Source organism: Polaribacter butkevichii (genome assembly GCF_038024105.1).
In the GTDB taxonomy this organism is placed as follows: Bacteria; Bacteroidota; Bacteroidia; order Flavobacteriales; family Flavobacteriaceae; genus Polaribacter; species Polaribacter butkevichii.
In genome coordinates this window covers 2173087-2288429 of the sequence record NZ_CP150661.1, presented here as the reverse complement: position 1 = coordinate 2288429, position 115343 = coordinate 2173087, and the positions used below count along the sequence as shown (strand labels likewise).

Below are 115343 nucleotides of genomic sequence, written 5' to 3'. Positions count from 1 at the left end.
CAGTTTCCTGTAGAAAGAAAAACAACATCAGCATTGGTTTTAATTCCTACACAGGTAATTATAGAAAAAGGACAGTTATCTGGGGTTTATACCGTAAGTGAAAGTAACACAGCGCTATTACGTTGGTTGCGTTTAGGAAGAAAATTTGGTGATAAAGTAGAGGTTTTATCTGGCTTAAATGCCGATGAATCTTACATTGTTTCTGCGGATGGAAAATTATTTAACGGAGCTAAAATAAGTGTTCAGTAAAACAGTTTTCAGTCATCAGTTGGCAGTTGCAGTTATCAGTAAGATAAAATTTTAAACAAGAATTATAGCGTTAAGGATAGTAGTGGAAATCCTTTTTTTGCTGCCATATATGGCAAAAAAAGATTGAAACGGATAGCCTGTTAAAACGCCCAAAAAATAAAAAGAAATGAAAGAAGGTTTAGCTGGAAAAATTGCAAAAGTCTTTATTGGATCGAAATTAACCGTGTTGCTAATGATCGTTTTTATGGTTGTTGGTGTGTACGCTTCTTTTTTGATTCCGAGAGAAGAAGAGCCGCAAATAGATGTGCCAATGGCAGATATTTTTGTAGGATATCCTGGTGCGAGTCCTACTGAGGTAGAAACGCGCGTGGTAAAACCTTTAGAAAAATTAATTTCGAATATTAAAGGTGTAGAGTATGTGTATTCTACGTCTATGAATGAGAAAGCAATGGTAATTGTGCAGTTTTATGTGGGCGAAGACATTGAGCGTTCTTTTGTGAAATTATACAACGAAATTAACAAGCACATGGATCAAATGCCGGCAGGTGTTACGTTTCCGTTGGTTAAAACGCGTGCTATTGATGATGTGCCTATGTTGGGGTTAACGTTGTGGAGTGAAAACTACAGCGATTATCAATTAGGTCAAATGGCGCAAGAATTAGAAAGTGAAATTAAAAAGGTAAATGATGTTTCTATTACCGATAAAATAGGAGGAAGAAACCGTCAGTTACGTGTGGTTTTAGATAAAGATAAGTTGGCCGCAAGCGGATTGGATTTTTTATCGGTTTCTGAAATGATAAAAGCAAATAATACCCAATTAAGTGCGGGTAGTTTTGATAAAAGTGATTCAGAATTTTTAGTAAAAACAGGTAGCTTTTTAGCCTCTGTAAAAGATGTAGAAAATTTGGTGGTTGGTGTACAACAAAATAGACCTATTTATTTAAAACAAATTGCCAATATTGTTGATGGACCAGAAATTCCACAGAATTATGTGTCTTTAGGTTTTGGAAAAGCGAGTGAAAAAGCGAGTACTTATAAGTCTGAATATCCGGCAGTAACTATTTCCGTAGCTAAAAGAAAAGGAGCCGATGCTATGAAAATTGCAGAGGTAATTTTAACAAAAGTAGCGCATTTACGTACTACTTTAATTCCGGATGATGTACATGTAGAAATTACTAGAAATTACGGAGAAACGGCTTCTCATAAAGTCTCTGAATTGTTGTGGCACCTTATCGGTTCTATTTTTGCAGTTACATTGGTGGTAATGTTGGCAATGGGCTGGCGTGGTGGTTTGGTAGTGTTTTTATCTGTGCCAATTACGTTTGCCTTAACGTTGTTAAGTTATTACATGATGGATTATACGCTAAACAGAATTACCTTGTTTGCGTTGGTGTTTGTAACTGGTATTGTGGTAGATGACTCTATTATTATTGCAGAAAATATGCACAGGCATTTTAAAATGAAACGTTTACCGTTTAAACAAGCTGCTTTGTATGCGATAAATGAAGTTGGTAACCCAACAATTTTGGCAACTTTTACCGTAATTGCTTCTGTTTTACCTATGGCTTTTGTGTCTGGTTTAATGGGGCCTTATATGGCACCAATGCCTATTGGAGCCTCTATAGCAATGATTTTATCTTTATTTGTTGCCTTAACAATTACACCTTATTTAGGATATATTTTCTTAAGAGAAAAAGATAAAAAAGGAGGAGAAGAGAAAGTAGAAAAACCTTTAGAAGAAACCTTTATTTATAAAATTTATAACAAATTTGAAAGACCTTTGTTAGAAAACGGAAAGAAACGTTGGTTGTTTTTAGGCGGAACATTTGTGTTGTTATTGGCAACAATGGTGTTGTTTTTCACAAAATCGGTTGCTGTAAAAATGTTGCCTTTTGATAACAAAAACGAGTTTCAGGTGGTAATTGATATGCCAGAAGGCACCACTTTAGAACGTACAGGTGTTGTAACTAAAGAAATTGCACAGTATTTAGCAACCAGACCAGAAGTGGTTAATTATCAGAATTATGTTGGTACTTCTGCACCGATTACTTTTAACGGTTTGGTGCGTCATTACGATTTACGTGGTGGATCTAATATGGCAGATATTCAAGTGAATTTGGTTGATAAAGGCGAACGTGAAATTCAAAGTCATGGAATTGCAAAATTGTTAAGACCCGAAATACAACGAATTGCTGCAAAATACAATGCAAATGTAAAGCTGGTAGAGGTACCACCAGGACCACCGGTTTTGTCTACTATTGTAGCTGAAGTTTATGGACCTGATTATAATGAGCAGATTAAGATTGCAAATAGTGTTCAGAATATTTTAAAGAACACAGAAGATGTTGTTGATATCGATTGGATGGTAGAAGATGATCAAACCGAATATCAATTTGAAATTAATAAAGAAAAAGCAATGTTGTATGGCGTGGCGCCACAACAAATTGCTTATACCATGAATATGGCGTTGTCTAACCGTGCCATTACTACTTTGTATGATGAAGATGCGGTGAATCAGGTTGGGTTGGTGTTGGCTTTAGATGAAAAAGAGAAGTCTACCATTTCTGATATTTCTCAATTAAAAGTAAAATCTAAACAAGGAAACTTAGTGCCCATTGCAGATTTGGTAGAAATTAAAGAAAGTATTGCTGCAAAAAGCATTTACAGAAAAAATCAAAAACGTGTAGTGTATGTATTGGCGGATATGGCTGGGGAATTAGAGAGTCCGGCATACGCAATTTTGGGAATGGAAGAAAAATTGAATAAAATAGTGCTTCCTGAAGGATATAAATTAGATGAAATGTATTTGGGACAGCCAGAATTTGAAGATAATTATACCGTAAAATGGGATGGAGAATGGCAAATTACTTTAGAGGTTTTTAGAGATTTAGGAATTGCCTTTTTAGGAGCCATTATCTTAATTTATATTTTAATTGTTGGATGGTTTCAGAACTTTAAAGCACCTGTTGTAATGATGGTTGCTATTCCATTATCATTAATAGGAATTATTTTAGGACACTGGATTATGGGCGCCTTTTTTACAGCAACGTCATTTATTGGTATGATTGCTCTGGCAGGAATTATGGTTAGGAATTCTGTTTTATTGATAGATTTTATCAACTTAAGATTAGAAGAAGGAGTGCCTTTAAAACAAGCAGCAATTGAGGCAGGAGCGGTGAGAACAACACCAATTTTATTAACTGCCGGAACCGTAGTTATTGGAGCATTTGTTATTTTGTTTGACCCTATTTTTCAAGGACTAGCGATATCATTAATGGGAGGAACTATTGTTTCTACAGTACTAACGTTATTGGTTGTGCCGTTAGTGTATTATATGATAGAGAAGAAAAATTATAAATAAAGAACTTTTTTCCGCAGATTACGTGGATTTACGCAGATAGGAATAGGATAAATCTGCACTTATCTGCGTAATCAGCGGGAGACAAAAAAAACAAACTCATGAAATTAGTGATCGTTACAGCAGTAGAAGAGTTTCAAAAAGAGGTTTTAAATATCTTTAAAAAAGCAAATATTGAAAACTTTAGTAGTTCAGATATTGATGGTTATAAGAATGCGCCTTCTTTGTTAAAAGCTTCTAATTGGTTTTCGGCAGAGAAGAATGGGAATGAATCTATTATGTTTTTTTCTTTTACTAACAAGGAAAAAATTGATGGACTCTTTGCTATTATAGAGGAGTTTAATACTAATTTAGAAACAAATAATCCAATAAGAGCGGTTGTACTCCCAGTAGAAAGGTTTATTTAACTTTTGCTTTTTTGAAAATAGTAAAAGAATAATTTTCCCGCGGATTTCACAGATTTACGCGGAAAGGGAGAACGATAGATTTGCGATTATCAGCGTAAAATCGGTTGGAGTTAAAACAAATTATAAGTAATTATGAATAGTCCTATAGAAATCTGTAGGAGGTTAAAAAATATAAAAAATGTTAAATAAGTATTTTAGAGTAATTGTAGGTGTAATGGTTTTGTTAAGTGTTGTTTTAACATTTTATGTGAGTCAGAATTGGATGTGGTTTACCGTTTTTATCGGAGTGAATTTAATTCAGTCTGCATTTACAAAATGGTGTTTGTTAGAAACCATTTTAATGAAATTAGGTATTAAAAAAGAAGGCGACTCATGTTCTTCTTGTAACTAGAAAAAGAGTTTTATCTTTTAATTTAAAACATAAAAAAAGGCTATAAACTTAACTTATAGCCTTTCTATTTTTAAATTTTATCCTCTGTATCTATGTCTTTGACTTGGTTCAAATTTTTTACCCGAACTTCCTAGACTATTAAATTTCCAAGTAAAAGTTAACATTGCATATTGTTTTAGTACTGTACTAGAAGAATCTTGTATATAATCTTCTGTTGCAACTCTTCTTGCATTTGTGTTTTGATTTAAAATATCATAGACTTTTATACCCAATGCTCCTTTATCTTTTAAGATTGAATATCGTAAAGTAGTATTCCAGAACCAAGCACTTTTTTGAAAACCATCTGCAATATTAGGGTTGTAGTTAAACTTCACATCATTTCTCCACTCTAATTTTTTAGGTAAAAATGTTGCTGTGCTTATTAACACATCGTGACTTGTAAAGTTTTTATCACTAAACTGTTCTATATCATAAGTGTTTTTGTTCACAGAAATAGAATATGAAGGTCTAATTTGTAAGATATCATCCCACATAAAATCAAAACCAAGTCTTGGAGAAATCGAGGTTGCTTTACTAGAGTATTGTACCCCATTGTTAAAGTTTACATTTTTACTATGGTTACCAAAAACTCTAAATTCGGTTTTTAAACTACCAAAATCTTCCCATTTTTTGGTAACACTATAACTTCCGCCTGCTTGCATGTTATAAAAGCCATCTACATTTGCATAAGAAGTTTCTCTAATAAGTGTATTTGTATCTATTATGGTATTTGCAACCACTCTATCATTTGTTAAAGAAAGATTACCAAAAGCCCAAAAACCAGTTCTTTCTTTCCAATTAAAATTGGATATTCCAAAACGCAAACTGTGTGTTTTTGTTGGTGCTAATTCTGGATTACCTGTTACAATATTTAATGGGTTAGATTCATCTCTAAAAGGTTGTAATTGAGATAATGAAGGTATACCATTTCTAAAGTTATATCTTAATCTATAACTGCTTGTTCTATCTTTTCTATATCTAAGGTTTACTCCGTATTCTAAATTATTAAAATCTCTCGTTAAATTGGTTTCTGGTCTTAAAAAATCTTTGTTTTCTAAGGTTCTATTTACATAAGATACTTTTGCAGATGTAGACCATTTATCATTTCTGAATTCTAGTTTTGCACTCGGTTTTTTTACGTTGTTTAAATACTCGAAATCGGTACTTAGTAAATTGCTGAAGTTTGTGTAATCACTTGTATTTTGATCAAAATTAAAAGTACTTCTTTTTCGTTTTGTTTTTGTGTTTGAATATTCGTAAGCAACATCAAAAAATAAAAGTTTAGATACTAAAGGAAACCGATACACCACCTCGCTTCCGGTTTTTACAATGTCTGTAATTCCGTCAGAAAATTGATCTCTAATTATTTGATCTGGATTGGTGCCATAAACATTCGTTTCTGATTTTACCAAGTCTTCTGTTTCCGTTTTTTTAACATTTACTGTTAGTTCTACTTTTAAAAAGGCGCCGTTATCACCAAATAATTTGGTTAGATTTATCTCGTTATCAATTTTTTTAATATTAGAATCTGCAACAGAATTAGAGTTAGAATCGTTGGTAAGAGTATTAGTATCATTAAAACTTTCTGAATTACTCATGAAAGTATTTTTATTGATGTCTGCATTAAAGTCAGTTTCTATATCAATTCTAAAAGTACTGTCAATTTCAATTTCAAAATCTACACTTGCATCATGGCTATCACTTTCGTTAAAAGAAGTGTTATTCGATTTTCTGATAAAGCTTGTACCATCAGATAAAAAAGTTTCTCTGTCGCTTGTTGTTTTGTTATCTGAATCACTGTTTTTATAGAAGTAATCACTAGAAAGTTCAAATATATTTCCAAAAGCATTTATGTAATTTACTCCATAATTGTTAGAAGTAACAATACCTTGTCCACCACCAAAACTTCTGTTATTACCACCAAATTGCAATCTTTGGTTTCCAAAACTAAAACCAGGGGAGTTTACATTATTACCACCTGCTAAAAGACCAATTCTTTCGCTTTGTTTAAAACGAGTTGCCATACCTGCGTATTCATATCTACCATCGGTACCTTTTCCTGCAGCAACTTTACCAAAATACCCTTTATTGTTTTCTTTTTTAATAGTTAAGTTAATGGTTTTGTTTTCTCCATCAGAATCTTCGCCAGCAAATGCTTGTGCTTTTGTCTTTGTATCCGAAATTTGAATTTTCTCAATAATATCTTTGGTTAAATTTCTTGTTGTAATTGTTGGGTCGTTACCAAAAAAGGGTTTTCCGTTTACCAATATTTTATTAACAGATTTTCCGTTTATAGTAATATTTCCTTCATCATCGACCTCTACACCAGGAAGTTTTTTTAGTAGATCTTCTACATTTGCATCTTTCTTGGTTTTAAAAGATTTTACATTAAATTCTACAGTATCTTTTTTTATTGTGATAGGAGCACTAGATCTAATTACAACGGCATCTAACACGTTTGCAGGTTCTAGTATTATGGTACCAATATTTTGGTTTTTAACACTTACTATTTTACTGTAAGGTTTGTAACCAAGGTAAGAAACTACTATTTTTATTTTTGCATCGGCAGTTTTACCACCTACATTAAAATAGCCTTTAGAGTTTGTAATGGTATATGCAACAATACTACTGTCTTTTAACCTTTCTGTATGTACAGTTGCAGATTCTAAGAACTCATTATCTTCTCCTGATTTTATGTTTCCTTGTAATTCAAATGTTTTTGATTGTGAATAAGTTAGGCTACTTAAAATAAGGCAAGTTAATAAAAGAAGTTTCTTCATTTTTTTGGTTGATTGTTTGGCTAGGTAAGATTTAAATATTTGTGACTAAATTTTGAAGCAAAGGTTTAATCAAATTATTAGATAATCTATTTTTTAACAAAACTTTAGTAAACTAAAGGTGTGTGAAACCTGTTTTTTTTAAGGTATACACCTGATATAAAACAAGTTTTAAAAAGTATTAATTTTAAAGGTTTATTTGATAATTTTTTTTGGCTGATGTAAATAATATTTTTTAGAATAAGCTCTTGTAAAATGAGCTCCATAAAATAGAATTAGGCTGGTGTAAGAAACCCATAACATTATTAAAATCATAGAGCCCGCAGCTCCATAAGTAGACGCTGGTTCTAGTTCTCTAAAGTAAATTGCTAACAGGTATTTACCAACAACAAAAAGACATGAGGTAAGAAAAGCACCAACCCTAACGGCTCGCCAAGGAACATTTGCATTGGGCAAAATTTTAAACATGGCTGCAAAAATAAAATAAATGGCTGCTAGCGATATAAATATATCAAACGTAAATATAAAATTTACGTAGCTCTCAGAAAGTATATGTTTTAAGTTTTCTGCAAAAGCACTTAATAAAGAGGTTAATACAAGACTTATTAGTAACAAGAAGATAATAATTAAAATAAAACCAAAACTTTTTAATCTACCAAATACAGTTTCTAAAACACCATTTTTAAATCTAGGTTTGGCCTCCCAAATAGTATCTAATACATTTTGTATTTGAAAGAATACTCCTGTAGCTCCATAAAGTAAAGTTGCAATACCTATAATAGTTGCAAAAATGGATGTTTTTTTATTTCCATCATTAACCATCATTTCTTTTATAGTTTCTGCTGTTTCTTTACCAATAGCTCTAGATACCTCATCAAGAATTTCTCCCTCAACAATTTCACGTCCCCAAATAGAGCCTACAATGTTAAAAATGATAATAATTAAAGCAGGTAAAGATAAAATAGCATAATATGCAATAATAGCTGCTTTATTAAAAGGATTGTTGTTAAACCAAGATTTGGCACTAACAACTAGTAAGTTTGGTAAATCTACTAACTTAAACTTTTTGTTATTTATTTCTTCTTCATTTGATTTTATCATACAAAGCTAAATTACAAAAAACTAGAACCACATAAAAAAAGATTACTGTGATATATTTTTACATCTATTTTTATTTATTCTAAATAAAGACTTATATTTGCAGCATAATTATTTGTAATGATTGTTTTTTATACTGAAAGTAAGCCTATAGTTTCTATGTTAAATACATCCGTTTGTGATAGTGTTTGTTCTTCTACTTGCATAAAACCAAAAAGTAGCTGTTGCAATAAGTATAAAAAAAAGGGCATCAACTGTAAGCGATGCCCTAATATTTTGCTAAAAGCTTCTTAGCTTAATTTACCCTTTTTTATATAACGGGTCTGCACCAATTGTACCGATTAAGCTTTCTAAATATTCGTTAGAACTAACATTTTTATATTCAATTTTTAATTTTTCTAAACGACTATTGATGTCCATTTCAGAAACTATAGATGCATTAAAAGGGTTTGCAATAAAGTCTTCGGAATATTTAATTTGATTACCGTAGAATGCAATATCTTTTTGTTGCTTTAATTTTAAACGCTCTTTGTACCAGTCGCTATTTATAACATACTCTCTGCTAAATAAATTACGTAATTCAGGATCGCTAATCTGTTTTCCTTGATAATTACCATACGCCATAATGTGTAATAGAACTTTTAAAGGAGGAATTGCAGCAGCGATACTACCATCTTCAAAATAATTTAAAGCAACTTTTTGTTGTGCTTCTACAATGTTTTTAATTCCGTCTACATAATCTTCTAAACCTTGTAACTCTGGTTTTAACATTCTTTCACTAAAAACAGCTGTTGGTTCATCAAAAATTCGATGCATACATCTGTAAGAGAATGTTTTTGTAATTCTGTATCCTAATCTACTAGCTAAAATAGTTTCTCCTTCGTATTCAAAATCTTCAATTTTTTCTAAAGAACCATTTTTAATTAATTCTTTAGGATCTCTGTCTTTTGGTTCTAATCTTGCCCAAATTTCAGGAATTAATAAACTTACATCATGGTCTATTTTGTTTTCTGCACCTACATAACCTGCCGCAGTACTAAATCCGTTAGATTCTGTTAAAATATGAGACAACAATGCATTGTTTAAATCTGTTGTTGGTGTAAGCATGTTAAACGGTGCTTTAGTTAAAGCTCCTTCAGATCCAGCACCTGTAGTAGATGGAGATTTACCTGTTAAACTACAAATAAAGTCCATAAATAATTCTGGTGCTTCTTGGTAATGAATAGGATTGTAAACCGCCAAAGGTCTTATTCCTGCAACTTTATCAACAGGGTTGTTTCTTCTACCTGGTAAAACTGCATTTACAACATGGTGTACAGGATCTTTACTTTTAATTTTTCTAACCAAACGTACACCAAGATCTGCTAAATAAGTAGCCTCTGTTTCTACCACATTTTTATTAGGTTCAAGGTAACGAGGGTTTTTTGTAGGTTCTCCGTTTACAATTCTGGTATGAGATGGAACCACAAAAAATTCTTCTTTTTGATCACTCTTTACAATACTTTCTATAAAATCTTTAACAGGTTGTGTGTATTTGTCAAAGTTGATAGTATCTTCATATAAAGCAATGGCATCTTCTTTTTTTAGTAGCTCGTAGTTGGTTAAAAAGCGTCCGTTTGTTACCAAATCTAATTCTGCCGCTTTATCATAACCTCTTACAACAGCTTCATCTGGTCTTTGAAAAAGATGCGCTTCGCAATTGGTTAATAATTTTAAACTTTTATTTGTAAACTCAGGATTTAGGTTGTTTAATAGATTTCTAGGTATGGTAATAGAAGCTGTAATATCATCTTCGGTTTGCACTTTTTCTGACGGAGAAAAATCTGAACGAAGTTTGTTTAACATCCAGTTTCCTTGTTCATTAAAACCAATACGAACATAACTACCCACAACAGGAGTGTTATTGTATAAAAGACTTGTACCTTTTTTTCCGTTGATAATTTCAACAGACATATATTCTTTCCAGTTTAAACTTCCGTGAGCTTGTCTGTGTAGCCTTTTTACAAAAAGGACTAAAGAACGAATATGAACCGGAATGTTGTTTAGCATTTCATTAAACTCGTCTGAATTTTCTTTAGAAGGGATTAATAATTTAACGGCAGAACTTAAGGTTCTTTTTTCACTTAAAAAAGATCTAGATATAGGTCTGTTTGGGTCTTTAACTTTCCAACGATTCGAATAAACATATTGTATAATCTCATCTGCCTTTTTAAAGTCTTCTTCTATGCTATGGATGTTAAAAGTACTATATGTAATAGCATTTTGCATGGGTTTAGAAATCTCAGATTTACCACCTCCAGAAACAGTACAAGGTTTGTGGCAAAAAACACCTTCTGCAAAAGTTTCTATAATTCTCCATAAATCGATTGATTTATGTTTTTCTAATTTTAATTTACTTCCGGTAGGATGCACGTATGTTTTATAAGGAGACAAGGTTAGTTTTTGCTCTTTACTATTATGCATCCAAGTAATACTATTTGTATTGGTGTTTACGTATGCAAATTCTGGAATGTAAACAATATTAGGATATTTTTTGTCTACTGCATAATTTTCTGGTTTTACCTCTATGGTATCTCCTAAAAGTTCTTTTACGCCTTCGAAAGTATGTTTAAAATTATAGAAAGCAGCGTAATCTTTACCATCTACAGTATCGCCCATTACTCTTCTTGCAAATGCAATTGCACCACCCGCATGTTCTTCTTCTACCAAACCAAATAAGTTGGCAGAATAACTAATTTGAGTTTTAATTTCTTTTTTAGAATATCCGTAGTAATTATCAGCAATTAAAGTAATAACAACCCCTCTATCATCTCTACAGGTAATTTTAAAAGCACCACCATCATTATAAAGTTCGTTTTCATTTTTCCAACACATTCCGTCTTTTCTTTGACGTTCTGTAGCGTCATCAAAATGAGGTAGACCAACGTCTTTCTTTTTTAACTCTTTTAATTGCGGAGCTAAAACGATACAACCTGTATGACCGGTCCAGTGTTCTGTATCTAAAGCAGCATCATTTTGCGCCAAATTAGGGTCTCCTGCATTGCCAAAAATAGATTCTACAAAATCTAAATTACTTACCAAGTTTCCAGGAACAAAGAATCTAACTTCTAAAGATTTTTCTGAAATAACACCTTTTACTTCTGGGCAAACAATAGGTCTAAGTAGTGTAGAAACCATTACTTTGGCTTGTTTTTCTTGACTAGATGTAAATGGCAATGTTTTTAAATCATCCGAAGGATTAAAGGCTGCATTTAAAAAATGTGCAAATACTACTTTGGGTACTTCAAATTTATCTAAAGGCACCGGTAAACTTCCCTCTACAATATGAAAAGTACCTTTTGTGGTTCTTTTATCATTTAAAGGATTGTTTAAAATACCTTGTTTTACTCTACTTGTAGTAACTAAATCACTTTTAAAAGAATTTCCATCTGGTGGTAAACTCACCTCTCTTGCTTGTCCTTTTTTTGATAAAACTAACGTGTCGTTTGGTATTGCAATTGATTTATCAATAGAAACATCTTTAAAATAATCGTCTATAAAATCTTGAATTCTTGTGTCTACAGGAGAAAGATGATTGGATAATAATCTTGATTTCTCTTGAATACTTTTGATAAGACTGCTTGTTAATTCTTCGAATTTAGGATTTAAAAATTGGGTGGAATTTTCTGGTTTGTCTTTAAAAGTTGGTTGGCCTAATGAAGCTAATTGTAAATTGATAAACTGAATAATGTCATTTCTAGTTTCTTGCATAGTGAGATGTCCTTATTGTTATGGTATCGTTCTATAGCAAAAATAAAACATGAATTAATTTTAAAACCTGTTAAATATCATGTTTACAGCGTATTTTGAAAGCTTAATTGAGGTTTTTAATAAAAAAGTGAATTTATTATGTTTAAGTTTAGTGTTTCTAATTAGGTTGATAAAAAATATTTCTACAATTTTTTTGATGGTAATTTTTATCAAAGAATATCTAGCCTTACAGTTATTTATTTAAAAGCACTTAAACCCGTTACATCTAAACCTGTAATTAATAAATGAATATCATGTGTGCCTTCGTAGGTAATTACACTTTCTAGGTTCATCATGTGGCGCATAATAGAATATTCGCCAGTAATTCCCATACCGCCTAACATTTGTCTTGCTTCTCTAGCAATTGTAATTGCCATGTCTACATTATTTCGTTTTGCCATAGAAATTTGAGCAGAGGTTGCTTTTTCTTCGTTTCTTAAAGTACCGAGTCTCCAAGCTAATAATTGCGCCTTGGTGATTTCTGTAATCATTTCAGCTAATTTTTTTTGTTGTAATTGAAACTGACCAATAGGTTTGCCAAATTGTTCGCGCTCCTTACAATAGCGTAATGCAGTGTCATAGCAATCCATAGCAGCACCAATTGCGCCCCAAGCAATTCCGAAACGAGCTGAATCTAAACAACCTAATGGTGCTCCCAATCCAGATTTATTTGGTAACAAGTTTTCTTTGGGTACTTTTACATTATCAAAAATAAGTTCTCCGGTTGCAGAAGCACGTAAAGACCATTTGTTATGGGTTGTAGGTGTTGTAAAACCTTCCATTCCGCGTTCCACTATTAAACCATGAATTCTACCCTCTTCATTTTTTGCCCAAACAACTGCTATTTGTGCAAAAGGCGCGTTAGAAATCCACATTTTTGCCCCATTTAAAAGATAATGATCTCCCATGTCTTTAAACTTCGTTTCCATTCCAGAAGGATTAGAGCCATGATTTGGTTCTGTTAATCCAAAGCAACCCATCCATTCGCCAGAAGCTAATTTTGGTAAATATTTTTTACGCTGTGCTTCATTGCCATATTTAAAAATAGGGTACATAACCAATGAAGATTGTACAGAAGCAGTAGAACGAACACCAGAATCTCCACGTTCTATTTCTTGCATAATTAATCCGTAAGAAATTTGATCTAAACCTGCTCCACCATATTCTTCTGGTATGTAAGGACCAAAAGCACCAATTTCTGCTAAACCACTAATAATTTGTGTAGGAAACTCTGCTTTCTGAGCATATTCTTCGATAATAGGAGAAACATCGCGTTTTACCCAATCTCTTGCAGCGTCTCGTATTAACTTGTGTTCTTCCGTTAATAAATCATCTAAATTGTAATAATCTGGAGCCTGAAAAAGATCTTGTTTCATGTTTTTGATATCTAAGAATTATACTATTAGTTTTTTTATGGGTTGTTTAATTGTGTTATTTTAAACAAATATATGTATTGTTGTTAAATTTTAATTGATTTTAAATTAAAAATTACTAAAGTTAAAGATACAAAATCTATTAAAAGTAGATGATTTCTATTAAGTTTGTAAATATGAAGCATACCCTAGGAAAAGAAGAACGTTTAAAAAGCAAAAAGCTAATAGAAAGGTTGTATACGGAGAGAAATTCTGTAAAAGCGTTTCCTCTTAGAATGATTTTTTTACAAACAGAACATACATCAAATTTTCCTGCTCAGGTTGGTGTTTCTGTTCCAAAACGAAACTTTAAGTCTGCTGTAGATAGAAATCGATTGAAACGATTAATGCGAGAATCTTATCGTTTGCAAAAAGAAATTGTGTACAATAATTTAGAAAAACCGTATATTTTTATGATTTCGTATATTGGAAAAGAAGCATGTACCTACGATGAAATGTTCTTAAAAATGGAAAAACTGTTAACTAGGTTTATAGAAGAAACCAAAAACATAAATAATGACAAAATTTAATTTTTCTAAAAAAACGATTTTGGTTCTTTTAGTAGGAACCCTTTTTTTGTCGTTTTCATTTAAATCTAAATTTTTTGAAGTTGCAAAACAAATAGAAATTTACAATACGTTGTTTAAGGAGTTAAATATGTATTATATAGATGAAATTAATCCGGCAGAATTAACGAACAAAGCAATAAAAAATACCCTAAAAGATTTAGACCCTTATACTAATTTTTATAACGAGCAAGATGTAGAAGATGCCAAAATTAGAAGAGAAGGTGAGTATGGAGGTATTGGGGTTACCGTATATTACTTAAAAAATGGAATTCAAATTAATGAAGTTTATAAAGGATACGCTGCAGATAAAGCAGGACTAAAAGCAGGAGATGTTATTGTTTCTGTTGATGGGCAATCTGTAAAAAATATGGAAAGAGAACAGCTTTCTATGTTGATAAAAGGAACGCCAAACAGTAAGTTTTCTGTTACATTAGAAAGGCAAGGTAATACTATTCAGAAAGAAATTACTAGAGATAAAGTGGTTTTAAACCCTGTTCCGTTTTTTAAAATGATAGATGAAGAAACAGGATATATTGTACTAACACGTTTTAATAACAAAGCATCATCCGAAGTAAAAAAAGCATTTAGAGCATTAAAAAAGACCGGAATGAAAAAACTAGTTTTCGATTTAAGAGGAAATCCTGGAGGCTCATTATCGGAATCTTTAAATATTTGCAACTTTTTTTTACCAAAAGGGAAAACGCTTGTTACCACAAAAGCAAAAATTAAAAAATGGAGTAACATCTATAAAAGTAAAAATGAACCTTTAGATTTAGAAATTCCTATTGTGGTTTTGGTAAACGGTCGTTCTGCTTCTGCATCAGAAATAGTAAGTGGTTCTTTGCAAGATTATGATAGAGCTGTAATTATGGGACAACGTTCTTTTGGAAAAGGTTTGGTACAACGTTATAGAAAACTAACGTATGGTACACAGTTAAAATTAACAATTTCTAAATATTATACACCAAGTGGTAGATGCATTCAAGAATTAGATTATGCCAATAGAGATAAAGATGGTAATGTGCCTAAGTTTTCAGCTTCTGGTATTAATGAGTTTAAAACAGCAAATGGTAGAAAAGTGTATGACGGAGGTGGTGTTTTACCAGATGTGGTTATTAAGACTTCTAAAAAAACAGGAGCAACTGAAAGTTTATTAAATTCTATGGCTGTTTTTAATTATGCAACAAGGTATTATTATAATCATTCACAAATAGAAAGTGAAACTAATTTTGATTTTAAAGAAGCAGGTTTCACAGACTTTACCAATTATTTAAAAGTAGATACTACGTTTGTTACCAAGCAAGAAAAACTGTTTAAAGAAGCTTACAAGGCATCAAAAGGAAAAGATATTTCTAAAGAATATAACCAAATTAAAGAGAAGTTATTTAAAGATAAGATTGATGAAATATCTAAAAATAAAGATATTTTAAAAAGCGTTATTAAAGAAGAAATATTAAAAAGATATTATTATGAAGAAGGTATTTATACTCATAATTTAAAGAACGATTTGGTTATAAAAGAGGCCGTTAGCCTTCTAAATAACCAAGACAGATATAAGCAGCTATTATCCGTTAAATAATTTTATCTTTGAAAATTAATAATTTAACATGGCAACAATAAATAAAACAGATAGAACTAGAGCTCAAGAGTCTACAAACGCAATAGAAAAATTATACATTTCTATGCGTCATTTATTTAGTAGAGGTTTTTATAAACCAATGGGAATTTCTGGAGAAACGTTACGTAAATCGTTACTTTCTCTAAGACCCGAAATTTATGGTTCAATTGCAGAAGAAAGAATTGAATTAAATGGTTTGGTGTATGTTATAGAAAGACTTCCAAAAGGAATTGAAGAATGCCAGTTTATAAATTTAACCGCAGATGAAGGATATAGTGATTCTCATTTCGAAAGCATAATTCCACCAAAAAGAAGAAGAAACTGTTACAGAATAGATAAAGATCAAATGAACATAGAGATTACTCGTGGTCGTTCTGAAATTTATGATATTCTTACACATTTAACTTTCTTATTTATTGAGTCTCATAAAATTCAAAAAAGAGTAACCATAAATGAAGGGACAGACTTTATTAGAGAATGGAAATATTTAGAAGATATTGTTATTTACAATAAAGAGATTACTGCCCAAGAAAGAGAGGTAGCTATTGCACACTTAAGTAATATTTTAGGAAGAACTTTTGAAGAGGTTTTAGAAATTCATAAAACGTTTAAAACAGCACAAAATCAAGACAGATTTTTTCATTTAATTTATTGGTTAGGTAAGTTAGCAATTAATGAAGTTTTAGACAACAAGAAAAGAAAAGTTACTTTTAGTACTGTTTTAATTGAAGAAATTGGGCATCATATTTATGGTGATGTTTGGGCAAATAACATAAAGAAAGTTTTAAAAGAAAATAAGCTTTTAAAAAGACCTATACATATTATTAGCGCAAATATGCACAGTGTATTAAACTCTATTTACGCTAAAGGAGCATTACCAAAAGAAGCTGCAGAGCATGAAGGTTTTGAGCTATTTCAATTGTTAAGTAATTCAGACAGTAAACCATTACAAAGGGCTGTTAAAGAATATGCTTCAGAAAACGGTTTAATTTATATTAAAGATACTTCTGGTACAAATATAAATGTACAAGTTATAGATACTGATAAAATTGATTTTGAGCATGCTTCTTTTGATAAAGTAAATTCTATAAATAAAAAACCTGTAATAATTGTAATGGATTATGCGTTTGGAGAGCAGGCTTATGAGACAATGGATGAACTTTTAAAACCGTATAAAAATACCAAAAAGAAAAATCATTTAGACGTAAAATCTGTTTCTATAATGGGTAAAGCAGGAATTTTAGAGGGAGGTAAAGGAGATATTATGATTCCGACGGCACATATTTTTGAAGGTACTGCAGACAATTATCCTTTTAAAAATGAGTTATCTAAAGAAGATTTAGAAGGTTTTGGAGTGCAAGTATTTGATGGCTCTATGATTTCGGTGTTAGGAACCTCATTACAAAATAAAGATTTATTAGAGTTTTTTCATGACTCTACCTGGAATGTTATTGGTTTAGAAATGGAAGGAGCACATTATCAAAAAGCAATTCAATCTGCATCAAAAATTAGAGGGAATATTGCTAAAAATGTAAAAGTAAGATACGCGTATTATGCTTCAGATAACCCTTTAGAAACTGGTGGTACTTTAGCATCCGGAGGTTTAGGGATGACAGGTGTTACACCTACTTATGCGATTACTCAAAAAATATTAGAACAAATTTTTTAATAGATTAAGATAAAATTTTACAACCAAATTAAAACAATGTCAACAAGTCAAAAAAATAGCGAAGAAGAAGTAGATTTAGGTTCTTTATTTGTAATTATAGGAAAAGGATTTTCTAGGTTTTTCAATTTTATTGGAAGTATTTTTAAAAGTATTTTTCATCTATTAATTTTAATTTTACTCTTTTTTAAACAAAATATTTTAAAAATTGGAATAGCAGTTATAATTGGCGGTGGAATTGGAGCTTTTTTAGAAGCTAAAAAAGAAGACTTATTTAGTTCGGACTTATTAGTAAAACCTAATTTTAAAAGTGCTAGACAATTATATAGTAATATAGATTACTATAATGATTTAGTAAAACAAAAAGATACTGCTAGTTTAATAAAGACGTTTCATTTAGATAAAGAAACAGCAGCTTCTTTAAAGAAGTTTACAATAGAACCTATAAAAACAGAGAATGATATTATAGATTCATATAATGATTTTATTACATCTGTAGATACTACAACGGTAAAGAGTTATGATTATGAGGATTTTAAACTATCGTTTTCTGAATATGACTATAAAGTTCATCAAATTCGTGTAGTTGCAGGGAAAAATGACGTGTTTGCAGGTTTAGGGGATGTAATTATTTCTTCTGTTGTTAGTAATAAGTATTTTGATAGGTTAAAATCATTAACCAATGAAAATTTAAATAGAACAGATTCATTATTACGCCAGAATTTAGGGCAAGTAGATTCTTTAAGAAGAGTTTATATGCAGGTGATGATTGAGGAAGCAAAAAAACAAACAAACGGTACTAATATAGATCTAGGTGGAGAAAAAAGAACAACTAAAGAACTCGAACTGTTTGAAACTAACAGAAAAATTAATTCAGAATTAAAAGATGTTGTTAAAGATAGGTCAGAGAAATACGAAATTATAAATATTGTTTCAAATTTTCAGCCAATAGGTTATAAAATAAAAGGTGTAACTAAAAATTATGTCTTTTTATTAGGAGCTTTAGGTGCTGTTTTTATGATTTTATTTTTATTAATAAAACAACTAAATGTTTATTTAAATAATTATAAAAAATAAGGATGCAATCAATTTTAATAACAGGAGGAGCAGGATTTATAGGGGCAAATTTTATACCTTATTTTTTAGAGAATAATAAAGATGTACAAATTGTAAATTTAGATGTATTAACTTATGCTGGTGACGTTTCTAATTTAAGTGAGGTTAATGAAGATTCTAGATATACTTTTGTACAAGGAGATATTTGCGATAGAGCTTTAGTAGAAAAACTATTTAAACAATACAATTTTAATGGTGTAATTCATTTTGCAGCAGAATCACATGTAGATAACTCTATTAAGAACCCAGATGCCTTTGTGAGAACAAATGTTTTTGGAACGTTTAATTTATTAGATGTTGCTAAAAATTACTGGATGGAAGCTCCAAACGTTTATAAAAAAGGATTTGAAACGGCTAGATTTCATCATATTTCTACCGATGAGGTTTACGGTACTTTAGGGGCAACAGGTTTGTTTACAGAACAAACCCCTTATGCGCCCAATAGTCCTTATAGTGCCTCAAAAGCGTCATCAGATTTTATGGTTAGAAGTTATTTTCATACCTATGGAATGAATGTTGTTACTACAAACTGTTCTAATAACTACGGACCAAAGCAACATGATGAAAAGTTAATTCCTACCATAATTAGAAAAGCAATTTCAGGAGAAAATATCCCCATTTATGGAGACGGAAAAAATATTAGAGATTGGTTGTATGTTTTAGATCACTGTAAAGGTATTGATTTGGTTTATAAAACAGGTAAAACTGGCGAGACCTACAATATTGGAGGAAAAAATGAACGCGATAACTTATATATAGTTGATAAAATTTGCGGAATTTTAGATACAATGATTCCTAAAACCACATCTTATAAAGAGCAAATTAGTTTTGTTAAAGATAGACCGGGTCACGATTTTAGGTATGCAATTGATGCATCAAAAATTGAAAGTGAATTAGGTTGGAAAGCAGATGAAAATTTTGAAACAGGTATACAAAAAACCATCGAATGGTATTTAAAAAAATATCAATAATATGAAAGGAATAGTTTTAGCAGGAGGTTCAGGTACAAGATTACATCCATTAACATTGGCAATAAGTAAACAATTAATGCCAGTGTACGATAAACCGATGATTTATTACCCAATTTCGGTTTTAATGTTAGCAGGTATTCATGAAATTTTAATAATATCTACACCTCAAGATTTACCATTGTTTAAGCGTTTATTAGGTGATGGAAAAAAATATGGATGTGATTTTCAATATGCTGTACAAGAAGCGCCAAATGGTTTGGCAGAAGCGTTTATTATTGGAGAAAAGTTTATTGGTAAAGATAAAGTAGCTTTAATTTTAGGCGATAATATTTTTTATGGGTCTGGTTTGCCTAAATTATTAAAAGCAAACAATAACCCTGATGGAGGTATTGTATATGCGTACCATGTAAACGACCCGGAGCGTTATGGCGTTGTAGAATTTGATGATGATTTTAATGCAGTTTCTATAGAAGAAAAACCCGAAAATCCAAAATCTAATTATGCTGTTCCTGGAATTTATTTTTATGACAATTCTGTAATTGAAATTGCAAAAAATATGAAACCAAGTAAAAGGGGGGAGTTAGAAATTACAGATGTTAACAAAATATATTTAGAAAATGGAAATTTATCTGTTAGAGTTTTAGATAGAGGTACTGCTTGGTTAGATACAGGTACTTTTAATTCCTTAATGCAAGCATCGCAATTTGTACAAGTAATAGAGGAAAGACAAGGCTTAAAAATAGGTTCTATAGAAGAAGCTGCTTTTAGATCTGGGTTTATTACTAAAGAAAAAATGCATCAATTAGCAAAGCCATTATTAAAAAGTGGTTATGGAAATAATTTATTAAAAATAAAATGAAAGTTACAGAAACAAGTTTAAAAGGATGTTATGTTATAGAACCTCTTTTTTTTAAAGATAACAGAGGTTGTTTTTTATTGGAATATAATAAAAAAGAATTTCAAGAAAAAACAGGTTTTGATGGAGATTTTGTATTAGGAAACCAATCTACTTCACAATATGGAGTTGTAAGAGGTTTACACTTACAAAGAGGAGAATTTGCACAAGCAAAATTAGTACGAGTTGTAAAAGGTAAAATTTTAGATGTTGCTGTAGATGCAAGAAAAGGTTCTGAAACTTTTGGCAAAGTATTTTCTGTAGAATTATCTGCAGATAATAATAAACAATTATTTGTGCCTAGGGGGTTTTTACATGGCTTTTCTGTTTTAGAAGATGACACTATTGTATCTTATAAATGTGATAACTATTATGAGCCTGCAGCAGAAGATGGTGTTTTATTTGATGATAAAGATTTAAATATCGATTGGCAAATACCTGTTGATAAAGTTACTTTGTCTGAGAAGGATACCAAGTTAAAAGCGTTTAATGGGTTTTAAGTAATAACAAGTATAGAAACTTATCTAAAAAAATAGTTGTTTCTAGTTGTGCTTTTTAATTATATGATGAAGAGGCTATATTCTGAATATTTATTATTAGACAAAGATAAAGGGGGTAAGTTTGTAACTTATTGGAAATAGGCTCAATAAAAAATAAGTTACTTAAAGTAAAAAAAATTGAATAGAATATTAGACTTTATTAAGAATAAAAAGAATTTAAAAATAATTAAGAATTTTTCAGCTCTTACATTAATTCAAGTACTTAATTATTTATTTGTTTTATTGTTAATACCATATGTAGTTAGAATTATTCACGCAAATAATTTTGGGTTAATTACTTATTATAATGAGATATTAGTTTATTTTATAATTTTAGTTAATTTTGGTTTTGAATTTACAGCTACAAGAAAAATATCATTAAATATTGATGATAAATTAGAGATAAGAAAAATTTTTTGGGAGACAGTTTTTGTAAGAACCACCTTAATGTTTTTTAGCTTTCTTATCTTTTTATTGATAATATTCTATGCAGAAAGTATATCCAATATTGGTTTATTGATAATCATTTTTTGTAAGATTATTGGTTTAACCTACCTGCCTACTTGGTTTCTTACAGGAATAGAAAAGAATAATATAGCAGCCTATTTTGTTTTCTTTTCAAAGCTAAGTGCTTTGATTTTAATATTGTTATTTGTCAATAATGAAGATGATTTTATTCTTTATGCATTAATTTTAACAATTGTAGAAATTGTAATAGGGTTATCTTTATTTATGTATGTAATTTATAAATATGATTTATCTGTAGTTATAAAACCAAACTTAAATTCGTTGTTTTCTATAGTAAAAGAAAATTTTTCAATTTTCTTAAATATTATTTTAAACCAATACGTAACTCTCAATTTTTTTCTATTAGGCTTCTTTGTTAGCGATGAATTATTAGGATATTACGGAGGTGCTTTTAAAATAATTATGCCAATTATGATAATCACTTGGTTCCCTTTAAATCAATCAATTTATCCTTTAATGAACAGAGCATTTGATGAGGGTTTAAAAAAAGGAATTACCATTTTTAAAAAGATGTTACGCCCTATTTTAATATTTAATTGCTTATTAACGTTATTTATATATGTTGCTGCGCCTCTTTTAGTGAAAATAGTTTTAGGAAAAGAGTTTGTTAGTTCTGTTAGAATTTTAAGGATATTTTCATTTCTTCCAATTCTAGTAACTCTAACAAATTATTTAACAATACAAGGTTTGTATGCAATGAAATTAGAAAGGTTATCGCCTTACATTGGGTTTTTTGTGGGGCTTACTTGTTTATCTTTAAATCTAATATTCACACCTGATTATGGTGTTTTATCTTCTGCATATATTTGGGTCTTTACTCAATTATTAGCAGTATTAATTACCATGTATGTATTGTATAAAAATGGACTAAATGTTTTAGAAAGAAATAAGAATAGTTAGAAATATTAAATTGTCTTTTATATTATTTTTTATGAAAAGAAAAAAGGTCAAGGTGGTTTTTAAAATAATAAGTTAATTAATTTTTTAGAATGATTAGAAAGATTGTTGAGATTTTTGCGCATTTTGTTAGTCTATTCTTTAATTATAGTTTAATTAAATATTGGAAGTTTTTCATAAATAATATTTACAGTTACAGTGTAAAGAGAAGGTTTAAAAAATGTGGTAATAATACTTTTATAGAAGCGCCAATATATATAGAAGGAGCTAGAAATATTACGATTGGTAATGATTTTTATTGTTTTAAAAGGCTACGAATTGAAGCTTATGAGAAGCATCTTCAAAGCAAGTTTAAACCTGTTATTTTAATAGGTAATAACGTTAGTATAAACTATGATTGTCATATAGGCTGTATTAATAAAATTGTTCTTGGAGATAACGTTCTTATAGGAAGTAGAGTGTTTATTACAGATCATTATCATGGAGATACAGATAATTCTAACATATTAGATGTTGCTCCAAACAAAAGGCAGTTAGTGTCAAAAGGTCCTGTTATCATTGAAAGCAATGTTTGGATTGGTGAAGGAGTGTCAATTATGCCTAATGTTACTATTGGAAAAAATTCAATTATTGGTGCCAATGCTGTTGTAACTAAAAGTTTTCCGGCTAATTCTATTATTGGTGGTGTGCCTGCCAAATTGATAAAAAAAGTGTAAAAAAAATGAAAGTAAGTTTAGAAGGGTTTAGTGTTGCTATTCCAGCATATAGTAGAGTAAAGGAGTTTGAAGAATTATTGGTATCAATTTATGATATGTCTTTTTTGCCAAATGAAATTGTTATTTGTGAAGATGGTTCTAAAGAACGAAAGGAATTGTCAGCAATAGGCTCTCAATGGAAATCTAAATTTCAAGAAAAAAACTGTAACCTTATTTTTATTGAAAACGAAATAAATTTAGGTTACGACGCTAACGTTAGAAAATTAATTGAAGTCTCTTCTTTTAAATGGGTTGTTTTAATTGGTAATGATGATTTGTTTTTAAAAGATGGTTTAAGTATTTTAAAGGAGTTTACTGACAGAAATGAAAATATTTCTATGGTGTCAAGGCCTTTTATAAGGTTTAGTGATGATATTAATAAACCATTAGGATTCTCTACTATAGATAGTAAAGAAAATATATATAGTAATTCTAACAAGAGTTCTTCAAAAATGATTTTTAGATCTTGTGGATTTGTTGGAGGATTAGTAATAAATAGAAACTGGGCTTTACCATTAGCAACAAAGAAATATGATGGTTCTTTGTACTATCAAATCTATTTAGCATGTAATGCTTTTTGTACAAATGGAATTGGTTACTTAAAATCACCAACTGTGGGTGGAAGAACAGGTAATCCACCATTATTTGGTTCTGCAGAGAGTGAATCTGAAATTCATATACCAGGAGCTTACTCAGCAAAAGGAAGAGCAAAAATGTGGAAATCTGTATTAGAAATCTCGCAAGACATAGGTACAAAATATAAAGTAGATATATATAAAGATTTAAAAAAAGAGTTAATGGTTAAACAGTCTTTTCATGTTTTTGAAATGAATGTTGGAGTTGGAGTAAGAGAATTAAAGGAGTTGAAAAGTGAATTAAAGAAAATAGAATTGTTTAATCATATTGTTCCAAAATTTTTATTTACTATAAATTATTTCTTTGGTAGAAATGCTTTAATTTTTTATCGATTAATTAGAAAAATAGCACAATAATAAATTGATAATAAAAACAAAATATTCACTTTTTAGAATTGTTTTAGTATTGGCTATAATATTTAATATAGCCTTACCTAAAGGAGGATTTGATGTTGCAGGTATACCTATTACTTGGGGCTATATTATCCTTTTCTTTATTATTTTTTTTACTCTTTTTAAAAGTTTACTTTTAACTAAAATAGGAACTTATAGGCTGCAGGCTTACTTACTATCATTACCATTTACTATATTTTTTATTTTCTATTTATTTTATGTTAAGAAGTTTTCTTTAGGAGGAGGTTTTTTAATATCCTGTATTATAAGTTTTGTTTTTTTTCCAATGATATTTTTATTGTTTTTTGAAGAATGGATAAAAAAAATCATTAAAGATTTTGACTTTTTTCACAAGATATTATTACGCACAATATTATTTATATCTGTATTTGGTATTATATTGTTTTTTTATAAAATAATTACAGGTGTAGCTTTTGAAATTCCTTATTTGACAGTGAATATTAAAGATTATGGTTTACTCAATTCGAAGCACAATAATAGAGGAGATGGAATATTTAAATTAATATCAACTTATAGTAACGGAAATATTTTTGGAGTTTGTATGTTGTTTCTATTACCTTTCACAAAAAATCATAAATGGCATAATATATTTTTAAAATCAGCTATGATTCTTACATTATCCAGAACAGTATGGGCTGGACTTATTATTTATGAAGTTATTTCTTATAGAAAACATTTTGTTAAAATGGCTCTAATAGGTTCAGGTGTTGCCTTTGCTTTAGTTTTTGTATTGGTATTTGTTTTAGGAAAAGATATGAGTTATCTATTAGACCCCACATTGAATGGCCGGTTAAATGGTGATTTTTTTCAAAAAATACATTTGTTTTTTTATGATTTAGATTTTAAAGGAATTACTGAAATGACTTACAAAAGTATTTTGGAGCAAATGGGTATTGTTGGTTTTATATTATTCGTTATTCATTTTTTTTCTTCATTATTTGTTAACCAGTTTTATAAATTATCTCAATATCAAAATGAATATCAAAAACAATTAAAAGTAGGGATATTGACATATTTAATTGTAGCATTTGTAGATGGAGCTTATGTTTTAATACCAGTTAGTTTGTTTTTATGGTTTTTTAATTCTTTAATTTTAACAAAACAATTAAAAGAAAATGAAGAAGGCTAGTTTATTTTTACTGCCCTTAGCAGTATCTTTTCCTATTGAAAAGCTAAGTAGTTTTTTTTTAGTACTGTTTTTGCTAACTCAATTGATTCTGTTTTTTTTAAAAAAGAAACATCTTACTTTCACTTACAAAATTTTTAAGAATCCATTAGTAATTTTGTTTTTTTTTACTTTTTTCTTATTAAAATTAAGAACCTCTTTAGGTGGATGGGATAGGGATTTATCGTTGCTATTAATACCTATGTTTTTTTCTTTCAGGAAACTTAAACAAGAAGATATTTACTTTATTTTAAAGTGGTTTGTTTATTTATTTGGTTTAGGATTGATAACTTGTCTATTTTATGAAATAATAGCAGAGTTTTATTTTTATAATTATGTCAATGAATGGAAATTAATAGAACATTATAAAAATAATCATATTTTTTATTTAGTGCATTCAATTTCAGAAAGAATAGGCTTTCATCATATTTATTTGTCATTATATATGTTTTGTGGTTTCATTGTTAGTCATTGGTTGTTGAGTGAAAAAGTTATTGATAGTATAAGAGAAAGGTGGTTTATAATCATTTTGATGATTTTCTTTTTTCTTTTTTCTTTTTTATCAATATCAAGAATGACTATTATTTCTTTTATTATTTATTTTTTAGGAGTAGTTTTCTATAGCTTAAAAAAAAGAAATAAGATAAATTATAGTTTAATAATATTCTTTATTTTTATAGGAGTATCCACTGTCTTTTTTTCAAACAAATTTACGGAAAGGTTTAAAAATATAAAAAATGACCCTAGAATTAATCTTTTTAATTTGTCTGTTGATTTATCTCAAGAAGCCTTTTTTTTAGGATATGGTGCTAGAAGAGGTGAAGAATTATTAATTGAAAAACAAAGGAAAGAAGGGGGTAATGTATATTACAATAATTCTCATAACCAATATTTAGATTATTTATTAAAAGGAGGGGGTCTTATGCTTTTATTCTTTTTAACACTTCTTTTTTTATTATCTAAGTATTTTATTGTAAATAATTTATATATAGGATATATATTTGTTTTCTTTTTTGCCTTACAATGCTTAACAGAAGCTTTAATGGAACGTTACAGAGGGATTATTTTGTTTTCTTTTTTAATTAGTATATTTCTTAAATTGGTGTCTTTTAAAAGTGAAAAAAAAATAATAAATTAAATTGATGAAAGTAGCTATTATACATTATTGGTTTATTTCAAGAAGAGGAGGAGAAAAAGTTGTCGAATCTCTTTTAAAATTATATCCAGATGCAGACATTTATACCCTTTTTTATGATGAAGAAAAATATGGAAATCATTTAAAGAAACATAATGTATACACCTCAAAGTATAATACTCCTTTTTATAGAAAATATTATCAAAAGATTTTCCCATTATACCCAAAAGCAGTTAAATCTTTAAAACTTAAACAAGATTATGATTTAATAATTTCTTCAGAATCAGGGCCTGCAAAAGGTATTCAGATAGATAATAATGCAAAACATGTGTGTTATATTCATAGTCCAATGAGATATTGTTGGGGGTTTACACAAGATTATTTAAACTCCATGAATATTCTTTTAAGGCCTTTTGCACGATTTCTTTTTAATAAATTAAAAGATTGGGATACTACCACTATTGATAATGTTGATTTGTATGTTGCAAATTCAATGAATGTAGCAAAAAGAGTGGAACGGTATTATAATAGAAAAGCAATTGTAGTTTATCCTCCAATAGAAGCTAAATTATTCGAGGAGCCTTTAGATTTAAAAAAGCATAAAGAGTTTTATTTAAGTTTTGGTGCTATAACACCTTATAAAAGAATAGATTTATTGGTTGATTGTTTTAATAATAATGGAAAAAAATTAATTATTATAGGTAATGGGTCTGAAAAAGAAAAGTTACAAAGGAAAGCCAAATCAAATATTGAGTTTAAAGGTTTTTTAGAGACTAAAGAGTTAGAAGAGTTTATTAAAGGAGCAAAAGCACTTTTGTTTCCTGGGGAAGAAGATTTTGGAATGATTCCCTTAGAGGTTATGTCATTTGGGATACCTGTAATTGCTTATAATAAAGGAGGAGCGCTTGAAACGGTTATTGAAAATAAGGAGGAAATTTCTAAATCTACGGGTATTTTTTTTAAGGAACAGGAAGTGAGTAGTTTACAGTCTGCAATTGATTTCTTCGATAAAGTTGAAAATAAGTTCAATCCAATTTGGATAAGAAAACATGCTAAAAAATTTGAAGAGAATAAGTTTTTATATAGTTTTAGCGAAACAATTACTAATCTGTTAAAATAATAAATTTGAAAAAAAGATATTCTTATTTAATAAAACCTTTACAAATTATTTTAGATATCATAATAATTAATTTAATTACTTACGTGATTTATGATATAGAATATTTTAATATATATTTTTTATCTTATATTACTGGTTTTTGGTTAGTTACTTCTTATTTATTTGGTTTTTATAAGATTTATAGATACACAAGTGTACTAAGGGTTTTTACACTTTTAGGAAAGCAGTTTTTAATTTTTACTTTAGGATATTTTGCTTATTTCGGTATTTTTAAAGAGGGGAGCGTTGTAAATAATCAATTCTTAATTTTAACTTCAATATTAAGTACTATAACCATCTTTAAGTTTTTGTTTTTTTTCTTATTAAAAAAATACAGATCCCTTGGAAAAAATTTTAGAACTACTGTCGTTCTAGGATTTGATGATTCTGCTAAAAAAGTAATTAAAATTTTTCAAAGCAAAGCTAATTTAGGTTATAAATACCTAGGTTTTTTTTCTGATAAAGAATCTAAATACTCTAATTATTTAGGTAAATTAAATGAATGTTTTAAATATATTTCCGAAAATTCGGTAGATGAAATTTACTGTTCATTATCCGTTTTAACTAAAGAACAAATTAAAGAATTAAATAAATTTGTTATCGAAAAAGGGATAGTTTTAAAACTAATTCCAGAGTCAAACGAACTTTACAGTAAGAATCAAAGTGCAGAGTATTATGATGATACGCTGTTAGTTTTAAATGTAAATAAATTGCCATTTGAATTTGCTGAAAATTTTTATATTAAAAGAATTTTCGATATTTTTTTCTCTTTGTTTGTTTGTTTATTTGTACTTTCTTGGTTGTGGCCAATTCTTTGGGTTTTAGTGAAATTAGAATCAAAAGGCCCCGTACTTTTTAAACAAAAAAGAGAAGGTATTAACGGTGAAGAATTTGTTTGTTACAAATTTAGGTCGATGAAAATAAATAAATTATCGGATAAAATACATGCTACAAAAAATGATGCTAGAGTAACAAAAATGGGAGCGTTTTTACGCAAAACAAGTATGGATGAATTACCTCAGTTTTTTAATGTATTAGTAGGTGACATGAGTGTAGTTGGACCCAGACCACATTTAGAAAGTTTGTCTTTAGAGTATCAAAAAGATGTAGATGATTATTTAAAAAGACATATTGTAAAACCAGGAATTACGGGTTTAGCCCAAGTAAGTGGGTATAGAGGAGAAATAAAAAGAAGGACAGATATTAAAAATAGAGTAAGGTTAGATATTTTTTATATCGAGAATTGGTCATTTTTTTTAGATATCAAAATTATTTTACAGACCATTCTTAATGTTTTTAAAGGGGAAGAAAAGGCGTATTAGATGACCGAAAATGTTACACTTACAGCCACAATTGTTCTTTACAATGAAAATCTATTATTATTAAAAAAAACAATTGACTCTTTTTTAAAAATAAATTTAGATAAGAAACTTTTTTTAATTGATAATTCACCTTCAAATACGTTACAGAAACACTTTATTTCTCCTGAAATTGAATATGTTTTTGTTGGTAAAAATATAGGTTTTGGTAGTGCTCATAATTTAGTTTTAGATAAAGTTAATTCACAATTTCATTTAGTTTTAAATCCAGATATTGAGTTTGACTCTCTAATTATTCCTATTTTAATTAGTAAATTAGAAGAAGAAAAAGAGGTTGCTTTTATAACACCAAAAGTTATTTATCCAAATAAAGAAAAACAATACGTTTGTAGAAAACATCCAACTTTTTTTGATTTGATAAATAGAAAACTAAAGATCTCTAAAAATCAAATTTTAAAAAACGAGTATAGAAATAAAGATTTATCAAAACCATTTTATCCAGAATTTATTCATGGTTGCTTTATGCTTTTTAAAACAGCCGATTTTAAAAATTTAAAAGGGTTCGATGAACGTTATTTCTTATATATGGAGGATGCTGATATTTGTAGGAAAATAGATGATTCAGGAAAAAAGAAACTATATTATCCAAACATAGAAATTATTCATCAACATCAAAAAGGTTCATCAAAAAATATTAAATTATTTTTTTATCACCTAGCATCCGCAATTAAATATTTTTTAAAATGGAGTTTTAGTTAAAATTAAACAATTATTAAAATTCATATTTCTAAAATGTCTTTCCCACGAAAGTGGAAATCCAAAGAATTTAAAATATATTTGCAACAACAACACAACACAACAAACAATGAATGTACTTATTTTAGGTTCTGGAGGTAGAGAACACGCTTTTGCTATTAAATTATTAGAAAGTAAAAAAATTAATAAACTTTTTGTAGCGCCAGGAAATGCTGGTACAGATAAAATAGCAACTAACATTAATATTAGTGTTACCGATTTTGAAGCTGTTAAGAAAATTACCTTAGAAAACCATATAAAAATGGTCGTTGTTGGTCCAGAAGTACCTTTGGTAGCTGGCGTACACGATTTCTTTTTAGCGGATGAAGAATTGAAAAACATTCCGGTAATTGGACCTAAAAAAGACGGAGCTTTATTAGAAGGATCTAAGGATTTCTCTAAGCAATTTATGCAAAAACACGGCGTTCCAACAGCTCGTTACGAGTCTTTCACGAAAGAGAACTTAACCGATGGTTTTGCTTTCTTAGAAACCCTAGAACCACCTTACGTGTTAAAAGCAGATGGTTTAGCAGCAGGAAAAGGAGTGTTAATTTTAAACTCTTTAGAAGAAGCAAAAACCGAATTAGAAGAAATGGTTTCTAATCAGAAATTCGGAGATGCATCTACAACCGTGGTTATCGAAGAATTTTTAAAAGGAATAGAATTATCTGTCTTTGTGTTAACAGACGGAAAAAGTTATAAAATTTTACCTTCAGCCAAAGATTATAAAAGAATCGGCGAAGGAGATGCAGGTTTAAATACTGGTGGAATGGGCGCAATTTCTCCTGTACCATTTGCAGACAAAGCCTTTTTAGATAAAGTAGAAGAATTGGTTGTAAAACCTACCATTACTGGTTTACAAAAAGACGGAATCGATTATAGAGGTTTTATCTTTATTGGATTAATGAACGATAATGGAAACCCTTCTGTGGTTGAGTACAATGTAAGAATGGGAGATCCAGAAACAGAAGTTGTATTACCAAGAATAAATTCTGATTTATTTGACTTATTCGAAGGTGTTGCACATCAAAATTTAAATGAAAAATCTTTTTCTGTAACAAATCAAACAGCAACAACGGTAATGTTGGTTTCTGGAGGCTATCCAGAAGCGTACGAGAAAAACAAAGAAATTACAGGTTTCGATACTGTAGAAGAATCTTTCGTTTTTCATGCCGGAACTACCATTAAAGATAATAAAGTAGTTACAAGCGGAGGTAGGGTAATGGCTATAACTTCTTTCGGAGACACTATAGAAGAGGCTTTAGAAAAAAGTTACAGAAGTATAGATAAGATTCATTTCGATAAAATGAACTACAGAAAAGATATTGGTTTCGATTTAGTGTAGATGTTTTATTTGGGCGTTTTAACAGGCTTTCAACTATATCTTTTTTTTCAGAAAAAGAAAAAAAAGGATGCCGTTTCAATCCCTAACGCACTTGTTTAAAATCAAAAATTTAGCCCTAAATTTTAATACGTATTAAAAAAATGGTAGCTTTAAATTGAACTAAAAATGAATGCTACCCAAAATAAAATAATTGTTGCACCCTTAAATTGGGGCTTAGGTCACGCAACGCGTTGTGTGCCAATTATAAATGCGTTGTTAGAAAACAATTTTACACCAATAATTGCATCAGACGGAAATGCTTTTACCTTTTTAAGAAAAGAATTTCCTAATTTAGAATATTTAGAAATCCCAACCTATGCTATTTCTTATCATAGAAATTTAAAGTTGGGATTCATTTTTCAGCTTCCTAGAATTATAAAAGCAGTTCGTAAAGAGCATCAAATTATAAATAACTTTATTCTTAAAAACAAAGAGGTTGTTGGTCTTATTTCTGATAATAGATTCGGTGTAAGAAGCAACTTAATTCCTTCTGTTTATATTACACATCAAGTAAATGTGTTGTCTGGTAGTACCACTTTCTTTACGAGTTATTTTCATCAAAAAATAATTAAGAAGTTTGATGAATGTTGGATTCCTGATACAACAAATTCTACTTTTTCAGGAAAATTGTCATTAACCCCAAAAAATATAAATACAAATTTTATAGGTGTTTTAAGCCGATTTAAAAAACAAGAATTACCCAAAAATATAGCGGTTTTAGTCATTATTTCTGGCCCAGAACCCAACAGAACTCTTTTAGAAAATAAATTGCTCTCAGCCTTTAAAAATGATATTAGAAATATTGTTTTTGTTTTAGGTAAAGTAGAAGCTGTGCAAAAAAAATGGATTTCAGGTAATATTACTTTTTACAACTATGTGCTTTCAGAAGAACTTCAAAATTTAGTTAATTCTAGTGAGATTGTTATTTGTAGGTCTGGTTATTCCTCTATAATGGATTTGGCTGTTTTAGGTAAAAAAGTGTTTTTTATTCCTACTAAAAATCAAGATGAACAAGAATATTTAGCTGAGTTTTTAGAGCAGAAAAAATTAGCTCCATTTTCTAAAACTGAAGATTTCTCGAAAGAAGAAATCTTAAAAACAGCAAATTATAAAGGTTTAAAAACAGCAGAAACTAAGTTAAACTCAAAATTATTTAGCCTTTTCGAGGGTAAAAGAAAACTCTGATCCTTCTCCGTAAGTACTTTTTAACAAAATGGTTTCATCATGCGCTTCTATAATGTGTTTTACAATAGATAAGCCCAAACCAGAACCACCTTGTTCTCTAGATCTACTTTGGTCTACTCTATAGAATCTTTCAAAAAGACGAGAAAGATGTTGTGGTTTAATTCCTTCTCCATTATCAATGGTTTTTACAATAAATTTATTTTCGTTGTAGCTTTCTACGGTAACAATAGTGGTGCCGTTGGGTTTTCCGTATTTAATAGAGTTAACCACTAAATTTATTAAAACTTGTTCAATTTTTTCTATATCACCTTTTACAAAAAGAGGAAACTCATAAATTCTATCAAACTTTAAAATGATGTTTCTTTTTTTTGCTTTCATTTCAAACAAATCAAAAACATTTTGCACCAATTCTAAAATGTTAAAAACAACCTTTTTAGGTTTCATTCCGTCATTTTCTAACTTAGCAATCATATCTAAATCTTTAATAACAGCAACCAGTCTTTCTACTCCTTTATTAGCTCTTTCTAGATATTTTGTTCTAATTTCCTTATCGTTTACAGCACCTTCAATTAAGGTTAAAATATAACCTTGTACTGTAAATAAAGGTGTTTTAAGTTCGTGTGCAACGTTTCCTAAAAAGTCTCTTCTAAAAGAGTCTCTTTCGGTTAAACTTTTTATTTCTAGTCTTTTACCTTCTACAAAGCGTTGCATTCTTTTAGACAGTTTTTCAATATCTGTAGTAACAGAATCTCTACGTAAGTCATTTACATCTAAAATAGATACATCTTCATAGATCTTTTTAAGACGTCTATAGATAAAATGTTCTGTTCTATATTGAATGATAAAAAAAGAAATGATGAAGAGAGTAAAAATGGCTAGAATAACTGTGCTAATTCCTAAGTGTTTTGTGTATAGAAAATAAGAAATGATACCAATTGTAAATGATAGTATGGTTAAATATAATGCAGACCAAAGTGCGTATGAATACGTTTTTTTTATTTTCATTTAAGGCAATTTTAATGTTCTGCGCCTTCTAAAACAAACTTATAACCAACACCTTTTACAGTTTTAAAGTGATCATCACCAATTTTTTCTCTAAGCTTTCTAATGTGTACATCAATTGTTCGTCCACCAACAACAACTTCATTTCCCCAAACAGTGTCTAAAATAACTTCTCTCTTAAAAACTTTACCAGGTTTAGAAGTTAATAAAGAGAATAATTCAAATTCTTTTCTAGGTAAAGAAATTCTTTTACCTGCTTTGTAAACTACATATTCATCTCTGTCAATAACAATATCTCCTATTTTAAAGGTTTCTTCGCTATCTTTTTCAGTTTTTAGTCTACGTAAAAGAGATTTTACCTTGCTTACTAAAACTTTTGGCTTTATCGGTTTGGTAATATAATCATCAGCACCAGCTTCAAAACCAGCTACCTGCGAGTAGTCTTCTCCTCTTGCGGTTAAGAAAGAAATAATAACATTTTCTAGTGTTTTTACTTTTCTAATTTTCTCACAAGCTTCAATTCCGTCCATTTCTGGCATCATAATATCTAATAAAATTAGATGTGGAATATTTTTTTTAGCAGATTTTATGGCTTCTTGTCCATTTGTAGCTGTAAAGATTTGATATCCTTCATTTTTTAAATTGTAACCAACAATTTCTAAAATATCTGGCTCATCATCTACTAATAAAATTTTAAAATCACTTTTATTCATATAGCTAGTTAAAGTACGATTGAATATCAAAAATAGTAATAATTATATTACCAATACGATTACTTAACAATCATTTAATCTCTTTGTTGTCAGTTAACGTTAATCTAACATAAGAATAATTACTTGGTTGGGCTTTAGTGTGTTGTTTTATTTTTTAATTTAAAGGTAAGTTAACGTGTTGTAAATCAGTGTTAATTTTATTATTTATATTTTTATGGCTATAATTTTAACAAAATTGCTTTATGAAAAAAAATTACTTTTTTACTTTTATGCTTACACTTTGTTTAACTGGAGTTTCTTTTGGACAAGAAATGCTGTTAAATGGAGGTTTAGAAAATTGGGATGATGATGTTACCCCAACAAGTTGGACGAAAGCAGAGGCTGTAACAAAGTCTACAGAGGCACATTCTGGCTCTTTTTCTGCTTTTAGAAATGGAGGTTCTGGTACAAAAGATTTATCTCAAACAATTACTGGTGTTGTTCCTGGTGAGAGCTATACAATTAGTTTTTGGTATAAAGTTACTACCGGAGATGATAAAGATGCTAGAATTTGGTGTACTTGGAAAAACGGAAGTGCAACTATTTATCATGTAGGTGATGGAAATGACCGCTCTAATGATCCTTTAAGAGGTCCGCAGGATGGATATTTAGATAATAATGGTGGTGTTTGGACTAAGTACGAAGTTACTGTTACTGCTCCTGCAGCTGTAGATGCTTTTTATTTTGAGGTAAGGTCTTACTCTAATTCATTAACTTATTTTGATGATTTATCATTTGTAAAAAATGCTACTGCTTCTTTAAAGAATAATTCAATAGAAGGTTTTGCCACGTATCCAAACCCAATTACAGATAAAAAAATCACTATAGCTAGTAATAGTTCAGATATTAAAGAAGTGTCTATTTTTAATGTTATTGGTAAAAAAGTGTTTTCAACTTCTTTTTCTGGTTTAAAGAAAAATTTAGATGTTTCTACAATTAATTCAGGAATCTATATTTTAAAAGTTACAGAAACTGGTAAAACGGCTACTAAAAAATTAGTGATTAGGTAATTTATAAGAACGTTTTTATTTTATAATAGGTTGTCTTAAAAAAGGTGTTTTTTATCAACTTAAGCTTATTTTGGGGTCTTATCTCATTTGATTAAGGTGCTGAACGGGTTTAATTTGATAAGTTTTACACTTTTATGGCAGCCTTTTTTATTTTTCTTATCTTTCTAGAGAAAAAGAAAACGTATTGCTATGAATTTATCCGTAAAATTAAATGATGTACTTTTTTTAGATATCGAAACTGTTCCTGAACAAGAAAATTGGCAACTGCTATCTAAAGAAACACAAGAACTTTATGCAAAGAAAACCGAGTATCAACGTAAGGAAGAGTTTAGCGCTTCTGAGTTTTATGAACGAGCAGGTATTTGGGCAGAGTTTGGTAAAATTATCTGCATTTCTGTGGGGTATTTTGTGGATGTAAAAAATAAGAAACAACTACGTTTAACATCTTTTTTTGGTGATGATGAGCATCAACTTTTAAGTGATTTTAAAGTGTTATTAGATAAACACTTTGCTAAAAAAAGCAATGTGTTATGTGCACATAACGGTAAAGAATTTGATTTTCCTTTTATTGCTAGAAGAATGATTGTACATCAAATAGAATTGCCTAAAAAGCTAAATTTATTTGGTAAAAAACCGTGGGAAGTTCCACATTTAGATACACTAGAATTATGGAAGTTTGGCGATTATAAACATTATACATCGTTAAAACTATTAACGTCTATTTTAGGGATTCCATCTCCAAAGGATGATATTGATGGGAGTGAAGTAGCTGATGTTTATTATAAAGAAAAAAATATACAAAGAATTGTAACTTACTGTGAAAAGGATACTGTTGCAGTTGCGCAAATTTTATTACGTTTTAATAATCAAGAATTATTAAAAGAGGAAGATATTGTAAGTGTTTAATTATTTTGAAGAGATCTAAAGATAAACTAAGAAGTTCTTTCCTGTAAGGTTTCAAAAACCATGGAGGTGTTTTATTTTAGGAGTTGTTAGGGATAACACCTACAAGGTCAAAAAAAGACCTTGCAGGTGAATAATGTTTATTTTACGCTAATTTTTTTGAGGTTTTCTCTATCAATCTCTTAAAAATCGGTGAACTTTTCGAAAAAAACTTTGCGTATTTGAGGTGAGGTGTTAATCTTCTAATTTCATAGAAAGCTCTAACCAGCGTTCTTCTTTTTGCTCTAAACTTGTTATAGTTTCTTGTAGCTCTTCAGATTTTTTAGCAATATCATCCGGAGCAATTTCTACATTTAAAAACTGTTTTTCTATGGTTGCTTTTCTTTTTTGAAGTCTTTCAATATCACCTTCTAAAGCACCAAACTCTCTTTTTTCATTAAAACTTAAGGCATTTTTAGTTGTTTTTTTGGAAGCTTTTTTATCGTCTTTTTTTACGGATGTTTTTTCAGGAGCTTCAGTTAAAGCAGTACCGTCATCGTAGGCTCTAAAATCTGAGTAATTTCCTGGAAAATTATCAACAACACCTTCGCCTCTAAAAACAAAAAGGGCATCTACAATTTTATCCATAAAATAACGGTCGTGAGAAACTACTAAAAGGTTTCCGGGGTAATCTAATAAGAAGTTTTCTAACACATTTAGGGTTACAACATCTAAATCGTTAGTAGGCTCATCTAAAATTAAAAAATTAGGATTCTGAATTAAAACAGCACATAAATACAAACGTTTTTGCTCTCCTCCAGATAGTCTTTCAACAAAATCGTATTGTTTCTTTTTATCAAACAAAAAACGTTCTAATAGTTGTGATGCAGAAATTTTTCTTCCTTTAGTTAAAGGGATAAATTCTCCAAACTCTTTAACAACATCAATAACCTTTTGTCCTTCTTTAATATCGATACCAGCTTGTGTATAATAACCGTACTTTACCGTTTCACCTAAAATAACTTTACCAGCATCTACAGGAGCGGTTTGTGTAATAATATTTAAAAAAGATGATTTTCCTGTTCCGTTTTTACCTATAATTCCTACACGTTCTCCACGTTTAAAAACATAATCGAAATTGTCTAGAATCTTCTTATCACCAAAAGATTTAGATACTTTATGAAGTTCAAGAATTTTACTTCCTAAGCGCTCCATGTTAATTTCTAATTGAACCTGATGATCTTGCCTACGTTGATGTGCTTTTTCTTTAATTTGATAAAAATCATCTGTTCTAGACTTCGATTTTGTAGTTCTAGCCTTTGGTTGCTTTCGCATCCATTCTAATTCTTTTTTAAATAAACTTTTAGCTTTCCCTAAATTGGTTGCCTCTAAAGCTAAACGTTCTTCTTTATTTTGTAAATAGTAAGAGTAATTTCCTTTGTATTTATATATTTTACCTTCATCTAACTCTAAAATTTCATTACACACGCGTTCTAAAAAGTAACGATCATGAGTAACCATAAATAAGGTAATCTTTTCTTTTGCAAAAAAGGCTTCTAGCCATTCAATCATTTCTAAATCTAAATGATTTGTAGGTTCATCTAAAATTAATAAATCGGGTTTATTAATTAAAACAATGGCTAAAGAAAGGCGTTTTCTTTGTCCTCCAGAAAGCGCTCCTACTTTAAGCGTTAAATCGTCTAATTTTAATTTAGATAAAATTTGTCTGTATTGTGTTTCAAAATCCCAAGCATTGTAATGCTCCATTTGCTCAAAGGCAGCTTGGTATGCATCTGTATCATCTAAGTTTTTTAAAGCTTTTTCATATTGATTAACAATAGAAAGAATTTTATTATCGGTTGCAAAGATGGTTTCTTCTATAGTTAGTTTAGGATCTATGTCATCTTTTTGAGCTAAATAAGCAATAGAAATGCCTTTTCTGCTAACCACTTGTCCAGAATCTGGTACGTCTAAACCTGCAATAATATTAAGGATAGAAGTTTTACCACTTCCGTTTTTAGCTACAAAGGCAACTTTTTGGTCTTTACTAATTCCAAAAGAGATGTCTTCAAATAACACGCGTTCTCCATAAGACTTAGAGATGTTTTCTACAGATAAATAATTCACAGAGTTAAATTTGTTTTTTGCAAAGAAACAAAAAACCCAAGCGTTAACTTGGGTTTTTGATATCATTTAATTTTTTTAGGGGAATTTTTGGGGGAAATAAATTAAATGTTTACTAATGTGAAGTAAATATATTGTAAAAAACACTACTTGTCAATCCCTGAAAACAGTGAAATTTTTACCTCCCTGAAAATGGTGAGATGCCTCCCTGAAAATAGTGATATAAAGAAAAAACCCTTAAGTTTTACTTAAGGGTTCTAGTAGTTAGGTTAGTTGATTTTTACTGTTTAGTTAATTTTTTTGGTAAACGTTTTTTCTTTATTTGTACTGTAGTTAAATAAATTTCTTTATTCGAGGTATTTATAGCTACAGTATTATTTTTAAAGGTATCTAACGTTAATAATTAATCCAATAAATTCTAATACAATAATGATGTAAATATATAATGAAAAAAGGTGCTTGTCAATCCCTGAAAACAGTGAAATTTTGTCTCCCTGAAAATGGTGAGATGCCTCCCCGAAAATGGTAATACAAAAAAAACCCTTAAGTTTTACTTAAGGGTCTTAGTAGTTAGGTTAGTTGATTTTTACTGTTTAGTTAATTTTTTTGGTAAACGTTTTTTCTTTATTTGTACTGTAGTTAAATAAATTTCTTTATTCAAGGTATTTATAGCTACAGTATTATTTTTAAAGGTATCTAACGTTAATAATTAATCCAATAAATTCTAATACAATAATGATGTAAATATATAATGAAAAAAGGTGCTTGTCAATCACTGAAAACAGTGAAATTTTTACCTCCCTGAAAATGGTGAGACAGCTCACTAAAAACGGTGATGTAAAAATTAAAACCCCAGGCTATGCCTAGGGTTTTAAAAATGTTTGGTTGTAAATTAGTTATTGTTTTATAAATTTTCGAGTAAATGTTTCTTCTTCATCTGTTAGTTTTATTAAATAAATTCCTTTTTTTAGAGTGCTAATATTTACAGCATTATTTTTAATAATACCTGAACTTATTATTTGACCTAATACATTTGTAATGCTATAATTAGATGAAAGTAAACTAAAATTAGGATTGATGTTTAAGATATCTATAGCGGGATTTGGATAGATCATTTTATCTCCATTAAATAAATTGTTATTTGCTGTAAAGCCTGTATTTGTAGATGGTAGTGCGTTTATAGAGTTTTCGGTAACTCCATTGCCAACAATACCTTTAATAGTTACTTGGTCTATGTAAATGTAATCGCTATTATTAGAGGCGTCATTTTGAAATCTAAAAGCAGCATTGGTTGCAAAATTAACATCAGCATTATTTAAAGTAATTTTTGCTGTGTAATAATTGTTGTTTTCAAAATTTGTTCCACTTGCCCAAGCAGCTACTGTAGTCCAAGATGATCCATTGTAATAACGTAACCAAAAATCTTCTCCGTTTTCCATAGAATAAGAATAAAAATAGAATTCTATTTCTACAGAATTGTAACTCGTTAAATTAAATGTTGGTGATGTCATTGCAGAACCTATACCAGAATTGTCTCTAATTCTTATTGAATAATTACCTTCATAAGAGCGAGAACCGGTGTATCTAAAACAATCAGTTCCTCCGTCAGACCATCCGTTCCAACCAGATTCAAAAAAGGCTTCATGTAGTATTGTTGTAGAACCTGTTATAGCCGCAGAAACTAGAACTGTTCTTGTGGTAGAGCTGCTGTTGTTAGAAGTGTCAGTTACGTTGTAAGTTATAGTGTAGGTTCCTTCGATTGCGGTATTTACATTTCCAGAGGTAGTAATGTTGGCCGTAATATCTCCATCTATATTATCGGTTGCAGTTGCACCAAGCTCATTATAAGTATCGCCAACGGTTAAATTTATTGTTGATGCACCATTTAAAGTGATAATTGGAGCAGTTGTATCTACTGTTTGTGTTTCGTTATCGATTTGAACGGTATAATCTTCAACCTCACCATAATTAAAAGATTCGCAAGAGGTTGGTGTACCGTTGTATTTCATAGAAATACGCATTCTAGTTGTTCCGTTTAAAGCGGAATTTGGTATTGTTATTGTTGTATTAACAGGTGTTGTTTTGGTTGCGTTTTGAGATAGAATTTGTTCTCCTGCGTCATTAAAATCGCCATCTTGGTTGTAATCAATCCAAGCAGCATATCCTTCAGAGTATGAAGTTCCTGTCCAGGTAGGAGTTACTGTTAGTGTGTAAACGCCTCCTTTATTTAAGTTGGTTGAAATACTTGTAAAATCAGAATAAAATTGTCCTCCAGAAGTATTGTTTATAGTTCCTAGTTGTACCTTACTAATATATTCATCATTTACATTTGTACTTGCAGCGTTACAATAAGAAAGTGGTGTGCTACCTGTTGTTGTTATATTGGTACTTGTAGATGTTCCGCTTCCACCAGAACTGCAATTGGCAATTACAGAAACGTTATAAGTTGTTCCGGAAAGTAAATTTGTGGCATTAAAAGAGGTGGTCGTAACATTGGTTGTTGCTGCTCCTACTGTTACGTCATAAGATGCTGCGTTTGATACTGCGTTCCATGATAAGGTAAAACTGTTGTTTGTAATAGAAGTAGCACTTAAGTTACTAGGAGCTTCTAATGTGCATGTTTGTACAAATTCTGCTCCAATACCTACCGCGTAAAAAGCATTGGTAGTTGCAATAACTTCGGGGCTATTTACACCATATAAGTCTTCTGCAGATTGTATTCCTGCTGTTCTTGCATCTGCATATTGAGATCCAGAAGATAAGTATACGCTCTCTGTTCTGTAGGCAATTGCAGCAGCTTTTGTAATGTTAATACCTGTAACGTTATAAGAATCTCCATTATCATTTGTTCCGCTTTTTCCTACGGATAAAATATAAAACCAATGATTTAAAACCCCACTATTATAATGTACCCCACCATTATCTCCTGAGCCAGAGTACCAGTTTGTGCCCTTATAAGTATCTGGTTGTCCGTAAGCATTTGGGTTAGATAAAGATCTAATTGGGCCTCCAATTTCTTCACCTAACAACCAAGTGTCTTTTGTAGGATCTGCATAATATTCTACGCTTGCAGCCCAAATATCAGAAAACCCTTCATTCATTGCTCCAGACTCATAAGAGTAGGTTAGGTTTGCTGTGTTTTCGCATACTGCATGCCCAATTTCGTGAGCAGCAATATCTAAAGAAGTTAAAGGAGAAAAACTTGTACCGTCTCCGTAAGTCATTACAGATCCATTCCAGAAAGCATTATCTTGATTAGAGTAACCATATTCTATCAGATCAAAATGTACATAACTTTTTATAGCGGCACCATTATTATCGTAACTATTTCTGTTATAGGTTTGATAAAAATAATCATATGTTTTTTCGGCACCCCAATGTGCGTCTAAAGCAGCATTGTCTTCATCAGAATTAGCGTGTTCAGATGCGGTCCAATTGTTGTCGTTATCAGTAAAATCAATGGCAGAATTGTAATTAATTCTAAGTTCCATATTATAGGTCTCAATTCCATTTCCTCTAGAGGTTTCTCTTAAAATATAGTTCCCACCACTTAAAGTTGTTTCAATATTTTGATTTCCACTGTATTTTGTAGCCGCATTTCCTGCAACAAATGCGGTGTTTACGTTTGGTGTTTCTGTTTTTTTATGAGAACCATGTTTCTTAGAACTGTTAAGATGCTTTATAATTGCATCTTTATAAACAACTTTACCAGAATGTGCATCTACATATATATAATTTCTACTAATAGGCTTAGTGGCATAGATATCAAACTTATATACTAACCTTGCTTTTTTGTGTTTTGTAATTTCTTTAGGTAAAATTAAAAGTTCTCCAACAGGTTTTTTATAATTGTTCATTATTTTGGCTTCTTCAGGGTTTTGCCATAGGTACTGTTTTGCATCAATATATGAAATGGCTTTTGTAAAAGCTGTTTCTTTAGAGATGTTTGGGATGGTGTTTACTTTGCCGACATCGTAAAAACTTCCGTTCATAGTTTTTATAGAGTTGTTCTTAGAGTGGGCAATGTAGTTTGCAAATTCTACTTTAATACCTTTAAATTGTTGTTGATATTTTTCATGTGTAAAACCTAATTTGTCTGTTTCGGTTTTAATTTTTAGTAAATTTTCATCAGGAGATAGTTTTAATTTTTTCCTTAGAATATCTGGGGCTCTTTGTAAAGACTTTTTAGAAGAATCATTAAGTTTTATAAACTTAGTGTTTTTGCCTTCTTGGGCGTTTGTTGTTAATAATCCTATTAAAAAGAAACAAGTTATTACTACGTTTTTAAAGTTTTTATACATCATATAAACTAAAATTTAGAAATGGTTGATAAAGGGGTTAAGTTTTTGTATTGAGTTTAAGTTAATATTTTATGTTAAAAAACTTAAATTTTTACAAATAACACAACAATATTACAAAATCATTAAATATTTCACAATACCTGAAAATGGTGAAATATATTCCTCCCTGAAAACAGTGATAAAACTCCCTGAAAAAGGTGAGTGTATTACTTTGTCTTTGTTAAATTCTAATTTCTTGAATTTCTTAATTAGTGCTATATTGCGAGCATATTATTGATAAAAGAAAAACATGAAAATAATAGTACCAATGGCCGGAATTGGGTCTCGTTTAAGACCTCATACGTTAACAGTTCCAAAACCTTTAACTGTAATTGCAGGAAAACCAATTGTACAACGTTTGGTAGAAGATATTGCTTCTGTTATAGATGAAAAAATAGATGAAATTGCATTTGTAATAGGTACAACTGCTAAAGGGTTTCCTACAGATACAGAAGCACAATTATTAAAAATTGCTGCAGAGTTAGGGGCAAAAGGATCTGTTTATGTGCAAGAAGAAGCTTTAGGGACAGCACATGCAATTTATATGGCAAAAGAATCTTTAAGCGGGCCTTGTGTTGTGGCGTATGCAGACACTTTGTTTAAAGCAGATTTTACTTTAGATGTAAATGCTGATGGTGCAATTTGGGTAAGTAAAGTAGCAAATCCAAGTGCCTTTGGTGTTGTAAAATTACAAGATGGTTTTATTACCGATTTTATAGAAAAACCAAAAGATTTTGTTTCTGATTTAGCAATTATTGGAATCTATTACTTTAAAAGTGGAGATAAATTATTAGAAGAAATTCAATATTTAATAGACAACGATTTAAAGGAAAATAACGAATATCAATTAACTAATGTTTTAGAGTCTTTAAAACAACAGGGAGCTAAATTTATTCCTGGAACAGTAGATGCTTGGATGGATTGTGGTAAAAAAGATCCAACGGTAGATACCAATAAGCAGGTTTTAGGTTTTGAGCATGAAGCAGGAAATAATTTAGTAGCAAAAGATGTTGTTTTAGAAAATTCAGAAATTATTCAGCCTTGTTTTATTGGTGAAAACGTAGTGCTTAAAAATACAAAAGTAGGGCCTTATGTTTCTATTGGAGCAAATAGTGTAGTAGAAAATTCTACCATTGTAAATTCTCTTATACAATCTAATGTTGCTATTTCTAATGCAAATTTAGACAATGCAATGATTGGTAATCATGCAAAATACAATGGTAAATATACTTCTGTAAGTATTGGAGATTATACAGAATTAACATAAATGATTATAAGATTAGAGAATAAAGAACAGAGAAAAAAGAGGGCTATTTATGTAAAGTATGCTCTCTTCTCTCTTTTTTTTATGCTCTGTTCTTTCAATTTTTACGCACAAGATAGCATACCAATTGCTAAAGATTTAACAGAAGAAAAAGAGTTAAATTTTCAGCAATTTTTTTTTAAGGCCTTGTCAGAGAAATCCATTGGTAATTACCAAAAAGCTATTGAAAACTTAGAAAGTTGTAACCAGATTTTAATAGATAATGAGGCTGTTTATTTTGAGTTTTCTAAAAATTACTTGCTATTAAATAAAACATTATTAGCAAAAGAATATATTAAAAGAGCATTAGAAGAAGTACCAAACAATAGTTGGATGCTTAAGCATTTGGTTAAAATTTATGTAAAGGATAGAAATTATTCTGACGCCATATCTGTTCAGCAAAAGTTAGTTGTTCTTAATCTAAAAGAACGATCGTATTTGTTGCAATTGTATTTGCAACAAAAAGAGTATAAAAAAGCTATTTTATTGATGGATGAAATGGAGCGTGATAATGCACTGTCTTCTTCTTTTAAGAAAATTAAAAATAACCTAGAGAATAAAGAGAGTAAAACGGTTGTAGAGAAAACAGTAAAACCAGATGCTTCGTTAGAAGATCAATTTAAAGAAGAGAAGTCGTATGCTGTTTTAAAGCAGATTTTAATAACCTCTAAAGAGAATTCTGAAGTGCTTTTAAAATACTCAAATGAAGGAGTTTCTCTTTTTCCTGCACAACCTTTTGTATATTTAATGAAAGGAAAGGCATTAAATTATCAGAAAAAATATAAAAAAGCGTTATTGAGTTTACAGAATGGTATCGATTTTGTTATAGAAGATGCAATGGAGTCTAATTTTTATAAAGAAATGGCTATTTCTTATAAGGGTTTAGGTGATTTTAATAAGGAAAAGAAGTTTATTGAGAAATCAAAAAAAATAAAAAAGTAAGAATGAAATTTTTAAAATATTTTGTGGTCTTTGCGGTTGTATTTACTTCTTGTAAAACAAAAAAGAATTTAATAGATGCAAATGCTATTGCTACAGAAATGTCTGCTAAAAAAGTGGCTAGAAAACACGTTGCAGCTAATTTTGATGAAAAAACGGTTGATGCTAAGTTAAAAGCAAATTTTAATAACGGAAAAGTAAAACAAAGTATTTCTGTAAGTTTAAAAATGATAAAAGATGAGGTAATTTGGTTAAAAGGAACTAAATTTATTACCGTGTTTAAAGCAAAGATTACACCAACTTCTGTAAGTTATTATTCTCCTTATGCTAAAAATTATTTTGAAGGAGATTTTAGCATGTTAAAAAAAATATTAGGTACAGATATTAATTTTAATCAGCTTCAAAATTTATTTTTGGGACAGTCTTTAACAAATGTAAAAGAAGAAAAGCAAACGGTAGTTATTGCTGATAATTCGTATGTTTTATCACCAGAAATACAAGCAAGTTTGTTTGATCTTTTCTTTTCTGTAAATCCTTCTCATTTTAAATTAGATAAACAATCTGTTGTAAATTCGATAAAAAATCAGCGTTTAGATATTTCTTATCCTTCGTATAATGTGGTTGATGATGTTGTTTTCCCATCAGAAATAAAAATAAAAGCAAAACAACCCGGTAAGTTTACAAATATAGATTTTATTGTAAAATCTGTTGAATTTAATAAAGATATTGATGCTTCATTTTCGATACCTAATGGTTACAAGCAAATAAAATTATAGTGAAAAGTAGAAAGTTTTACATACCCGTTTTAATTTTTTTTCTAAGTATTTTTTCTGTTTTTGGACAAACAAGAAAAGAGTTAGAAGCACAACGTAAAAAACTTAATTATGAAATTAAGCAAGTAAACTCGTTGCTTTTTAAAGAAAAAAAGAAAGTAAACAATGCTTTAGATGACTTAAAAGATTTAAACAGAAAAATATATGTTAGAACACAATTAATTGCTACGATTAACTCTGAAGCAAAAATTTTATTAAAAGACATTCGTAAAAATGAAACGGAGCTTAAAAGTTTAAAAAAGAAGCTAGCGGACTTAAAAGCAGATTATGCTGATATGATTTTTAAATCGTACAAAAGTAAATCTCAGCAAAGTAGAATGATGTTTTTGCTCTCTTCTCAAAGTTTTTATCAGGCTTACAAAAGGTTAGAGTACATGAAACAGTATACTTCTTTTAGAAAAAAACAAGGAGAAGAAATTGTAGTTCATACAAATGAAGTGCAACAGTTAAATGATTCTTTATTGGTTCAAAAGGCTTTAAAAGATACTTTAATTTTGTCTCAAAAAGAGCAAAAAAAAGAAATTGAAATTGATAAAAAAAATCAAGAGAAATTAATTGCTACTATTAAGAAAAGAGAAAGTAAATACAAAAAAGAGCTTCAAAATAAAGTTAAAGAAGAGAAAAGAGTTACTGCTCAAATAGATAAGAAAATTCGTGAAGAAATTGAGCGAGCAAATAGAATTGCACGATCAAAATTAAAGGATAAGCCAAAGACTTCGGTTAAGAAAAATGAATTTATTTTAAGTCCAGAAGCCAAAGCTTTAGCAACAAAGTTCGAGTTAAATAAAGGTAGGTTGCCTTGGCCTGTAAGCGAAGGTATTGTTGTTAGAAAATTTGGAAAACAACCGCATCCATCATTTCCTGGAATTACTGTTAACGGTACTGGTTTACATATTGTAACCAAACAAGGTAAAGATGCGCAAGCTATTTTTAATGGTAGTGTGCTTAATGTTTTGGTAAGTGCAGAGGGTAGAAAAAACGTTTTAATACAACATGGTAATTATATTTCATCTTACAATAACTTAGAAAAAGCGTATGTTAAAAAAGGAGATCGTATTGTAACGGGGCAAAAAATTGGTCAGATTTTTACCGACAAGGTTTCTAAAAAAACAAAGTTAATTTTTGTGTTGTTTAAAAATACAACACGTTTAAATCCTTCTTCTTGGATTTTAAAAAGGTAATTTAATTATCTGGTTGCGGAGAATATTTAATATTTTTTTGAAGAATAACAGCATTTGGTAAGGTTATTAATTCTTTTTCTGGTGTTCTTAATGTGATAAAAAAAGCACCAATATCTCTAATTTCACCTGTAATATTATTGTCTTTCTCTAAAATAGTAATAGTGTCTCCTATTTTTACAGGGTAGTTTATAAATAAAATTAAACCTGCTGTAATATTAGAAAGTATAGACCATTGAGCAAAAAAAGCAATTCCTAAAATGGTTAAAAAAGAAGAAACATATACTAATAGTTGTTTTTCATCAACACCCCAAATAAAAGAAACTAAAACAATTACTGTAATATAAATTAGCACGGTAACTATTTTATTAGTTACTATAATTCTTGCTTTTTGAAATCCAAACTTTGTTTGAATCTTTTTTAAAGAATTGGTAATTAATAAGCGTGTTAAAATAGCAGTTACAAAAATTGCAACCGAGTAAATAATTTTATATTTATATAGCTCCATCATAATTATTAGTATTTAACTAAATAGTGCTTTTAAGGCAGTGGCATCGCTAGGTTTTAGTTTGCCAGCTAAAACTAAACTTAATTCTTTACGTCTTAATGCACCTTCAAAACGAGTTTCTTCTAAATCTGTTTCTGGTCTAATTTGAGGAATGGCAACAGGTTTTCCGGTATCATCTACCGCTACAAAAGTGTAAATACCTTCGTTAACTTTAGTTCTAGATCTAGATTGTCTGTCTTCTATCCAAACATCTACGTATATTTCCATAGAGGTGTTAAAGGCTCTAGAAACTTTAGCTTCTATAGTTACCACGCTTCCTACAGGGATTGCTTTATTAAAAGCAACATGGTTTACAGAGGCTGTAACAACAATTCTTCTAGAATGTCTTTTTGCTGCAATACTACAAGCTCTATCCATTCTTGCTAATAATTCGCCCCCAAAAAGGTTTTCTAAATAATTTGTTTCACCAGGTAAAACTAAGTCGGTAAGTATTGTTAAAGATTCTTTTGGCGTTTTTGCTTCCATCAAAAAATATTTTTGAACAAAGATACAATCACTTATTTAAAAGTGAAGTTTAAAAACGTTAAAGAAAAAAGGAATTAATCTAATTTTTTAGTTAATAACCAAGCGTCTTTAGAAACCGTTTTTTGAATTCGGTAAAGACTGTTAATTGCTTTATTACGATTAGAATAGCTGTTAAAGGTAACTTGTGTAAGTCCCCATTTGTTAACGCCAATTATTTTAGCATCATACCCTTTAGCTTTTAATTCGATAACTTTTTTTTCTGCATTTTCTGCAAATTGAAAAGCTCCTGCAATAATATGGTATGGTTTTGCTATTTCTTTAGCAACATTTAAATTAATAGTTGGTAAAGGGTTAGAAATTACAAAAGTAGCAGATTGTATTTTTTTCTGAATTGCTTTTTCTTGATTGGCTATAGTTACTTTTTGCTGATTATTTTGATAACCGTTATAACCTGCAAATCCTAAAGTTAATAAAACAGCAGCTGTTGCAGCATATTTTATAAATGCAGGTATTCCTTTTTTCTTTTCTTCTGTAAATACAGGAGTTAAAGGTTTTACTTGCTCTTTATATCTTGCAATTGCAGAAGATTCTACTGTTGCTAAACCAAAAGACTCTGTTAAATAGTTAACGGTAGTATTGGGTTCAAAAATAATTTGTTTTGCTTCATTTAAAGACAAAATACCTAAATTATCTATTTGTACTTGCTTATTTTGTAGCTCATTTTGCCACTTAATTACAGATAATGAAATAGCAGTAGATGCTTTCTCGAAAGAAATATTTTCTGCAGAAGCAATATAATTTGCTAATAAACCATCGTTGTGCTTTAACAGGCTGTTAAATGTAATTTGTTTTGTTGGTGGGGTAAAGGTGTTTGTAAAATTATTCACCTTTGCACCAATTCTATTTGTTACAAATCCTCCAAAGTCAGGTACAATTACACAATCGTATCTGTATAGTAAATCGTTAATGTATGTTGCTAAATTCATTGTAACAAATATAGAAATTAAGACGTTTTGTAAAACAATTTCTTAACAATTTTATCAACAAATATTTTATATATTGGTATTCAAATTGTTACCAAATTGAAAGAAGAAAAATTATTGGCAATCTTAAGATTGCAAAAATGCAAAGCTATTGGAGATATTTTGGCCAAAAAGCTTATTGTTAATGTGGGAGATGTAGAACAGGTTTTTAAAGAAAACACTGCAATGCTCTCAAAAATAAACGGAATAGGAAATCATGCTTTAAAACATTTGTTTGATGTTAAAAATATAGAATTAGCACAAAAGGAATTAAAATACATTAAAGATAACAACATTTCTTACACCTATTTTTTAGATAATGATTATCCTAAAAATCTTCAGCATTGCATCGATAGTCCTATTTTAATGTTTAAAGATGGAAATTTAGATTTCTCTAATTCCAGAATTATTTCTATTGTGGGTACACGAAATATTAGCTCTTATGGGCGTAATTTTTGCAATCAATTTATAGAAGAAATTGCAACCTACAACCCTATAATTGTAAGTGGTTTTGCTTATGGAGTAGATATTTGTGCACACAAAGCAGCGGTAGAAAATAAGTTGCAAACAATTGCTGTGTTAGCACATGGTTTTGGGCAAATATATCCGAAGGTTCATAAAAAATATATTCATCAAGTAAATGAAAATGGAGGTTTTTTAACTGAGTTTTGGAGTGAAGAAGATCCTCTAAGAGAAAATTTTCTAAAACGTAATAGAATTGTTGCAGGCATTTCTACAGCAACAATTATTATAGAATCGGCATCTAAAGGAGGTTCTTTAGTTACCGCAGATATTGCTAATTCTTATAACAAAGATGTTTTTGCTGTACCTGGTAGAACTACAGATTTGTATAGTAAAGGGTGTAATGATTTAATTAAAAACAACAGAGCGCACTTGTTAAATTCGGCAGCAGATGTTGTTAAAATGTTAAATTGGGATGTTCAAGAAAAAACCAAAACAATTCAAAAACAATTATTTGTAGAATTGAATGAGAATGAGCAAAAAATTCATGATTTGTTACACGATAAAGGACAACAATTGTTAGATGTTATTTCGTTAGAATGTAATATTCCTATTTATCAATTATCATCTATTTTATTGCAAATGGAATTAAAAGGGGTTACAAAACCTTTACCAGGAAAGATGTTTGAACTTGCTTAATAATGCTTATTTTTGATATTATGAAGTCAGAAAGAAAACTAATGTCTAAGAAGAAACCTACATTTCCTGTAAATGAAATGTTGAGTTCGTATTTAAAAAAATATAATAGAAACATAAAAATTCCTATTTTTTATGACGATCTGTTACGTTTTCAGGGCTCAATTACGGTTTACGATAAAAATGAAGAAGATACCCTTTGGATACGTACTTATTATTCTGAATGGGATAGAGCAGAAATTGATAAAAGTTTAAAAAAAATATATACCATGTTGCTTTCTGACGGAAGTGATGAAACCATTCCGTTTTTAAATGTAGACGCCATAGATTACTGTACGTTTGGTAATTCTAAACCCTTTAGAGTTAAGGTAAGAAATATTTTAAATGACAATTTTACTTATTTTTATGTAAAAAAAGCAGATGCTTCTCGTGTTTATGGTTTAGAATTAGAACATATATTATCACCTCATAATATTAATTTCTTAGTATATAAAGATACTTTAATAGAAGAGCATATTGTAGGGATTCCTGGAGACGATTTTATTAAAAATTTCTTGCCAAAATGTAGCGAATCAGAAAAATCTCAGATAGCCAAAGAGTTTGTTAAATTTAAAGAACGTTGTTTGGTTAGGTTGTTAGGAGATATGCGTTCTTACAATTATGTTGTTACACCAACGCACGATTTTTCTCATATTATTTATAAAATTAGAGCCATTGATTTTGATCAGCAATCTTTTGAAGGGAATTTAAAAGTTTACAATCTTCAGTTTATGAAAGAAAACTTTAAGATGGTAGAAATGGTTGGTAAAAAATTACAAAATAGTTCTATAAATCAATACAAAATAGAAGAACGTTCTTTTATGGCAAAACGTATGATTACAGCGCCAAGAAGAACAGAGTTTCTTATTAATTGTATGAAAAACGATACGATTTCTTATCCTAAAAATGTAGCATTATTAAAGAACCAACTAATTAAATATGTGGGAGATGTAAAGTTTAAAGAGTGTACAAATATGGGAGAAATTTTAGATACTATTTTATCTTTTGTAAAACGTAATTACTTAGATATTAGTAATAAAGAATTGTTTTAGAAGCTATTTCCTGCTTTACACTATATCTTTTTATTTCTGTTACAGCTAATTTATTTTATTGTAATCTTTGGCAATTTTATTATTAGAAACAGATTGCTTCGTTCCTCGCAATAAGCTTATAAAAGAGGCATAAAAAGGATGTCGTTTCAATCAGGGCTAGAGTTTGTTTGTTGTTATTTTAAAAATATTAGTCAATTATAATGCTTATTGGTAAGTTGTATTTTGTTTTTACAATTTTATCAGCTTGTTTTCCAGGGATTAATTGTGGTAATTTTTTAAGTGCTTTTATAACCTCTTTTTCTAATTTTCTGTTAGAAGATTTAGCTTTAATATCTGTCACGTATCCCTTTTTATCAACAATAAATTCAGTATAAATTTGGTGTTTACCTTTTTTTAAGTCTAGTTTTTGGGAAGGTTTCGTATTAAAATTTTCCTCAAAGAAAATCTTAATTCTTTTCTCAAAGTTTTTTTGAGTATTTTCTTCTGATTCTTTAAACTTTGGGCTTTGTTCAATAATAAATCCCATTATAATTTCTTCCTCTTCAATTTCATTAAATTCAATAACTCCATCAATTTTTAATTCTTCAACAACTTCGCCTGTAGTAACTATCTCTATAGGTTCGTCATTTTTTAAATTGGTATTACAAACTGTAATTCTAGTTGTGGCAGGAGAATGGGGGAGGATTTCTTTTTTAGTTACAATAATAGTGTCTTCTTTAAGTATGTTTTCTAAGGAGTTAGTTTCTTTTTTTATATTATTAATTGTATCAATAATTACTACATCTTGTATTTTTTGTTTTTTACCATCCGTATATTGGCAAGAAAAAAGAGTTGTGCCCATCACAAAAAATAAAGACAGCACAAATAATTTTTGAAAAGATAAATGTTGATCAAAAACTACTTTAGGAATTTCAATTGTGATACTATTTAGTTGTTTTTTATAAAAATGCCCGCAAACTCGCTTTTTTTTATTTTTAATTAAGTAATCTGTAATTTCACTTGTAGTTTTTTTAGTAAAATCAATCACAGTTTTAGAACAAGAACTGCAAAATTTTCCTTTTTCTTTTTGGGTCATCTTGTTCCAATTTTCATGACAAGGTTTAGGAATTGTAATTTTGAGTTTCGAGTTCATAATATTAGTTTTATGAAGTCTAAATCAAAGAAGATGCCAAAGTTAAAATTTTGTTAAACAGTAAGTATTTAAAGCAAAAAGAGGCGTAAAATAAAATTACGCCTCTTTTTTATATCAGTCTTCTAAATTAGAAAGCACCTATAAAATGACTTCCTTCTGCATTTACCAATTCTGCACCTTTAGTTACAACACCAGTTTCTGTATCTATAACATAAATGTTTCCATTTTTTCCAACAGGAGCTTGTGTTACATATATTTCTGTACCATCAACTACAAAACCTTGGTATTGGAATAAGTAAAAATCTGGATCGTAAGGAATGGCATCAATTTTAGTAGCCGTTTTAGCATTTAAATCTACAAGAGCAAAAAAGCCTTGTGCGCCTGCTAAACCATCCTGAGAACCATTATGACGGTAAGCTACAACCGCTTTACCATTTGCAGCTGGTCTCCAAGCAAGAATATAAGCACCTTCTATTCCTAAAGCGTCATTTAGGTTAAAATTATAAGAATTATCATATTCGTTATCAGCTCCAATTTTTAAGATATAAGAACCTTCTGGGTCACTTTGGTTGGCTTGGTAAACACTTCCTCCGTATTCGAAAGCGTTAATGCTTCGGTATCCGTTGGTGTTTCCGTGTCCTAAAGTAGACGTAATTACCGTTGGGTTTAATAAAGAAGGGTAATCTAATACAATTGTTTTAGAACCTAAAATTTCATAACCACTATCGTTTTCTACAGTTGCAGGATCTACTTTACTTAAACGAGCTCCAATATATAGTTTATCTCCAGCCTTATTTAAAGTAGGCATGTCAATTCTAGAAATATAATAACCTTTTGCTTCTTCTTCTGCACTTAAACGTACAACATGCTCCTTGAATTCGTTTATTGAAGAGTTTACTAAGTCTAAAGTTACTACACCTATTTTAGCTTCTGTATAGTTATAAGTATCATCTGTAGCATCATCCGGAGTACCATTGTCATCAACTTGGTGTTCTGTAGATACATAAACTGCAGATCCTGTTTGGTCTCCATCAAATAATTTTATCCACCTTGGTGCGGTACCAACATAAGGAGCAATACTAACCTCAGAACCCGTAGGAGTAAATGTTTGTCCGCCTTCTACAGTGTATTTTGTGTAATTACCACCAGTATCACCTGCGTAGCTAATGTTAAAAATAGTACTTCCATCTTCAGAAGATTGTAATCTTGCAGTTCTGTTTGATGGTGCAATAAATCCGTTTTCAAAAGGATTAATAGATACGGTTGGGTCTTTAGCATCTTCGCTAGTTACAGCGTAAATTAAAGTTCCTCCGTTTCCGTCTCCTGGGTTATCGCCCATTTTTGCTCCTGCAACTGTAATCCATCTGGTGTCTTCGATTGGGTTAGGGGTAACAGTGTCGTCATTAATATCATCACTACATGCAGTTAATGCACCGAATGCTAATATAAAGGCTAATGCTTTGGGGTTTGTAAATATTTGTTTCATTTTATACTATTTTATGGTTAAAATTTATTTATTGTGTAATTTAATTTTAGGTAAAAAGCTCTTCCTGGTTTCTGTACAGATAAATTATCATACACCGGTTTATCGAATATGTTTTTAACATCGAAACTTGCTACCAGTTTTTTGTTTGGAAAAGCATAACTAAGCCCAAGATCTTGTGCTAGTTGTTTAGGTACTTCAAAAAAATCATTACCAACAGTATTTGATCCTTGAGAAGTTAAGTAAGAAAAATCATCTGTAAAATACATGTTGTAGAATAGGTTTAATCTAGAGTTTTTCTGAATTACATTTTTAAATGAATATCGTAAACTACCATTCATTGTAAAAAAAGGAGTGTTAGGCACATCTATTTCTACACCGTTGTTCTTAACCTTTAAATCGAATTTAGAGACATTAAAATTTAACCCAAAGTTTCTGTTATAGGTGTAGTTTATTTGTGCGTCTATTCCTTTAGAGGTTCCGCTACCTTGGTTAACATATACTATTAGTTCATCATCAACATTAAAAGAGGTTTCTATAGGCAAACCAATTCTATCTTTAATATTTCGGGTAAATAAATTTGTAGAAAGGGTAAGAGCATGTTTTTTTACATGAAAAGTTCCGAATCTAAAACCTAAATTATAGTTGTTACTTTGCTCTGGATTAATGCTAGCATTGGCAACTACATTATCACCATCATTACCAAAAACTTCTGTTTCATCTGGTAAACGAATTGCTTTTTCTGCTGAAGCAAGAAGCGTTATTTTGGGAGAAATCATGTACGAAGCAGCAAAACCATAACCATTGTGTTTTTTGTTGCTGCTAATGGTTTCGTCTACGATTCTGTTAACTCCGTTAGCATCTTTTTCTATGGCAGGATCTATGCTTATTGTTTTCTGTTGATAATGTTTTCCAAACAAACTTGCTTTTAGTTTGTTATCAAAAGGAGAAAATTCATATGTTAAAGAATAGATGTTTTTATAAAGATTTCTGGTGCCTTTAAATGTGTTTTCTAATAGTGATACTAAAACGTCGCTATCTTCTCTATCAACTCCGCTATACACATGGTTTACGAGTACTTTATGCTGTTTATTAATGTCATAAGAAACTCCAGTTCTTATAGAGGCTACTTTCCTTTTAATTTTGGCTAAGGTAGGTCCGCCTTCTTGTTGAGAACCCCATGTATATTTGTATTCGTTACCTCTAAAATCAATTGCTCTTTCTCCGTTCCAGCTATAAGCCCAAGCAACAGTATCGTTAACTGCACGGTTTCTTTTACCGTACAATCCATTTATTTTTAAGTTTAATCCTTTTGTAAAAAGATTTTTCTTTTGATAGTTTATGTTTGCCAACAAAGCATCCGATTCTAAATACCTGTCCTTGTATGGAGTAATGGTCATAAAAGCACCATGTTGTACTTCTTTATAATCATCAGAACCTGTTATTCCAATAAAAAATTGATCTGCCCATTTTACGTTGGTAAAACCAATCTGAGCCATTCCACCGGTAGATCTATAAGCATCATTAAATCTTCTGGCTGTAATAGGTGTTTGCACTCCGCCTAAACCAGTAACAACAACGCTTCTGCCTGAAACTTTATAATCATTATCAGAATAATTATGAAAAAGAGACGCTTTTACTGTTAAACCCGTTTTATCAAAACGATACAAACCATTTACATTTGCTTGTAAAGTATTAAATGATCCGTAAGAAACCGATGCATTTAAATTGGTTTTAGTGTCTTTATGAAGTACAATATTAATAGCGCCACCCAAAGCATCGTCTGCCAAATGTCCTGGAACCACACCTTTGTAAACTTCAATGTTTTTAATCATAGAAGGAGGAATACTATTTAAATTAAAAGAAGAACCATAAACGGCACTAGGAATTCCGTCTATAAAAATTCGTACTGCGTTGCCAGACAATCCATTTAAACTATAACTAACGTCCGAACCTAAACCTCCATTTTGACGAATTTTAACACCAACTGTTGTGTTTAATAATTCGTTTGTTTGGATGTTTCTAAGACTAGCTTCTTTTGTTTTTATAACATTTACAGCAAAACCTTGAGTTTCTTTTTTTGTTTTTTCTGTTTTGGTAGTTATCCTTACTTCGTCTAATTGATTTTTTATCAACTCTAAGGATAGATTAACTTCTTTTTTCTTAGTGTTAAGTAAAGCTGTGATTATTTTCCGTTTTGAATTTAAAGAATGGAATTGAATTTTATGCGTGCCGTAGGGTATCGATTTTATATAAAATTCTCCATTAAAATCAGTAACAGTTTCTTTGTAGAAATGCGCTCCTTTTATAACTACAAATACATCTATTGCAGGTTCGTTATTGTTAAATTTTACTTTACCATAAAAATCTCCTTCTTGACTAAATGAAGCGTATGATAAAAGAAAAAGTATACATGTTTTGATAAAATGAGACATTCTTTTTTTTTGACAAATATAGTTTTATTTATATTTAATCTAAATAAGCTTAGTTGTTTTAGTGAATTATAATTTTAAATATGGTTTTAGGGGTGATGTATTAATTTTAATGGGATAGTATTAAGAATAATTAAAAAATGACGCCTTATTTTTAATGATTCTACATAGTGTGTTCTGTAGATTTACCTCTTTTGCATAGCAAAAACACCTATAAAAAATGATTTTAGGGCATTTTGTAAAGAGAAAATCTAAAAAAGATATTAAATTTTGTAAGGTTTGCTGTTTTAGAAGTGGTTTCTGTTAAGTGGTTTGTTTCCCACTTCTAAAACTTTCTATAACTACGGTTGATAAAATTAAACTACCTCCAATAAAAGTATGTAGGGTAGGAATTTCGTTTACAAAGAGGTAGGCAATTATAATTCCAAAAATGGGTTGTACACTACTAATAATACTTGCTGTAGTAACTGTAAAATGTTTTAGAGAATGCACCATCATTGTGTGTCCTATAGCAGTAGTTATTAATGCAACTACTATTAAAAGAGGGATTTGACTTTGTAGGTTAGAAAAATCACTGAAAAATAAAACAGGAATTAATAGTACAGCAACAACAATCATTTGGTGTAACATTAACGCACTTCCGTTATAGTCTTTTACATGTTTTTTAATGGTGAGGTTTCTAAGAGCGTAACAGAAGGCGGATAAAATTCCGAATAAAATTCCTTTTAAATCATTGCTTTCTAAAGAAAAATCTGGGACTAAAATGTACACGCCAATTAAAACGATAAGGGCTAAAAAAATATGTACAGGGTTTAATTTTTGTTTAGAAAAAAAAGGTTCTAAAAAAGCAGTGATTACAGGAAAAGTATAAATAGATAGCATTCCTAAAGCAACATTAGATAACTTTAATGCAATAAAATAAGTAACCCAATGAGCACCCATAAAAAAACCACTAATGATAAAAGAAATAAAATCTGCTCTCGATTTTATTTTTAAATCGATCTTTTTAATTTTACAAAAGATATAAATAAAAACAGCTGCTAAAATTGCTCTACATAAAATAATAGCCTCTGCAGGCAAAGCAATATATTTTCCTAAAACACCAGAAGTACTAACGAAAAGGGTTCCTAAAAGTAAAAATGATACGTTTTTTCCGTGTAAGTTTTCCATTAAATTTTTATTGTAGTTTTAGGAGGTCAATTTTTTTGTGCAAAATTGAGGGGGAGATCAAGAAAGGCGAAGTTTTTGTTTGATTTTTTTTATTTTAAAGTGTTGTTATTTCCACTCTAAAGTTTCTATCAATCTTAAAATATCTTCTTTAATGTAACTTACGGCTGGTAAAACAGAATCGTAGTTTGGTTTTGTGTAAAAATATAAAGATCCTTTTATAAAATTATGCGTACTATCAGTTAAATGAAACTGAATTTGAGAAGCTGCATTTCCTGTAATCTCATAAATACTACCAAAGACTCTTTTTTTAGGGTTTACAAAATCTTTAGGAATAATTTGTTCAGCCTTAATGGTGTGTTTAAATACTAGTTTTTCTGCTTCGGTAAGCAATTCTTTTATATTGTTATTTATAGGTCTGTAAGTTATGTCTATAGATGCTTTTAAATTAGGGTATATAATGGTAAGCCAATTATTAGCATCGTCTTTAACCTTAGTGTCTTTTAAAATGTCAAAAGAATATGGACGCTCTAAAGTTAATTTTTGATATGATTTTTTAGGGTACGTTAAGCTTAAATAGGCTTTAGGTTTTGGTAGTGTATCTTCTTTGCAAGAAAGAAAAGTAATTGTAAATATTAATAGAAAAATGTTACGCATTTCTGGTTGCTTTAACTTGTTTAATACGTTTTTTATCTAACGCTTCTATGGTAAACGTATAGTTCTTAAAGTTTATTTTCTCTCCCTTTCTAGGGAATTTACCAGAAATTTCTAAAATAAATCCGGCTAAGGTTTCGCTTTCTCCTTTTTCTTCTTCAAAAATTTCTTCATCTTCATCATCTAAAACTCTACAGAAATCTTTAATAGAGGTTTTGCCTTCAAAAACATAATTGTTAGCATCTATTTTAGAATATTGTAAATCTTCATCATCAAATTCATCATTAATATCGCCTACAATTTCTTCTATTACGTCTTGTAAGCTTACTAAACCACTTGTGCCACCATATTCATCAACAACAATTGCCAAGTGATTTTTTTTCTCTCTAAAATCACCCAATAAATCATCTAATTTTTTATTTTCTGGTACAAAAAATGGTTCTCGTAATAATGTTGGCCACTTAAAGTTTTTTTTATTTAAATGTGCCAACAAGTCTTTAGCGTACAAAATACCAATAATATTGTCTATGCTGTCTTTGTAAACAGGATTTCTAGAGTATCCGTTTTTTAGAATTTTATCTAAAACAACTTCATAAGGCTCGTCATCAGAAAGTGCAAAAATATCTATACGAGGTACCATAATTTGTACCGTTTCTGTGTTTCCAAAATTTACAATTCCTTCTAATATTTTTTGTTCGTCTTTGGTAGTGGCTCCTTCAGAAGTTAATTCTAATGCTTGCGATAAGGTTTCTACAGAAAAGTTAGAGTTTTTACTCCCTAATTTTTTTTCTATCCATTTTGTTAATGTTATTAAGGGTAAACTAAAAGGGGTTAATAGAATACTTATAAAATGAATAAATTTAGACATTGTTTTAGAAAAACGGAGTGCGTTTCTAGAGGCGTAAACCTTTGGTAAAACTTCTCCAAATAAAAGAATTAAAAAGGTTACTAAAACAATTTCTAATAAAAAGCGAATAGGAATGGTAAAAAGGTATGCGTTTAATTGATAATCGAAATGACCAAATAAAGTTTCTGATAGGGAAGCAAATAATAAAACAATTAAAATGTTTATAAAATTGTTGGTTATTAGAATGGTTGCTAGTAATTTTCTGGGTCTTTCTAGTAAGGTTACAACAATATTTTGTTCTTTTCCGTTGTTAGAAAGTTCGTTTAAATCGGTTTGAGAAAGCGAGAAAAAAGCAACTTCTGCTCCTGATACTAGCGCAGAACTTAATAGTAAAGCAATTAGTAGTATTGCATTAAATGTGGTTAGTAAATCTGTTGAAGCTAGTAATAAAAATAATATTTCGGGATCTGGGTCCAATTGCTTTAGGTTTGATTAATTAAAAAGGTAAATCATCGTTTTCTTCTTCCTGAACAGCTTTTGGTGCTGGTGCAGAAGGTTTTTGATGTTGTTGTGGATTAGTATTATTAGGTGTTTCTAAGTTTTTCTTTGTAGATAACATGGTCATTTCATTTACATGAATCTCTGTAGAATAGCGTTTTACGCCATCTTGTTCCCATTGTCTGTTTTTTAATTTACCTTCAACATACACTTTATCACCTTTAGATAAATATTTTTCACAAACCTTTGCTAATCCGTTTCTTACAACAATATTATGCCAGTCTGTAGAGGTTACTTTTTCTCCGGTAGTTTTATTGGTGTAGCTTTCGCTAGTTGCTATAGGAAATCTACCAACACAGTTTTGATCATCAAAATAATGCATCTTAACATCATCACCTAAGTTACCAATTAAAATTACTTTATTTATTGTTCCTGCTGCCATAGCTTTATTTTTTTTATTGATAGGTGTAGCGCAGTCTAGACCTATAAAATTTAATCTCTCGAAAAGCTGCGCTCTTACTTTTAATTAAAATATTTTTTAATTTTTGTAAGTCTCGAGTAGATAAACTTAATGTAAGTTAAAAATTTTACATCAAAAGTACTAAAAATATCAATTACTTTTTAGTTAGAAAAGTTTCTAAAAAATTAGCAATTAAAATAGGGACTGGGTGTTTTTCTATTTCAGTCCATTTTATGGTGGCTTTGTTTAGCTTTTTAGTTTCTATAATCCAAAATTGTGTATATAAATGTTGATGCGATAATTTATGTACGATTTCTTTTTCATTAAAGAGAGAAATCGTTGTTTCTGCAGGAAATAGATCAATAAATTCTTCGGATGAAACTAGTTCATTTTTGTTGATGTTTTTATTGCTTTCTATTAATGGAAATTGAAATAAACCTTGCCAGATTCCTTTTCCTTTTCTTTCAGATAAAATAGTTTTATTGTCATCGGTTTTTATCACCAAAAAATTAAAATAACGTTTTCTAACCTTTATTTTTTTCTCTTTTACTGGTAACTCGTTTGTTAGCTTTTTTTCTAATGCCATGCAACTACCCGAAAAAGGGCAGCTATCGCACAATGGGTTTTGAGGTTTACAATGTAATGCACCAAAATCCATAATTGCCTGGTTAAAGGTTCCAGGTTGAGATTCATCAATTAAAGTCTGCGCTAAAGCTTTAAACTCTTTAATCCCTGCAGATGAGTTAATGGGGGTTTTAATTCCGTAATAGCGAGAAAGTACTCTGTAAACGTTTCCGTCTACAACAGCAGTGGGTTCATTAAAGCAAATTGAAGCAATTGCAGAAGCGGTATAATCTCCTATTCCTTTTAGTTTTATAATTTCTTTATATGTTGAAGGAAATTCGCCGTTTAATTCGTTGGCAATTTGTTTTGCGGAAAAATGAAGATTTCTTGCTCTAGAATAATACCCTAAACCTTGCCACATTTTTAACACGGTACTTTCATCCGCTTTAGCGAGATCGAAAACAGTGGGAAAAGTGTCTGTAAATTTTAGATAATAAGACAAACCTTGAGCAACTCTTGTTTGTTGTAGCATGATTTCTGATAGCCAAATAAAGTATGGGTTTCTAGATTTTCGCCAAGGCAAATCTCTATTGTTTTGTAAGTACCAGTAAATTAATGTATTGGAAAATGTCATCGTATAAAAATCGATTTGCAATATTATAACAATCAATTTTAAGGATTAGAGGATTCTTGATAAAAATTGATAAGTGTTAAAATATTGTAGTTAAAATTAACTTTTAATTTGGTTTATTAACATAAAATTAAGAGGTTTACACTAATTAATTCAAATAAATTATTAAATGAAATTAAAAACTAACTTTATTTTAACGCTCTTTTGGGCGTTTGTAGTGCAAGTTTCTTTTGCACAAAGTAAAATGATATCAGGAACTATTTCTGATAAAACAGGTGTTTTGCCAGGAGTTTCGGTTCTTGTGAAAAGTACCAATAAAGGAACGGAGTCCGATTTTGATGGTAAATACGTTATCTCAGCAAAAGCAGGAGATGTTTTGGTGTTTAGATATCTTGGGATGAAAACCTTAGAAAAAACAGTTGGAACAGGAAGTGTCTTAAATGCGGTACTTGAAGAGGATTCTCAAAGTTTAGATGAGGTTGTAATTACAGGTATTACTACTACAGATAAACGTTTATTTACTGGTTCTGCTACTTCTATAAAAGCTTCTGAAGTGAAGTTAGATGGGGTTCCAGAAATAGGTAGGGCTTTAGAGGGGCGAGCAGCAGGGGTTACTGTGCAAAATGTTTCTGGTACTTTTGGTGCCGCACCAAAAATTAGAATTCGTGGTGCAACTTCAATTTATGGTAGTTCAAAACCATTATGGGTTGTAGATGGTGTAATTATGGAAGATGTAATAGAGTTAACTTCAGATGCACTTTCTTCTGGAGATGCAACAACTTTAATAAGTTCTGCAATCTCTGGTTTAAACCCTGATGATATTCAGAGTTTTGAAGTTTTAAAAGATGGTTCTGCAACCTCTATTTATGGAGCAAGAGCAATGGCTGGTGTAATTGTTATTACAACTAAAAAAGGTAAAGCAGGAGTAAGTTCTTTTAATTATACGAATGAAACTACTTTTAGAATGAGACCTTCTTATAGTAATTTTAATATCATGAATTCTCAAGATCAAATGTCTGTGTATGAAGAAATGCGTTCTGCAGGTTGGTTAAATTATTCAGATATTGGAAATGCATCAGAAAGTGGGGTTTATGGAGAAATGTATAACGGATACAATGAGTATAACTCAAATGGAACTCCGCTTGTAGAGAATACTCCAGAAGGAAGAGCTGCTTTTCTTAAGCAGGCAGAACTTAGAAATACCAATTGGTTTAAGGAGTTGTTTAATATTAATGCAATGCAAAGTCATTCTATTAGTATGTCTTCTGGAACAGATAGAGCAAACTATTATGGTTCTGTAAGTGCTTTAGTAGATCCGGGTTGGACCAAGTCTAGTAGTGTAAATCGTTATACTGCCAATTTTAAATCGATATTTAAAATAACAGATAAGTTAACTTTAAATGCTATTAGTAATGCTTCGTTTAGAAAACAAAGAGCTCCAGGTACTTTGTCTCAAGATACAGATGTGGTAACGGGTGAGGTAAAAAGAGATTTTGATATTAATCCATATTCTTTTGCCTTAAACTCTTCAAGAGCCTTAGATCCAGATAAATTTTATACAAGAAACTATGCAGATTTTAATATTGTAAAAGAGTTAGAGGAAAACTACATAGATATTAATAATACAGATTTAAGATTTCAAGGACAGTTAAACTATAAAATTAATCCAGAAATGGAAATTTCTGTTTTAGGTGCTATAAAACATCAAACAACTTCTATAGAACATAATACTACAGAATTCTCTAACCAAGCAAATGCTTATAGAGCAATGGGTAATGAGGTTGTAAGAGAAAATAATCCTTTCTTATATTCAGATCCAGATGATGAATTTGCTGTACCCGTTAGTGTTTTACCAGAAGGAGGTATATACAGACGTACAGATTACAATTTATTTGGATACGATTTTAGAGCAATGTATTCTTACAAAAATATCTTTAACGAAGATCATACCGTTAACTTTTATGGGGGTGCAGAATTAAATGCTGTTGATAGAAAAAATACAAATTTTACAGGTTGGGGATTACAATACTCCTTAGGAGAAATTCCTTTTTATGATTACAATTTGTTTAAACAAGGTATTGAAGAAAACAATTTGTATTATGGAATGGAAAATACAAGAAAAAGAAATTTAGCCTTTTATGGTAATGCATTATATTCTTGGAAAAGACGATATACTATTTTAGGAACATTACGTTATGAAGGTTCTAATAAATTAGGGAAATCTACAAGTGCTAGATGGTTACCTACTTGGAATGTTTCTGGTGCTTGGAATGCTCATGAAGAAGAATTTTTTGAAAGTTTACGACCAATTGTAAATAGTTTTACTTTAAAAGCTTCTTATAGTTTAACGGCAGATAGCGGACCGTATTATGTTACAAATTCTGTAGCGGAAATTAAGAGTGAAAATCCTTGGAGACCTTCTGCAGGAACAAAAGAAAGTTCTTTGTATATCAGTTCTTTGGCAAACGGAGAATTAACGTATGAAAAGAAACATGAAATTAATATTGGAGCTGAAGCATCATTTTTAAAAGACGATCGTTTAAGTGTAGCTGTAGATTGGTATAAGAGAGATAATTTTGATTTGATTGGTAGGGTAAATACACAAGGTATTGGTGGTGAATTAACAAAGTATGGAAATGTAGCGTCTATGACTTCTGATGGAGTTGAGTTATCTATTTCTGCAACACCATTTAAAAATGATGATTTTAGCTGGCAAACAAGTTTTGTTTATTCAAAAATTACAAATAAGGTAACAGAATTAGAAACAAGACAAAGAGTTATCGATTTAGTTACTGGTAATGGTTTTGCAAGAGAAGGTTACCCTGTTAGATCTATCTTTTCAATACCTTTCGAAGGCTTAAATGCTGAAGGTTTACCTACTTTTAAAGACCAAGACGGTAATGTTACTGTAGGTGATATCTATTTTCAAGAAAGAGATAAATTAGATTTTTTAGAATATTCTGGTTCTGCTGATCCAACAGATGTAGGTAGTTTTGGTAATATATTTAAATATAAAAATTTAAGTTTAAATGTGTTTACTACGTTTTCTTTTGGAAATGTGGTAAGGTTAAACCCTGTTTTTAGTTCGAGTTATACAGATCTTGCATCTTTACCAAAAGAATATCAAGATAGATGGGTTGTGCCAGGAGATGAAAACATAACCAATGTGCCTGTAATAGCAACACAAAGACAACGTTATAATTACGGTAATACTGTTTTAGCAACAGCGTATAATGCATACAATTATTCTGATGCACGTATTGCAAAAGGAGACTTTATACGTTTAAAACAAGTTTCTTTAGCGTATAACTTTCCTAAAAATGTTGTAGAGAGTTTAAATGTAAATAGTTTGGCTCTTAAATTACAAGCAACTAATTTATTTTTATTGTATTCGGATGATAAACTAAATGGTCAAGATCCTGAGTTTTATAACTCTGGAGGTGTTGCAAGTCCTTTAGCTAAACAAATAACATTTACATTAAGATTAGGTCTATAATATAAAAACATATAAAATGAAAAACAATAAAAAAATATTATTTACAATCTTTTTTTTATCTCTGTTTGCTGTTTCTTGTAACGACTTTTTAGATGAATTACCAGATAATAGAACAGAAGTAGATAATCAGAATAAAATTAGAAAACTGTTAGTTTCTGCTTATCCTTCAACAGGAGAGGCTGTAGTAGCAGAAATGTCTTCAGATAATTTTCAAGATTTAGGAGATACAAACCCAGATTGGGAAAGAATACATCAACAATTAGTTTATTGGGAAGATGTTACAGAAACAGATAATGACGGACCAGATTCAGTTTGGGAAGGATGCTACGGAGCAATTGCTGCAGCAAATCAAGCTTTAGAAGGAATTAATTCTGTTGGAGATCTAGATCTATCTGCAGAAAGAGGAGAGGCTTTAATAACAAGAGCGTATGCGCATTTTATTTTAGTGAATGTTTTTAGTAAACATTATAATGAGCAAACTAGTGGTTCTGATTTAGGAATTCCTTATTTAGAAGCTCCTGAAACAAGCTTAAATCCTCAATACGAAAGAGGTACAGTTAAAGATGTTTACGAGAAAATTAATAAAGATATAGAAGAAGCGTTGCCATTAATTAGAGATGATATTTATGATGTGCCTAAATACCATTTTACATCTAAAGCAGCTTATGCTTTTGCAGCAAGGTTTAATTTATATTATCAAAATTGGGAAAAAGCAAAAACATATGCTTCTGTTGTGCTAACGCAAAATCCATTAAGTGTTTTAAGAGATTGGGCTGCTCAAGGTTTAGTAAATAGAGACCAAGATCCATTAACAAATGCTTACATAAATGATAATAGTAGTCTTTTAAATGTAACATCTGCATCAAATGCAGGTTTAATATTTGGTCCATATAGAGTGGTTACACGTTTTAATCATACGCGTAATATAGCAGACACAGAATCTATGTATGTTCCTTTACCTTTTGGAAACGTAACTTCTGCTAGTTATAATTACCGTCCATCAAATTATACCGCAAGTAATTTTGATAAAGTGGTATACTTTAAAATGCCATATTTATTTGAATATACAGATCCTGTAGCAAAAATTGGTTTTAGAAGAACTGTATATGTACCGTTTACAACAGATGAAACTTTGTTAGTAAGAGCAGAGGCAAATGTAATGTTAAAACAATATGGAGATGCTATAAATGATTTAAATACTTGGACAAGGAATTTTTTCAGAAATAGTGAAACTACAGTGGCAGACGTAAATACTTTTTATGATGGCTTAGCTTACTCAACAGAAGATGTGCCAAATCAAAAGAAAACATTAGCACCTAAATTTAGTGTTGAAGCAGGTACGCAAGAAAATATGATTCATTATACACTTCAGTGTAGAAGAATTTTAACAATTCACGAGGGGTTAAGATGGTTTGATATTAAAAGATATGGAATTACTGTACCTCGTTATAAAAGTGATTTGGTTGGAAACATTAGTGTAGAAGATGTATTAAAAGCAGATGATGCTCGTAAGGCTATTCAATTACCTAAAGATGTTGTTTCTGCAGGATTAACACCAAACCCTAGATAAACTAATTATAAGAATTATGAAAAAAATAATATATATATTCATAGCAGCAATGTGTTCTACAGCTATTTTTACAAGTTGTGAAGAAACAGATTTGCCGTCTCCAGATAAAAGTGTAATTAAAGTAGAGAATGGTATTGAAAACCAATTCGATGTTTTTTTAAGAAGAGAGTTTGTTTCTAAGTATAATGTAGAATTGTTATATAAATTACCAGATATTGAATCTGATTTAAATTATTATGTAGTACCATCAGATTATGAGAAATCTATAAAGATGGCCAATTTAATAAATTATTACTTTTTTGATCCTTTTAAAGAAGTAGGTTCGTTAGATTTTATAAAAAAAACAACACCTAAAATGTTTGTTTTAGTTGGGTCTGGAGCATATAATAACAACGGTACCGTACTTTTAGGAACTGCAGAAGGTGGGTTAAAAGTTGTTTTGTATGATATAAACAGTATAGATGTAACTAATATAGAGGTTTTAAATGACCGTTATTTTAGAACTATCTATCATGAGTTTGGGCATATCTTACATCAAAATAAGCCATATACAAGAGATTTTGAAAAAATTACGGGTACTACTTATGTTCAAGATGAATGGAGTACAATTTGGGGGTCAGGAGAATCTTTAGAGGCAGGATATATAAGTAATTATGCTAGTAATCAACCAAGTGATGATTTTGTAGAGTTAATTGCTCATTATATAACTAAATCTCCTACAGAATGGTCAGATATCATTACTGCAGCAGGTGATGAAGGAGGTCCGATAATTACACAAAAATTAACAATTATAAAAAGTTACCTAAAAGAAAGTTGGAATATTGATATGGATGATTTACGAGATAATATTCTAGTAAGGCAACAAAACTTAAATAACTTAGATTTAGATAACATAAATTAATTTAATATGAAAAAATATATAATAAAATCTTTACTATTAATTTTCATTACCGTTTTAATTATTTCATGTGACGATAATGAATCAAGAGTATTTGATACATCCCCTTCTGAAAGAATAGATGCATCAATTGATGAATATTCAAGCTTGTTAAACTCGTCAGAGAATGGTTGGGTGTTAGAATATTACCCAGAATCTAACCAGCAATTCGGTGGATTTAATTATGTTATTAAGTTTAAGGAGAATGAAGAGTCAACTGTTTTTTATGAAGGAGCAGACGATATTACTGTATCTGAGTCTTCTACTTATGATATTATTGCTTATGGTGGTGCAGTTTTAACATTTAATACGTATAACAAATACATGCATGAGTTTGCAAATCCTAGTGGTGCGCTATACCAAGCAAAACAAGGAGATTACGAATTTGCTTTTCAATCAAATGAAAATGATGTAATTACTCTAAAGGGTATAAAATCTGGTAATACAATGAGCTTGTTAAAGCTTACTGAAACACCAGAAGAGTATTTAGCAAAAGTAAATGATATTAGTTACAGTATTTCTTTGGCTTCAGGTATAGCTATTAACGGAGAAGATTCTTCAGTAAGTTTAGGAAATCGTCATATTTCTTTTACCACAGCTGAAGAAGAAATTAATATGGCGTATATTTTTACAACTACGGGTATTAAATTATACGAATCAATTACTATTGCAGGTAACGTTATAAGAGAATTTACTTTAGATAAAGCTCAAAGCCAATTAGTATCTCTTGATGGTAATGTTGTTATCGATTTAATTGTTGCTCCTTTTAATATAAACCAAGATTGGAGTATTGACACTACGTTAGCTTCTGATACATCTGCAGATTTTTTTAGTAAATATGCAGGTATATATGGTGCTAATGGAGCTATTTATGGAGAAACTTTAGAGAGATCAATTTCAATTGGTAACACTGTTAATGGTAGCGGTCTTCAATTTCGTTCAAAGGCATCAGCAACAACAACGTGGACTGCTGAGTATAATTTAGCTTTTTCACCTATAGTAGGTAAACCAAATCAGTTAGCTATTGCTAAAGTTGGTGAAGGTTTAAATTGGTCTTTTTACACACATTTAAATCCTCTGTTAGATTATGTTGTTGATAATGCACCATATACTGCAGAACCAAATACACCAGCAAACCCAACGGAAGTTAAATTAACTAGTACAGTTGATGCAAATGCTTGGTTTGTTATTAAACTATAATAGTATCAATACTTTAAGTGAAAAAATCTAAGATTTTAATCTTAGATTTTTTTTCGCTTAATAACTTTTACTTTTTTTACATTAAACTGCTTGGAATTGATTAATTATCATATATTTGCATCCGCATTTTTGAAAGTAAATTAATAAAAATATAGTAAAAATAGAGACATGACGAAAGCAGATATCGTATCAAAAATTTCAGATAAATCAGGGATTGAAAAAACAGATGTATTAGCAACTGTTGAAGCATTCATGACTGAAGTTAAAGATGCATTAGAAAATGGCGACAACGTTTATTTAAGAGGTTTTGGTAGTTTTATTATCAAAACAAGAGCAGAAAAAACTGGGAGAAATATTTCTAAAAATACTACAATTAAGATTCCAGCACACAATATTCCAGCCTTTAAACCGGCAAAAACTTTTACAGAAGGAGTAAAAAGTAAAGTAGTAGTTAAGTAACACACACAATATTAATCTAAATCTTAACAGATTTAAAAAATCGTAACATTATGCCAAGTGGTAAAAAAAGAAAGAGAGCTAAGATCTCTACACACAAAAGAAAGAAAAGAGCTAGAGCAAATAGACACAAGAAAAAGTAAGCATCCGCTTACTTTTTCGTTTATAGTTTAGCACAAAAAAAACAACAAGTTCATTGACATAAGAGGTTAAAAAAACCTCACACGGTATTACAAATACCTGACAATATTAACCCATCTGCACAATTATGTGTAGTGTTAAAACCATTTCAGTATGAAAACAGAATTAATAATTCGTTCAAATTCATCTGATATTGATTTTGCCTTATTAAGAGATGGAAAACTTATTGAATTAAATAATGAAACTAGTGATAACAAATTCTCGGTTGGCGATATATTTTTAGCCAAAATAGGAAAAGTTTTAACTGGTTTAAATGCAGCCTTTGTAAATGTAGGGTACCCAAAAGACGGGTTTTTACATTATCATGATTTAGGTGCGCAAGTAAACTCATTAAATACATTCATTAAGAAAGTAAGCACAGGTAAGTATAAAGAATTCACTTTAAAAAACTTCCAAAAGGAAGAAGACATTAACAAAGACGGTAGTATTAACCAAGTACTAAAAACAGGGCAAAACCTATTAGTACAAATTGTAAAAGAACCTATTTCTACAAAAGGACCCAGACTAAGTTCTGAGTTATCAATAGCAGGTAGATATTTGGTTTTAGTTCCTTTTTCTAACCGAGTTTCTGTTTCTCAAAAAATAGCAGACCCAAAAGAAAAAGAACGTTTAAAAAGATTAGCAAAGAGCATTAAACCGAAAGGGTTTGGTGTTATTTTAAGAACTGTTGCCGAAGGAAAAAAAGTAGCAGAATTAGATAAAGATTTGCAAAACTCATTAGAACGTTGGGTAAGAATGTGTAAAAGTATACCTAATACAAACACACCAACAAAAATTTTAAGCGAGTTAAACAGAGCATCTTCTATATTAAGAGATGTAATGAATGATTCTTTTACAAGTATTGTAACAAATGATGAAACTTTGAAAGAAGAAATAAAAGAATATTTACAAGAAATTTATCCCGAAAAGGAAAAAATTGTAAAATTACACAGATCCGAAACTCCTATTTTTGAAAAATACGGAATAGAAAGACAAATTAAAACATCATTTGGTAAAACAGTTTCTATGAGTAGAGGTGCCTATTTAGTAATAGAGCACACAGAAGCATTACACGTTATTGATGTAAATAGCGGAAACCGTTCTAACAAAGCTGGCTCTCAAGAAGATACTGCATTAGAAGTAAATTTAATTTCAGCTACAGAAATAGCACGCCAGTTACAACTGCGTGATATGGGAGGAATTATAGTTGTAGATTTTATTGATATGCACAAAGCTGAAAACAGAAATAAACTATTTCAGCATCTAAAAGACCAAATGGCTTTAGATAGAACAAAGCACAAAATATTACCTCCAAGTAAATTTGGATTGGTACAAATTACAAGACAAAGGGTAAGACCCGAGTTAAGTATAAAAACTACCGAAGCCAACCCAAACAAAAATGGAGAAGTAGAAGCACCAATAGTTTTGTTAGACAAAATTGAGGCAGATTTAGAGAAGTTTATGTCAAACTCTAAAGACGGGAAAATACAGTTAAATGTACATCCCTTTATTGCAGCTTATCTAACAAAAGGAGTAAATTCTATACGTTTTAAATGGTATTTAAAACACAAAAAGTGGATTACAATTATACCTCGTGACGCTTACACATACTTATATTATAAATTTAAAACTTCAAAGTCTTAAAGTCTTATAATATAAAGGCAATAATTTTTTATCAAAAAACCCCGTAACTTTTTTAGTTACGGGGTTTTTCTGTTTTATAAGATTTTTGTAATTATACAAAATACACCCAATTTGTCATTTCGAACATAGTGAGAAATCACATATTAAGTTTCATTTATTTAACCATGTTATTTTTGGGCGTTCCCACAAGGGGCAGGCTTTCGCACTCGCTTTTTTTGTAGAAAAAACAAAAAAGAGCTCAAACAATTGCTCTATCCTTAACGCGTAGTGAATATTATTTTGTAAGATTCTTAAAATCTAATTGGTTGTAAATCACTCAGCCCCTTCAGGTTTTTAAAACCTGAAGGGGCTTTTATAGAGGCCTCTTAACAGTGATTTCTCAATAATATTTACAAGTTATATGAGATTTCTCCATCGCTTAAAAAAGCTCATTTCGAAATGACAAACTATGTAGTTGTTAGGTGTATAAATGGTTCTTTTCACTCAAAAAAAAGATCCAAGCTTGTCACTTCGAAGTACTGAGAAGTCTCATAACAGTGATAACCTAACACCAACCAAATCCCATAAAAGTTCTCTCAAAACGTTAAAATGACAACCTAAACGCAAAGAAATACGTTGTAATTATAAAACTATTTAGCCTCTTTAATTAAATATAAATAAACAGGATAATGATCAGAATACCCACCCGTATACCCACCGTTAGAAAAACTTCTAAAAGGATATCCTTTGTATTTTCCTTTTTTAGTAGTTAAAAAACGTTTGTTAAAAATCATCGCTTTGTACATTTTATAAGTAGAAAAATCTTTTTCACCTTTATTTAATAAAGGCGACGTAAAGAAAATCATGTCAAATAAATTTATTTTATCCCTGTATTTTAAAGTGTTAAAACCTCTTCTAAACATGTCTTCATAAGGGTTGTACAAATCTCCTTCGTTTACGTTTTTCTTTCTGCTTTTTGTTTTTAATACATTTTTAAAACTAGAATTTATAGGATCATCATTAAAATCGCCCATAATTAAAATTTTAGCGTCCTCGTCTTGCTCTCTAACCTGCGCTATTATTTTTGTGTTCTGGTAGGCTGCTTTTTCTCTGTTTGGTCTACTTGCGGCTTCTCCGCCCCTTCTAGAAGGCCAATGGTTTACAATGATGTGTATCAATTCATCATCTAGGTAACCAGAAACTAATAATTGATCTCTAGTGTAAACTGGGTAATTATCTTTAAATATCTTCGGGTTAAAGGCTTCGTGATGAATAGGATTAAAATATTTTTTCTGATATAACAAAGCAACATCGATCCCTCTTTTATCAGGAGAATCGTAATGTATAATTCCGTAATTATTTTTTATTAAGTGTTTAGAGTGTATTAAATCTTCTAAAACATTTAAATTTTCTACTTCAGAAACTCCTATAATTGCCGGACTTGTATTGGTTTTATCTGCACCAATTTGAGCAATTGTGCTACTCAGTTTTTCAATTTTATCCCAATAAACCTTAGATCTGTTCGATTTTAACTCCATCATCGGGCTTGCCTCATCATTTTTATTTACATCATTAATGGTGTCAAATAAGTTTTCTAGATTGTAAAAAGCAATGGTTCTAATTTTATATTTTTTTCCATTTTTCTGAGCATTACAAGTAGTAATAGACAATACTAGCATAAAAATAAAAAACAATTTATTTTTCATTTTGTTGTGTTTTTTAATCTTGTAAAAGTAAGAAACTAAAGTGGTTTTAGGTGTTAAGCATCAGGTTTTTAAGTGGTTTAAATATTTTTTTACTAACTTTAAGTGCAAAAGAAAAAAGAAAATTTAGAGTAAAAATTAGTTATGAAAAAAATTGTTATGGCAACTTGCTTGCTATTAGCTTCATTTTCTGACCTTTATAGTCAGGGTGTTGTAAAAGGTCTTGTTTTAGACAATAATTCTAAGAAACCTCTAAAGGGAGTTTCTGTTAAATTACAAAATGCATCAAAAAATAGTATAACAGATTTTAATGGTAATTTTTTAATAGAAAATATCCAAAACGGAACCACTGTTTTAGAGTTAAAATTGATGGGGTATGAAACTCAAAATATTCCCATAGAACTGTTTGGTAAAACGCTAAATTTAGGAAGTATCTTTTTATTTAAAGAGGTTGTAGAAAATCAAGATTTAAGTTTAATTACGCTTTCTGATGATGAGTTAAATGATGATGCAAGTGCTGCCGATAATATTTCTGGACTCTTACAATCATCAAAAGATGTTTTTCTTAGAACTGCTGCTTATGAGTTTAGTTCCTCTTTTTTTAAGATAAAAGGACTAGATTCTAGAAACGGAAAAGTGCTGATAAACGGTATAGAGATGAATAAAATCTATGATGGTAGGGCACAATGGAGTAATTGGGGAGGCTTAAATGATGTGTTAAGAAACCAAGAATTTAGAAACGGTTTATCGCCTTCAGATGTTACTTTTGGAGGTCTTTTAGGTGCAACCAATATGAATACAAGAGCATCAGAACAAAGACCTGGGTTACGAGTTTCTTATTCTTCATCAAACAGAAGTTATCAGCATAGAGCCATGGCAACCTATGCTACGGGGATGTTAAAAAACGATTGGGCTTTTACTTTTTCTGGAAGTGGTAGAATAGGAAACGAAGGTTTTAATGACGCAACTTCGTACAAGGCGTATGCTGTTTTTGCATCCGTAGAAAAAAAGTTAAATGATGAAAGTAGTATTAATTTTACAGGGATTTTTACACCAAACAGAAGAGGGAAATCATCTCCAAACACACAAGAAGTTTTTGATTTAAAAGGAATAAAGTACAATGATTATTGGGGTTTTTTAGATGGAAAAAAAAGGAATTCTAGAATTAAGGAAGTCAGTGAACCTATTTTAATGCTAAATCATTATTGGAATATTACAGAAAAAACTTCTATAAACACCAATATTGCTTATCAATTTGGTAAGATAGGCAACAGTAGAATCGATTATAATGGAGGTGCTAACCCAAGTGCCGCTTATTATCAAAATTTGCCAAGTTATTTTTTAAGAAATAACGATTTTGAAGGTGCTTATAATGCTGAAAATAATTTTAAAAAAGACGGACAAATAAATTGGAATCGGATTTTTGATGCAAATAAAACTAATGAAACTGCAGGTTTAGAAAATGCTTATGTTTTGTATGAAGATAGAAATGATGATAAACAATTTACTATAAATTCTATTTTAAATACAGAGGTAAATGACAATGTTTCCTTAAACGCAAAAGTAGAATATAAACAATTACGGTCTCAAAATTTTGCAGAAGTTATCGATTTGTTAGGTGGAGTTGGCTACTTAGATATAGATCCTTTTGGGGCTACAGAAGATGAAAAACAAAATGATCTTTTAAACCCAAATAGACTAGTAGGTAAAGGTGACCAATTTAAGTATAACTTTAATTTAAATTCTGATCTAATTTCTGCCTTTGCACAAGCGCAATTTCAATACCATAAAATTGATTTTTTTGCAGCTCTAAAAGTTGCGAGTACCACTCATCAACGAGAAGGTTTGTATAAAAACGGAAGTTTTTCTGAGAATTCTTTAGGTGCATCCGAAGCACAGAAATTTATAGATTATGGATTTAAAATGGGGGCAACGTATAAAATTACGGGGCGTCATTTGGTAGATATAAATGCAGCATATATTACTGAGGCACCAACTCTTAGAAATACATTTTCTAACTCAAGAGAAAATAACAATGTGGTTTTAGGTTTACAAAGCGAAAAAATACTTTCTACGGATGTGAGTTATGTTTATAGAAGTCCAATTATTACATCAAAAGTAACAGCGTATTATACCTCTGTAAAAGATGCAACGGAGATTTCGTTTTATTTTGCAGATGGAGTTGGAGGAGATAACACAGCCTTTGTGCAAGAGGTTTTAAATGGAATTAGTAAAAAACATTTGGGTTTAGAACTGGGGGTAGAAGCGCAACTAACATCAACGTTTAAATTAAAAGGAGCTGCGTCTATTGGGCAATTTACTTATGATAATAATCCTAATTTATACTTAACCACAGAAGCAGATACAGAATCTTTGGATGCGGGTTTTGTAGACGGATTTAAAGATTTTGGCAAGACTAATCTTAAGAATTACAAATTAGCTGCCGGACCTCAAAATGCGTATTCGGTTGGTTTTGAATATCGTGACCCAAATTATTGGTGGGTGGGTGCTACTTTAAATTTTTTCAGCAACACATTTATAGATATTTCCCCTTTAAATAGGTCTCGAAATTTTTATACAGATGATGATGGTTTGCCTTTTTTAGAATATGATAATGAGATTGCAAAAGGACTTTTAACGCAAGAGAAATTCAACGATTATTCTGTTGTAAATTTTGTTGGAGGAAAATCTTTTATCATTAATAAACATTATGTAAGTTTTTTTGTAACGGTAAATAATTTGTTGAATAAAACCTACAAATCTGGCGGATTTGAACAAGGAAGAAATGCCAACTACAGACAATTATTAGAAGATAAATCTTTAGATAAACCTGTTTTTGGTAATAAGTATTGGTATGGTAGAGGCGCAACTTATTTTTTAAATGTAAGTGTGTCGTTTTAATCGCAGGGCGATAGCCAAGGGTTTAATTCTCGAGGCTTGTCTCGGAATTAAAAAGCATGTTTGGGAAGCATACCTCGTACCCTTGAGGGGAGGTTGTTAATTAAAAAAAAATAAAGATGAAAAAGAATAAAATAACCGCAATAGTTTGGACGCTTGTACTAAGTATCTCTTTTATAACCTGTGTAGAAGATGGAAACTTTACAGTGCCAGAAAGTTTAGGAAATGAAGAAAATGAAGCTGTAAGTAATATTTTAGATAGTATTGCTGCCGGATCGCTTCAATTAAAAACGATACAACAGCTAAAAGAATTGTATATAATTGGGGATAATCCTTTAGAAATTACTTCTGACATTGTTGTAAAAGGATATGTAATTTCTTCGGATAAATCTGGTAATTTTTATAAAGAGTTTTATGTGCAAGATGCTCCAGAAAACCCTACTGCAGGCATAAAAGTAGCTTTAAATTTAAGCAACAGTTATAATAAATTTAATATTGGTAGAGAAATTTACATTCGTTTAAAAGGGCTGTATGTTGGCGAAATTAATTCGGGAGATGGTAATATAACCATCGGAGGAAAAGTAAGTACTACAGATCTTAATGAAATAGAAAACGTAACAACAAACCAAATTCCAAATCATATTTTTAGAACAGAAACAACTAAAGAAATTGTACCAAAATTAATTGATTTTGCAGGTATTAATGAAACTAATATAGGAACTTTTATTGCTTTAGAAAATGTGTTTTTCGATGCTAAATTAGGAGGTAAATCGTATGTAGACCCAAAAGAAGATTTTGATACACAACGTAAAATTCAAACTTGTTTAGGGTTAGGATATGATTATATATGGTTAGAAACGAGTTCTTTTTCTCGTTTTTCAACAGAAACCTTACCCGAAAAAGCAGGAAGTATAAAAGCGATTGTTTCTAAAAATTTTAATGGAGATTTAATTGTGCTTAATTTAAATGATACGGGTGGTGTTTACATGAATGATGAAAGATGTACACCTTTACCAATAGAAGAGTATACGACAATTTTGTTAGAAGAAAATTTTGATACTGAGTCTGGTGAAATAGATGTTTTAAATTGGATTAATTATAGAGAAGAAGGAACAAAATCTTGGAGGTCTTATACAGATACCTATTCGCAAAGTAAGGCTGCGCGAATGAATTCTATTAATTCTGGAGATGAAAGCACAATTACCTGGTTAATTACTTCGGGCATTAATTTAGATGCAACAATACAAGAATTTTTGTCTTTTGAAACTTCTAATAGTTTTGGTAATGGAAGTAATTTACAAGCTTTAATTTCTACAGATTTTGATGGAATTGAAAGCAATATACATACGGCTACGTGGGCTGTTTTACCCGCAAAAATAGTTTCTAATGGCGAGAATTATAAGAGTTGGGTGCATTCTACCTATATCGATTTATCAAATTATTCGGGTACAGCTTTTATCGCTTTTAAATATACCGGAAATGGTAATGTGAATTTTGATGGTACTTATGAGTTGGATAATATTAGTGTTATTGCTAAATAACTACTATCTAAGAGGTGTTTCCCTTACCTAAAAAAGGGAAAAACACTTTTCTTAATTAATGAATTTTACTACTGTTAATCAGTTGTTTACCTTTTATTGTCCTTTTTTTTTATTGCAATTTTGATGTATTGAAAATTAAAAGCGGTAAGATGAAAAATTTATTAAGTGTTGCAATTAATGAAATAGGGGTAAAGGAAATAGCAGGAAGTAGACATAGCAAGCGCATTTTAGAGTACGCAAAAGAATCTGGTTTTCCTTGGGTTAATGATGATGAAACTCCTTGGTGTAGCATTTTTATGAATTGGGTAACTAAAAAAGCCGGATTAAAAAATAGCAACTCTGCAGCTGCACGTTCTTGGCTAAATGTAGGCGAATCGGTAAATAATCCAGAACCTGGTGATGTGGTTGTTTATTATAGAGGAGACTTTAATTCATGGCAAGGTCATGTTGGTATTTTTATGGGGTTTTCTGCAGATGGAAGCAGAATTTACACTTTAGGAGGAAATCAATTAGATGCCGTATCTATTTCGGCTTATGCAGCCGATAAATTATTAGGTTTTAGAAGATTAAATCCCAGTAGAAAACCAATTTTACCAAAACCAATTTTAAAAAGAGGATCTAAAGGAGAAGAAGTTGTAAAGCTGCAAAATATCTTAAAAAGTCTAGACTACGCTGTAGGAACTTCAGATGGAGACTTTGGCCCAAAAACACAAAACGCACTTATCTTATTACAATCTACAGAATTTGGTAGAGAAGCTAACGGAGTTTATGATGAAGGTACCAAAATATACATCAATTCTTTATTAGAAAATAGAAGCTAATCAATTTAAAAATAAAACCAAACGGCGGAAACCGAAAAGCCATTTTTAAATAGAGTAGGTAAAATTAAAACTAATTATTATGTCAGCAATACAAGTTGCGTCTCAGGTAGATAAAATAAATTTCCCTGAGTTTACAGCCAGTTTAATAACTGGAGTATTTGATGCTATTACAGCAAATCAAATAAAACAAATGGCTGCTTATACAGAAATGTTGAGTAAAGTAAGTAAATCACTAACTTCATTTGTAAATGAAACAAAAGATGATATTACTGGGGGAGAATTATTAGAATTTTTATCTAATACTTTTAGTTATGAAAAAGGGAACGCTGTTAAAACAATGCAGTATGGTGAGGTGTATGATAAACTTCAAAAAGGTACGGCTATTGATAACGAAGCTAAAACGAAATTAACAGATGAGTTAACGGTAAAAGATGGTGCTAATGTAATTGTTCCGGCTATTAGTAAAACAGGCTTTTTAGATGCTGTAAAAGCAAGAATTTCAGAAAACAAGTATAAATTACTTCGTGATATGATGAAATTAGGATATCAAAAATTAGTTGTAAAAGATGGTAAAGTAGAAACCAAATTAGAATTCTTTACACAACAGTATGAATATGATGTACAAAATACATCAGAATTTGAAAGAAAAAATAGAAGTTGGGGCTTTGGAGGTAGTTTTAAAGGAGGCTTTTTAGGTGGTATTTTAGGGATTAACGGTGGTATTTCTAATACGTCTACTAAAGTTAGCACCGTAAATACTAGTAAAGTAGATATGTCTAATACAACAGTAGATATATTTGGACATGTTAGTATTAATTTTAAGTCAGACTTTTTTCCATTAGCAAATTTTCAATAATCATTACAAAAAGGCTATTTAAAATTTTAAATAGCCTTTTTAAAAATTTATACAAATGAAAGTACAAGAAACGGGTTTCGTAGAGTTTGTAACAGATTTAATTAGCAGTACGGTAGATGCAGTTATAAGCTCTCAAATGGATCAGGAAAAAAAACAAATTGAGTTAAAGCAAGACCTTCTGTTAACTAAAGAACAATTTATTTTTAAGTATGATTTATTAAACAATGCAAAAGATATTTTAGGAGATAAAGTTACTAAGGAAGAAATAGATACTTATGTAGATGAGTATATAGAAAGCCATAAAGCAATTTTAAAACAATATTTTGATAAAAATGCTTTAAAAGTAATTGTAGATAGAGGTAAGGTAAGTGCAAAACTTATTTTTTCTTTTTTTGATGACAATTCAGAAGACACTAAAAAGAAAACAACAAAAACAACCCTTAATAAAGATATTAAAAAAGCAAATGTGCTTAGAAATTTAGGTAGGTTAACATCGCCTAAAGAAAGGTTATTAGATGCCAAAATGGATAAAATTATTTATGCAAACAAAAATCTATCAGTTAGAGACAATGCATTAACAGGTAGAAAAATGATTGTAAAAACGGTAGATACTAGCAATAAAGATATGTTAGATTTAAAAACAGATATTATAAGTAGTGTAGAGTTTTCTTTTAGAACAATTGTAGAATAAAATGGATATTGCAGATCAATTGACGGTGCTTTATAAGCAAATAGACATCATTGTTAAACGTGTTAGAGCATTTAATAGCAATAATCAACTTATAATAGACTCATTTGTAATCAATTTATATTCAGAAGAAATATCACAATTAAAAAGAAAAATTGTGTTAGAAAAAGGAATTCAATATGTTTTTAAAGAAAATAATTTAGAAATTAGATTTTCTGAAGAATATTTAAAGTAAAATAATTAAGATAAAGTGTTTCTTTTAGGATTAGGTGTTTTTCCTCTTTTAGAAGCCTCTATCAAGACATACTTTTGTTAAAAAAAAAGAAAAAGGTTATGGAAACAAGTGTACTAGAAAAACCATTACAAAGTAGTAATAGTTTTAGTTTAACAGCAGAATTAAGGGAGGTAACTACAAACGGAATTGTAAATTTTAATTCTAAAAAAGAAAAATTTAATGATCATTCATTTTGGAGTGGTAGCAAACTTGTTTTTCCGGTTTATGGAGTTTATAAGGTTTCTTGGGGATTTCATCAAGATTCTATAAATACTTTTTACAAAGAGCATCATACAGAATTAGTTTTAATTATAAATAATAAAATATACGAAGATAAAGCAGCTATAACTTCAAAAACGCCATGTTTTCATGCTGTAAAATCATCTCATAAAACAATTACTTTTCTATTTAGAGAAAATGAAACGTTGTCATTAAGTGCCCACGCTTTTAATATTGATAACCCTAAAATAAGAGATGTTTATTTAAAAGTAGAAAAGTTATATGTTGAGGAAAATAATGAATTTGGTTATGAAAGTTAATTGCTGTAATTATAAAAAGGCAAAGAAAGTCGCTTTAATTTAGATTGAAGCGTTTTTCTTATTTTTACCCTATGGATAAAATAGAACATATTGGCATTGCTGTAAAAGATTTAGAAAAGTCTAATCAGTTATTTGCTTCACTTTTTGGGAAACCACACTATAAAACGGAAGAGGTTGCTTCTGAAGGTGTAAAAACTTCTTTTTTTCAATCTGGTCCCAATAAAATAGAATTGTTAGAAGCTACACATCCAGAAAGCCCTATTGCTAAGTTTATCGAGAAAAAAGGAGAGGGAATTCATCATATTGCTTTTGCTGTTACAGATATAAAAGCAGAGATAGAAAGACTTCAAAAAGAAGGTTTTGTGGTTTTAAATAAGCAGCCAAAAAAAGGAGCAGATCATAAATTAGTTGTTTTTTTACATCCAAAATCTACCAATGGAGTTCTTATTGAGTTATGTCAAGAAATAGATTCGTTAAAATAATGCTAACAGTTACGGTAACTGCATTCTAATTATTATCTTGCAAACTTTTAAAACCAATCTAAAATATGTCTTCTAAATTTGATGCTTATCAAAAACGACGACTGCTATCTTCTTACTTTTCAGTAGTAGTAAGTATAGCTTTAGTACTTTTTATGGTCGGTATTTTGGGGTTGGTTTTGTTAAAATCGACCTTTGTTGCTAATCGTGTAAAAGAAAAAGTAGCAATTACGTTGTTCTTAAAAGACAATGTTTCTACAAAAAATAGAAATAATTTTAAAGAATCTTTACAAAAGGAGGCTTTTACTAGAACAATTATTTATACAAGTAAAGAAAAAGCAGCAAAAATTTATAGTGAAGAAATTGGTGAAGATTTTCTTAAATTTTTAGGAGAGAATCCTTTAAAAAACGGCATTGATATTTATTTAAAAGCCGATTTTGTAACTCCAGAAAAAATGCAAGAGCTAGAAGAACGTTTTCTTAAAAATGCTTTTGTATCGGATGTTTCTTATGACAAACCATTAATTAATTTATTAACCAAAAACATAAAACGAATTAGCTTTTGGCTGTTAGTTGTAAGTGGTTTTTTTGGTTTAGTGGCTATGATTTTAATTAATAGCTCAATAAGATTGTCTATATATTCTAAACGATTTAATATTAAAACCATGCAAATGGTAGGCGCTACAAAAGGGTTTATTAGAAGACCTTTTATTTGGCAAAGCATAAAACTAGGTATATTAGGCGCTCTTTTAGCTATTATAGCATTGGGAGTTGTTGTTTATTATGTAGATAAATATGCACCTAGTTTAGCGTTAATTAAAGATTATGTTACGTTAGGGTATTTAGTAGGAGGCGTGTTTATTGCTGCCTTTTTAATTACTTGGATTAGTACCTTTTTTGCTACACAACGTTTTTTAAACTTAAAAACAGACGAACTTTATTATTAAAACAATGGAAAACGAAAACACACAACAACCAGCTTTTTTATTTGGTAAAAAAAATTATATAATCATGATTGTTGGTATCATTTTTATTGCTCTAGGTTTTATATTTATGGCAGGTGGCGGAAGTGATAATCCTGAGGTTTTTAATGAAGAAATATACAACTGGCAACGTATTCGTTTAGCACCAACATTAGTAATTATTGGTTTAGGAATTGAAATTTATGCTATTTTAGCAAATCCAAAAAAATAAACATGAATTTAATAGAAACAATTATTTTAGCTGTTATTGAAGGAATAACAGAATATCTGCCTGTGTCATCTACTGGCCACATGATTATTGCATCGTCTTTTATGAAAATTGCTACAGACGATTTTACCAAACTTTTTACCATTGTAATTCAATTAGGCGCTATTTTATCTGTGGTTGTTTTGTATTGGAAACGATTTTTTCAGAGTATCGATTTTTACTTTAAATTATTAATAGCATTTATACCAGCAGTAGTTTTAGGTCTGTTATTAAATGATGTAATAGATAGTTTGTTAGAAAGTCCGGTAACGGTTGCTATTTCTTTAATTATTGGTGGTTTTATCCTCTTAAAAGTAGATGATTGGTTTAAATCTAATGAAGTTTATGATAAAGAAAACCCAACAGCGCATACAGAAATAAGTTATATGACTGCGTTAAAAATTGGTTTCTTTCAATGTTTAGCAATGATTCCTGGTACCTCTAGAAGTGGTGCAAGTATTGTTGGGGGTATGACTCAAAAAATTAATAGAAAAGCTGCAGCAGAATTTTCATTCTTCTTAGCAGTGCCAACCATGTTAGGAGCAACTGCATATAAAATTTATAAATACTATAAAGCAGGTTTTGAGTTATCTTCAGATCAGGTTAATTATTTAATTGTTGGTAATATTATTGCTTTTGTAGTGGCTTTAATTGCTATAAAATCATTTATAGATTATTTAAGTAAAAAAGGGTTTAAGATTTTTGGTTATTACAGAATTGTATTGGGAATTGCGTTATTAGTAATTCATTTTTTCATTTATAGATTAACAATATAATTTTTGTTGATGACTGAAGAAGATTTTAAAAATGGTCAAGTTTTATTAATTGATAAGCCTTTAAATTGGACCTCCTTTCAAGTAGTTAATAAGCTTAGATGGGAAATAAGACAACGCTTTAAGATTAAGAAAATTAAAGTGGGGCATGCAGGTACTTTAGATCCGCTTGCAACAGGTTTGTTAATTATTTGTACAGGTAAGCAAACAAAAGAAATACACATTTATCAAGGGCAAGAAAAAGAATATACAGGTACATTTACAATAGGAGCTACAACACCAAGTTACGATTTAGAATCAGAAATAGATAAAACCTATCCAACAGCCCATATTACAGAAGAATTATTACACGAGACTACTCAACAGTTTATAGGTGATATTCAGCAAAAACCACCAATTTTTTCAGCAATAAAAAAAGATGGTAAACGTTTGTATGAGTTGGCAAGAAAAGGAGAAACTACAGAGATTAATGCAAGAACTGTAACTGTTTCAGAATTTGAAATCACAAAAATAAATTTACCAGAAGTAGCATTTAGAGTTGTTTGTAGTAAAGGAACTTATATCCGTTCTTTAGCATACGACTTTGGCTTAGCCTTAAACTCAGGCGCACATTTATCAGCATTAAGAAGAACCAAAATTGGTAATTTTTCTGTAGAAAAAGGAGTTTCTGTAGAGCGTTTTATTAATGATTTACAAGAAGATACTTTAGAATCTTAACAAAATAATATTTGTTTTAAGCATAAAAAAACCCAAGCATTTGCTTGGGTTTTTATTTTATAAAGAAAAGTAGAAAATTATTTCTTAGCTAATAAATCTCTAATTTCTGCTAATAAATCTTCTTGACTTGGTCCTTTTGGAGCTTCAGGAGCTGGAACTTCTTTCTTTTTTGTTTTATTGTATGCTTTTACAATCATAAACATTACAAAACCAACAATAATTAAGTTGATAATTGTATCTATCCAAGCACCATAAGTAATTGCGTTTTCTGGAGTTGCTACTTTACCAGCTGCGTCTAAAACTGCTTCAGATAATATATATTTTTGATCTGCTAAACTTACGCCTCCTGTAAATACACCAACAATTGGCATCACAATATTACTTACAAATCCTTTTACAACTGCACCAATTGCACCTGCCATAATTACTGCTACTGCAAACTCAATTACATTACCACCAGTAATAAATTCTTTAAATTCTTTTAACATTTTATTTGATTTTTTAATTAATTATTAGAATACAAAAGTAGTAAAAAAAAACTACTACTTTAACACTTTGTTAACACGTTGAGAAATTGCTGTTAATGTTTCGTACGGTATTGTTTCAGAAACATCTGCAATGTGTTGTATCATTTCTTGATTGTTGAAGACAATTACTTCATCTCCTTCTTTACAATCAATTTTAGTAATATCTACCATAATCATATCCATACAAACGTTACCAATAATTTTTGCTTTTTGATTATTGATAAGAACATATCCTTTTTTATTACCCAGTCTTCTAGACAAACCATCTGCATGACCAATAGGTATTGTAGCAGTTTTACTTTGTCTTTTAGCTGTAAAAGCTCTGTTATAACCAACAGTTTCTCCGGGTTCTATAATATGAATTTGAGAGATAATAGATGTTAAATTATGTGTGTTTTTAAGTTGCGCCGTTTCTTTTTCATCATTACCAAAACCATACAAACCAATACCAATTCTAACCATATCAAACTGTGCTTTTGGGTAGTTTATAACTCCTGAAGTGTTTAAGATATGTAACATAGGCTCGTAACCTAAGTGTTTGTAAAACTGTTGCGCTATGTAAGCAAAGTTATTAATTTGGTTGATGCTAAACTCTTGCTCTTCTAGATCTTCACTTGCAGCAAGGTGAGAAAATAAAGATTGTACTTTAACGTGTGTTGTTTCTTTTAAACTGGTAATTATTGTAGGGATATCTGTATGCCAAAAACCTAATCTATTTAAACCCGTATTAAATTTTAGATGAATAGGGTAATTCATTAACGGAGTTTCATCTGCTAATTTTAAAAAAGCATCAAAAATTTTAAAGTTATATAAACAAGGTTCTAACCTATATTCTACAATAGATGTTATATTCTGAATATGTGGGTGCAAAACTAAAATAGGCGTTTCTACACCAGCTTCACGCAAAGCAATTCCTTCAATTGCGTAAGCGACTGCAAAATAGTCTACTTTTTCTTCTAAGAATTTAGCAATTTGTACGGCATCACTTCCATATCCGAAAGCTTTAACAACAGCTAAAACTTTTGTTTCTGGTTGTAGTTTTTCTTTAAAATAATTTAGATTGTGCAACAATGCATTTCCATCAATCTCTAAAACTGTAACATGATTATTCATTTTATTCCGAACTTGATTCAGAATCTTTTTGACTTAAGATTCGTTGTTTTTGTATTGCTTTGTAATACGCAGCCCTACTTAAAGGTTCATATTCTTGAGTTTCCCCTAACATTACCAAATCATCATTTTTCGCTTTTCTAAAACTGTAATGCGCTAAGTTTCCGGTGTGTGTACAAACAGCATGTACTTTTGTAACATACTCTGCAGTTGCCATTAAAGCAGGCATTGGACCAAAAGGATTCCCTTTAAAATCCATGTCTAAACCTGCAACAATTACTCGAATGCCTCGGTTTGCTAAATCATTGCAAACGGCAACAATTTCATCATCAAAAAACTGAGCTTCATCAATACCAACAACATCAACATCTGTAGCTAATAAGCGAATGTTTGATGCTACAGGCACAGGTGTAGAGCGAATTCTATTATCATTATGAGATACCACTTCTTCTTCATCATAACGTGTATCAACCGCAGGTTTAAAAATTTCTACGCGTTGTTTTGCAAATTGTGCACGCTTTAATCTTCTAATAAGTTCTTCTGTTTTTCCAGAAAACATGGAGCCGCAGACAACTTCTATCCAACCAAATTGTTCTGAATGATTTACTGTATTTTCGAGAAACATTTTGTAATTTTAGGCTTTAGAATATTAAATTTGATGTTACTTTGAATTTCAACAAATTTATGAATATTTACGAGTAAAAAATAACTTCAATAGACAACTTATGCACAAAAAATTAGAAGCTGATTTAATCAGTTTAGCACACAGTATTTTACAATTAAAAAATAAAGAAGATGTGTTTGCTTTAAAAGAAATATCAAAAGAAATTTATGAGAAATTATCTTTGTTAGCATTTGTAGAAGAATATGTAAACACCACACCCGCTTTAGAAGAAACAACAGAAGAACTAATTTCTAAGGTTGAAAAAGGGTTAGAATTACAAGAAAAGTCTAAAGAGGATATTTCTATTGATATTGAGGCAATTGAAGAAATTGATGAAGTTGTTGTTGAAGAAATACAAGTAGAGGAAGAGCAAATTGTTTTACCAATAGAAGAAACAATTGAGCAAGAAATAGTTGAAGAAATAGCTGTAGAGGAGGTAAAAGAAGAAGTAAAGGTAGCTGTTGAAGAAATTATAGAACAACCTTTTGCAGAATTAGAAGAAATTATGTTTGCAGAGCCAGAACCTGCAGAAATAAAAGAAGTTGTTAAGGCTAAAGAAAGTAAGGTGTTGTCTTTAGAAGAAGAATTAGAAGATACTATTTCTGTGGATGAAATGGCTACTTTATTTGATATACCTGTACAAAAATCTTTAAACGATAGGCTAACAACCAATATTCAGATTGGTTTAAATGATAGAATTGCATTTGTAAAGAATTTGTTTGACGGTAGTCAAGAAGATTTTAACAGAGTTGTTTCTCAATTAAATACATACCCAACAGAAAAAGAAGCAAAAAAGTTTATCAATAAAATGGTAAAGCCAGATTATGATTGGTCTACTCAAGAAGCGTTAGAAGCTCGTTTTATGGAAATAATAGAACGCAGATTTGCTTAAAACATTATGTCTAAACCAATTTTAATACATACACACTTTCATAAACGTAGAACTGGAGTTACTAGAAGTATAGAAAACGTGTTACCTTTTTTCGATGAAAAGTTCGAAACCTATATTTATGGTTATAATGTAGAAGGAAATAAAATTTCTTCATCAAAATTAAAATCATTATTATTTTCTAAGAAAGAAGTTGTGGTGCATTGCCATAGAAATAACGAAATAATGAGAATGTTATTTTTTCGTTTTTTAGGTGCAAAATTCAAATTAATTGCCACACGTCATGCAGAAACTACACCATCTAAACTTACTTTAAAGTTATTAAAAAGTGCGGACAATGTAGTTACACTTATTAAAAGTATGAGTGAAAAATTAGGGATAGAAAATACAATTGTTGGCCATGGTGTAAATGTTAATTTATTTTTGCCAGACAATACTAAAAAGCTTTCTAATATTACGCAAGAAAATATTATTTTGTGTGCAGGAAGAGTTCGTAAAGCAAAAGGACAAGTTGTTTTGTTAGAAGCGGCCAAGGTTTTAAAACAACATAGTAATTGGGCGTTAGCAATTGTTGGTAAAATAGACAAGCCTGTTTTTTTAGAAGAGCTACAGGCAATTGCTAAAAAACATAATATAGAAAATCAAGTTTATTTTGTAGATGAAACATCAGACATTATTTCTTATTATCAAGCATCAAAAATTGCTGTTGTTCCAAGTTTTTCTGAAGGTTTTTCTTTGGTTACAGCAGAAGCAATGTCTTGTGGTTGCTCTGTAATTGCAACTAAAAATGTAGGTGTGCATTCATCACTAATAACACATGCTAAAAATGGCTATTTATTTGAAGCAGGTACTATTTCTGAATTAGAAAAACTAATATTAAAATCTATAAATAATGAAATTCCGCATTTAGGAAAACAAGCAAGAGAAGAAATTTTAATGAATTGGAGTGCAAAGAAAGAAGCAGAAAACTTAATAAAAGTATACCAATAAAGTTATTTTTTAAGTACTGTAAATTTTTATAGAAAATAAAGATTTGTAACAAAGTTGGTTGGTAGTCGTCTCAATTTAAAACCTATTAACATGAAACATTTAGCAACCCTTTTATTTGCATTTTTTATTACAACCATTTCTGCACAAGAGGCAGCATTTCAAAATTTTTATAAAGTTAATAAAGATCAATCAACATTTTCTATCAATTTATCAGCTTCTTTAGCGGGTTCTTTTTTAGATAATGAAGAAGATGGAGATTTAATGAACATTATTAGAAAATCTAGCGATTTTAAACTCATGATTTTTAATAATCAAGACAATGCGGTTTCTAGTGATTTTAGAAAATTTAGCAGAAAAAATCACTTAAAAACATTGGCACGCGTAAAAGAAAACGGAAGTAAAGCCGAATTATTTTTTATCGAAAAAGGCAATTACATCAGAGAAATAATTATTAGAGCCAATAGCGATTCAGATAAAATGGTCTTGTTTGGCTTAAAAACTAAAATTACGCATGATGAATTAGCAGCAATGATTTCTTCTTCAGATATAAAAGTTTCATCAAACTAAAAACTACTAAAAGAGAAGGTTTTAACCAATCTTCTCTTTTAATGCTTCAATTACTTTCTTACTGTTTCCAATAAAAATTTCATCATCAACAATAAAAACCGGACGCTTTAAAAACGTGTACTCATCTAACAAAAACTGTCTATAATCAGCCTCAGACAAAACTTGGTTTTTTAAATCCATAGCCTTATACAACTTAGCACGTTTGTTAAAAAGCGCCTCATAACTACCAGAAAGTGCGTACATTTCTTCTAATTGCGTCGTTGTAACATTGTTTGCTTTAATTTCTTGTCGCTCAAAACCATCTGTATTTACCTCTTTTAAAATTCTACGGCAAGTATCACAAGTTTGTAAAAAATAGACTTTCTTCATTTTTATAGATTATATTTACATCTCCAAAATTACACAAAAAAATGAAAATACAATTTGATCTTTTAAGAACATCTCGCACATTAGTTTTAAAAGAATTAGACGGTTTAACTTTAGAGCAAATCCATACAATTCCTGCAGGTTTTAAAAACAATATTGCTTGGAATGTGGCACATTTAGTAGTTACACAACAACTTTTAAACTACAAGTTAGCAGGTTTAAACTGTTTATGTCCAGAAGAATTAATCGAAGATTATAAAAAAGGAACAACACCTACAAAAAACTTTACAGAAGAAGAATTTGAAGAAGTAAAAGAGTTGTTGTTAGGTTTGCCAGATACTTTAGAAGAAGATTATGAAGCAGGTATTTTCGAGAATTATACAGAGTACCCAACAAGTACAGGTTTTGTTTTAAATTCTATAGAAAGTGCGATTGCTTTTAACAATTTTCACGAAGGGATTCACTACGGAATCATAAGGTCTATCAAAAAGTTTTTATAAATTTTTAGAAGCTATTTCCTGCTTTCACTACTCGCTTTTTTTGTGAAAAACAAAAAAGAGCTCAAACAAAGAGCCTGTCTTGAGCGAAGTCGAAAGGTTCAATCTGGGCTAAACTTGTTTGCTAACTTTTAGGAATACCAAAGCTGAATTAAAACTTTAAAGATGAAATTTAATACAAAAACCATTCACGGAGGTCAACAACCGGAAGCAGCAACGGGAGCAGTAGTGCCACCTGTTTTTCAAACATCTACCTATGCGCAATCTAGTTTGGGGTCAGACCAAGAATACCATTATTCTAGAGGGTCAAACCCTACAAGAACAGCGTTAGAAAATAGTTTGGCTTCCATAGAAAGCGGAACGCATGGTTTTGCATTTTCATCTGGTTTGGCAGCCATAGATTGTGTGTTAAGAACACTAAACCCTGGAGACGAAATTATTGCAGGAATCGATTTGTATGGCGGCACTTACAGAATGTTTACACGTTTGTTCGAAAAATACGGATTAGAATTTACCTATGTAGATATGGATTCTGTAGAAAATGTAGCGAAAGCAATTACAGACAAAACCAAATTAGTTTGGTTAGAAACACCAACAAATCCGTTAATGAAAATTGCAGACATTCAAGCAATTTCTAAAGCTGTAAAAGATGTAGATTCTAACATTTTAATTGCGGTAGATAATACTTTTGCAACACCTTATTTGCAGCAACCTTTAAATTTTGGAGCCGATATTGTAATGCATTCTGCTACTAAATATTTAGGCGGACATTCAGATATAATCATGGGAGCTTTAATTGTAAAAGACGCAAAATTAGCAGAAGATTTGCACTTTATTCAGTTTGCAGCAGGTGCTATTGCAGGTCCTATGGATTCTTTTTTAGCATTAAGAGGCATCAAAACATTACATCTTAGAATGCAACGTCATTGCGAGAATGCAATGGTAGTAGCTCGTTTTTTAAAAGAACATTCAAAAGTAGATGCTATTTATTATCCAGGTTTAGAAGACCATCCAAACCATGCTATTGCAAAAAAACAAATGAAAGCTTTTGGAGGCGTAGTTTCTTTCAGTTTAAAAGACAAAAGCAAAGAAGCTACTTTTAATTTTTTAGAGAACATTAAGTTTTTTACGTTGGCAGAATCTTTAGGAGGTGTAGAGAGTATGGTAAACCATTCTGCAACCATGTCGCATGCATCGATGCCAGAAGAAGAACGTTTAAAAATAGGAGTTACAGCTTCTTTAATTCGCTTAAGTGTTGGTATCGAAGATGTCGATGATTTACTTGCAGATTTAGAACAAGCATTAAACATATAAAAAAAGAGCCAATTGGCTCTTTTTTTATATACAGTATTTTATAGAAGATAATAAGAATTTATTCTGGATTTTTAACGGTAAAAACATTACCATCTAAGTAATAATTGGCTCTTACTTTTAGTTCTTCGGAGAAATAGATAATATTTTCTGGCTGCTGTTTTAGTAAGTAGTTTCCTGTATCCCATTTATTATTTTTATTGGTATCAATAATGGCTCTTACAAAATAAGTTTTAGGTTCTAAAAGATTAAATTGTATTTGTTTAGATTCTGAAATAAATTGCCTTTCTATTAGGTTTTCTTTGTTTTTTCCTTCTAAAAGTTCAATAATTAAAGAGTTAGAAGTTTGGTTTTTTATATCCATAGTAATTCTTCCGTAATCTTCAATTTCTTTTGTATTTAAGCTAAATTTTAAGGTATCATTTTTTTGCTCAAAGATGTCAAAAATAGCATCAGGTAGTATCTTTAGTGTGTAGTTTTGTTCTGGGTTTTTATCAAAAAGTAATGCTATTTTATTTTCTTTTTTAGAAATAAAACTGGTGTACGATACTGCTAGCGTGTCCTTATCTGTAAGTGTAATTTTAGTAGTGTCAATTCTTACAAATGGGTTATTCCCTTTAATAAATAAAGTGTCTCTAAAATGTAGTGTACCAGATACAGAACTACTTACTATTAAGGTGTCTATCTTTTTCTTACGAAGTTTTACAGTAAGTGTATCAATAAAATTATCGTTGGTAACTATAAAGTTTAAAGAGTCTGCTTCAAAAGGTTTAAACCAGTAATTTAGTGTGTCTTTGTCGGTTTCAAACCTCGAAATACTTTTAAAATCTTTAGGTGTTTCAGAGATAATTTTAACTTTTAAATCTTTTATTTCACCCTCATAACCAAATGCAATTTTTCCTTTAGAAATTTCTTTACCACGTTTAAATTGATACGGTAAAGTTTCTTTAAATAATTTAATTGGTTTTTTAATAATACTGTCTTTAGGCAATGTTATAGTGTCTGTAAAAAAACCTATTTTGTCTTCTCTAGGATTAAAAAGATAATCGTTAGACGTTTCTTTTAGAGCAATCATAAGATACTTACCTTCTTTTAAGTTTGTGAAATTAAAAGCAGAAGAATCTAAGGTATTTGCCACGTAGTTAGGTTTGTTTTTAAAAACAATAGAATCTGTAAAAGCACTGTCTATTTTATACAGTAACACATTTATATTTTTTTGCCTATCATCTAAATAAGCATCTACTATTTCTCCGGAAGTTGTTAGAGAATCTATATAATTTCCGGTAGCAAAAACATATTTAAAATTTTCTAATTTATTACCCTCATTATTGTCTTCTACAGCATTACCAAAGTTGATAATATAAGTGGTGTTTTTAATTAAGGTATCAAGAATTTTTAAAGTTAAAAACTTACTTGCTGTTCCTTGAGGTGATACCAATAAAGGACTTTTTAGTGGAGGAGAAACAATTAATTGTTTGTTTAAATCTTTTAATTTTATAAACTCGTTAAAGTTTAATTTAATTTCTTTTTTATCAAAATTGATAGTTTCGTAAGGAGGGTTTGCAGTAACAAACAAAGGTGCTTCTTCATCTTTTGGTCCACCTTCTGGTCTTCCTGTTCTTGCACAGTTTGTTAAAAGAACTAAAAAAAGGCTAAAAAAAAGAAATCTAAAAATTGGTTTCACAAAGGTAAATTTTATACAAATTAACAATATATTTTTGACTTAAAAAGCATAAATTTTACTCTGTATAAGCCATTGTTAAAATACTGATTTTTACACCAGCGGTTTTTTGCAATTCTTTTGCACAGGCTTCTAAAGTTGCACCTGTAGTAATTACATCATCAATTAATAAAACGTGTTTATTTTTTAATATTGTAATGTCAGACAGTTGAAACTTGGTGTCAATATTATTAAAGCGTTCAAAACGAGCCTTAAAAGTTTGAGTTTTAGAGGTAGACGTTCTTATTAAAATGTTTTCTATTAACGGTTTTTCTAAGTGTTTGCTTAAGCTTTTTCCGAATTTTGTAACTTGATTATATCCTCTTTGTCTGCGTTTTTTAGGGTGTAAGGGAACAGGAATAATAACATCGATGTCTAAAAAATCTTTGTTTTCTTTTAAAATTTCGCCTAACCAATTGCCAAAAAAATGGCCTATTTCTTCATTTCCTTTGTACTTTAATTCGTGAATTAACTTTTTAGTAATTCCTGTTTTTCTATAAAATAAAAGCGAATTAGCTTTTTCTATAGCAACTCTACCGTAAAAAGTTTTTGCAATTTTGTTCTCTAGAGAGTCTGTAAAATTGGTTAAAGGTAGATCGTGACGGCAAAATGTACAGAGTACATTTTCATTCTGTGTTAATTGATGCTCACAATTAGCACACAGTTTTGGGTAAAAAAGATTGAATAAGTCTTTTAAAATTCGCATTTTTACAAAGCCTTTTTTTTAGAAAGATAATCATATAATTTAAGAACAGGATTTGAATAACAGAATAAATTTTTTAAAAGAGTCTTTTAAAAACTTAAAAACATTAGGTACTGTTACTCCCAGTTCTCGTTTTTTGGCAGCAAGAATGTTAAAAGGAATCGATTTTTCTAAAGTAGAGGTTTTGGTAGAATTTGGTCCAGGAAATGGAGCAATAACCAAGCTTATTCTAGAAAAGTTGCCAAAAAACGCTACTTTAATTTGTTTTGAAATTAATGAAAACTTTTACAATCAATTATCACAAATCAAAAACAAACAGCTGATTGTGATTAAGTCATCCGCAGAAAAGATAGAAGAAGAATTAAAGAGATTCAATTTTAATAAAACCAATCACATTATTTCTAGTTTACCATTAACTATAATTCCAGAGGAAATTACCAACGAAATTTTAAAGAAATCATTTCTTGCACTAGAAGATAAAGGGACCTTTATTCAGTTTCAATATAGTTTAACTTATTTTAAAAAACTTAAAACGGTGTTTAATCAATCAATCTCTTTAGGTTTTGAGCCTTTAAACTTCCCTCCAGCCTTTGTTTATCATTGTAAAAAAGTAGATTAAATTTTTATTGATAAATTTTTAGATTGATGTATATTTGTCGCATTATGGCAAAACAAGAAGATCAATTTAAAAAAGTACTATCACACGCTAAAGAATATGGTTATGTATTTCAGTCTTCTGAAATTTATGACGGTTTAAGTGCGGTGTACGATTATGCTCAAAACGGAGTTGAGCTAAAGAAAAATATTAGAGACTATTGGTGGAAAGCAATGGTGCAAATGCACGAAAACATTGTAGGTATAGATGCTTCTATTTTAATGCATCCAACAACTTGGAAAGCTTCTGGGCATGTAGATGCTTTTAACGACCCATTAATAGATAATAAAGATTCTAAAAAACGTTACAGAGCAGATGTTTTAATTGAAGAGTATTGTGCTAAAATAGAAGGAAAAATTAATAAAGAAGTTGCCAAAGCAGAAAAACGTTTTGGGGATGCCTTTAATAAAGAAGAATTTTTAGCAACAAACGGACGTGTTGTTGGTTATCAAGAAAAAATAAATACAATTTTAGCAAGAATGGGTGCTTCTTTAGAAAAAGAAGATTTAGCCGATGTAAAGTTATTAATTGAAGAATTAGAAATTGCAGATCCTTTAACAGGTTCTAGAAATTGGACGGATGTAAAACAGTTTAATTTAATGTTTGGCACCAAATTAGGTGCTTCTGCAGAAACTGCAATGGATTTATATTTAAGACCAGAAACAGCGCAAGGAATTTTTGTAAATTTCTTAAACGTGCAAAAAACCGGAAGAATGAAAATTCCTTTTGGTATTGCACAAACTGGTAAAGCGTTTAGAAACGAGATTGTTGCAAGACAATTTATTTTTAGAATGCGTGAGTTTGAGCAAATGGAAATGCAATTTTTTGTAAAACCAGGAACTCAAAAAGAATGGTACGATCAATGGAAAGAAACGCGTTTAAAATGGCATTTATCTTTAGGGATGGGAGCAGAGAACTATCGTTTTCATGATCATGATAAATTAGCACATTACGCAGATGCAGCTGCAGATATTGAGTTTAATTTTCCTTTCGGATTTAAAGAATTAGAAGGAATTCATTCTCGTACAGATTTCGATTTAAAAGCACATGAAAAATTTTCTGGTAAGAAATTACAGTATTTCGATCATGAAGAAAACAAAAGTTACACACCTTATGTTGTAGAAACTTCTATTGGTTTAGATAGAATGTTTTTAGCTGTTTTTTCTCATTCTTTACAAGAAGAAGCGTTAGAAAACGGAACAACAAGAACGGTTTTAAAATTACCAGCAGTTTTAGCACCTTTTAAAGCAGCTATTTTTCCTTTAGTTAAAAAGGATGGTTTGCCAGAAGTTGCTCGTGAAATTATGGATGATTTAAAATGGGATTTCAACGTGTTTTACGATGAAAAAGATGCCGTTGGTAAACGTTATAGACGTCAAGATGCAGCAGGAACACCATTTTGTATTACGGTAGATCACGATACTTTAAACGATAAATGTGTTACTATTAGACATAGAGATACAATGGAACAGAAAAGAGTTGCTATTGCAGATTTAAAAGCAATTATAAAAGCAGAGGTAGACGTAAAAACTTGGTTACAGAAAATGTAATTAATTTTTAAGTATAAAAAAAAGCAGCATCTAAATTTTCTAGATGCTGCTTTTTTATTTAAAATGGTTGTGTTATGCTGCTTTTTTATCAGCGCAACATGCTTTCTTACAATTTTCTTTGCAAGTCATTTTTATGTCTTTATTAGTTGTACAACATGCTTTTGTACTGTCTTTTGAATCACATTTTTGTTTGCATTCTTTTCCTGAAGTTGTTTTGTTTTTACATTTTTCTTTACAAGCATCAGAACATGTATGTTTTTCTTTGGTTGAAGAAAGAGAGGCTTTATATAATTCTCCACCAGCAATTCCGTCTACAAAAGCAATTAAATCTTTTTGAGAAGTTGTGTTGGCATCAAATTCTATGTTAGCAACACTATCTTTAAAAATAACTTTAGCATCTAAAACACCTTCTTTTTTAGATAATTTAGATTGAATTGTTTTTGCACAACCAATTTCGCAAGTCATTCCAGAAATAGCTAAAGAAACGTTTTGTTTGTTAACGGGTAGTACCTCTTTTTTTGCTTCACTTTTACAGCCAATTAAAACAAAACAAGCAATAGCAAAAGAGAATAATATTTTTTTAGTTTTCATAAAGTAAGTTTACAGTGTTAATTTTTACATTTAAAATTGAATCTTCTAAAAACTTCAAGGAAGTCTGTTTAGAAAATAGATAAAATAATTTTACAAATTTATTAATAAAAGGGTTGTCTTCTAAACTTTTATCGGATTTTTGCTTAATATTTTTATTATAAATGAATAAACAACAACAAAAGTGGTTTTATCTAACTGTACTTTCTATCGTTTGGGGTAGTTCTTTTATATTAATGAAAAAAGCACTTTTAGGAGTAAGTCCTATTCAGTTAGGCGCTTTAAGGATGATTTTTACGGCACTTTTTTTACTTTCGGTAGCTTTTCCTTCTATTAAAAAAATTAAAAAGAAACATTGGCAATATATTGTTTATACGGCACTTGTAGGTACATTTATACCAGGTTTTCTATTTGCTTTTGCTATTACAAGTATCGATAGTGCAGTGGTATCTATTTTAAATTCTCTTACACCTTTTAATACCTTAATTTTTGGAACCCTAGTTTTTGGTTTTACATTTAAGAAATCGCAATTATATGGTATTTTAATAGGTTTGGTAGGAACCTTAATTTTAATATTAGAAGGAGCAGATGTAAATCCACATCAAAATTATTGGTTTGCTTTATTAATTATAATTGCCTCTGTAGGGTATGCTTTTAATGCAAACATTGTAAAAAAGTATTTACATGATTTGGATGCTTTGGCAATAACAACTGGTAATTTTTTATTATTGATTGTCCCTGCAATCATCGTTTTAAGTTTTACAGATTTCTTTGTTACCTTTGATGTTAAGAATGAAGTGTTAATGCATTCTTTGGGATATTTGGCTATATTATCTGTTGTAGGAACAGGTGTCGCAAAAACTATTTACAATAAATTAGTACATATTTCAGATCCTGTTTTTTCATCTTCTGTAACGTATTTAATTCCTATTGTAGCTATTTTTTGGGGAGTGTTAGATGGCGAGAAGTTAAGTTTAATTCAGGTTTTAGGAGGACTTATTATTCTTTTGGGCGTTTACTTTGTAAATAAAAAGAAATAGTTTTTTATAAATAAAAGGTATTCTATTGATTTTGATAGAATTATTTATAAAAACTATGTTGCTAAGTATTAAAAAAGATGTATATTTGCACCCGCATTTTCATTAGGATTATGCAAACTAATTAGTAATAAACGCAAAACAAATAGTATGTACGCAATCGTAGAGATGGCAGGGCAGCAGTTTAAAGTTGCAAAAGACCAAAAAGTATACGTTCACCGTTTACAAGGAGAAGTAGGATCAAAAGTTACTTTTGATAATGTTCTTTTACTTGATGAAAAAGGGAATGTAACAATTGGCGCCCCAGCTATAGAAGGAGCTTCAGTAACAGCTCAAATTTTAAGTCACTTAAAAGGTGATAAAGTAATCGTTTTCAAGAAGAAAAGAAGAAAAGGTTACATTAAGAAAAACGGACACAGACAATTTTTAAGCGAGATTCTTATTGAATCTATTGCTGCTTCAGGTAGTAAAAAAGCTGCTCCAAAGGCAACTAAAGCTGCTCCAAAGAAATCTGCTAAAGCAGACGACTTAAAGAAAATTGAAGGTGCAGGACCTAAAGCTGCAGAAGCTTTAGTAAATGCAGGTTTAGATACTTTTGCAAAAGTAGCAAAAGCAGATCCAGCAAAATTGAGTGAAATCTTAACTGAAGCAAGTTCTAGATTATCTCATTTAGTAACAACTACTTGGCCAAAGCAAGCTGGTTTAGCTGCAGAAGGTAAGTGGGATGAATTAAAAGAATTACAAGATAGATTAGACGGAGGTATTGAAAAATAATTCCTAATAATTTAACTTTAACCTATAAAAACTCAATAACATGGCACATAAAAAAGGTGTAGGTAGTTCGAAGAATGGTAGAGAATCAGAATCGAAACGTCTAGGTGTAAAAATATTTGGAGGACAAGCTGCAATTGCAGGGAACATTATTGTTCGTCAAAGAGGAACAACTCACAATCCAGGAGAAAACGTTTACATGGGTAAAGATCATACTTTACATGCAAAGGTTGACGGTGTTGTAGAATTCCGTAAGAAAAAGGATAACAGATCTTATGTATCTATTACTCCATTTGAAGTTTAAGAAATTAAGCTTTTAAATTATTAGAAACGCTCAAACATGTAAATGTTTGAGCGTTTCTGTTTTCTAGAGTATCTTAAAATTATTACATATTTATAGGATTCTAAATATTTTAAAAAATAAAAGATCAAAGAGTAATGTTTGTTAAATTAAATCAATTTTTTTAGTTAAAGTATCGTCTTTTAGCTTTATAGATAGTTGGGGAGAAACTATTAAAAAGGGTATAAAATTCTAAAAACACAAAAATAAAGGTGTATGCAGGTTAGTTGTAAAGTTTTTTTTTAGAACTGTTTGCAGTTTTTTCAGAACATTTAGTGCTAGTTTTATATCATTTCCTCTAAGAATTCCTATTTTAGTGTAAAATTGAAACCCTCCTTCCCCCATGAGCAAAGTAAAAATTTTAGTCGTAGAAGATGAAACCATTATTACAGATACTATTGGCAAAACGTTAGAAAAATTAGGTTATGAAACCATAAATTCTACAGTCTGTTATGCAGATGCAATTAATAGAATAAAAGAACAACCGCCAGATATAGCCATTTTAGATATTAGGTTGTCTGGAAAAAAGACAGGAATAGCTATTGCCAAAAAGATTATAAAAACGTATAAATTTCCTTATATTTTTTTAACCTCAAATTCAGATAAATTTACATTAAACCAAGCTAAACAGGTAATGCCTATGACCTATTTGGTAAAGCCTTTTTCTAAGGATGAATTGTATAGGTGTGTAGAAGATACGTTGCGTAATTTTTCTAAAAAGGTTGATGAAATAGATCTTTACAAGCCTATTATTAAAGACTCTCTTTTTGTAAAAGAAAAAGGATTTTATAAAAAAATTAATTTTGAAGATATTTTATATTTAAAAAGTGCGCATGTTTACATAGAGATTATTTTAAAAACACATCAAAAAATAGTAGTTAGAACAAGCTTAAATGATATTCTAGAAAAGCTAGATATTAATTTTGTTAGAATTCATAGAGGGTTTATTATCAATACAAAATACTTATCTCAAATAAACTATACATCGGTAAAGGTTTTAAAAGAGGAAATTCCTATTGGTAAAAAATATAAAGAAAACCTTGTAAAAAGAATCAATTTTATTTAATATTTAGAACATTATAAGACCTGTATAGAACATTATTAATAATTTAATAGATTACTTAAAGTATATTTGATTGTATATTTAGATTGTTATTAACATTCTTTTTCTGGGGAATAATGATGTTTTTATAAAATCTAAACAAATTAATAAGCTACTCTACACGAGTAGCTTTTTTTATCTATTGAATTAAGTTGAAGCTTAGTTGTTACTATTTTGTATTTTTACGGCTATGAAATTTTTTTACAACTTAGCCATTTTTTTGGCTTCTTTATTCTTGTCTTTTATCGCTTTATTCAATAAAAAAATAAAACTTTTTGTTGATGGTAGAAAAGAAACATTTTCTAAAATTAATAGATTAAAGAATGCTAAAACTGTTTGGTTTCATGCGGCTTCTTTAGGGGAGTTTGAACAGGCAAGACCTATTATAGAGGAAATAAAGAGCAAGTATCCTGCTTATAAAATTTTAGTTACTTTTTTTTCGCCTTCTGGTTACGAAATTAGAAAGGATTACGAGTTAGCAGATGTTGTTTGTTATTTGCCTTTAGATTCAGAATCTAATGCTAAAAAGTTTATAAAAATAGTAAATCCTAAATTAGCTATTTTTATAAAGTATGAATTTTGGCCAAACCTTTTAAATGAATTAAAACAAAAAGAAATTCCTACCATTTTAGTTTCAGGTATTTTAAGAAAAAAACAGCTCTTCTTTAAAAGTTATGGAGGTTTTATGAGAGATTCATTACAAGCCTTTCATCACTTTTTTGTGCAAGATGAAAATTCTAAAAAGTTACTAAGCTCCATTAATTTTGAGAATGTAACTGTTGCAGGAGATACCCGTTTTGATAGAGTTTCTAAAATTTTAGAACAAAATAATTCGCTCGATTTTATCAATCAATTTAAAGATGGTAAATACACTGTTGTTGCAGGAAGTACTTGGCAAGAAGATGAAGCGTTGTTGGTAAATTATATCAATAATAGTGCAACAGAAGATGAGAAGTTTATTATTGCGCCTCATAATATTAAACCAGAAGCAATTTTAGAATTACAGAAATCCATCAATAAAAAAACTATTTTGTTTTCAGCGAAAGCTGATAAAAATTTATCAGAATACACAGTTTTTATTATAGATACTATAGGCATTTTAACCAAAATATACGCAGCAGCAGATCTTGCGTATGTTGGTGGAGGTTTAAAAACAGGTTTACATAATATTTTAGAACCTGCAACTTTTGGAATTCCTGTAGTGATTGGAAATAAATACGACAAATTTAAAGAAGCTGTAGATTTGGTTAAAATAGGAGGTTGTATTTCTATTAAAAATCAAGAAGAATTTACAGCAAATTTTATCAACCTAAAAGAAGATGAGAACTTTAGAAAGTTAACGGGAGTTATCAATAAAAGATATATTGCCGATAACCTTAAAGCAACAAAATTAATTATGAATTATTTAGAGGATACACTTTAAATGAATATCAGTTCGATTGATTTTTATCAGAATCGTATCGAGAATAAATGAAAGAAATTATGGATTTTATATTACAACCTTGGGCTTGGTATGTTGGTGGTCCGCTAATTGCAATTTCGCTCTTATTATATTTCTATTTTGGTAGAAATTTTGGGGCCTCTACAAACTTCGATACACTTTGTACCATGGCCGGTGCAGGAAAAGTATCTGATTATTTTAAGAAAGATTGGAAAGATCGAGACTTTGCATTGATGTTTGTGGTTGGGTTAATTATTGGTGGTGTTATTTCTGCAAAATATTTAATTCCGAATCAAACAATAGATTTAAATCCTAAAACGGTTCAAGAACTTACAGAACTTGGGTTTTCAAACGTGGGTAGTCAGTATTTTCCTGATGAAATTTTTGGGGTTGAATCATTTTTATCAATCAAAGGGTTTTTAATTCTTTTGGTATCAGGAATCTTTGTTGGTTTTGGAACCCGTTATGCAGGCGGTTGTACTTCTGGTCATGCAATTACAGGTTTAAGTAATTTAGAATTACCATCGTTATTAGCTGTAATTGGGTTTTTTATTGGTGGAATGATTGCTACCTGGTTTATAATTCCAATTTTATTTTAGCCAATAATTGGCATTAAACAAAAATAATTATATTCAATTTGTCTCTTCGAGCGCAGTCGAGAAGTTAATTGAAAATTGAAAATATATTCAAAATGAAAAATATCAAATTCTTATTATTAGGAATCTTTTTTGCCATCGTATTAAGTAAAAGTGAAGCCATTTCTTGGTATCGATTTTACGAAATGTTTAAGTTTCAATCTTTTCATATGTTTGGGATTATTGGAGGAGCCGTTGTAATTTCGATGTTTTTTATGCAGTTGTTTAAAAAAGGCATTATAAAAGATATAAAAGGAAATAAAATTATACCACAACCCAAAGAAAAAGGTTTTATAAGAACTATTTTAGGAGGAACATTTTTTGGCTTAGGTTGGGGAATATCTGGAGCCTGTGCTGCACCTATTTTTGTAATTCTAGGCTTTAAATTAATTCCCGCTTTAATTTTATTATTTGGTGCGCTTTTAGGTGCGTTTATTTATGGAATTTTAAGTAAAAAACTACCTAACTAAATGAGCAAATTAATAGACAATTTCGGTCGTCAAATGGAATATGTACGATTGGCAGTTACAGATCGCTGTAACTTGCGATGCCAATATTGTATGCCTGCTCACGGAATAGATATTGTACCAAGACAAGAGTTATTAACCTTTAAAGAAATGTATCGCTTAATTAGAGTGTTAACAGAATTGGGTGTTAATAAAGTGCGTTTAACAGGTGGAGAACCTTTTGTACGTAAAGATTTTGTTGGGTTTTTAGAAATGTTGTCTTATAACGATTTGTTAGAAGCAATTAATATTACCACCAATGGTGCAATGATTTCTCAGCATATTTCTAAAATTGAAGCATTAGAAAAGGTAAAAAACATTAATTTAAGTATTGATAGTTTGCATCGAGAAAAGTTTGCAAAAATTACACGAAGGGATGTTTTTCCGGAGGTTTATAAAACCTTTGAACTCTTAGAAAAAAGTAGCTTAAATTTAAAATTGAATGTAGTAGTGCAATCTGGTTTTAATACAGATGAAATAGTTGATTTTGTACGATTGACAAAAGATAAAAATGTTGCGGTTCGTTTTATTGAAGAAATGCCTTTTAATGGAAAAGGGCAACGAGAAATGAAAGAAAATTGGACTTTTAATAAGATTTTAAATGAAGTAAAAACGGAGTTTGATATAAAGGAAATTCAGTCTGAAAAATCATCAACTTCTAGAAATTACCAAATAGATAATCATGTTGGTACTTTTGGAATTATACCTGCTTTTACCAGAACTATTTGCAACGATTGTAATAGAATTAGAATAACCTCTACCGGAACTTTTAAAAATTGTTTGTTTGATGATGGTGTTTTTAATCTTCGCGATTTTATAAGAAAAGGAGCATCTAATGACGATTTAAAAGAACTTTTTTTAGGTTTGGTAAAAGAGAAGCCAGAAAATGGTTTTATTGCAGAAGCCAATAGAAAAGATGGTGGTGCTTCTGAGAGTATGAGTACAATTGGAGGATAATAAAAGTGTAATCGTGTAATTGTTTAAATGTGTAAAACGTTTGAACAATTACGCAATTACACAAATAAACAATTACACATTTTATACAAATGATTTCAGTAGAAAAAGCTTTAGAAACTGTTTTAAATTCAAGCCGATATTTTGGGCTTGAAGAAGTTCCATTTATAAAATCTGTAGGCAGAATTTTAAAAGAAGATATACTTGCCGATAGAGATTTTCCACCATTTAATAGGGTTTCTATGGATGGAATTGCTATTGACTATACTTCATTTAAAAACGGACAAAGAGCTTTTAATATAGAAGGAATTCAAGCTGCAGGAAGTGAGCAAATTTCGTTAAATAATTCAGGGAATTGTATAGAAGTAATGACAGGGGCCGTTTTACCAAACAACACCAACACTGTTATTAGATATGAAGATGTTACCATAACAAATGGAGTTGCAACAATTACTGTTGATGCAATAAATGATGCTCAGAATGTGCATGCAAAAGGAAAAGATGGCAAAATTGGCGATTTATTAATCGAACAAAATACCAAAATATCAGCAGCAGAAATAGGCGTGCTAGCAACAGTAGGTAAATCGTTTGTAAAAGTAGCAAAACAACCAAAAGTGATGATTGTTTCTACGGGTGATGAATTGGTTGGTGTAGATGAAATTCCGTTAGCACATCAGATTAGAAGAAGTAACGTGTTTACTTTAGTGTCTTTGTTAGAAAGACTGAATATACCTTCTGAAACAGCGCATATTACAGATGATAAACCTGTTTTAAAATCGAAAATAGAAAACTATTTACAAGAATACGATGTATTGCTTTTTAGCGGAGCGGTAAGTAAAGGAAAGTATGATTTTTTACCAGAAGTTTTTGATGAATTAGGAGTAGAGAAGCTGTTTCATAAAATTACACAACGACCAGGAAAACCTTTCTTTTATGGAAAAACAGATGAATGTAATGTCTTCGGTTTTCCTGGAAACCCGATTTCTACTTTTGTAAACTGTTTGGCATATTTTTATCCTTGGTATCATAAATCAATAGGCTTAGAAGTTGTAGAGGAGACTGCAATTTTAAATGCAGATGTTATTTTTAAACCCAATTTAACGTACTTTTTACAAGTAAAATTAAGTTATAGATTCGGGCATTTAATTGCAACGCCTATTACAGGAAATGGTTCTGGAGATTTAGCAAGTTTGGTAAAAACAGATGCTTTTATTCAGTTGCCAAATGATAAAGTTGAATTTAAAAAAGGAGAAGTTTTTCCAATAATAAGATATAGATAATTGAAAAAGACATCTCGATACAATTTTGCGAAAAGCAAAATCACTCGATGTGACAGTATCTGTTTTAGACAGGATAAAACGTTTTGTCAGTTCGAGTGATTTTTCTGACAAAGGAAGAAAAATTGTATCGAGAACATTTTTATTTCAAAAAAGAAGCTTCTCGATACAAAATTCTTGAAAAAAGAATTTCACTCGAAGGGACAGTGTGTATTTTAGAGTGTTTAAAACGTATTGTCAGTTCGAGTGAATTTGGAGGTACGAGAAATTTGTATCGAGAACATTTTAAAATTCCAAAAATGAAAATCTACTATGTTTATATATTACAATGTTCAGATAAAACGTATTATACTGGTATTACATCAAATTTAGAACAACGTTTTATTGAACATCAACAAGGAAAACATTTAGAAAGTTACACGTATAAAAGAAGACCTTTAGAATTGGTTTTTTATGCTGAATTTACTGAAGTTGGATTTGCTATTGATACAGAAAAGCAAATAAAAAAGTGGTCTAGGGCAAAAAAGGAAGCTTTAATTAATGATGACTATGAAAAACTGCCTAATTTAGCGAAGAAGAAGTTTAATTGATAAAGAAGCTTCTCGATACAAAATTCTTAAAAAAAGAATTTCACTCGAAGTGACCGTGTGTATTTTAGAATGTTTAAAGCGTGTTGTCAGTTCGAGTGAATTAGGAGGTACGAGAAATTTGTATCGAGAACATTTTAATTTCAAAAAAAACTTCTCTATACAGAATTTTAGATAAAAATCACTTGAAGTGATTGTGTATGCGTAATTAAAGTATTGGTTTTTCTAACAGAGAAATTATAAATGTATTAAGAATAAAATATAGATAATGAGTAAATTCAGTCATTTAAACAAAAAAGGAAATCCTAAAATGGTAAATGTTTCTGATAAGAAAATTACCAAAAGAACAGCCATTGCAAAGGCAACCATGTTTTTAGGAAAAGAAGTAATTGCTCATTTTACAAATGAGGAGTTAGTCACTAAAAAAGGACCTGTTTTTCAGACGGCAATTATTGCGGGAATACAAGGGGTTAAAAAGACATCAGAATTGATACCAATGTGCCATCCTTTATTAATTAATGGGGTTGATATTGATATTAATATTATAGATACAGAAAATATAGAAGTTTTTTGTGAAGTTACCATTACAGGAAAAACCGGAGTAGAAATGGAAGCTTTAACAGGCGCAAATATTACCTGTTTAACCATTTATGATATGTGTAAAAGTATCAGTCAAGAAATGGTGATTAAGGAAGTAAGGCTGTTGAAAAAAACTGGAGGGAAATCTGATATTAATAATTAATTGTCATTACGAGGAGGAACGACGAAGTAATCTGTTAATAAAAGATTGCTTCACTTTGTTCGCAATGACAAAATGAATAATATGAAAAAACACAAAAAACATACAAATTTAGAAAGAAGAGATAATGATAATTTTGCACCAAATGAAATTGCTATTCTAGGTACAAATTGTGGTATTATTTCAGATTTAGTTCATAGTCTTTCTAATAAATTATCCAACTATAAGTTGGCGTATTTTGATGCTTCTCATGCAAAAGATGTTGCAGAAAATTCGTTATCAGAATATACTTTTCATCATCAAGGAAATTTGCAGATCACCACTTCTGGAAATGTAAATAAGTTTGAGCAACGATTACAGTTTGCTCAATATGATTATGTTTTTATCAACGGAAATCATTATCAAGGAGCAAAACAGATTTTGGTTTTAGATGAAGCAAAAGAAGCTTCGGTTTTAAAAAGATTAGAACAGTTAGATCGCATTCAGTTTGTTGTAAAGTTGAAATCTGACACGGAATATTTTTCATTTTTGGAAGAAAAATATCCGCAGATAAAAAACATTACCTGTTATACAGTTGACGAGGTTGATAAAATTGCAAACCACATTCATAATCTGATTCAAGAAAAAATTGCACCTGTAAAAGGTTTGGTGTTAGTGGGAGGAAAAAGTACTAGAATGGGCCAAGATAAATCTGAATTAGATTATTTTGGAAAACCTCAAAAAGAAGTTGCAAAAGAATTGTTAGAAAATAATAATTTAGAAACGTTTTATTCAGTTCAGAATTCATCACCAAAAGAAGATGAAATTTCTGATAAGTTTTTAAATTTAGGTCCGTTTGGCGGCATTTGTTCTGCGTTTCAGAAAGACCCAAATGCAGCTTGGTTTGTATTGGCAACCGATGTTCCTTTTGTTACTGAGCATATAATTCAATTGGTGCTTAAACATAGAAATCCGACTAAGTCGGCTACGGCAATTAAAGGCAAGAACAAAGATTTTCCAGAGCCTTTAATAACTATTTATGAACCAAAAGCATATGCCATTTTATTACAGTATTTGGCGCAAGGATATTCTTGTCCGCGTAAAATGTTAATTAATTCTGATGTAGAAATTGTTGAGGTTGCTGATGATTTTATCAGAAATATAAATACACCAGAAGAGTTTAGAGCTGCTAAAAAAGAGGTAAATTAGAGTTTTAAACCTGTGAATAAAACTTTTTAGATGAAAACGAAATCATTATTTTTTATTCTACTTTTTGGAATACTTTTTGTTGGTTGTGAGCCAGCACTTACTACCAAAGAGTTTATGGTGGGTAGTTGGCAAACTACCTATTTGAAAATAGAAATGTATACTGTTAATAAAACAGATTCTTTACAGGTTTATGAAGATAAATTTGAAGAAGATTCGGAGTTAGTTGCGCAATCTAAATATAATAAAGATGGTACTTTTTCTGCTTGGTTTATAAATAAAAAAGGAGAACAGATATCTAAAGCTTCTGGTATTTGGTCTGTTAAAAAAGATTCATTATTAGTAGCTTTTAATTATGGAGGCAGAGATATGAAGGTGAGTTATGATATTACAAAAACCGATGAAGGTTTTATTGGCAAAAGTAAGTATGATTGGGATGAAGATGGTGATTTTGATGACCTATTGATGATGAAAACTAAAAGAATAAAAACAAACAAAAATTGACAAATATTAAAAAGATCTCTTTACGAATACGTATTTTTCTGTCCATGATTTTATTGGTGTTATTGGCATCCGTATTAATTTTGGTAGTTACTATTTATCAGTATGATGAACAGACAAAAGATTATAACATTCAGCGTTTTGAACGAAAAGAAGCAACCACAAAAGAAACAATTGAATTAGAATTAAAAAATAAGACTACATACCCTGTAAATACAGGTAATTTAGCTAAAATATTTCAAGAACGTATTTATGAAATATCCTCTATTAACAAATTAAACATCTCTTTTTATGATTTACAAGGTAATTTACTAAAATCATCTACAGCAAGTGCCTTTGAAAAAGTAGACTCTAAACCAATTCCACAAAACTTATTAAAAGAATTGGCAAATAACTCTAATCATAAAATATTAAAAACAAGTGTAGATAAAGGGATTGGTTATCAATCTTCATTTTCATTTATTCATGATCCAAAGTTTAAAAGAATAGGTATTTTAGAGTTGCAATTTACGCAAGATAACTCTGAGATAGAACAGGAGTTAAGAGAGTTTATATTAAGATTAAGCTTGGTTTATATTTTGATGTTTTTAATTGCCATTGCAACTGCGTATTTTTTATCGAGCTATATAACGCGATCAATAAAAACGATTTCTGATAAAATGCAGCAAACACGTTTAAATAAAAGAAACGAAAAAATTATATTAAACAAGGCAAGTTCAGAGATAGAAATTTTAGTAGAAGCCTACAATCACATGATTGATGAATTAGGAGAAAGTGCAGCTAAATTAGCTAGAAGTGAGCGCGAACAGGCTTGGAGAGAAATGGCAAAACAAGTTGCTCATGAAATTAAGAATCCGCTTACGCCTATGCGATTAACGGTTCAGAGTTTTGAGCGAAGATTTAATCCGTTAGATGAAAACGCAAAAGAAAAATTAAGAGAATTTAGTCAAACTTTAATTCAGCAAATAGATGTAATGAGCTCAATAGCTTCTGCTTTTTCTGATTTTGCTAAAATGCCAACGCAAAAAAAAGAGCAAATAGAAATTATTAGTGTTGTAAAATTTGCTTTAGATATTTTTACAGAAAAATATATAAAATATTTCCCTGAAGAAGAAGAACTGTATGCCAATTTAGATAAAACACAATTAATTAGGGTAATTACTAATTTGGTTAAAAATGCTATTCAGGCAGTAGATAAAGAAGAAAATCCTTTAATTGAAGTAAAAGTTTTATCGGAAGAAAGTAATTTAAAAATTACAGTTTCTGATAATGGAAAAGGAATTGCAGATGACGTAAAAGAACTTATTTTTGAACCTAAATTTACAACTAAAACTAGTGGCATGGGATTAGGTTTGGCTATGATTAGAAATATTATAGAAGCTTATGATGGCTCTATTTCTTTTACTTCTAAAGTAGGAATAGGAACCGTTTTTACAGTGATTTTACCTAAGAAATAATATAATTATCGCCTATGATTTTTGGTATAGGCAACTAAATAAATAAATGATGAAATTCGAGAATATTTTAGTTGAAAAAAAAGATAGTTTAGCACAGATTACTATCAACAGGCCTAAAAAATTAAATGCTTTAAATAAGGCGACTATCAAGGAGTTAAATATTGCTTTTGCAGCATTGGAAGATGATGAAACTACCAGGGCAATTATTTTAACGGGTAGCGGTGATAAAGCTTTTGTTGCAGGAGCAGATATTTCTGAATTTGCTGATTTTTCGGTAGAAGAAGGTGCTAATTTATCTAGACTTGGACATGAAATTTTATTCGATTATGTAGCAAACCTATCGATTCCTGTAATTGCGGCAATTAATGGTTTTGCATTAGGAGGTGGTTTAGAGTTAGCAATGGCTTGTCATTTTAGAGTGGCGTCAGATAATGCTAAAATGGGATTGCCAGAAGTTTCTTTAGGGGTGATTCCTGGTTATGGAGGTACACAACGTTTGCCGCAATTAGTAGGTAAAGGAAAAGCCATGGAAATGATTATGACTGCTGGTATGATTTCTGCAGAAGAAGCAAAAGAATCTGGTTTGGTAAATCATGTTACTACACAAGAGGAATTATTACCTTTAGCAGAAAAAATAGCAGGTAAGATTACAAGGAATTCTTCGGATGCAATTTCTGCAGCAATTAGAGCAATTAATGCTGGTTTTGAAGAAGGTGTTAATGGTTTTGATGTAGAAGTTGAGGAGTTTGGAGAATGTTTTGGTACAGAAGATTTTAATGAAGGTACTGCCGCTTTTTTAGGGAAGCGAAAACCTAATTTTTAAAAAGCGTATACATAAAAAGCGAGCCTTATTGGGCTCGCTTTCTTTTGTCTATTAAAATAGATTGTTAGATTAGATACTGAAATTTTTTACATACATTCTGTTATCTGTATACACAAGAACTTTATATGCTCCTTTTTCGGATTTAGATAATTTGTAAACTCTGTTTAAAACCTCTTCACCTTCAATTTTTTCAGAAAGAATAACTTGGTTATCATAATATAAAACTATTTTTAAAGGTTGCTTGTTAAAATCAATTTTAGAAATTAATACTAAATCGCCTTCAGTTCTAATTACAGGTTTAAAAATTTTCTTGTTTTCTTTTTTTAAGAAGGTAACAAACCCATCTTTAACTTCTAATTTTTTTACATCAATTTCAAAGTCTTTTTCTAATTCAGTAGTGTAAATGCCATCTTCTAAATTGGTTAAATCAAATGTTTTAGAATAGGTTCCAGAACTTTGAATGACTTGTTTATATATTGTAATTCCGTATTCATTTTTAATAGTTAAAGCATGTCCTATTTTTACGGCTTTGTATTCAACTTTAACTCTTTTTACAGCTACTGCATTAGTAGATTTTGTGTTCTCATTTGCGTAGCCAATTAATGTTCCGAACATTAATGCTACTACTAAAATTGTTTTCATTGTTGTTCTCATTTCTTTTCATTTTAGAATTAATAACACTACAAAGGTATGTTAGTAGTTAAGTTTTAAAAACAACAGAATTGGTAAATAAATACTCTAAATTAACACGTTAAGGTGCTGTAAATTAATTGTTAAGTTAAAATACAATATATTTATGTTAATTATTAAGGATTTATAAATAAGAATATCTTGTATGTAAGGTATTTTACAAATAAAAAGCGAGTCCTTTTGGACTCGCTTTTACCATCAAATTATAGCAGTAATTTGATAAAACAATTAACTTAATTTTTATATTGTAAGATCTTTTACATACATTCTATTGTCTGCATAAATAACTACTTTATATGTTCCTTTTTCTCTTTTAGATACATTATAAACTCTGTTTAAAATTTCTTTACCTTCAATTTTTTCAGAATGAATAAGATTGTTATCATGATATAGAATTACTTTTATAGGCTGTTTATTAAAATCAATTTTAGAAATTAATACTAAATCTCCTTCTGCTCTAATTACAGGTTTAAAAATTTTCTTATTTTCTTCTTTTAAGAAGGTAACAAAACCATCTTTAACTTCTAATTTTTTTACATCAATTTCAAAGTCTTTATCTAATTCGGTGGTGTAAATACCATCTTCTAAATTGGTTAAATCAAATGTTTTAGAATAGGTTCCAGAACTTTGAATGACTTGTTTATATATTGTAATTCCGTATTCATTTTTAATGGTTAAAGCATGTCCTTTCTTTACAGATTTGTATTCAACTTTAACTCTTTTTACCGCTACTGTATTAGTAGATTCTACGTTTTCATTTGCGTATCCAATTAATGTTCCGAACATTAATGCTACTACTAAAATTGTTTTCATTGTTGTTCTCATTTCTTTCCATTTTAGAATTAATAACACTACAAAGGTATGTTAGTAGTTAAGTTTTAAAAACAACAGAATTGGTAAATAAATACTCTAAATTAACATGTTAATGCATTGTAGATTAATTTTTAAGTTAAAATAGAATATATTTATGGTAATTATATGTAATTTAGAAAATAGTTTTAAAATAAAAAGCGAGTCCTTTTGGACTCGCTTTTATCATCATCAAATTATAGCAGTAATTTGATAAAACAATTAACTTAATTTTTATATTGTAAAATCTTTTACATACATTCTATTGTCTGCATAAACAACTACTTTATATGTTCCTTTTTCTCTTTTAGATACATTATAAACTCTGTTTAAAATTTCTTTGCCTTCAATCTTTTCAGAATGAATAAGATTGTTATCATGATATAGAATTACTTTTATAGGCTGTTTATTAAAATCAATTTTAGAAATTAATACTAAATCTCCTTCTGCTCTAATTACAGGTTTAAAAATTTTCTTATTTTCTTCTTTTAAGAAGGTAACAAAACCATCTTTAACTTCTAATTTTTTTACATCAATTTCAAAGTCTTTATCTAATTCGGTGGTGTAAATACCATCTTCTAAATTAGTTAAATCAAATGTTTTAGAATAGGTTCCAGAATTTTGAATGACTTGTTTATATATTGTAATTCCGTTTTCATTTTTAATGGTTAAAGCATGTCCTTTCTTTACAGATTTGTATTCAACTTTAACTCTTTTTACAGTTACAGCATCTGTAGATCCTGTATTCTCATTTGCGTATCCAATTAATGTTCCGAACATTAATGCTACTACTAAAATTGTTTTCATAGTTGTTCTCATTTCTTTTCATTTTAGAATTAATAACACTACAAAGGTATGTTAGTAGTTAAGTTTTAAAAACAACAGAATTGGTAAATAAATACTCTAAATTAACATGTTAATGCGTTGTAAATTAATTGTTAAGTTAAAATAGAATATATTTATGGTAATTATATGTAATTTAGAAAATAGTTTTAAAATAAAAAGCGAGTCCTTTTGGACTCGCTTTTATCATCATCAAATTATAGCAGTAATTTGATAAAACAATTAACTTAATTTTTATATTGTAAAATCTTTTGCATAAGATCTATCATTTGTGCTAATAATTACTTTGTAATTACCAGCTTCATTTTCTGATAATTTATACACTCTTTTTAAGAATTTTTCTCCTTCAATAGTTTCAGAAAGAATCGCTTCATTTTTATAATAAATAACAATCTTTAGAGGTTGGTTATTAAAATTAATTTTAGAAACATATAATAAATGTTTTTCTGCTCTAACAACAGGCTTAAAAACTTTTTCGTTTTTGTTGTTTAAAAAAGTAACCAAACCATTTTTAACGTAAAATTGTTTAATTACAATTTCAAAATCTTTATTTAATTCAGCTGCATAGATTCCGTCTTCTAAAGCAGAAAAATCAAAAGTCTTAGAATAAGTTCCAGAATTTTTAATTTCATTATTGTAAACAGTTACACCTTGGTTGTTTTTAATACTTAGAGTTTGTCCTTTTTTTACATTAGTAAATTCTACTTTAACAGTTTTCTTTGCTTCAAGATCATTGTTGTTTGTATGCTCGTTTGCGTATCCAATTAATGTTCCAAACATTAATGCTACTACTATAATTTTTTTCATTTTTGTTTTCATCTTTTGGTTATTTTAAATATTAATAACACTGCAAATTTATGGTAGAAGTTTTGTTTTAAAAACAACAGAATTGGTAAATAAATACTCTAAATTAACACGTTAAGGCTTTGTAAATTAATTGTTAAGTTAAAATAGAATATATTTGTGTTAATTGTAAATAATTTTGAAGTATAGAGAATATTGTGTGTAAAAGTGTTTTACAAATAAAAAGCGAGTCCTTTTGGACTCGCTTTTACCATCAAATTATAGCAGTAATTTGACGAAACAATTAACTAAATTTTTATATTGTAAGATTCTTTACATAAGATCTATCATTAGTACTAACGATAACTTTATAATTACCATTTTGTCCTTCCGATAATTTGTAGATTCTTTTTAAGATTTGATTACCTTCTATTGTATCAGATAAAATTTCTTCATTATTATAATAGATAGCAACTTTTAAAGGTTCATTATTAAAAGCAATTTTAGAAACATACAGTAAATTATTTTCTACTCTAATTACTGGTTTAAAAACTTTTTCATTTTTATTGTTTAAAAAAGTAACCAAACCATTTTTAACGAAAAATTGTTTGATAATAATTTCAAAATCTTTATTTAATTCCGCAGTATAAATTCCGTCTTCTAAAGCAGAAAAATCAAAAGTTTTAGAATAATTTCCAGAATTTTTAATTTCATTATTATAAACAGCTACCCCTTCACCATTTTTAATGGTTAAAGTTTGTCCTTTTTTTACATTATTAAATTCAACCTTTACTGTTTTCTTAGCTTTAAGATCGTTGTCACTTATATTATTGTTTGCGTATCCAATTAATGTTCCGAACATTAATGCTACTATTATAACTATTTTCATTTTTGTTTTCATCTTTTAGTTATTTTATAAATTAATAACACTGCAAATTTATGGCAGAAGTTTTGCTAAGAAAACATCAGTATTGGCATATTTGTATGCTAAATTATCTGTTATTTATATGTTAAAACAAAGTAAAGTTAATTTAGAGTATAATTTTGTTAATTTTATACAGCTTTTTAGAAAATAGTGTTGTAAATTTGATTTAAAATAGGAATATGATGAATGTGAAACCAACTTTAGAAAAAATTAGTCCAGATTTTGGAAGCTCTATACTGGTAAAAAAACATACTGAGTTTTTAAAGCAAATAAAGGCATTTTGGCACTTTCACCCAGAAATAGAATTAGTTTATGTAAATAAAGGTAAGGGTAAAAGACATATTGGTAATCATTTATCATACTTTAATAATAGTCAGTTGTTATTAATAGGTTCTAACTTGCCACATAATGGATTTACAGATAGGTTAACCACAAATGGTTCTGAAACGTTAGTGCAATTTAAACCAGATTTTTTAGGAGAAGATTTTTTTGAAGTACCAGAGATGAAACCTATTAGTATTTTGTTTGAAAAAGCCAAAAAGGGTATTCTTTTTGGTGTAAAAACCAAAGAAAAATTAGGGCCAAGGATTGAAAAAATATCTGAAAAGAAAGGTTTTAAGCAAATTTTAATTTTATTAGAAATATTACACACCCTTTCTAAGTCTGAAGATTATACGCTTTTAAATGCAGATGGTTTTGCTTTTGAAACACAACCGCAAGATAGTAGTAAAATAGATATTATTTTTAAACATATAAACGAGAACTTTAATCAACATATTAGTTTAGATGAAATTTCTAATTTAGTGAGTATGACGGTTCCTGCATTTTGTAGGTTTTTTAAGAAAACAACAGGTAAAACGTTTACAAAATTAGTAAATGAATATAGGGTTGTACACGCAACTAAATTACTATCAGAAAGTCAAACAAGTATTACAGATATTTGTTTTGAATGCGGATTTAATAATTTTTCTCACTTTAATAAGTTGTTTAAAGAATTTACAGGAAAATCAGCATCAAAATATAGAAGTGAAATGATTAGTTTGGTGCAATAAAAAATAGCGTATATATAAACGTAGGTTAAAATAGAGCTAAAAAACTACTTAATACCATTCCATTCATCATCAAATTGTTCTAAAAAATTTACCATAAAAGAATGCCTATCTGCAGCAATTTTTTGCCCAGAAAGAGTGTTCATTTTATCTTTTAAAAGTAATAGTTTTTCGTAAAAGTGATTTATGGTTGGGGCAGAAGAACTTTTGTACTCTTCTTTAGTCATGTTTAAATTCGGAGAAATTTCTGGATCATAAAGTGCTCTATTTTTAAATCCACCATAATTAAAACATCGAGCAATACCTATGGCCCCAATAGCATCTAATCGGTCTGCATCTTGTACCACTTCTAATTCTTTAGAAGTAAATGTTTTTACCTTTTTATCAAAAGAATTTTTAAAAGAAATATGGTTGATAATACTAACAACATGTTCTATTATCTCGTTGTCAACTTTTTGCCTCTCTAAAAAAGTAGCTGCCATTCTAGGGCCAACAGTTTCATCACCATTATAAAATTTAGGGTCTGCAATATCATGCAATAAAGCTCCTAAAGAAACCACAAAAGCATCTACTTTTTCTTCTTTAGAAATTAAAATAGCATTCTTATAAACACGCTCTATATGAAACCAATCGTGTCCTCCTTCTGCATTTTCTAATTCTTTCTTAACAAAAGCAATGGTATTATTTATAATGTTGGTTTTATTCATTTTACAAAAATATTAAAAATGAACTTAGGTCTTAGTTTCCTTTTGATTTAAAAATTATTTTAGATAAATAGCCATCACCGGAATGTCTATATGATTTATTAAATCTTCTGCTAAACTAAAGGTAAATAATCGCTGATATAAGTTACGTTCTTGGTTTAATAAACACACCATATCTATTTCGTTTTTTTGACAATATTCTGTTAATGATCCTTTTAGGTTTATACTATCAATAGAAATAAATTTTGTTTTTTTGTAATTAACAGTTAGGTTTTCCTTAAACTTATTCATTAAAGGAGTAATAGATTCTCCGTGGGCTAAATCGAAGTGTACAACATGTAATTGAGCACTGAATTCTTTTGCAATTTTAGTTAATTTTTCTAGAGGTACAATTTCTTCGTCTCTATAATCTACTAAAAACATAATGTTATTAAGGTCTCCATCAAATTTGGCTTTTGCAGGAACGGCAATAACAGGTTTGTCTATTTCTTCTAAAATTTTAATAGTATCCGTTTCCATAAAAATATTAAAGAGACTACTGTTTCCTGTATTACGTGTTCCCATTATAATGATTTCAATTTTATCATCTCGTTTGGCAACATATTTAAATAAGGAGTTTACAAAAATACCTTGATCTACAATATATTTTACTTTTAAATTTCCTTTTTTACTAGCTTTAATAAGTTTTTCGAAGGGTGGAAATTTATCTTTTTTATTTCTAAAATTATCGATATCTATTTTATCATAAATAGATTGCGTTTTTTCATCTACCGAAGTGTCTTCGTGGTAAGAGTGATACACAATTAAAGTAGCTTCTAATTTTTGAGCATATGCCATAGCGTATGCAAAAGCGTTTAAAGAAATTTCTGAAAAGTCTGTTGGAAACAATATATTTTTCATGCTAATGTGTTTTTAAAATGATACTTCTAGATTTAGTTCATAAATATTATTTTCGTTTAATGCTTTGTCGTTATGTTCTGCATTTAAAATTAATCGTAAATATTTATTAACGGTGTAAGACACTCCTCCAATATAACGTTTAGTACCTCTAAAATCATCTGTTTTTAAGTGAAAGGAATCGTATCTTCCCCAAATGGCTAATGGAGATTTCTTAATCTTATATTCCCCAAAAAAACTATATCCATTATTTTTAATAGGTTTGTTGGTGCCTTCATATAAATAACTCGCTCTAAAATCTCCAACACCTTTATGTGTTTGTGCTGTTAA

105 protein-coding genes (2 of these 105 only partly in view) are annotated in these 115343 nt (G+C 29.8%); 70 read left to right on the top strand and 35 right to left on the bottom strand.

What is annotated here, in order from left to right; all coding sequences use genetic code 11:
* The 4 genes from WG951_RS09675 to WG951_RS09660 all read left to right on the top strand — a co-directional run.
* A protein-coding gene (locus WG951_RS09675; protein ID WP_105049994.1) for an efflux RND transporter periplasmic adaptor subunit crosses the window boundary here: on the top strand, positions 1-249 show its 3' portion. 831 nt of this gene lie to the left of the window's left edge; only the last 249 of its 1080 coding nucleotides appear in the window; its start codon lies off the left edge, out of view; it ends in the stop codon at positions 247-249.
* A gap of 166 nt (positions 250-415) precedes the next feature.
* Positions 416-3610: an efflux RND transporter permease subunit gene (locus tag WG951_RS09670; protein WP_105049995.1), complete on the top strand. Its 3195-nt coding sequence runs from the start codon at positions 416-418 to the stop codon at positions 3608-3610.
* A 98-nt stretch (positions 3611-3708) separates the two neighbouring features.
* Positions 3709-4014: a hypothetical protein gene (locus WG951_RS09665; protein ID WP_105049996.1), complete on the top strand. Its 306-nt coding sequence runs from the start codon at positions 3709-3711 to the stop codon at positions 4012-4014.
* 178 nt (positions 4015-4192) lie between these two features.
* Positions 4193-4405 carry a YgaP family membrane protein gene (locus tag WG951_RS09660; protein WP_105049997.1) on the top strand — a complete coding sequence of 71 codons (213 nt, stop codon included), beginning with the start codon at positions 4193-4195 and terminating at the stop codon, positions 4403-4405.
* Between the two features lie 77 nt (positions 4406-4482).
* Here the strand turns inward: WG951_RS09660 and WG951_RS09655 are convergent, their stop codons facing one another.
* The 4 genes from WG951_RS09655 to WG951_RS09640 all read right to left on the bottom strand — a co-directional run bounded on the left by WG951_RS09655 (position 4483) and on the right by WG951_RS09640 (position 13484).
* Positions 4483-7224, bottom strand: coding sequence for an outer membrane beta-barrel protein (locus WG951_RS09655; RefSeq protein WP_105049998.1), 2742 nt, complete (start codon positions 7222-7224; stop codon positions 4483-4485).
* Between the two features lie 192 nt (positions 7225-7416).
* Entirely contained in the window at positions 7417-8322 is a 906-nt protein-coding gene (locus WG951_RS09650) for a YihY/virulence factor BrkB family protein (protein ID WP_105049999.1), read from the bottom strand.
* 297 nt (positions 8323-8619) lie between these two features.
* Entirely contained in the window at positions 8620-12069 is a 3450-nt protein-coding gene (locus WG951_RS09645) for a hypothetical protein (protein WP_105050000.1), read from the bottom strand.
* Between the two features lie 236 nt (positions 12070-12305).
* The gene (locus WG951_RS09640) at positions 12306-13484 is read right to left on the bottom strand and encodes an acyl-CoA dehydrogenase family protein (protein ID WP_105050001.1); all 1179 of its coding nucleotides are present in this window, start codon (positions 13482-13484) and stop codon (positions 12306-12308) included.
* A 173-nt stretch (positions 13485-13657) separates the two neighbouring features.
* Between WG951_RS09640 and rnpA the strand changes: the two genes are divergently transcribed.
* From rnpA to WG951_RS09555, 17 genes are all read left to right on the top strand, one after another.
* Positions 13658-14050 (top strand): ribonuclease P protein component, encoded by a 393-nt coding sequence (gene rnpA / locus WG951_RS09635; RefSeq protein ID WP_105050002.1) that lies wholly within the window; start codon positions 13658-13660, stop codon positions 14048-14050.
* Positions 14037-15668 (top strand): S41 family peptidase, encoded by a 1632-nt coding sequence (locus tag WG951_RS09630; protein ID WP_105050003.1) that lies wholly within the window; start codon positions 14037-14039, stop codon positions 15666-15668. The genes rnpA and WG951_RS09630 overlap by 14 nt, the downstream gene beginning before the upstream one ends.
* Before the next feature lie 28 nt (positions 15669-15696).
* Positions 15697-17376, top strand: coding sequence for a DUF6909 family protein (locus tag WG951_RS09625; protein ID WP_105050004.1), 1680 nt, complete (start codon positions 15697-15699; stop codon positions 17374-17376).
* 36 nt (positions 17377-17412) lie between these two features.
* Entirely contained in the window at positions 17413-18450 is a 1038-nt protein-coding gene (locus WG951_RS09620; protein ID WP_105050005.1) for a hypothetical protein, read from the top strand.
* 2 nt (positions 18451-18452) lie between these two features.
* Positions 18453-19460 carry a dTDP-glucose 4,6-dehydratase gene (gene rfbB, locus WG951_RS09615; protein ID WP_105050006.1) on the top strand — a complete coding sequence of 336 codons (1008 nt, stop codon included), beginning with the start codon at positions 18453-18455 and terminating at the stop codon, positions 19458-19460.
* Between the two features lies 1 nt (position 19461).
* Positions 19462-20319: a glucose-1-phosphate thymidylyltransferase RfbA gene (rfbA, locus tag WG951_RS09610; RefSeq protein WP_105050007.1), complete on the top strand. Its 858-nt coding sequence runs from the start codon at positions 19462-19464 to the stop codon at positions 20317-20319.
* Positions 20316-20855: a dTDP-4-dehydrorhamnose 3,5-epimerase gene (gene rfbC / locus WG951_RS09605; RefSeq protein WP_105050008.1), complete on the top strand. Its 540-nt coding sequence runs from the start codon at positions 20316-20318 to the stop codon at positions 20853-20855. Before rfbA ends, rfbC begins: the two co-directional genes overlap by 4 nt.
* A gap of 177 nt (positions 20856-21032) precedes the next feature.
* Positions 21033-22322 carry an oligosaccharide flippase family protein gene (locus tag WG951_RS09600; RefSeq protein ID WP_105050009.1) on the top strand — a complete coding sequence of 430 codons (1290 nt, stop codon included), beginning with the start codon at positions 21033-21035 and terminating at the stop codon, positions 22320-22322.
* An 89-nt stretch (positions 22323-22411) separates the two neighbouring features.
* Positions 22412-23035: an acyltransferase gene (locus tag WG951_RS09595; protein WP_105050010.1), complete on the top strand. Its 624-nt coding sequence runs from the start codon at positions 22412-22414 to the stop codon at positions 23033-23035.
* 5 nt (positions 23036-23040) lie between these two features.
* Entirely contained in the window at positions 23041-24066 is a 1026-nt protein-coding gene (locus WG951_RS09590; RefSeq protein ID WP_105050011.1) for a glycosyltransferase family A protein, read from the top strand.
* Positions 24067-24070: 4 nt separating this feature from the next.
* The gene (locus WG951_RS09585; protein WP_105050012.1) at positions 24071-25252 is read left to right on the top strand and encodes a hypothetical protein; all 1182 of its coding nucleotides are present in this window, start codon (positions 24071-24073) and stop codon (positions 25250-25252) included.
* Entirely contained in the window at positions 25239-26426 is a 1188-nt protein-coding gene (locus tag WG951_RS09580; RefSeq protein ID WP_105050013.1) for an O-antigen ligase family protein, read from the top strand. Before WG951_RS09585 ends, WG951_RS09580 begins: the two co-directional genes overlap by 14 nt.
* Positions 26427-26430: 4 nt before the next feature.
* Positions 26431-27543, top strand: a complete 1113-nt coding sequence (locus WG951_RS09575) for a glycosyltransferase (protein WP_105050014.1) — start codon at positions 26431-26433, stop codon at positions 27541-27543.
* Positions 27544-27548: 5 nt separating this feature from the next.
* Entirely contained in the window at positions 27549-28904 is a 1356-nt protein-coding gene (locus WG951_RS09570) for an exopolysaccharide biosynthesis polyprenyl glycosylphosphotransferase (protein ID WP_105050015.1), read from the top strand.
* Positions 28905-29660 (top strand): glycosyltransferase, encoded by a 756-nt coding sequence (locus WG951_RS09565; protein ID WP_105050016.1) that lies wholly within the window; start codon positions 28905-28907, stop codon positions 29658-29660. It abuts the gene before it with no gap.
* 106 nt (positions 29661-29766) lie between these two features.
* Positions 29767-31041, top strand: a complete 1275-nt coding sequence (purD, locus tag WG951_RS09560; protein WP_105050017.1) for a phosphoribosylamine--glycine ligase — start codon at positions 29767-29769, stop codon at positions 31039-31041.
* A gap of 165 nt (positions 31042-31206) precedes the next feature.
* Entirely contained in the window at positions 31207-32265 is a 1059-nt protein-coding gene (locus tag WG951_RS09555) for a glycosyltransferase (protein ID WP_105050018.1), read from the top strand.
* Here WG951_RS09555 and WG951_RS09550 read toward each other — a convergent pair.
* Positions 32230-33270 carry a sensor histidine kinase gene (locus WG951_RS09550; RefSeq protein ID WP_105050019.1) on the bottom strand — a complete coding sequence of 347 codons (1041 nt, stop codon included), beginning with the start codon at positions 33268-33270 and terminating at the stop codon, positions 32230-32232. The two genes, WG951_RS09555 and WG951_RS09550, sit on opposite strands and share 36 nt — an antisense overlap.
* A gap of 11 nt (positions 33271-33281) precedes the next feature.
* Positions 33282-33980, bottom strand: coding sequence for a response regulator transcription factor (locus WG951_RS09545; RefSeq protein ID WP_105050020.1), 699 nt, complete (start codon positions 33978-33980; stop codon positions 33282-33284).
* A gap of 242 nt (positions 33981-34222) precedes the next feature.
* Between WG951_RS09545 and WG951_RS09540 the strand changes: the two genes are divergently transcribed.
* Positions 34223-35029 (top strand): T9SS type A sorting domain-containing protein, encoded by an 807-nt coding sequence (locus WG951_RS09540; RefSeq protein WP_105050021.1) that lies wholly within the window; start codon positions 34223-34225, stop codon positions 35027-35029.
* A gap of 189 nt (positions 35030-35218) precedes the next feature.
* Positions 35219-35935, top strand: coding sequence for a 3'-5' exonuclease (locus tag WG951_RS09535; RefSeq protein ID WP_105050022.1), 717 nt, complete (start codon positions 35219-35221; stop codon positions 35933-35935).
* A gap of 231 nt (positions 35936-36166) precedes the next feature.
* On the opposite strand, the gene WG951_RS09530 is transcribed toward WG951_RS09535, so the two are convergent.
* A complete protein-coding gene (locus tag WG951_RS09530) occupies positions 36167-38038 on the bottom strand; it encodes an ABC-F family ATP-binding cassette domain-containing protein (RefSeq protein WP_105050623.1) in 1872 nt (623 codons plus the stop codon).
* Between the two features lie 893 nt (positions 38039-38931).
* Positions 38932-42339, bottom strand: a complete 3408-nt coding sequence (locus WG951_RS09525; RefSeq protein ID WP_105050023.1) for a M4 family metallopeptidase — start codon at positions 42337-42339, stop codon at positions 38932-38934.
* 286 nt (positions 42340-42625) lie between these two features.
* Between WG951_RS09525 and WG951_RS09520 the strand changes: the two genes are divergently transcribed.
* From WG951_RS09520 to WG951_RS09505, 4 genes are read left to right on the top strand one after another with little or no spacing between them, the layout of a single operon-like run.
* Positions 42626-43642: a sugar phosphate nucleotidyltransferase gene (locus WG951_RS09520; RefSeq protein ID WP_105050024.1), complete on the top strand. Its 1017-nt coding sequence runs from the start codon at positions 42626-42628 to the stop codon at positions 43640-43642.
* Positions 43643-44620 carry a tetratricopeptide repeat protein gene (locus WG951_RS09515; RefSeq protein WP_245893542.1) on the top strand — a complete coding sequence of 326 codons (978 nt, stop codon included), beginning with the start codon at positions 43643-43645 and terminating at the stop codon, positions 44618-44620.
* Between the two features lie 2 nt (positions 44621-44622).
* Positions 44623-45393, top strand: coding sequence for a DUF4292 domain-containing protein (locus WG951_RS09510; RefSeq protein ID WP_105050025.1), 771 nt, complete (start codon positions 44623-44625; stop codon positions 45391-45393).
* Positions 45393-46631: a murein hydrolase activator EnvC family protein gene (locus tag WG951_RS09505; protein WP_105050026.1), complete on the top strand. Its 1239-nt coding sequence runs from the start codon at positions 45393-45395 to the stop codon at positions 46629-46631. The genes WG951_RS09510 and WG951_RS09505 overlap by 1 nt, the downstream gene beginning before the upstream one ends.
* Position 46632: 1 nt before the next feature.
* Here the strand turns inward: WG951_RS09505 and WG951_RS09500 are convergent, their stop codons facing one another.
* From WG951_RS09500 to WG951_RS09490, 3 genes are all read right to left on the bottom strand, one after another.
* Positions 46633-47139, bottom strand: a complete 507-nt coding sequence (locus WG951_RS09500; RefSeq protein WP_105050027.1) for a mechanosensitive ion channel domain-containing protein — start codon at positions 47137-47139, stop codon at positions 46633-46635.
* A 12-nt stretch (positions 47140-47151) separates the two neighbouring features.
* A complete protein-coding gene (locus WG951_RS09495; RefSeq protein ID WP_105050028.1) occupies positions 47152-47661 on the bottom strand; it encodes an acyl-CoA thioesterase in 510 nt (169 codons plus the stop codon).
* A gap of 74 nt (positions 47662-47735) precedes the next feature.
* Positions 47736-48647 (bottom strand): SPOR domain-containing protein, encoded by a 912-nt coding sequence (locus WG951_RS09490; protein ID WP_105050029.1) that lies wholly within the window; start codon positions 48645-48647, stop codon positions 47736-47738.
* A gap of 96 nt (positions 48648-48743) precedes the next feature.
* Here WG951_RS09490 and dprA point away from each other — a divergent pair, with 96 nt between their 5' ends.
* Both dprA and WG951_RS09480 read left to right on the top strand, forming a co-directional pair.
* On the top strand, positions 48744-49844 hold the full coding sequence (dprA, locus tag WG951_RS09485) for a DNA-processing protein DprA (RefSeq protein ID WP_105050030.1): 1101 nt from the start codon (positions 48744-48746) through the stop codon (positions 49842-49844).
* A gap of 20 nt (positions 49845-49864) precedes the next feature.
* Entirely contained in the window at positions 49865-50932 is a 1068-nt protein-coding gene (locus WG951_RS09480) for a hypothetical protein (protein WP_105050625.1), read from the top strand.
* 187 nt (positions 50933-51119) lie between these two features.
* On the opposite strand, the gene WG951_RS09475 is transcribed toward WG951_RS09480, so the two are convergent.
* The 8 genes from WG951_RS09475 to mutY form a co-directional block, all read right to left on the bottom strand.
* Positions 51120-52064, bottom strand: coding sequence for an energy transducer TonB (locus tag WG951_RS09475; protein WP_146105298.1), 945 nt, complete (start codon positions 52062-52064; stop codon positions 51120-51122).
* Positions 52065-52191: 127 nt separating this feature from the next.
* Positions 52192-53550 (bottom strand): hypothetical protein, encoded by a 1359-nt coding sequence (locus tag WG951_RS09470; protein WP_105050032.1) that lies wholly within the window; start codon positions 53548-53550, stop codon positions 52192-52194.
* A 17-nt stretch (positions 53551-53567) separates the two neighbouring features.
* Positions 53568-55982: a TonB-dependent receptor gene (locus WG951_RS09465; protein WP_105050033.1), complete on the bottom strand. Its 2415-nt coding sequence runs from the start codon at positions 55980-55982 to the stop codon at positions 53568-53570.
* 300 nt (positions 55983-56282) lie between these two features.
* Complete coding sequence (locus WG951_RS09460; protein WP_105050034.1) at positions 56283-57149, bottom strand: DMT family transporter; 867 nt, start codon at positions 57147-57149, stop codon at positions 56283-56285.
* Between the two features lie 105 nt (positions 57150-57254).
* Positions 57255-57803 (bottom strand): gliding motility lipoprotein GldD, encoded by a 549-nt coding sequence (gene gldD / locus WG951_RS09455; protein ID WP_105050035.1) that lies wholly within the window; start codon positions 57801-57803, stop codon positions 57255-57257.
* Positions 57796-59124, bottom strand: coding sequence for a gliding motility-associated protein GldE (locus WG951_RS09450; protein WP_105050036.1), 1329 nt, complete (start codon positions 59122-59124; stop codon positions 57796-57798). The genes gldD and WG951_RS09450 overlap by 8 nt, the downstream gene beginning before the upstream one ends.
* A 19-nt stretch (positions 59125-59143) precedes the next feature.
* Positions 59144-59587 (bottom strand): single-stranded DNA-binding protein, encoded by a 444-nt coding sequence (locus tag WG951_RS09445; RefSeq protein ID WP_105050037.1) that lies wholly within the window; start codon positions 59585-59587, stop codon positions 59144-59146.
* A gap of 172 nt (positions 59588-59759) precedes the next feature.
* A complete protein-coding gene (gene mutY, locus WG951_RS09440; RefSeq protein WP_105050038.1) occupies positions 59760-60803 on the bottom strand; it encodes an A/G-specific adenine glycosylase in 1044 nt (347 codons plus the stop codon).
* A gap of 166 nt (positions 60804-60969) precedes the next feature.
* Here mutY and WG951_RS09435 point away from each other — a divergent pair, with 166 nt between their 5' ends.
* The 6 genes from WG951_RS09435 (at position 60970) to WG951_RS09410 (ending at position 70283) form a co-directional block, all read left to right on the top strand.
* Positions 60970-64296, top strand: a complete 3327-nt coding sequence (locus WG951_RS09435) for a SusC/RagA family TonB-linked outer membrane protein (protein WP_105050039.1) — start codon at positions 60970-60972, stop codon at positions 64294-64296.
* A gap of 16 nt (positions 64297-64312) precedes the next feature.
* Positions 64313-65866 carry a RagB/SusD family nutrient uptake outer membrane protein gene (locus WG951_RS09430; protein ID WP_105050040.1) on the top strand — a complete coding sequence of 518 codons (1554 nt, stop codon included), beginning with the start codon at positions 64313-64315 and terminating at the stop codon, positions 65864-65866.
* A 16-nt stretch (positions 65867-65882) separates the two neighbouring features.
* Positions 65883-66767: a zinc-binding metallopeptidase gene (locus tag WG951_RS09425; RefSeq protein WP_105050041.1), complete on the top strand. Its 885-nt coding sequence runs from the start codon at positions 65883-65885 to the stop codon at positions 66765-66767.
* Positions 66768-66773: 6 nt separating this feature from the next.
* Positions 66774-68003 carry a DUF4302 domain-containing protein gene (locus WG951_RS09420; RefSeq protein WP_105050042.1) on the top strand — a complete coding sequence of 410 codons (1230 nt, stop codon included), beginning with the start codon at positions 66774-66776 and terminating at the stop codon, positions 68001-68003.
* A 168-nt stretch (positions 68004-68171) separates the two neighbouring features.
* A complete protein-coding gene (locus tag WG951_RS09415) occupies positions 68172-68462 on the top strand; it encodes an HU family DNA-binding protein (protein ID WP_036824254.1) in 291 nt (96 codons plus the stop codon).
* Between the two features lie 291 nt (positions 68463-68753).
* Complete coding sequence (locus WG951_RS09410; protein WP_105050043.1) at positions 68754-70283, top strand: Rne/Rng family ribonuclease; 1530 nt, start codon at positions 68754-68756, stop codon at positions 70281-70283.
* A gap of 629 nt (positions 70284-70912) precedes the next feature.
* Here the strand turns inward: WG951_RS09410 and WG951_RS09405 are convergent.
* Complete coding sequence (locus WG951_RS09405; protein WP_105050044.1) at positions 70913-71968, bottom strand: endonuclease/exonuclease/phosphatase family protein; 1056 nt, start codon at positions 71966-71968, stop codon at positions 70913-70915.
* 141 nt (positions 71969-72109) lie between these two features.
* Here WG951_RS09405 and WG951_RS09400 point away from each other — a divergent pair, with 141 nt between their 5' ends.
* The 12 genes from WG951_RS09400 to truB all read left to right on the top strand — a co-directional run bounded on the left by WG951_RS09400 (position 72110) and on the right by truB (position 82781).
* On the top strand, positions 72110-74866 hold the full coding sequence (locus WG951_RS09400) for a carboxypeptidase-like regulatory domain-containing protein (protein WP_105050045.1): 2757 nt from the start codon (positions 72110-72112) through the stop codon (positions 74864-74866).
* 116 nt (positions 74867-74982) lie between these two features.
* Positions 74983-76404: a DUF5689 domain-containing protein gene (locus WG951_RS09395; protein WP_105050046.1), complete on the top strand. Its 1422-nt coding sequence runs from the start codon at positions 74983-74985 to the stop codon at positions 76402-76404.
* 149 nt (positions 76405-76553) lie between these two features.
* On the top strand, positions 76554-77225 hold the full coding sequence (locus WG951_RS09390) for a TIGR02594 family protein (RefSeq protein WP_105050047.1): 672 nt from the start codon (positions 76554-76556) through the stop codon (positions 77223-77225).
* 79 nt (positions 77226-77304) lie between these two features.
* Positions 77305-78081, top strand: a complete 777-nt coding sequence (locus tag WG951_RS09385) for a hypothetical protein (RefSeq protein ID WP_105050048.1) — start codon at positions 77305-77307, stop codon at positions 78079-78081.
* A gap of 55 nt (positions 78082-78136) precedes the next feature.
* Positions 78137-78772, top strand: coding sequence for a hypothetical protein (locus WG951_RS09380; RefSeq protein WP_105050049.1), 636 nt, complete (start codon positions 78137-78139; stop codon positions 78770-78772).
* Position 78773: 1 nt separating this feature from the next.
* Complete coding sequence (locus tag WG951_RS09375) at positions 78774-79004, top strand: hypothetical protein (RefSeq protein ID WP_105050050.1); 231 nt, start codon at positions 78774-78776, stop codon at positions 79002-79004.
* A gap of 98 nt (positions 79005-79102) precedes the next feature.
* Positions 79103-79582: a hypothetical protein gene (locus WG951_RS09370; RefSeq protein ID WP_105050051.1), complete on the top strand. Its 480-nt coding sequence runs from the start codon at positions 79103-79105 to the stop codon at positions 79580-79582.
* 71 nt (positions 79583-79653) lie between these two features.
* The gene (gene mce, locus WG951_RS09365) at positions 79654-80064 is read left to right on the top strand and encodes a methylmalonyl-CoA epimerase (RefSeq protein WP_105050052.1); all 411 of its coding nucleotides are present in this window, start codon (positions 79654-79656) and stop codon (positions 80062-80064) included.
* A gap of 65 nt (positions 80065-80129) precedes the next feature.
* Positions 80130-81008 carry a cell division protein FtsX gene (locus WG951_RS09360; RefSeq protein WP_105050053.1) on the top strand — a complete coding sequence of 293 codons (879 nt, stop codon included), beginning with the start codon at positions 80130-80132 and terminating at the stop codon, positions 81006-81008.
* A gap of 4 nt (positions 81009-81012) precedes the next feature.
* Positions 81013-81255, top strand: coding sequence for a DUF3098 domain-containing protein (locus tag WG951_RS09355; protein WP_105050054.1), 243 nt, complete (start codon positions 81013-81015; stop codon positions 81253-81255).
* Positions 81256-81257: 2 nt separating this feature from the next.
* Positions 81258-82067, top strand: a complete 810-nt coding sequence (locus WG951_RS09350; protein WP_105050055.1) for an undecaprenyl-diphosphate phosphatase — start codon at positions 81258-81260, stop codon at positions 82065-82067.
* Between the two features lie 9 nt (positions 82068-82076).
* Positions 82077-82781, top strand: coding sequence for a tRNA pseudouridine(55) synthase TruB (gene truB / locus WG951_RS09345; RefSeq protein WP_105050056.1), 705 nt, complete (start codon positions 82077-82079; stop codon positions 82779-82781).
* A 77-nt stretch (positions 82782-82858) separates the two neighbouring features.
* Here truB and mscL read toward each other — a convergent pair whose 3' ends face one another.
* The 3 genes from mscL to WG951_RS09330 are packed head-to-tail and all read right to left on the bottom strand — an operon-like array spanning position 82859 to position 85043.
* Entirely contained in the window at positions 82859-83269 is a 411-nt protein-coding gene (mscL, locus tag WG951_RS09340) for a large conductance mechanosensitive channel protein MscL (protein ID WP_105050057.1), read from the bottom strand.
* A gap of 54 nt (positions 83270-83323) precedes the next feature.
* On the bottom strand, positions 83324-84421 hold the full coding sequence (gene alr / locus WG951_RS09335) for an alanine racemase (protein ID WP_105050058.1): 1098 nt from the start codon (positions 84419-84421) through the stop codon (positions 83324-83326).
* 1 nt (position 84422) lies between these two features.
* Positions 84423-85043: a thymidine kinase gene (locus tag WG951_RS09330; RefSeq protein WP_105050059.1), complete on the bottom strand. Its 621-nt coding sequence runs from the start codon at positions 85041-85043 to the stop codon at positions 84423-84425.
* 100 nt (positions 85044-85143) lie between these two features.
* Here WG951_RS09330 and WG951_RS09325 point away from each other — a divergent pair, with 100 nt between their 5' ends.
* The 3 genes from WG951_RS09325 (at position 85144) to WG951_RS09315 (ending at position 87528) form a co-directional block, all read left to right on the top strand.
* The gene (locus WG951_RS09325; protein ID WP_105050060.1) at positions 85144-85974 is read left to right on the top strand and encodes a hypothetical protein; all 831 of its coding nucleotides are present in this window, start codon (positions 85144-85146) and stop codon (positions 85972-85974) included.
* A gap of 6 nt (positions 85975-85980) precedes the next feature.
* Entirely contained in the window at positions 85981-86961 is a 981-nt protein-coding gene (locus WG951_RS09320) for a glycosyltransferase family 4 protein (protein ID WP_105050061.1), read from the top strand.
* Positions 86962-87051: 90 nt separating this feature from the next.
* The gene (locus WG951_RS09315; protein WP_105050062.1) at positions 87052-87528 is read left to right on the top strand and encodes a DUF4252 domain-containing protein; all 477 of its coding nucleotides are present in this window, start codon (positions 87052-87054) and stop codon (positions 87526-87528) included.
* Between the two features lie 21 nt (positions 87529-87549).
* Here WG951_RS09315 and WG951_RS09310 read toward each other — a convergent pair whose 3' ends face one another.
* Positions 87550-87897: an arsenate reductase family protein gene (locus WG951_RS09310; protein WP_105050063.1), complete on the bottom strand. Its 348-nt coding sequence runs from the start codon at positions 87895-87897 to the stop codon at positions 87550-87552.
* 41 nt (positions 87898-87938) lie between these two features.
* Between WG951_RS09310 and WG951_RS09305 the strand changes: the two genes are divergently transcribed.
* Complete coding sequence (locus WG951_RS09305; protein ID WP_105050064.1) at positions 87939-88394, top strand: DinB family protein; 456 nt, start codon at positions 87939-87941, stop codon at positions 88392-88394.
* A gap of 162 nt (positions 88395-88556) precedes the next feature.
* Positions 88557-89705 (top strand): cystathionine gamma-synthase, encoded by a 1149-nt coding sequence (locus tag WG951_RS09300; protein ID WP_105050065.1) that lies wholly within the window; start codon positions 88557-88559, stop codon positions 89703-89705.
* 58 nt (positions 89706-89763) lie between these two features.
* Here the strand turns inward: WG951_RS09300 and WG951_RS09295 are convergent, their stop codons facing one another.
* Both WG951_RS09295 and WG951_RS09290 read right to left on the bottom strand, forming a co-directional pair.
* Entirely contained in the window at positions 89764-91386 is a 1623-nt protein-coding gene (locus WG951_RS09295) for an Ig-like domain-containing protein (RefSeq protein WP_105050066.1), read from the bottom strand.
* Positions 91387-91441: 55 nt separating this feature from the next.
* Positions 91442-92128 (bottom strand): ComF family protein, encoded by a 687-nt coding sequence (locus WG951_RS09290; RefSeq protein ID WP_105050067.1) that lies wholly within the window; start codon positions 92126-92128, stop codon positions 91442-91444.
* A 52-nt stretch (positions 92129-92180) separates the two neighbouring features.
* On the opposite strand from WG951_RS09290, the gene WG951_RS09285 reads away from it, so the two are divergent.
* Both WG951_RS09285 and WG951_RS09280 read left to right on the top strand, forming a co-directional pair.
* The gene (locus WG951_RS09285; protein WP_105050068.1) at positions 92181-92744 is read left to right on the top strand and encodes a class I SAM-dependent methyltransferase; all 564 of its coding nucleotides are present in this window, start codon (positions 92181-92183) and stop codon (positions 92742-92744) included.
* Between the two features lie 44 nt (positions 92745-92788).
* The gene (locus WG951_RS09280; protein WP_105050069.1) at positions 92789-94330 is read left to right on the top strand and encodes a glycine--tRNA ligase; all 1542 of its coding nucleotides are present in this window, start codon (positions 92789-92791) and stop codon (positions 94328-94330) included.
* Between the two features lie 72 nt (positions 94331-94402).
* On the opposite strand, the gene WG951_RS09275 is transcribed toward WG951_RS09280, so the two are convergent.
* A complete protein-coding gene (locus tag WG951_RS09275) occupies positions 94403-94921 on the bottom strand; it encodes a cation transporter (RefSeq protein WP_105050070.1) in 519 nt (172 codons plus the stop codon).
* A gap of 161 nt (positions 94922-95082) precedes the next feature.
* Between WG951_RS09275 and WG951_RS09270 the strand changes: the two genes are divergently transcribed.
* The 15 genes from WG951_RS09270 to WG951_RS09200 all read left to right on the top strand — a co-directional run bounded on the left by WG951_RS09270 (position 95083) and on the right by WG951_RS09200 (position 108273).
* Entirely contained in the window at positions 95083-95958 is an 876-nt protein-coding gene (locus WG951_RS09270; RefSeq protein ID WP_105050071.1) for a DMT family transporter, read from the top strand.
* Positions 95959-96105: 147 nt separating this feature from the next.
* Positions 96106-96729 (top strand): 50S ribosomal protein L21, encoded by a 624-nt coding sequence (gene rplU / locus WG951_RS09265; protein WP_105050072.1) that lies wholly within the window; start codon positions 96106-96108, stop codon positions 96727-96729.
* 40 nt (positions 96730-96769) lie between these two features.
* Positions 96770-97030: a 50S ribosomal protein L27 gene (gene rpmA, locus WG951_RS09260; RefSeq protein WP_036824185.1), complete on the top strand. Its 261-nt coding sequence runs from the start codon at positions 96770-96772 to the stop codon at positions 97028-97030.
* A gap of 379 nt (positions 97031-97409) precedes the next feature.
* Positions 97410-98132: a LytR/AlgR family response regulator transcription factor gene (locus tag WG951_RS09255; RefSeq protein WP_105050073.1), complete on the top strand. Its 723-nt coding sequence runs from the start codon at positions 97410-97412 to the stop codon at positions 98130-98132.
* Between the two features lie 226 nt (positions 98133-98358).
* Complete coding sequence (locus tag WG951_RS09250) at positions 98359-99591, top strand: 3-deoxy-D-manno-octulosonic acid transferase (RefSeq protein ID WP_105050074.1); 1233 nt, start codon at positions 98359-98361, stop codon at positions 99589-99591.
* A gap of 59 nt (positions 99592-99650) precedes the next feature.
* Complete coding sequence (locus WG951_RS09245) at positions 99651-100208, top strand: YeeE/YedE family protein (protein WP_105050626.1); 558 nt, start codon at positions 99651-99653, stop codon at positions 100206-100208.
* Positions 100209-100300: 92 nt separating this feature from the next.
* Complete coding sequence (locus tag WG951_RS09240) at positions 100301-100714, top strand: transporter (RefSeq protein WP_105050075.1); 414 nt, start codon at positions 100301-100303, stop codon at positions 100712-100714.
* Positions 100715-101707 (top strand): GTP 3',8-cyclase MoaA, encoded by a 993-nt coding sequence (gene moaA, locus WG951_RS09235; RefSeq protein ID WP_105050076.1) that lies wholly within the window; start codon positions 100715-100717, stop codon positions 101705-101707.
* Between the two features lie 89 nt (positions 101708-101796).
* Entirely contained in the window at positions 101797-102984 is a 1188-nt protein-coding gene (locus tag WG951_RS09230) for a molybdopterin molybdotransferase MoeA (RefSeq protein WP_105050077.1), read from the top strand.
* Between the two features lie 296 nt (positions 102985-103280).
* A complete protein-coding gene (locus WG951_RS09225; protein WP_105050627.1) occupies positions 103281-103571 on the top strand; it encodes a GIY-YIG nuclease family protein in 291 nt (96 codons plus the stop codon).
* Positions 103572-103836: 265 nt separating this feature from the next.
* Entirely contained in the window at positions 103837-104310 is a 474-nt protein-coding gene (gene moaC, locus WG951_RS09220) for a cyclic pyranopterin monophosphate synthase MoaC (protein WP_105050078.1), read from the top strand.
* 81 nt (positions 104311-104391) lie between these two features.
* Complete coding sequence (locus WG951_RS09215) at positions 104392-105495, top strand: NTP transferase domain-containing protein (RefSeq protein WP_105050079.1); 1104 nt, start codon at positions 104392-104394, stop codon at positions 105493-105495.
* 30 nt (positions 105496-105525) lie between these two features.
* Positions 105526-105996 carry a hypothetical protein gene (locus tag WG951_RS09210; protein ID WP_105050080.1) on the top strand — a complete coding sequence of 157 codons (471 nt, stop codon included), beginning with the start codon at positions 105526-105528 and terminating at the stop codon, positions 105994-105996.
* A gap of 44 nt (positions 105997-106040) precedes the next feature.
* Positions 106041-107450: a sensor histidine kinase gene (locus WG951_RS09205; RefSeq protein ID WP_105050081.1), complete on the top strand. Its 1410-nt coding sequence runs from the start codon at positions 106041-106043 to the stop codon at positions 107448-107450.
* Between the two features lie 49 nt (positions 107451-107499).
* Positions 107500-108273: an enoyl-CoA hydratase/isomerase family protein gene (locus WG951_RS09200; RefSeq protein ID WP_105050082.1), complete on the top strand. Its 774-nt coding sequence runs from the start codon at positions 107500-107502 to the stop codon at positions 108271-108273.
* A gap of 69 nt (positions 108274-108342) precedes the next feature.
* Here WG951_RS09200 and WG951_RS09195 read toward each other — a convergent pair whose 3' ends face one another.
* The 5 genes from WG951_RS09195 to WG951_RS09175 all read right to left on the bottom strand — a co-directional run bounded on the left by WG951_RS09195 (position 108343) and on the right by WG951_RS09175 (position 112327).
* Complete coding sequence (locus WG951_RS09195) at positions 108343-108927, bottom strand: hypothetical protein (RefSeq protein ID WP_105050083.1); 585 nt, start codon at positions 108925-108927, stop codon at positions 108343-108345.
* Positions 108928-109203: 276 nt separating this feature from the next.
* Complete coding sequence (locus tag WG951_RS09190) at positions 109204-109788, bottom strand: hypothetical protein (protein ID WP_340914069.1); 585 nt, start codon at positions 109786-109788, stop codon at positions 109204-109206.
* A 258-nt stretch (positions 109789-110046) separates the two neighbouring features.
* On the bottom strand, positions 110047-110631 hold the full coding sequence (locus WG951_RS09185) for a hypothetical protein (protein WP_340914068.1): 585 nt from the start codon (positions 110629-110631) through the stop codon (positions 110047-110049).
* Positions 110632-110889: 258 nt separating this feature from the next.
* Entirely contained in the window at positions 110890-111462 is a 573-nt protein-coding gene (locus WG951_RS09180; RefSeq protein ID WP_245893543.1) for a hypothetical protein, read from the bottom strand.
* A gap of 292 nt (positions 111463-111754) precedes the next feature.
* Positions 111755-112327, bottom strand: coding sequence for a hypothetical protein (locus WG951_RS09175; RefSeq protein WP_146105299.1), 573 nt, complete (start codon positions 112325-112327; stop codon positions 111755-111757).
* Between the two features lie 215 nt (positions 112328-112542).
* Here WG951_RS09175 and WG951_RS09170 point away from each other — a divergent pair, with 215 nt between their 5' ends.
* Complete coding sequence (locus tag WG951_RS09170) at positions 112543-113415, top strand: AraC family transcriptional regulator (RefSeq protein ID WP_105050086.1); 873 nt, start codon at positions 112543-112545, stop codon at positions 113413-113415.
* 44 nt (positions 113416-113459) lie between these two features.
* Here the strand turns inward: WG951_RS09170 and WG951_RS09165 are convergent, their stop codons facing one another.
* The 3 genes in view from WG951_RS09165 to WG951_RS09155 are tightly spaced (at most 54 nt apart) and all read right to left on the bottom strand, a layout consistent with a single transcriptional unit that may run on beyond the window.
* Positions 113460-114119 carry an HD domain-containing protein gene (locus WG951_RS09165; RefSeq protein ID WP_105050087.1) on the bottom strand — a complete coding sequence of 220 codons (660 nt, stop codon included), beginning with the start codon at positions 114117-114119 and terminating at the stop codon, positions 113460-113462.
* Between the two features lie 54 nt (positions 114120-114173).
* A complete protein-coding gene (locus WG951_RS09160) occupies positions 114174-115016 on the bottom strand; it encodes a universal stress protein (RefSeq protein WP_105050088.1) in 843 nt (280 codons plus the stop codon).
* Positions 115017-115028: 12 nt separating this feature from the next.
* On the bottom strand, positions 115029-115343 hold the end of the coding sequence (locus tag WG951_RS09155) for a hypothetical protein (protein ID WP_105050089.1). 828 nt of this gene lie beyond the right edge of the window; only the last 315 of its 1143 coding nucleotides appear in the window; the start codon falls outside the window, past its right edge; its stop codon occupies positions 115029-115031.

Excerpts from the sequence above, each read along its gene's own strand:
- WG951_RS09270 (WP_105050071.1), top strand. The coding sequence starts at position 95,083 with ATGAATAAACAACAACAAAAGTGGTTTTATCTAACTGTACTTTCTATC.
- mutY (WP_105050038.1), bottom strand. The coding sequence starts at position 60,803 with ATGACATTTTCCAATACATTAATTTACTGGTACTTACAAAACAATAGA.
- WG951_RS09650 (WP_105049999.1), bottom strand. The coding sequence starts at position 8,322 with ATGATAAAATCAAATGAAGAAGAAATAAATAACAAAAAGTTTAAGTTA.
- WG951_RS09580 (WP_105050013.1), top strand. The coding sequence starts at position 25,239 with ATGAAGAAGGCTAGTTTATTTTTACTGCCCTTAGCAGTATCTTTTCCT.
- WG951_RS09395 (WP_105050046.1), top strand. The coding sequence starts at position 74,983 with ATGAAAAAGAATAAAATAACCGCAATAGTTTGGACGCTTGTACTAAGT.
- WG951_RS09200 (WP_105050082.1), top strand. The coding sequence starts at position 107,500 with ATGAAATTCGAGAATATTTTAGTTGAAAAAAAAGATAGTTTAGCACAG.
- WG951_RS09565 (WP_105050016.1), top strand. The coding sequence starts at position 28,905 with ATGACCGAAAATGTTACACTTACAGCCACAATTGTTCTTTACAATGAA.
- WG951_RS09330 (WP_105050059.1), bottom strand. The coding sequence starts at position 85,043 with ATGTTTCTCGAAAATACAGTAAATCATTCAGAACAATTTGGTTGGATA.
- WG951_RS09575 (WP_105050014.1), top strand. The coding sequence starts at position 26,431 with ATGAAAGTAGCTATTATACATTATTGGTTTATTTCAAGAAGAGGAGGA.
- WG951_RS09410 (WP_105050043.1), top strand. The coding sequence starts at position 68,754 with ATGAAAACAGAATTAATAATTCGTTCAAATTCATCTGATATTGATTTT.
- WG951_RS09240 (WP_105050075.1), top strand. The coding sequence starts at position 100,301 with ATGAAAAATATCAAATTCTTATTATTAGGAATCTTTTTTGCCATCGTA.
- WG951_RS09540 (WP_105050021.1), top strand. The coding sequence starts at position 34,223 with ATGAAAAAAAATTACTTTTTTACTTTTATGCTTACACTTTGTTTAACT.
- WG951_RS09275 (WP_105050070.1), bottom strand. The coding sequence starts at position 94,921 with ATGAAAACTAAAAAAATATTATTCTCTTTTGCTATTGCTTGTTTTGTT.
- WG951_RS09305 (WP_105050064.1), top strand. The coding sequence starts at position 87,939 with ATGAAAATACAATTTGATCTTTTAAGAACATCTCGCACATTAGTTTTA.
- WG951_RS09225 (WP_105050627.1), top strand. The coding sequence starts at position 103,281 with ATGAAAATCTACTATGTTTATATATTACAATGTTCAGATAAAACGTAT.
- WG951_RS09640 (WP_105050001.1), bottom strand. The coding sequence starts at position 13,484 with ATGAAACAAGATCTTTTTCAGGCTCCAGATTATTACAATTTAGATGAT.
- rfbC (WP_105050008.1), top strand. The coding sequence starts at position 20,316 with ATGAAAGTTACAGAAACAAGTTTAAAAGGATGTTATGTTATAGAACCT.
- moaC (WP_105050078.1), top strand. The coding sequence starts at position 103,837 with ATGAGTAAATTCAGTCATTTAAACAAAAAAGGAAATCCTAAAATGGTA.
- WG951_RS09595 (WP_105050010.1), top strand. The coding sequence starts at position 22,412 with ATGATTAGAAAGATTGTTGAGATTTTTGCGCATTTTGTTAGTCTATTC.
- WG951_RS09475 (WP_146105298.1), bottom strand. The coding sequence starts at position 52,064 with ATGAACTCGAAACTCAAAATTACAATTCCTAAACCTTGTCATGAAAAT.
- WG951_RS09385 (WP_105050048.1), top strand. The coding sequence starts at position 77,305 with ATGTCAGCAATACAAGTTGCGTCTCAGGTAGATAAAATAAATTTCCCT.
- WG951_RS09180 (WP_245893543.1), bottom strand. The coding sequence starts at position 111,462 with ATGAAAAAAATTATAGTAGTAGCATTAATGTTTGGAACATTAATTGGA.
- WG951_RS09325 (WP_105050060.1), top strand. The coding sequence starts at position 85,144 with ATGCACAAAAAATTAGAAGCTGATTTAATCAGTTTAGCACACAGTATT.
- WG951_RS09490 (WP_105050029.1), bottom strand. The coding sequence starts at position 48,647 with ATGAATTTAGCAACATACATTAACGATTTACTATACAGATACGATTGT.
- WG951_RS09420 (WP_105050042.1), top strand. The coding sequence starts at position 66,774 with ATGAAAAAATATATAATAAAATCTTTACTATTAATTTTCATTACCGTT.
- WG951_RS09535 (WP_105050022.1), top strand. The coding sequence starts at position 35,219 with ATGAATTTATCCGTAAAATTAAATGATGTACTTTTTTTAGATATCGAA.
- WG951_RS09245 (WP_105050626.1), top strand. The coding sequence starts at position 99,651 with ATGGATTTTATATTACAACCTTGGGCTTGGTATGTTGGTGGTCCGCTA.
- WG951_RS09255 (WP_105050073.1), top strand. The coding sequence starts at position 97,410 with ATGAGCAAAGTAAAAATTTTAGTCGTAGAAGATGAAACCATTATTACA.
- WG951_RS09355 (WP_105050054.1), top strand. The coding sequence starts at position 81,013 with ATGGAAAACGAAAACACACAACAACCAGCTTTTTTATTTGGTAAAAAA.
- alr (WP_105050058.1), bottom strand. The coding sequence starts at position 84,421 with ATGAATAATCATGTTACAGTTTTAGAGATTGATGGAAATGCATTGTTG.
- WG951_RS09400 (WP_105050045.1), top strand. The coding sequence starts at position 72,110 with ATGAAAAAAATTGTTATGGCAACTTGCTTGCTATTAGCTTCATTTTCT.
- WG951_RS09495 (WP_105050028.1), bottom strand. The coding sequence starts at position 47,661 with ATGGAAGCAAAAACGCCAAAAGAATCTTTAACAATACTTACCGACTTA.
- WG951_RS09465 (WP_105050033.1), bottom strand. The coding sequence starts at position 55,982 with ATGTCTCATTTTATCAAAACATGTATACTTTTTCTTTTATCATACGCT.
- WG951_RS09405 (WP_105050044.1), bottom strand. The coding sequence starts at position 71,968 with ATGAAAAATAAATTGTTTTTTATTTTTATGCTAGTATTGTCTATTACT.
- WG951_RS09630 (WP_105050003.1), top strand. The coding sequence starts at position 14,037 with ATGACAAAATTTAATTTTTCTAAAAAAACGATTTTGGTTCTTTTAGTA.
- WG951_RS09525 (WP_105050023.1), bottom strand. The coding sequence starts at position 42,339 with ATGATGTATAAAAACTTTAAAAACGTAGTAATAACTTGTTTCTTTTTA.
- WG951_RS09175 (WP_146105299.1), bottom strand. The coding sequence starts at position 112,327 with ATGAAAATAGTTATAATAGTAGCATTAATGTTCGGAACATTAATTGGA.
- WG951_RS09190 (WP_340914069.1), bottom strand. The coding sequence starts at position 109,788 with ATGAGAACAACAATGAAAACAATTTTAGTAGTAGCATTAATGTTCGGA.
- WG951_RS09415 (WP_036824254.1), top strand. The coding sequence starts at position 68,172 with ATGACGAAAGCAGATATCGTATCAAAAATTTCAGATAAATCAGGGATT.
- WG951_RS09425 (WP_105050041.1), top strand. The coding sequence starts at position 65,883 with ATGAAAAAAATAATATATATATTCATAGCAGCAATGTGTTCTACAGCT.
- WG951_RS09230 (WP_105050077.1), top strand. The coding sequence starts at position 101,797 with ATGATTTCAGTAGAAAAAGCTTTAGAAACTGTTTTAAATTCAAGCCGA.
- WG951_RS09165 (WP_105050087.1), bottom strand. The coding sequence starts at position 114,119 with ATGAATAAAACCAACATTATAAATAATACCATTGCTTTTGTTAAGAAA.
- WG951_RS09620 (WP_105050005.1), top strand. The coding sequence starts at position 17,413 with ATGTCAACAAGTCAAAAAAATAGCGAAGAAGAAGTAGATTTAGGTTCT.
- WG951_RS09350 (WP_105050055.1), top strand. The coding sequence starts at position 81,258 with ATGAATTTAATAGAAACAATTATTTTAGCTGTTATTGAAGGAATAACA.
- WG951_RS09515 (WP_245893542.1), top strand. The coding sequence starts at position 43,643 with ATGATTATAAGATTAGAGAATAAAGAACAGAGAAAAAAGAGGGCTATT.
- WG951_RS09520 (WP_105050024.1), top strand. The coding sequence starts at position 42,626 with ATGAAAATAATAGTACCAATGGCCGGAATTGGGTCTCGTTTAAGACCT.
- WG951_RS09195 (WP_105050083.1), bottom strand. The coding sequence starts at position 108,927 with ATGAGAACAACAATGAAAACAATTTTAGTAGTAGCATTAATGTTCGGA.
- WG951_RS09670 (WP_105049995.1), top strand. The coding sequence starts at position 416 with ATGAAAGAAGGTTTAGCTGGAAAAATTGCAAAAGTCTTTATTGGATCG.
- purD (WP_105050017.1), top strand. The coding sequence starts at position 29,767 with ATGAATGTACTTATTTTAGGTTCTGGAGGTAGAGAACACGCTTTTGCT.
- WG951_RS09390 (WP_105050047.1), top strand. The coding sequence starts at position 76,554 with ATGAAAAATTTATTAAGTGTTGCAATTAATGAAATAGGGGTAAAGGAA.
- WG951_RS09510 (WP_105050025.1), top strand. The coding sequence starts at position 44,623 with ATGAAATTTTTAAAATATTTTGTGGTCTTTGCGGTTGTATTTACTTCT.
- mce (WP_105050052.1), top strand. The coding sequence starts at position 79,654 with ATGGATAAAATAGAACATATTGGCATTGCTGTAAAAGATTTAGAAAAG.
- WG951_RS09315 (WP_105050062.1), top strand. The coding sequence starts at position 87,052 with ATGAAACATTTAGCAACCCTTTTATTTGCATTTTTTATTACAACCATT.
- rpmA (WP_036824185.1), top strand. The coding sequence starts at position 96,770 with ATGGCACATAAAAAAGGTGTAGGTAGTTCGAAGAATGGTAGAGAATCA.
- rfbB (WP_105050006.1), top strand. The coding sequence starts at position 18,453 with ATGCAATCAATTTTAATAACAGGAGGAGCAGGATTTATAGGGGCAAAT.
- WG951_RS09445 (WP_105050037.1), bottom strand. The coding sequence starts at position 59,587 with ATGGCAGCAGGAACAATAAATAAAGTAATTTTAATTGGTAACTTAGGT.
- WG951_RS09665 (WP_105049996.1), top strand. The coding sequence starts at position 3,709 with ATGAAATTAGTGATCGTTACAGCAGTAGAAGAGTTTCAAAAAGAGGTT.
- truB (WP_105050056.1), top strand. The coding sequence starts at position 82,077 with ATGACTGAAGAAGATTTTAAAAATGGTCAAGTTTTATTAATTGATAAG.
- WG951_RS09310 (WP_105050063.1), bottom strand. The coding sequence starts at position 87,897 with ATGAAGAAAGTCTATTTTTTACAAACTTGTGATACTTGCCGTAGAATT.
- rnpA (WP_105050002.1), top strand. The coding sequence starts at position 13,658 with ATGAAGCATACCCTAGGAAAAGAAGAACGTTTAAAAAGCAAAAAGCTA.
- WG951_RS09545 (WP_105050020.1), bottom strand. The coding sequence starts at position 33,980 with ATGAATAAAAGTGATTTTAAAATTTTATTAGTAGATGATGAGCCAGAT.
- WG951_RS09435 (WP_105050039.1), top strand. The coding sequence starts at position 60,970 with ATGAAATTAAAAACTAACTTTATTTTAACGCTCTTTTGGGCGTTTGTA.
- WG951_RS09480 (WP_105050625.1), top strand. The coding sequence starts at position 49,865 with ATGAAGTCAGAAAGAAAACTAATGTCTAAGAAGAAACCTACATTTCCT.
- WG951_RS09170 (WP_105050086.1), top strand. The coding sequence starts at position 112,543 with ATGATGAATGTGAAACCAACTTTAGAAAAAATTAGTCCAGATTTTGGA.
- WG951_RS09320 (WP_105050061.1), top strand. The coding sequence starts at position 85,981 with ATGTCTAAACCAATTTTAATACATACACACTTTCATAAACGTAGAACT.
- WG951_RS09360 (WP_105050053.1), top strand. The coding sequence starts at position 80,130 with ATGTCTTCTAAATTTGATGCTTATCAAAAACGACGACTGCTATCTTCT.
- moaA (WP_105050076.1), top strand. The coding sequence starts at position 100,715 with ATGAGCAAATTAATAGACAATTTCGGTCGTCAAATGGAATATGTACGA.
- gldD (WP_105050035.1), bottom strand. The coding sequence starts at position 57,803 with ATGCGTAACATTTTTCTATTAATATTTACAATTACTTTTCTTTCTTGC.
- WG951_RS09215 (WP_105050079.1), top strand. The coding sequence starts at position 104,392 with ATGAAAAAACACAAAAAACATACAAATTTAGAAAGAAGAGATAATGAT.
- WG951_RS09655 (WP_105049998.1), bottom strand. The coding sequence starts at position 7,224 with ATGAAGAAACTTCTTTTATTAACTTGCCTTATTTTAAGTAGCCTAACT.
- WG951_RS09290 (WP_105050067.1), bottom strand. The coding sequence starts at position 92,128 with ATGCGAATTTTAAAAGACTTATTCAATCTTTTTTACCCAAAACTGTGT.
- WG951_RS09590 (WP_105050011.1), top strand. The coding sequence starts at position 23,041 with ATGAAAGTAAGTTTAGAAGGGTTTAGTGTTGCTATTCCAGCATATAGT.
- WG951_RS09250 (WP_105050074.1), top strand. The coding sequence starts at position 98,359 with ATGAAATTTTTTTACAACTTAGCCATTTTTTTGGCTTCTTTATTCTTG.
- WG951_RS09460 (WP_105050034.1), bottom strand. The coding sequence starts at position 57,149 with ATGGAAAACTTACACGGAAAAAACGTATCATTTTTACTTTTAGGAACC.
- WG951_RS09185 (WP_340914068.1), bottom strand. The coding sequence starts at position 110,631 with ATGAGAACAACTATGAAAACAATTTTAGTAGTAGCATTAATGTTCGGA.
- WG951_RS09660 (WP_105049997.1), top strand. The coding sequence starts at position 4,193 with ATGTTAAATAAGTATTTTAGAGTAATTGTAGGTGTAATGGTTTTGTTA.
- WG951_RS09280 (WP_105050069.1), top strand. The coding sequence starts at position 92,789 with ATGGCAAAACAAGAAGATCAATTTAAAAAAGTACTATCACACGCTAAA.
- WG951_RS09550 (WP_105050019.1), bottom strand. The coding sequence starts at position 33,270 with ATGAAAATAAAAAAAACGTATTCATACGCACTTTGGTCTGCATTATAT.
- WG951_RS09370 (WP_105050051.1), top strand. The coding sequence starts at position 79,103 with ATGGAAACAAGTGTACTAGAAAAACCATTACAAAGTAGTAATAGTTTT.
- WG951_RS09300 (WP_105050065.1), top strand. The coding sequence starts at position 88,557 with ATGAAATTTAATACAAAAACCATTCACGGAGGTCAACAACCGGAAGCA.
- rplU (WP_105050072.1), top strand. The coding sequence starts at position 96,106 with ATGTACGCAATCGTAGAGATGGCAGGGCAGCAGTTTAAAGTTGCAAAA.
- WG951_RS09645 (WP_105050000.1), bottom strand. The coding sequence starts at position 12,069 with ATGCAAGAAACTAGAAATGACATTATTCAGTTTATCAATTTACAATTA.
- WG951_RS09430 (WP_105050040.1), top strand. The coding sequence starts at position 64,313 with ATGAAAAACAATAAAAAAATATTATTTACAATCTTTTTTTTATCTCTG.
- WG951_RS09555 (WP_105050018.1), top strand. The coding sequence starts at position 31,207 with ATGAATGCTACCCAAAATAAAATAATTGTTGCACCCTTAAATTGGGGC.
- WG951_RS09375 (WP_105050050.1), top strand. The coding sequence starts at position 78,774 with ATGGATATTGCAGATCAATTGACGGTGCTTTATAAGCAAATAGACATC.
- WG951_RS09625 (WP_105050004.1), top strand. The coding sequence starts at position 15,697 with ATGGCAACAATAAATAAAACAGATAGAACTAGAGCTCAAGAGTCTACA.
- WG951_RS09160 (WP_105050088.1), bottom strand. The coding sequence starts at position 115,016 with ATGAAAAATATATTGTTTCCAACAGACTTTTCAGAAATTTCTTTAAAC.
- mscL (WP_105050057.1), bottom strand. The coding sequence starts at position 83,269 with ATGTTAAAAGAATTTAAAGAATTTATTACTGGTGGTAATGTAATTGAG.
- rfbA (WP_105050007.1), top strand. The coding sequence starts at position 19,462 with ATGAAAGGAATAGTTTTAGCAGGAGGTTCAGGTACAAGATTACATCCA.
- WG951_RS09470 (WP_105050032.1), bottom strand. The coding sequence starts at position 53,550 with ATGAAACAAATATTTACAAACCCCAAAGCATTAGCCTTTATATTAGCA.
- WG951_RS09210 (WP_105050080.1), top strand. The coding sequence starts at position 105,526 with ATGAAAACGAAATCATTATTTTTTATTCTACTTTTTGGAATACTTTTT.
- WG951_RS09205 (WP_105050081.1), top strand. The coding sequence starts at position 106,041 with ATGATTTTATTGGTGTTATTGGCATCCGTATTAATTTTGGTAGTTACT.
- WG951_RS09500 (WP_105050027.1), bottom strand. The coding sequence starts at position 47,139 with ATGATGGAGCTATATAAATATAAAATTATTTACTCGGTTGCAATTTTT.
- WG951_RS09380 (WP_105050049.1), top strand. The coding sequence starts at position 78,137 with ATGAAAGTACAAGAAACGGGTTTCGTAGAGTTTGTAACAGATTTAATT.